At 46.8% G+C, this 102,728-nt stretch carries 64 protein-coding genes and 1 pseudogene; 33 read left to right on the top strand and 32 right to left on the bottom strand.

Annotated features, from left to right (window positions below; all coding sequences use genetic code 11):
- The first annotated feature begins 606 nt into the window (after positions 1–606).
- The 3 genes from SAPGRDRAFT_RS18015 to SAPGRDRAFT_RS18025 are packed head-to-tail and all read left to right on the top strand — an operon-like array spanning position 607 to position 3,569.
- Positions 607–1,623: a helix-turn-helix transcriptional regulator gene (locus tag SAPGRDRAFT_RS18015; RefSeq protein ID WP_002660845.1), complete on the top strand. Its 1,017-nt coding sequence runs from the start codon at positions 607–609 to the stop codon at positions 1,621–1,623.
- Between the two features lie 10 nt (positions 1,624–1,633).
- On the top strand, positions 1,634–2,476 hold the full coding sequence (locus SAPGRDRAFT_RS18020; RefSeq protein ID WP_002660847.1) for a tetratricopeptide repeat protein: 843 nt from the start codon (positions 1,634–1,636) through the stop codon (positions 2,474–2,476).
- A gap of 1 nt (position 2,477) precedes the next feature.
- Entirely contained in the window at positions 2,478–3,569 is a 1,092-nt protein-coding gene (locus tag SAPGRDRAFT_RS18025; RefSeq protein ID WP_002660848.1) for a GNAT family N-acetyltransferase, read from the top strand.
- A 366-nt stretch (positions 3,570–3,935) separates the two neighbouring features.
- Here SAPGRDRAFT_RS18025 and SAPGRDRAFT_RS18030 read toward each other — a convergent pair whose 3' ends face one another.
- The 4 genes from SAPGRDRAFT_RS18030 to hemF form a co-directional block, all read right to left on the bottom strand.
- A complete protein-coding gene (locus tag SAPGRDRAFT_RS18030) occupies positions 3,936–5,387 on the bottom strand; it encodes a potassium/proton antiporter (protein WP_002660850.1) in 1,452 nt (483 codons plus the stop codon).
- Positions 5,388–6,417: 1,030 nt separating this feature from the next.
- Positions 6,418–7,218, bottom strand: coding sequence for an HNH endonuclease (locus tag SAPGRDRAFT_RS18035; RefSeq protein ID WP_002660852.1), 801 nt, complete (start codon positions 7,216–7,218; stop codon positions 6,418–6,420).
- 2 nt (positions 7,219–7,220) lie between these two features.
- On the bottom strand, positions 7,221–9,341 hold the full coding sequence (locus SAPGRDRAFT_RS18040; RefSeq protein WP_002660854.1) for a retron system putative HNH endonuclease: 2,121 nt from the start codon (positions 9,339–9,341) through the stop codon (positions 7,221–7,223).
- 89 nt (positions 9,342–9,430) lie between these two features.
- Complete coding sequence (gene hemF, locus SAPGRDRAFT_RS18045) at positions 9,431–10,357, bottom strand: oxygen-dependent coproporphyrinogen oxidase (RefSeq protein ID WP_002660855.1); 927 nt, start codon at positions 10,355–10,357, stop codon at positions 9,431–9,433.
- Between the two features lie 506 nt (positions 10,358–10,863).
- Between hemF and SAPGRDRAFT_RS18055 the strand changes: the two genes are divergently transcribed.
- On the top strand, positions 10,864–16,386 hold the full coding sequence (locus tag SAPGRDRAFT_RS18055; protein ID WP_002660857.1) for a sacsin N-terminal ATP-binding-like domain-containing protein: 5,523 nt from the start codon (positions 10,864–10,866) through the stop codon (positions 16,384–16,386).
- A gap of 562 nt (positions 16,387–16,948) precedes the next feature.
- Positions 16,949–18,046, top strand: coding sequence for a DNA-processing protein DprA (gene dprA, locus SAPGRDRAFT_RS18065; protein WP_002660859.1), 1,098 nt, complete (start codon positions 16,949–16,951; stop codon positions 18,044–18,046).
- On the opposite strand, the gene coaD is transcribed toward dprA, so the two are convergent.
- The 5 genes from coaD to thrS all read right to left on the bottom strand — a co-directional run bounded on the left by coaD (position 18,031) and on the right by thrS (position 26,166).
- Positions 18,031–18,513 carry a pantetheine-phosphate adenylyltransferase gene (gene coaD / locus SAPGRDRAFT_RS18070; protein WP_002660861.1) on the bottom strand — a complete coding sequence of 161 codons (483 nt, stop codon included), beginning with the start codon at positions 18,511–18,513 and terminating at the stop codon, positions 18,031–18,033. The two genes, dprA and coaD, sit on opposite strands and share 16 nt — an antisense overlap.
- Positions 18,514–18,586: 73 nt before the next feature.
- The gene (gene tyrS / locus SAPGRDRAFT_RS18075; RefSeq protein ID WP_002660862.1) at positions 18,587–19,858 is read right to left on the bottom strand and encodes a tyrosine--tRNA ligase; all 1,272 of its coding nucleotides are present in this window, start codon (positions 19,856–19,858) and stop codon (positions 18,587–18,589) included.
- A gap of 290 nt (positions 19,859–20,148) precedes the next feature.
- Entirely contained in the window at positions 20,149–22,290 is a 2,142-nt protein-coding gene (locus SAPGRDRAFT_RS18085; protein ID WP_037350543.1) for a hypothetical protein, read from the bottom strand.
- Between the two features lie 182 nt (positions 22,291–22,472).
- A complete protein-coding gene (locus SAPGRDRAFT_RS18090; protein WP_002660865.1) occupies positions 22,473–23,948 on the bottom strand; it encodes a gamma-glutamyltransferase in 1,476 nt (491 codons plus the stop codon).
- 277 nt (positions 23,949–24,225) lie between these two features.
- On the bottom strand, positions 24,226–26,166 hold the full coding sequence (gene thrS, locus SAPGRDRAFT_RS18095) for a threonine--tRNA ligase (protein ID WP_037350952.1): 1,941 nt from the start codon (positions 26,164–26,166) through the stop codon (positions 24,226–24,228).
- 164 nt (positions 26,167–26,330) lie between these two features.
- Here thrS and SAPGRDRAFT_RS18100 point away from each other — a divergent pair, with 164 nt between their 5' ends.
- The 10 genes from SAPGRDRAFT_RS18100 to SAPGRDRAFT_RS18155 all read left to right on the top strand — a co-directional run bounded on the left by SAPGRDRAFT_RS18100 (position 26,331) and on the right by SAPGRDRAFT_RS18155 (position 38,225).
- Complete coding sequence (locus SAPGRDRAFT_RS18100) at positions 26,331–27,260, top strand: glycosyltransferase (protein WP_002660869.1); 930 nt, start codon at positions 26,331–26,333, stop codon at positions 27,258–27,260.
- On the top strand, positions 27,260–28,114 hold the full coding sequence (locus tag SAPGRDRAFT_RS18105) for an ABC transporter permease (RefSeq protein ID WP_002660870.1): 855 nt from the start codon (positions 27,260–27,262) through the stop codon (positions 28,112–28,114). Before SAPGRDRAFT_RS18100 ends, SAPGRDRAFT_RS18105 begins: the two co-directional genes overlap by 1 nt.
- 376 nt (positions 28,115–28,490) lie before the next feature.
- On the top strand, positions 28,491–29,777 hold the full coding sequence (locus SAPGRDRAFT_RS18120; protein ID WP_002660871.1) for an ABC transporter ATP-binding protein: 1,287 nt from the start codon (positions 28,491–28,493) through the stop codon (positions 29,775–29,777).
- 18 nt (positions 29,778–29,795) lie between these two features.
- Positions 29,796–30,578, top strand: coding sequence for a glycosyltransferase family 25 protein (locus tag SAPGRDRAFT_RS18125; protein WP_002660873.1), 783 nt, complete (start codon positions 29,796–29,798; stop codon positions 30,576–30,578).
- A gap of 1 nt (position 30,579) precedes the next feature.
- A complete protein-coding gene (locus SAPGRDRAFT_RS18130) occupies positions 30,580–31,545 on the top strand; it encodes a glycosyltransferase family A protein (protein WP_002660874.1) in 966 nt (321 codons plus the stop codon).
- Positions 31,546–31,711: 166 nt separating this feature from the next.
- A complete protein-coding gene (locus SAPGRDRAFT_RS18135; protein ID WP_002660875.1) occupies positions 31,712–32,677 on the top strand; it encodes a glycosyltransferase family 2 protein in 966 nt (321 codons plus the stop codon).
- Positions 32,678–32,682: 5 nt separating this feature from the next.
- Positions 32,683–34,551: an asparagine synthase (glutamine-hydrolyzing) gene (gene asnB / locus SAPGRDRAFT_RS18140; protein WP_002660877.1), complete on the top strand. Its 1,869-nt coding sequence runs from the start codon at positions 32,683–32,685 to the stop codon at positions 34,549–34,551.
- Between the two features lie 194 nt (positions 34,552–34,745).
- Entirely contained in the window at positions 34,746–35,891 is a 1,146-nt protein-coding gene (locus SAPGRDRAFT_RS18145) for a glycosyltransferase family 4 protein (protein ID WP_002660878.1), read from the top strand.
- Between the two features lie 191 nt (positions 35,892–36,082).
- Positions 36,083–37,186 (top strand): glycosyltransferase, encoded by a 1,104-nt coding sequence (locus SAPGRDRAFT_RS18150; protein ID WP_002660880.1) that lies wholly within the window; start codon positions 36,083–36,085, stop codon positions 37,184–37,186.
- 10 nt (positions 37,187–37,196) lie between these two features.
- Complete coding sequence (locus SAPGRDRAFT_RS18155; protein WP_002660881.1) at positions 37,197–38,225, top strand: Gfo/Idh/MocA family protein; 1,029 nt, start codon at positions 37,197–37,199, stop codon at positions 38,223–38,225.
- Positions 38,226–38,438: 213 nt separating this feature from the next.
- Here SAPGRDRAFT_RS18155 and SAPGRDRAFT_RS18160 read toward each other — a convergent pair whose 3' ends face one another.
- Together SAPGRDRAFT_RS18160 and mnmA are read right to left on the bottom strand one after the other, a co-directional pair.
- Positions 38,439–39,551, bottom strand: a complete 1,113-nt coding sequence (locus SAPGRDRAFT_RS18160; RefSeq protein WP_002660882.1) for a hypothetical protein — start codon at positions 39,549–39,551, stop codon at positions 38,439–38,441.
- A gap of 124 nt (positions 39,552–39,675) precedes the next feature.
- On the bottom strand, positions 39,676–40,851 hold the full coding sequence (gene mnmA / locus SAPGRDRAFT_RS18165) for a tRNA 2-thiouridine(34) synthase MnmA (protein WP_002660883.1): 1,176 nt from the start codon (positions 40,849–40,851) through the stop codon (positions 39,676–39,678).
- A gap of 1,099 nt (positions 40,852–41,950) precedes the next feature.
- Here mnmA and SAPGRDRAFT_RS18180 point away from each other — a divergent pair.
- On the top strand, positions 41,951–45,679 hold the full coding sequence (locus SAPGRDRAFT_RS18180) for a T9SS-dependent M36 family metallopeptidase (protein ID WP_002660887.1): 3,729 nt from the start codon (positions 41,951–41,953) through the stop codon (positions 45,677–45,679).
- Positions 45,680–45,970: 291 nt separating this feature from the next.
- Here SAPGRDRAFT_RS18180 and SAPGRDRAFT_RS18185 read toward each other — a convergent pair whose 3' ends face one another.
- The 4 genes from SAPGRDRAFT_RS18185 to smc all read right to left on the bottom strand — a co-directional run bounded on the left by SAPGRDRAFT_RS18185 (position 45,971) and on the right by smc (position 51,918).
- Positions 45,971–46,516, bottom strand: a complete 546-nt coding sequence (locus tag SAPGRDRAFT_RS18185) for a YkvA family protein (protein ID WP_002660891.1) — start codon at positions 46,514–46,516, stop codon at positions 45,971–45,973.
- A 5-nt stretch (positions 46,517–46,521) separates the two neighbouring features.
- Entirely contained in the window at positions 46,522–47,058 is a 537-nt protein-coding gene (locus SAPGRDRAFT_RS18190; protein WP_002660893.1) for a hypothetical protein, read from the bottom strand.
- Positions 47,059–47,379: 321 nt separating this feature from the next.
- The gene (locus SAPGRDRAFT_RS18200; protein ID WP_002660895.1) at positions 47,380–48,363 is read right to left on the bottom strand and encodes a hypothetical protein; all 984 of its coding nucleotides are present in this window, start codon (positions 48,361–48,363) and stop codon (positions 47,380–47,382) included.
- A gap of 33 nt (positions 48,364–48,396) precedes the next feature.
- A complete protein-coding gene (gene smc, locus SAPGRDRAFT_RS18205) occupies positions 48,397–51,918 on the bottom strand; it encodes a chromosome segregation protein SMC (RefSeq protein WP_002660896.1) in 3,522 nt (1,173 codons plus the stop codon).
- A gap of 579 nt (positions 51,919–52,497) precedes the next feature.
- Between smc and SAPGRDRAFT_RS18210 the strand changes: the two genes are divergently transcribed.
- The 12 genes and pseudogenes from SAPGRDRAFT_RS18210 to SAPGRDRAFT_RS18275 all read left to right on the top strand — a co-directional run bounded on the left by SAPGRDRAFT_RS18210 (position 52,498) and on the right by SAPGRDRAFT_RS18275 (position 68,510).
- Positions 52,498–55,749, top strand: coding sequence for a S41 family peptidase (locus SAPGRDRAFT_RS18210; protein ID WP_002660897.1), 3,252 nt, complete (start codon positions 52,498–52,500; stop codon positions 55,747–55,749).
- A gap of 247 nt (positions 55,750–55,996) precedes the next feature.
- Complete coding sequence (locus SAPGRDRAFT_RS18220) at positions 55,997–57,121, top strand: class I SAM-dependent methyltransferase (RefSeq protein WP_253271370.1); 1,125 nt, start codon at positions 55,997–55,999, stop codon at positions 57,119–57,121.
- A gap of 12 nt (positions 57,122–57,133) precedes the next feature.
- On the top strand, positions 57,134–58,108 hold the full coding sequence (locus tag SAPGRDRAFT_RS18225) for a T9SS type A sorting domain-containing protein (protein WP_002660901.1): 975 nt from the start codon (positions 57,134–57,136) through the stop codon (positions 58,106–58,108).
- A 207-nt stretch (positions 58,109–58,315) separates the two neighbouring features.
- On the top strand, positions 58,316–59,596 hold the full coding sequence (gene rocD, locus SAPGRDRAFT_RS18230; protein ID WP_002660902.1) for an ornithine--oxo-acid transaminase: 1,281 nt from the start codon (positions 58,316–58,318) through the stop codon (positions 59,594–59,596).
- 241 nt (positions 59,597–59,837) lie between these two features.
- A complete protein-coding gene (locus SAPGRDRAFT_RS18235) occupies positions 59,838–61,523 on the top strand; it encodes an acyl-CoA dehydrogenase family protein (protein WP_253271371.1) in 1,686 nt (561 codons plus the stop codon).
- Positions 61,524–61,573: 50 nt separating this feature from the next.
- Entirely contained in the window at positions 61,574–61,933 is a 360-nt protein-coding gene (locus SAPGRDRAFT_RS18240) for a hypothetical protein (RefSeq protein WP_051018641.1), read from the top strand.
- A 74-nt stretch (positions 61,934–62,007) separates the two neighbouring features.
- Positions 62,008–62,824 (top strand): annotated as a pseudogene (locus tag SAPGRDRAFT_RS18245) (IS5 family transposase).
- A gap of 112 nt (positions 62,825–62,936) precedes the next feature.
- Positions 62,937–63,392: a helix-turn-helix domain-containing protein gene (locus SAPGRDRAFT_RS18250; protein WP_172635367.1), complete on the top strand. Its 456-nt coding sequence runs from the start codon at positions 62,937–62,939 to the stop codon at positions 63,390–63,392.
- Between the two features lie 76 nt (positions 63,393–63,468).
- Entirely contained in the window at positions 63,469–64,257 is a 789-nt protein-coding gene (locus tag SAPGRDRAFT_RS18255; RefSeq protein ID WP_002660906.1) for an MBL fold metallo-hydrolase, read from the top strand.
- A gap of 621 nt (positions 64,258–64,878) precedes the next feature.
- Entirely contained in the window at positions 64,879–65,298 is a 420-nt protein-coding gene (locus SAPGRDRAFT_RS18265) for a DUF7793 family protein (protein ID WP_002660907.1), read from the top strand.
- Between the two features lie 57 nt (positions 65,299–65,355).
- Positions 65,356–65,847, top strand: a complete 492-nt coding sequence (locus tag SAPGRDRAFT_RS18270) for a hypothetical protein (protein ID WP_002660908.1) — start codon at positions 65,356–65,358, stop codon at positions 65,845–65,847.
- A gap of 50 nt (positions 65,848–65,897) precedes the next feature.
- Positions 65,898–68,510, top strand: a complete 2,613-nt coding sequence (locus SAPGRDRAFT_RS18275; protein ID WP_002660909.1) for a TonB-dependent receptor domain-containing protein — start codon at positions 65,898–65,900, stop codon at positions 68,508–68,510.
- A gap of 587 nt (positions 68,511–69,097) precedes the next feature.
- Here the strand turns inward: SAPGRDRAFT_RS18275 and SAPGRDRAFT_RS18285 are convergent.
- Together SAPGRDRAFT_RS18285 and SAPGRDRAFT_RS18295 are read right to left on the bottom strand one after the other, a co-directional pair.
- Positions 69,098–69,514: a hypothetical protein gene (locus SAPGRDRAFT_RS18285; protein ID WP_002660910.1), complete on the bottom strand. Its 417-nt coding sequence runs from the start codon at positions 69,512–69,514 to the stop codon at positions 69,098–69,100.
- Between the two features lie 659 nt (positions 69,515–70,173).
- Positions 70,174–70,989, bottom strand: coding sequence for a hypothetical protein (locus tag SAPGRDRAFT_RS18295; protein ID WP_002660911.1), 816 nt, complete (start codon positions 70,987–70,989; stop codon positions 70,174–70,176).
- Between the two features lie 1,074 nt (positions 70,990–72,063).
- Here SAPGRDRAFT_RS18295 and SAPGRDRAFT_RS18305 point away from each other — a divergent pair.
- Positions 72,064–72,741, top strand: coding sequence for a hypothetical protein (locus SAPGRDRAFT_RS18305; RefSeq protein WP_002660912.1), 678 nt, complete (start codon positions 72,064–72,066; stop codon positions 72,739–72,741).
- 56 nt (positions 72,742–72,797) lie between these two features.
- Here SAPGRDRAFT_RS18305 and SAPGRDRAFT_RS18310 read toward each other — a convergent pair whose 3' ends face one another.
- The 5 genes from SAPGRDRAFT_RS18310 to SAPGRDRAFT_RS18335 form a co-directional block, all read right to left on the bottom strand.
- Complete coding sequence (locus SAPGRDRAFT_RS18310; protein ID WP_002660913.1) at positions 72,798–75,275, bottom strand: TonB-dependent receptor; 2,478 nt, start codon at positions 75,273–75,275, stop codon at positions 72,798–72,800.
- A 198-nt stretch (positions 75,276–75,473) separates the two neighbouring features.
- Positions 75,474–76,523: a hypothetical protein gene (locus SAPGRDRAFT_RS18320; protein ID WP_037350564.1), complete on the bottom strand. Its 1,050-nt coding sequence runs from the start codon at positions 76,521–76,523 to the stop codon at positions 75,474–75,476.
- Entirely contained in the window at positions 76,508–77,917 is a 1,410-nt protein-coding gene (locus SAPGRDRAFT_RS18325; RefSeq protein ID WP_037350566.1) for a hypothetical protein, read from the bottom strand. Before SAPGRDRAFT_RS18325 ends, SAPGRDRAFT_RS18320 begins: the two co-directional genes overlap by 16 nt.
- A 1-nt stretch (position 77,918) precedes the next feature.
- On the bottom strand, positions 77,919–78,338 hold the full coding sequence (locus SAPGRDRAFT_RS18330; RefSeq protein ID WP_002660918.1) for an acyl-CoA thioesterase: 420 nt from the start codon (positions 78,336–78,338) through the stop codon (positions 77,919–77,921).
- Positions 78,339–78,377: 39 nt separating this feature from the next.
- Positions 78,378–79,124 carry a methyltransferase family protein gene (locus SAPGRDRAFT_RS18335; protein ID WP_002660920.1) on the bottom strand — a complete coding sequence of 249 codons (747 nt, stop codon included), beginning with the start codon at positions 79,122–79,124 and terminating at the stop codon, positions 78,378–78,380.
- A gap of 302 nt (positions 79,125–79,426) precedes the next feature.
- Between SAPGRDRAFT_RS18335 and SAPGRDRAFT_RS18345 the strand changes: the two genes are divergently transcribed.
- Positions 79,427–82,723: an AAA family ATPase gene (locus SAPGRDRAFT_RS18345; RefSeq protein ID WP_002660924.1), complete on the top strand. Its 3,297-nt coding sequence runs from the start codon at positions 79,427–79,429 to the stop codon at positions 82,721–82,723.
- Between the two features lie 2 nt (positions 82,724–82,725).
- Here the strand turns inward: SAPGRDRAFT_RS18345 and SAPGRDRAFT_RS18350 are convergent, their stop codons facing one another.
- Positions 82,726–83,007, bottom strand: a complete 282-nt coding sequence (locus SAPGRDRAFT_RS18350; protein ID WP_002660926.1) for a hypothetical protein — start codon at positions 83,005–83,007, stop codon at positions 82,726–82,728.
- 109 nt (positions 83,008–83,116) lie between these two features.
- Between SAPGRDRAFT_RS18350 and SAPGRDRAFT_RS18355 the strand changes: the two genes are divergently transcribed.
- Complete coding sequence (locus SAPGRDRAFT_RS18355) at positions 83,117–83,686, top strand: glutathione peroxidase (RefSeq protein ID WP_002660929.1); 570 nt, start codon at positions 83,117–83,119, stop codon at positions 83,684–83,686.
- 317 nt (positions 83,687–84,003) lie between these two features.
- Positions 84,004–85,053 (top strand): DUF6340 family protein, encoded by a 1,050-nt coding sequence (locus SAPGRDRAFT_RS18360; RefSeq protein WP_002660930.1) that lies wholly within the window; start codon positions 84,004–84,006, stop codon positions 85,051–85,053.
- On the opposite strand, the gene SAPGRDRAFT_RS18365 is transcribed toward SAPGRDRAFT_RS18360, so the two are convergent.
- From SAPGRDRAFT_RS18365 to SAPGRDRAFT_RS23670, 5 genes are all read right to left on the bottom strand, one after another.
- Positions 85,010–85,582, bottom strand: coding sequence for a 4'-phosphopantetheinyl transferase family protein (locus SAPGRDRAFT_RS18365; RefSeq protein WP_002660931.1), 573 nt, complete (start codon positions 85,580–85,582; stop codon positions 85,010–85,012). The two genes, SAPGRDRAFT_RS18360 and SAPGRDRAFT_RS18365, sit on opposite strands and share 44 nt — an antisense overlap.
- Positions 85,583–85,586: 4 nt before the next feature.
- The gene (locus SAPGRDRAFT_RS18370; RefSeq protein WP_002660933.1) at positions 85,587–85,832 is read right to left on the bottom strand and encodes an acyl carrier protein; all 246 of its coding nucleotides are present in this window, start codon (positions 85,830–85,832) and stop codon (positions 85,587–85,589) included.
- Positions 85,833–86,011: 179 nt separating this feature from the next.
- Positions 86,012–88,456 carry a TonB-dependent receptor gene (locus tag SAPGRDRAFT_RS18375; protein WP_002660934.1) on the bottom strand — a complete coding sequence of 815 codons (2,445 nt, stop codon included), beginning with the start codon at positions 88,454–88,456 and terminating at the stop codon, positions 86,012–86,014.
- A 75-nt stretch (positions 88,457–88,531) separates the two neighbouring features.
- Positions 88,532–90,373, bottom strand: coding sequence for a hypothetical protein (locus tag SAPGRDRAFT_RS18380; protein WP_002660935.1), 1,842 nt, complete (start codon positions 90,371–90,373; stop codon positions 88,532–88,534).
- An 89-nt stretch (positions 90,374–90,462) separates the two neighbouring features.
- A complete protein-coding gene (locus tag SAPGRDRAFT_RS23670; protein WP_037350569.1) occupies positions 90,463–90,660 on the bottom strand; it encodes a hypothetical protein in 198 nt (65 codons plus the stop codon).
- Positions 90,661–91,336: 676 nt separating this feature from the next.
- Here SAPGRDRAFT_RS23670 and SAPGRDRAFT_RS18395 point away from each other — a divergent pair.
- Positions 91,337–94,633: an AAA family ATPase gene (locus SAPGRDRAFT_RS18395; protein ID WP_002660936.1), complete on the top strand. Its 3,297-nt coding sequence runs from the start codon at positions 91,337–91,339 to the stop codon at positions 94,631–94,633.
- A gap of 66 nt (positions 94,634–94,699) precedes the next feature.
- Here the strand turns inward: SAPGRDRAFT_RS18395 and SAPGRDRAFT_RS18400 are convergent, their stop codons facing one another.
- From SAPGRDRAFT_RS18400 to leuS, 4 genes are all read right to left on the bottom strand, one after another.
- Entirely contained in the window at positions 94,700–96,742 is a 2,043-nt protein-coding gene (locus SAPGRDRAFT_RS18400; RefSeq protein ID WP_002660937.1) for a DUF3857 domain-containing protein, read from the bottom strand.
- A 198-nt stretch (positions 96,743–96,940) separates the two neighbouring features.
- On the bottom strand, positions 96,941–97,747 hold the full coding sequence (locus SAPGRDRAFT_RS18405; RefSeq protein ID WP_002660938.1) for an ABC transporter substrate-binding protein: 807 nt from the start codon (positions 97,745–97,747) through the stop codon (positions 96,941–96,943).
- A gap of 3 nt (positions 97,748–97,750) precedes the next feature.
- Positions 97,751–98,368: a class I SAM-dependent methyltransferase gene (locus SAPGRDRAFT_RS18410; protein ID WP_002660939.1), complete on the bottom strand. Its 618-nt coding sequence runs from the start codon at positions 98,366–98,368 to the stop codon at positions 97,751–97,753.
- A 250-nt stretch (positions 98,369–98,618) separates the two neighbouring features.
- Positions 98,619–101,438 (bottom strand): leucine--tRNA ligase, encoded by a 2,820-nt coding sequence (leuS, locus tag SAPGRDRAFT_RS18420; protein WP_002660940.1) that lies wholly within the window; start codon positions 101,436–101,438, stop codon positions 98,619–98,621.
- Positions 101,439–102,728 lie beyond the last annotated feature (1,290 nt).

A 102,728-nucleotide genomic window follows, 5' to 3' on the forward strand; every position in this document is an offset into this window, starting at 1 on the left:
GTTTGCTATAAATGATATGGGCCGATGGTTTCAACCATCGGCTCATATTTATTGTGTTTAGTATGGCCGCATTTGTTGCTGTAGGTTTCAACCTACAGGCCCATATTATACAGGACCCTAAGGCCTTGGCCCTAGGGTTCCTATGAAATTTATGGGGGAGAAAAACAACCCTTGTTCAAAGCGGTAGAGGATTTTAATCCTCTCCGCACTATAGATGTAGAATGGGGTTGTTGCATGGCTGCTGGTTTCAACCTGCAGCCACAGCTAGCAGGCGGCGAAGCCGCCGCAAAGGAGCGAAGCGACTGGCCTAGGGGCCTGAAAGGGGGCCGCGTAGCGGCAGACCAAGCCAGCTTGCTGGCGCAGGGCCGAGCAGACCTGCGAGCCCTGCAAGGGCCCGGCCGCCCTAGGCGGCAGGCCCCAAAAAAAAGAAAAATCGAACAATAAAAAAAGGGCCAAGATAACTTGAACCCTTGCTTAGGTTTGGGAAAGCCTTTTAGGGGAGGCTGCATGGCCCTGAAAAAGGCGCCGAGGGCAAAAGAAAGGCGGGGCTGTCCATCCTATCTGGAAACAATTTCTTATTTTGGACAGAAATCAAAAAAAAATGCCATGCCCACAAACAAAAATGCTTTATTGCGTTATCAAGTGTTGAATAATTGTTTTGGAAACCCCTACCGAAAGTATTTTATACAAGACCTTATTGCTGCGGTTAATGATGCCTTGGCCGATGAGGGCTGTAAGGTGGGGCGAAGTCAGATTTATAATGACATTAAGTACATGGAAAGCGAGTTGGGCTATCGGGCGCCAATCAAACGCCTGCGAGAGGGGCATAAGGTTTATATGCGCTATGATCCCATAGATTTCTCGATTCATAAAACGCCTTTGGGGCCCAAAGAAAATGCACAATTAGAAGATGCCCTGAATATTTTGGAGCGTTTGGAGAGCTTTCAGAGCTTCGATTGGTTGACAGAGCTCTTGCCCAAGATTAAGCAGAAACTAGGCTTTGCTCGCCCCGAACAAGCCTCCATCATCTTTTTTGATGAAAATAAAGACTATCAGGGGCTAGAGCATTTGCGTCCCTTGTTTACAGCAATAAAAGAAGAGCAGTGTTTGCGTATTGCCTACCAAAGTTTTCGGGAAGAATCGGGAAAAGAGGAGTTCAATTTTCATCCACAGGTACTCAAACAATACAATAAGCGCTGGTTTGTTTTTGGGCGAGATGAAGACCGAGATTTTGACTATCGCAATTTGGCTCTAGACCGCATCCATAAGTTAGAGGATAGCCTTTTGGCCTATAAAAAAGTGGAAATTGACTGGGAAAATGATTTCTTTAAGGACATCATTGGGGTGTCTAAGGATTGGGAGCAGCAAAAAGAAGTAATAGAAATTTGGGTGGCGGCCGAACAAGCGCCCTATACCGAAAGTAAACCCATTCATTCCTCTCAAAAACTGCTAGAGCGTAGAGAGGATGGCAGTATTGTGATTAGCCTAGAGCTGCGCCCCAATTATGAACTGCAACAACAACTGCTGATGGCGGCCGAAAAATATAAGGTCTTATCACCAGCCTCTTTACAAACTTTATTATACCATCGCCTCAAAAAGGCGGTAGAGCGTTACGAACCCTAAATCTAGTCCTATGCGATTCCTTAGCCTTTTATTTTTGCTTTTTGGCCTTGCCGCCTGCAATTTGGACCTCCCTTCTGCGGATGATCCTAGCTTTTCTAGCCTAGAGTATTTTTATCTGGCCCAAGAAAAACACAACCACGGAAAGTTTGATACGGCTTATGTACTATATACCGCAGCCATCGAAGCCATTCCGGAAGAACCCGAATTTTATTACGAAAGAGGACGCTTGCTCTATGATATGGACCGCTATAAAGAGGCCCTAGCCGATTATGCCCAAGCGATTAAGTTGGATGAAAGTCAGGCCAAATACTATCATGCACAAGCCGTTATTTATGCCGAAGAAGAGCAGTTTGATTTGGCCCTGCCCGCTTTGCGAACAGCCGTAGATATTAGTCCCGAAAATGCAAGCCTTCACTCGCTTTTAGGAGATATTCATTTGCAACAAGGCGATACCTTGGGCGCCCTAGATGATTATCAGGCCTTTTTGCGTTTGCAACCTCAACGGCCCGACTTTAGAGACAAGCTGGCCAGTATTTACTATAGCCTAGGCAATATGAAAAGAGCCCGAAAAGAGGCAGAGTTGGCCCTGCGCATGGATGATAAAAATGCAAATTATTATTATACTTATGCTCTTATTCTTAGCGAGCTTGGAGAAGACGCCCTAGCTTTGGACGGCTGCCGAAAAGCCCTAGAATTAGATCCCACCCAACGCGATTTCTATTATCTGGCCGCTGTCATGGCACTCAATATGGGCGAAAATGCCGAGGCTTGCGATTATCTGCAAAAAGCAGCCGAGGCCGGCGATGAGGATGCCGCCGAACTACAGGCAGAATACTGCGCTCAAAATTCTTAAGATGATTGTTTATCGTGCTATCCGACAGCGAGAAATGACCGACTTTTTGGCCCAGGACCCCAGTTTTGCTGGGGCTGGGCCTATTGCGATTAGCCAAATTCGTGGCGCTTCTCATGCCGCAAATCCCCAAGCTGAAGCCGAGGACGTTTTGCTCCTTTTGGCAGAGGAAGATGGACTGTTGGTCGGCTATTTGGGCGCCTTGCCCAACCGTTTGCAGGGAAAAGTAGGAGAGGAGCGCTTTGCTTGGTTGTCTTGCCTCTGGATTGACCCCAATATGCGGGGAAAAGGCTTGGCCAAATCGCTTTTGGAGCAGATGTATACCGCCTGGTCGGGCCGCCTGATGATTACGGAGTTTACTCCCGCCGCCAAGGGACTCTACGACAAAAGTGGCTATTTCCAAGATTTGGCCCAACCCAAGGGCCTCCGTCTTTATTTGTATAGCCCCTTAGCTAAGGTGCTGCCCAAAAAAGATCCCAAAAAATGGCGGCCCTATTTGCCCCTCTTCAATTTGTTGGAACAGCTGTCTTTTGCCCCCCAAAATATGCGCATGCTCTTTTTGGCCAAAGGAAAATACCGCTGCGAGTCCAACAGAAATTGGCGGCCCGAAGCCAATAACTTACTGCGCGAGCAAAAAGAGGGCTTTCTTCGGGGACCCAAAGATTTTGACTGGATATTAAATTATCCCTGGCTGCAAGAAGGTCCAGAAGATGAAGCGGCCAAACGCTATTATTTCTCCAGCAAAGCCAAAAGTCTGGACAATGGCTACCTCTATTTTTATGAGGGCCAAACCCTAAAAGCAGTCGTTTTGTATTTGTTGCGAGACGGCCATTTGCGCCTGCCTTATGTCTTTATGCCCCAGGCCGATGCCAGCGAGCTCGTTCGCGCACTACTGTTTTGGATGCGCCAAAAACGAGTCATTTATCTAACCACTTATCAAGAACAGCTGCTCAAGGCCCTGCAGGCCAAGAAATGGCCCTTTTTGGGCAGCCGCCCCCAAGCAAGACATTACATTATTGCGCATCCCTTGGCCAAAACCCTAGATGATCAGCCTTTTTCTATTCAGGATGGAGATGGCGATGCCGCTTTTACTTAATGATTGCATTTTTTAGTCCCTCAACTTTTTCTGGTCTAACTCAGGGTTTCCTCTCCTCCCTATAAAAGGATCTATCTTATTTTCTTTATCCATTGATTTTAAAGGGGATTTGGGGCCCGCGGCCGGCTAGCCGGCCGCCGCTATGCTTCGGGGCTCGCAGGTCTGCTCGGCCCTGCAGCCGCCTCTGGCGGCTTTGGTCTGGCCCTTCGGGCCACCCGCTCCGCAGCGCTGGGCCAAAGGGCTCTTGGCGCTAAAGGATAAATAAAACATTAGTCCCTCAACTTTTTCTGACCTATTTGGGCCAAAATAAATCTCAATAGAATTTTGCTAGGGTAGAGGGGCTGTTGAGAAAGCAGCAAAGCCGTTTTAGCCCAACTCCATTTGCAAACTGGCTAGATCTTCGGCTTTGCTGGCTAGCAATTGTAGGGTGTCGCCAGCTTCTATTTTAGTATGAGCGGTAGGGACCAAATATTGCTGTTTTCGGATAATTAGGACCACCATACAATCGGCAGGAAAGTGAATATCGGCCAACTTTTGATCAATTAAAGGACTTTCTGCAGAAATGTAGACCTCTGCAGTTTCTACCTTACTTTCTTCCTCTAGCGCCAAAGAACGAGCCTGCGTTAAAGCAGATACTTTGAGGTCTACCAAACCCAATAAACGGGCAAAAAAGGGAATGCTCGTGCCCTGCAATGTAATAGAAACTAAGGTGAGAAAAAAGACCAAATTGAAAATGAGATTAGAGGACTGAATGCCCATGACCATCGGAATGGTGGCAAAAACAATAGGAGCCGCCCCGCGAAGCCCCACCCAAGAAATAAACAATTTAGATTTAAAATCGAGTTTGGTCCAAGACAAACTGACAAAAATACTAATTGGCCGAGCAATGAACATTAGGAAAAAGGCCAAGGCTAAACCCATGGGCCAAACGGCCAAGAGTTGAGAAGGAAAAACTAAAAGGCCCAAACTCAAGAAGAGAATGATTTGCATCAACCAGGCAAAACCATCAAAAAATTGTCGAATACTCAGCTTCTGAGTCAATTGACTATTGGCCAAGAAAACAGCAGACACATAAACCGCCAAAAAACCATTACCAGACAAGAGCTCGCTACAAGCATAGGCCAAAAAACTAAGCGAAAGGGCCAAAACGGGATACAAGCCCTTAAAATCTAAGCGAATATTGTTAATTATCCATTTGCTCAACCTGCCCATAAGGTAACCAATTAAAACACCCACAACTAATTGCAAAAGTAGCTGTATTAGGGCCGGAGCCAAACTCATATCGCCTTTCAACACCGCTGCAGCAAGCAAACTAGTCAGAAAATAAGCAACAGGGTCATTACTCCCGCTCTCTAACTCCAAAATAGGCCGAATCCCATGCTTTAAATGAATATTGGTCGAACCCAAAATAGAAAAAACAGCCGCAGCATCAGTTGAGGATACAATAGCGCCCAATAAAAAAGCGTCCAACCAACTCCAATCAAAAAAATAATGAGCAAAAATTCCCACAGCCGCCGCCGTAATAAAAACGCCCAAGGTCGCTAAGGTCAATCCTTTGCCCAAAACCAAGCGAACAGCTCCCCAACGAGTATCTAAACCCCCCGAAAATAAAATGATGTTTAAGGCAATGATGCCTATAAATTGAGCCAACTGAGAATCATCAAAGTAAATGCCGCCAAATCCCTCAGAACCCGCTAACATACCCACCAATAAGAATAAAATTAAGGTGGGTAAACCTAAGCGAAAAGAGGTTTTCCCAGCCAAAACACTGAGCAACAATAAGAGCGCCCCAGAAAAAATAATGTGTACCGTATCCATCTTTAACTATTTAGGCCGCTATAATAGTTATTAAATAGAATAGTCATATCTATATAAGTTAATATTTGGATTACTTTAATAGTTTTTAGTCCCTCAACTTTTTCTGACTTAACTCAGGGTTTTCTCTCCTCCCTATAAAAGGATCTATCTTTTATTTTCTTTATCTATTGATTTTAAAGGGGATTTGGGGCCCGCGGCCGGCTAGCCGGCCGCCGCTATGCTTCGGGGCTCGCAGGTCTGCTCGGCCCTGCAGCCGCCTCTGGCGGCTTTGGTCTGGCCCTTCGGGCCACCCGCTCCGCAGCGCTGGGCCAAATGAGGCTTGGTGCTAAAGGATAAATAAAACATTAGTCCCTCAACTTTTTCTGGCTGCATGGGACCACTTTTAGGCCGTCAGATCGCTTAGGCAAATGAGGAGAAGTTTGCCTCCTTAGTTTAGGCTAAAAAATTAGGATTTGACCAATAATCGCCTAGGGACAAGCCCCTAGGCTAATCTAAATGCAGTCAGCCCTAAAGGGCCTCAAAAGTAGATCAACATTAAAATACTTATCGCAGAGAAGACGCCTAGCTAGGATGAACAAAATAAGTTTAAAACATTAGTCCCTCAACTTTTTCTGGTCTATTTGGACCAAAAAGGCAATACAAGCAGCCTTAGTCAAAATGGCTTTGTTTTACTGATTTATTGATCAGACAACCAAGGACTTAGCCGCTGAAATGTTTATAAATAATAAGTTTCCGCCTTTTTAGGCAAAACAATCCGCATTTGCATCTGCCTCCACCCAAAGCCCTAAACAATTTGTAAAGAAGGATTTAGGCTATTTTTTCTTTAAATTATTATTAGTCCCTCAACTTTTTCTGGCCTATTTAAAGAAAAATGATGTAAACGAAATTTTAAAATCAAAAATGAGCGTCGTATAAGGCGGGTAGCGTTATGCTAGATAGCTGGGAGAATATTGTTTGGTAGTGGGAGAGAGGGGGACAAAAAAAAAGCCCGAACTAAACTTTAGTTCGGGCTTTGGGGGCTGGTTTGCTTTTACATAGCTTCAATTAGATTTTCAATAACTTGACTAGCCATTAAGGAGAATTCACTTGAAGAGGCTAAATAAGTTTGTTGAATTTCAGACAGTTCAAAATCCTTGCTTAATTCTAGTTTGAGAGATAAAATTACTGCAGCTCTAGCATCAACAAGGCCTTCACGCCCTAGACCATAAATATCTATTGTTGCTTGAGCTTTCCTTAAATCTTCAGGGCTAAGTCCTAAAGAAGGTTTAACTGTTCCATCTTCTTTAAAAGATAGGAATTTTCCAAAGTCAATGTTTTTTGTAGGATTAAGTAGAAGAGGTTCTTCATCGACTTCAGCTCCTTGACCAGCGCTTCTAAGTCCTCTAGTACTTTCTTCCACTAGAGGAAACCAAGATCCTTTCCCTGTGCCTGACTTGTTACACCCTGGACAACTTGGTAATAAATTATCCCAATCACAGGCTAACCAATAGTAACCCGTATCTGGAATAACCGTGTTGCTGAGTTTATTTTGAGCTCTGTCTTTACTTGCATCCCATGTTTTTAGAGGACCTTTGGGTCTAAAATGTTCAATTTCAATGTCATTTGTCCTCATTACCGTTTCACAATAAGCGCATTTTGAGTAGTAAACATCATTCTCTCTATAACTTCTAAACCCTTTACGTAATGCATTTGCGTATCCTCTATAAACAAATTTATACTTTCTTGTGTCTAGAATAGTTTTAAGTACTTTTAGTTCATTAAACAGCTTTTTTTTATAGCGATCAGATGCGTAAAACTTAGGCTTATTCTTCCCTTTATCTATAAAAATCATGTCTATTTGTCTTTGATGATTTGTTTTAATAGTGCTTTTAATTTAGCCTTTTTTGCGGCACGTTCTTCTGGGTTTGCAGTTCTTTTTTGCTCCTCTAAGTAGTCATCTATAGCTTCTAGCATTAAACGCTCTCGCTGATTTCGTCCAAGGAAATTATATGCTTTAAGTTCTTTTTCAAGAGTTGCTAATTCATGAAAATCATCGCTTCCTTCATATAAGTTTCGACTTTTTAAATAGTAAAAACGCCTCATTTTTTCCTCCATTCCATCGGCTCTAGTAGATAGTAAACCGAAAAACGCTGAAGTTAAAATGTCTTGAACACTGAGTCCTTCATGATCCGGTAAGCTTTCTTTTCCTAAAATAATGGTTTCAGAATTTTGAGCATCAGAATTTTTGGGCTTAATATATTCTACTACATTAACTTCCCCATAGTAAGAGTTGAGAATGCAGAGAGGATCATGTGTAGACGAAATAAATTGCATTTTGGGAAAAACTTTTCTTAAAGTTTTCATTACCTCAATTTTCCATCTAGGATGTAAGTGATTTTCTATTTCATCAATCATTACAACTCCCTTCATTTTATCTGTACTAAGGTAGGCTCCTTTTTCAAATCCTTGTTTCTCCAAATCTAGCTCAAAAACTTCTAAGGTGGTTTTTAGGATATCACAGATCAAAACAATAATTACTCTATAGCCAGAACTGAGTGTTTCGTATCTGATTTCTTCTCCTGATTCTTTTACTAAGAAAATTTGGCCTTTTTCTCTCTTAAAGCTGTCTTCAAAAGACAAAGATAATGCGGGCTTTAATATCTTTTCTGAAACGATATTGAAATCAACATCCCCCAAATTCAATAAAAACTTCTTGGCGTTGGATAGCCCGAAATAAGGGTCGAAAAGGCCCTGAATATTGACACCTTCTTTAATATTAAAAGCAAATTTCGATTCATGTGCTCTTCTAGCTAAACGAACAGCTCCATAAGCTAAAAGAACAGAAGGAGCTTTCTGTCTATCTACGAACTCAAAACGAAATCCTTTTCCTCGCTCAAAATGAAGCGTTATACTTCCTCCCTGCTCAAAATAAACTTTGACGAATCCTTTTTTGGGAGCACCATCTTTTCGCAAAATATCATCAACCGTAATTCCTGTTTTGCTCAAAACTTTTTCCTCCCCGAGCAAGCAAACGGTTAAAGCTTGTAGAATTGAGCTTTTTCCCGCACCATTTTCTCCAAGAAGAAAAAGGATTGGCATTTCTACTCGCTCATTTTCTTCTTCATATAAAGGATTGAAGTTAATACTAGTCTCTCTTATGCTTTTAAAGTTCTGAATTTCTACTTTAGAAATAACCTCATTCCATATCGTTTCGCTCTTGATTTTTACTTTAGAAATAACCTCATTCCATATCGTTTCGCTCTTGATTTTTACTTTAGAAATAACCTCATTCCATATCGTTTCACTCTTGAGTTGTTTCCTCTCGTTAATCAAGCTGGGGCCGTCAAGTACAATATTACTATTTTTTATTCTCATTAAAAAAAGAGCTATTCCTGAAAAGGGAGATTCTTTTAACTTTTTTGTTATTTTTTTAAGGGAATTGTTATGGGTGTATAGGATTTTTACATAGCTGCCCATAGCAACTTCTCTTATATTTACTAAGTTTTTCCTATTGAGTTGCAAAACCTCTATTGTAATTCTTCCTTTCTCTGTAATTCCAAAAATAAGCCCATCTCTTGTGTAGGCAAAATGATCTTCGGGATTGTCTTTACAGGGGTCTACTAATAATGCTTCGCGGTTCTCATCTAGAGGAAATTCAGCAGACTTCATGCTTCCACAAATATTACAGGCTAATAAGAGATTGTCCCAACTCAAAGTCAATGAGGGGTAGAGGCTTCGAGGCTTAAAATGTTCTATATGAAAGTTATTATTTTCACCTACCGGGGATTCACAGTATGCACATTTTCTATTGAAGCGTTTTAAAAGTACATGTTTTAATTGCGGACGCAAATGATAATCGTTCCTCCATACTCTCCTAAAATCGTAACTTGATTCTCCTCTGAGAGAACTTTCCTTAGAAATAGTATCATATTTTACAAAAAAATCAGGTACTGGTCCGCGATCAACTTTTATCATAGCTTAAGGTTTTTAGATAAATTCAAACTAAAATAACAAAAAAAAGCCCAGCCGACAACTCAACTGGGCGTTTCCTCTTCTCCAAACTCCTACACCTCCAAAGCGGCCAACCAATCAATCCCCTTGACCAAATAGCCCAAGGTTTGCGCTTCTGCGCTGCCGGCCTCCGGCTGATGATCATAGGCCCAACCCGCAGTGGGCGGCATACTCATCAAGATAGATTCTGTGCGGCCATTGGTTTGCAAACCGAACTTGGTGCCACGGTCCAATACCAAATTAAACTCTACATAACGGCCACGGCGAAGCGCCTGCCAATCCAACTCTTTCTGACCATAAGACATCTCTTTGGTGGCAGCCACCTGCTCGGCATAAGCAGGCACAAAAGCTTTGCCCACCGCAATGATAAAATCCAATAATTCTTCCTTAGACAACTCTTCTTCCAGACCTAAACGATCGAAGAAAATGCCACCAATGCCTCGCATTTCTCCACGATGAGGCAAATAGAAATACTCATCGCACCAAGGCTTGAAACGCTCGTAAAAACTAGGGTGAAACTCATCGCAAACGGCTTTCATCCGCTGATGAAATTGCTGGGCCAATTCCGGAAATACATAATGTGGCGTCAAGTCAATTCCCCCGCCAAACCACCAAGTTCCATCGCTCAATTCAAAATAACGAACGTTCATATGCGTAATGGGCACATAAGGACTCTCCGGATGCAAAACAATAGATACTCCAGAAGCAAAAAAGCGCAAACTTTTCTCTCCTTTGGCCTCAATTTTCAAGGTTTTAAGCAAAGCATCTGGCGCCTCTCCCTCTACGGCAGAAAAATTTACGCCGCCCTTAACCAATACATTTCCATCGCCAATTAGGCGGGTGCGGCCACCGCCACCCGCAGGGCGCTCCCACAAATCCTCCTGAAATTTTCCTTTGCCATCCATGGCCTCTAGGCCCGCACAAATATGGTCCTGCAAATCTTGCAAAGCCGTCTGAATCTTTTGTTGATCGTTTTTCATTTCGCTATATTTTTATGCCCGAAGGCGAGTTTAGTTCTAATTTTTTGGGGCCTCCTGCCTATGGCAGGCGCTACGTTTCGGGGCTCGCAGGTCTGCTCGGCCCTGCGGCCTGACGGCCTTGGTCTGCGGCTTTGCCGCCCCCCTTCACATCGCTAGGCCTTAAAACGAGCGCAGCGAGCTGCGCTGAGCAGGCGGCAAAGCCGCCGCAGGCTTAGGGATGGACAGCAGTGGCCCAAAGGGCCAGACCGAGGCGCTTGCGCCGAAGGGCCGAGCGAATAGCGAGCTGCGAAACAGCCCGACCCGAAGCGCCTTTGGCGTGAAGGGGAAGCCCCAAATCCAATGCCCCAAAGATAAAACAAATTTTAGGGTTCCCTATAGGATACAGATATTTAGAATGAGGCTAATTAGGGCCAAAAAGGTCATAAAATGGTCAAAAAACAAGGGGCGCAGCACTTGAAGAAGAGTAGAAAATACCTTAAACTTGCCAACACACAAAAAAACAAAGCATGCGCAGAAAAAACGTCCAAGCCTTTCGCACAGATTGGCGCAAAGCCGAAGGCTATGATATGCAAGCCTGGGATGAAAATTTTATCGGTAGTGTCCATGAGGGCCAGCAATTCGGTTTTTACCGAATGGTCAACGGAATTGTGGATAATATTAAGGCCGATTTGAGTCCCAAACTCCAAAATGCACAGGATGAACAAGCCATTTATGAGTTTTTGCAAAATGCAGCCGATAGCCAAGCAAGCGATTGTGCCGTCATTTATGATGAGCAGTATTTTATGGTGCTCAACAATGGGCGGGCGTTTACCGATAAGGACCTCAAGGCCCTGCTCAACTCTTTTCAAGGGACCAAAGCCGATAAAAGTAAGGCCGAAAACTGTGGCAAAATTGGCCGCTATGGCATTGGCTTTAAGTTGGCCTATCGCCTAATGGGCAAATCTGATGGCGCCGAGGAACTATTGAATGATTTGGCCGGGCCACTCCTTTTTAGTTGGCAAAATGCTAGCGAATTTGAGGAGCTGATGGCCTATCAAAAAGGAGGCTATCAAAGCAACACAGAAACTGCAGCCGATTTGCCTTGGCTGCTCAAGATTATCTTGGCTTGTTTTCCCACGGGCCTAGAGGAAGAAGTAAAAGATTTAAATTATCAGCAAAAAACGCTCTTTAAGGAAGCGGAATTGCTGGAATTACAAGCCTTTTTGCAGCGCAATCAGGAGCAACTATCAGCTTTGGACCTCTCTCAGGGCTCGCTCTTCTTCCTAAAGTTTGGACCCAAAAAGCATGAAAAGCTAAAAACCTCTTTGCTCAATATCCAATCGGGCATTGGCTATGCCATGAATACCCTCAAAACCCTAAATAAGGTGGTTTTGCAGGACAAAGTGATTGAGCGCCAAGGTCTGCGCTTTGAACAATTTACCGTTTTGCCCAAAACCGCCGATTTTGAGCGAATTGATCCCGAATTTGCCTTTTGTCCCATCGAAATCGCCCTGGGTTTTCCAGATGATACCCTAGAGGCCAAGCGGATGAAGCAAAGTCCCTCCCTCTATCAGTTTTTTCCTATGCGCAATGAGCGGCATAATTTGGCCTATCTCATTCATGCTAGCTCTTTTGCTAAAATTACCGACCGTACCCGCCTAGATGACCAAGGCGAGGCCAATATTGAGACCTTTAAATATATTGCTAAGGCCTTGCAGAAAAGCCTAAATAGCAAAAGAAACAAAGATTTTGAGCACTTCTTGAGCATCTATAAATCACTGCTCCTTTCTGACCCTTCTGAGGAATATGATGCGGAATTGCTCAATCAGTATTTATATCGCCCAAACCTCAAGTACATTCAGCAATCTATTCCCAGCAATAAGCGCAACTTTTATCCCAAGGACCTAGTCGTTATTAAAAAGACGGCCCTCCCCATTGATCCCATGCAATTGGGCATTGGCAAAGAATGGTTTTATTGGACCGAAGACGAGCATCTGCAAAGAGAGGCCGCCAACTCGGCCAAATTGGACCTCAAAAGTTGGGGCCTCAAAGAATTGCTATTGCAAGGTACTCCCGCCCTTATCAATAGCTGGATCGAAAGCCTAGACGAGGAAGATTATGCGGCTTTTGTGGCCGAATTGCGCCAAATTGATTTTGATGAAGACTTTTTGGCCCAATTCCAATATATCAACTGCTTCCGCTTTAGCCAACAAGGCGGCGGCGAGGAATACCTTTCTATCTTAGATCTCAAGGAAGAAGAGCAAATCTTTTTGATGAATGCCCAAACCCTGCCTTATAAGGAAGAAATTAAGGCGCTGGGTTTCTCGGTCCTCTCTTTTGATATTCAGGATTATGCCGCCATTTTGGAGCAGCTGCAAAAGGAATTGGATTACCTCAGCCAACCCAAGGCGCTTTTCCAGAAAATTGCCGAGCGGGCCGCAGTCTCTACGCTTTCGGCAGCACAGAAAAACCGCCTATTTGCTTTTCTCAGTAGTTTGGGCCAAATCAACGCAACAGATTTGCGTTCCATTCCCCTTTTTGCCAATCACTATCAACAACAATTGCCTTTAGCGGCTATTTTGCCTTTGGGCCAAGCGCCCAATAGCTATTTAGAGGGCTTTGAGGTCTTGGAATTAGAAGACAATAGCCAATTGGCCGATTATTATTGCTCTTCAGAGGGTCCAGAGCTTTATCAAAATATCATTTGGGCCTATTGGGAGCAATTGACGGAGCACCCCAGCCTAATGCAGATCGATCAGGTGCAGGCACTTTATGAGCAAAGTATTGCCCTATACAAGCAAGCTAGCTCCCTGCCTGATTTGGCCGAGAAAAAACTCGTTTTTGTTTCTGCCGCAGAGGGTTTTCTTCCCGCCGAAAAAGTCTTTTATCACAATAGCCTTTTAGCAGTTTCCCCTAGGCAATATGCCGCTTTGCGCACAGCGGTGCGCAAACTCATGGGCCTAGAACTGCCCGATCCCGCTATTCTAGATTATCTCAATCAGGGGCCCTTTAAGATTCGAGCCAGCTCTAGCCATAAAGATTGGCGACAAGCCTCTAGGGCCATTTTGGAGCAGGCCGAAAGCCAGCCGCTTAGTCCCAAGGAAAAACAAGCCGTTTATCCTATCCTCAATGCGGCCCTACATAGCCTAGAGCTCAAAAAGCTTTGCTTGTTTGAGAATCAATTGGACCAAAGACGGCCCTTGCAAGAGCTATTGAGCAGCGAAGAGCAGTTTGAGCCCTTTTTGCTGCCCTACCAAATTAAGGAGGAGGAATATATGGAGGACTTGGCCCTGCTCCTCTGTGCAGAAAAGGACCTCTTTAATAAAATTATTCATAGAAACTGGAGCGAGCTCATTGAGCAAGAAGCCGTTTTGGATGCTCCAGAGGCTTTCTATGAGATGATTAGCAAGTATAGCGAGCTGGCCAATTCGGTTAAACCGCTCATTGGCGAAAAATATGTCTTCCTCTCTAAAGAAGAAGGCTTTATTGGCGAAGGCATTTTTTATCATCAGGCTATGGAGCAAGTAGAGGACTATCCCGCTTTGGTCCGTGCCCTAGAAAGCTTAACGCCTTACCGCTGCCCCAATAAATTAGTCTTGCCCTATCTCAACCAAAGGGCCCTAAAAACTCGAGATGCCGTTTTGGGCCGTTTGCTACATCTGGAGCCGCAGCAATTGGACAAAGATGCCGTTTTGGCCCTACAAGAGTTTTTGAGCTTGGCCAAAACGCCCCTCTTTAAGTTTATGTATGTAACCACTGGAGAAGGTCGCCTCTATGAGCTAGGCCGTAGAGCTAAAAATACCCCCTACTATCTCGATAAATCAGCCCAGAAAATGGCCGCTGTCATTAAGGAGAATTTTGGCGAAAGCTATAAGCTGTTTCCCTATAGCCTGTATAAGGAAGGCCTAAACTATGATGATTTACTCCTCGGTCCAAAATTATATAAAGAACTCTCTCGCCATAAAAATGCCAGTCCAGAGCTACTCTCTGCTATGATTGTAGAATCGGGAAATGCGGCCCTGCAAGAACAGGTCTTTTCTAAGATTGAACGGATTGTCCTAAAGGAAGATCGCATTTATGATAAGGAGAGCTTTGAGCATCAAGCTTTGCAGATTTTCAGAAACAAAGATGCCGAACATGCCAAAATCCGTGCTAAGGTCTTTGTAGAGGCCATTGAGGGCGGTCTGATGAAGCTAAGCAGCATCTCTTTTGCCCCGCAAACTACCGTCAGTATCGAGCGAGATGGTAAATATCAATTGGATGTGGCGGCCATTTCGCCTAAGCATAAAAAATGGCAGGCCCTAACCAATAAGCTGATGGAGCAGCTGGTGGATTATGAAGCACCCAATAGCCTGCGCCGCCGCTGCTTTGAACTAGAGGAGTTGAGCCTAGAGCAGCTTTATGATTTGCTCAAAGGCGATAGAGTGGAATTGCAAAATGCCCAACAATTGGCTGTGGTGCTCTTACAGATCAAACGCAAGGAACGCCCCATTTTGGCCCGCAATTTCTGGGTCCAATTGGCCAATGGAGAATGGCTGCCCCTAGAAAGCCTAGAGGCCTTCTATTTCAATGCCCCCGATTATATCCACCCTCAGGCCTGTCTGAATAAAGAACGCTATGCCAATTTGCCCGAAATCCTTCGGATGGATCCAGAGAGTAGTAGCCGCAAAGCTTTTGAGTTCGCTGGCCAATATATCGCTTTTCAGCCTTATCTGGAACGCAACCGCTTTTTTGCCGCCCCCCTACGCGCTTTGCAGGAGAACGAACCTAAGGCCGCACTCTTCCGCCGCTTGCTAGAGGCGGTTTATCCGCTTTGGGCCGAGCAAGGAGATCCGAAGCAGTCTATAGAGATTTATTTTGGCCAAAAGCAGCAGCTAGGCGAAAAAATGGACCTCTCCGCCTATCTCTTTAGTCCAGAATATGCCCTGCAGGAAGAACAATTACCCCCGCTTTTACAACAGTATTTGGGCGAGGATGCCGACTCTATTTCCTATGATAGCGATGCCGATTTGCCGCTTAATCGCCTGAGCTTTATGCTGGCCCTCGGCCTACAAGGTCCACAATCTGCCGTAGTGAATCTGCGCCGCTATTTGGCCCAAGGCCAAGGCGAAACCAGCTCTCAAAAACAAATCAATGAGGTCCAAAATAGCTATGCTCCGCTCTTGCCCCAAACGGTTCGCTTTTTGGCCCAGAAAGAGCTGCTTTTTTCTTCTCAGGATGAACGCATTTTCTGGTTGCGAAAGCTCTACAATAGCTTGTCTGAATCGCAAATGAAGGGCTTGGCCCTCCCTTATATCCAATCTGCAGAAATGGGCGAAGAGGGAGCCGTTTTGCAATATGCCTTGGGCCAAACAGAAGACTGGACCTATTGCTATACGCCCAGTAGCGAGCTTAGCGAGTTTGTAGAAAAATACGAGCTGCCTCTAGCTAAACTACTCGGCCTTTTGGCCCAAACCAACAAACGCTTGTTCGATAAAACCCTCAAGTATTATCCGCTCTTTCAAGCCGATAGCCGAGAGGAGCTGGACCGAGAGCGTTTGGAGGAAACTGCCCAAGAATGGGCCGCCCCCCACTACCTCAAATGGAAAGAAGAGTTTAAGCAAACTATCTTTTTATTGCAGGGCGCTATTCCTTATACCGTCTATTTCCAAAATGAGATGGTCAAGATTGTCCACCAAGGCGATGCCGTTTTCATTGATGGGGAAATTTATCTCAATAGCCAGGCGGACAACCTGGAAGAGGCGCTTTTTGCCATTGCTGGCCGCCAAACGGTTTCCGAAATGGCCCTTTTGCAGCTGTTGCGCTACAAAAACGAACTGAACAAAAAAGAAGAAGTGCAGGCGGTCCGCAGCCAAACGGTCCGAGAACTCAAAGCTCTGGAAGAGGCCGCTATCCAATCCCCAAAATTGGAGCAATTGCAGGCCATCAAGAGCAGCGAGAAGGAGGCCCAATTGTCCCTATCCTTCAACCTACAAGATCTACCCGAAGAGCTCCTCAGCCAATTGCTTAGTTTGGCCCAAAATAGCCAACTCAAAGTGAAGGAGGATTAAATAAAGGAGTTCTTTTATACTGCCCAATAGCGAAGCTGGTCAAGGACTGGTTTCGCTATTTTTTTGTTTTGGGGCTGCCCCGCCCATCGAGTTGAAACCCAGCACAAAGCGCTAGCGCTTTGCGAAGCGATACAAAATGAGGGTTACCCCCCTCATGAATTATTGGTCGGGTCGGGCTGTGTCGCAGCTCGCAGGTCTGCTCGGCCCTGCAGCGGCGAAGCCGCTTTGGTCTGCCGCCTTCGGCGGCCCTGCTATCCATCCCTCAGCCGCTCCTCTTGGGTTTTTCAGGCTCGGGGGCTCGGCTCTGGCCCTAAAACTACATTGTTTTGGACCATAAAGACCGCCAGGCGCCATTTGGCCCAGCGCTGCGGAGCGGGTGGCCCGAAGGGCCAGACCAAAGGCAGGCATCGCCTGCCTGCAGGGCCGAACGAACAGTGAGCCCCGCAGCATAGCGGCGGCCAGCTTTGCTGGCCGCGGGCCCCAAAACAAAAAAAACTAAATAAATTTTAGTTAAAATTTGAGAGTATATTTTAAAGTTACTACCTTTGTTTAAACTAAAAATATGCTCAACGAAAAAGAAAAACTCTGGGCCATAGCCCTGCAGCAATCTCCGCAATTGGGGGCGATTCGGGCCAGAAGGTTATTGCGGGACTTTGGTTCTATTCAGGCCATTTATGAGGCTGATGCGGTGGCTTTGGCCGAGGCTAGTTATATTGGAAAAACGGCCATGCGGCATATTTTGAGCCGAGAGGGTTTAGAGATGGCCAAAAGGGAGTTAGATTTTGTAGAAAAGAAGGGCATTGAGCTGCTGCTCTTTGGCCAAAGTAATTACCCGAGGCGCTTATTGCAAATTGAGGATGCGCCCTTTTTGCTCTATTATAAAGGTTCGGCGCCTTTGGACCAGCTGCGGATGCTTTCGGTGGTGGGGACTCGCAAGCCGACAGAAAATGGTCGGGCTGCTTGCGAGCGTATTTTAACTGAGATTAAGGATTTTTCGCCCTTAATTGTTAGTGGTTTGGCTTATGGTATAGATGCTTGTGCCCACCGAAAAGCCTTAGATTTGGGTTTGGAGACGGTGGCTGTTTTGGCTCATGGGCTCAATCGCATTTATCCGCCGCAGCATCGCTCTTTGGCCGAGCGGATGTTGGAACAAGGAGGGTTATTGACTGAATTTATTAGTCAAAATAAGCCTTTGGCCTGTAATTTCCCGATGCGCAACCGCATTATTGCGGGCTTATCTGATGCGCTTTGGGTGGTAGAAACGGGGCCAAAGGGTGGTTCGATGATTAGCGCCCAGAAGGCCATAGATTACCAACGGAGGGTATTTGCATTGCCTGGGCGCTGGAATGATAAGTTGTCTTTGGGCTGCAATGAATTGATTCGGCAGCAAAAGGCCTTGCTGTTAAGCAGGGGGCAGGAATTGGTCCAAAGCATGAAATGGAGCCAGCCAAATCGGGGGCAACAACAACAGCTTTTTCAGCAGTTATCACCCAAAGAGCAGCAAATTACCGATCTATTATTGGGTGGGCAGCAATTGCATTACAACCAGCTATTGGCCAAATTACCTTGGGGCCACAGCCAATTGATTGAACTTTTATTGCAGCTAGAAATGCGGGGGTTGATCAAAGCCCTAGCGGGTAAATACTACCGTTTGTCCTGAGCATCTCGGAGTAATTGCTGGCAATTATCGGGTACGAAAAGAGCGCCATCTCCATTTCCCTTGAGGATTTCTCGGACCACCGTAGAGCTATAATAAGAGTATTCGGGGGCCGTCAATAAGAAAATGGTTTCTAGGCCATCGCCCAAATCTCGGTTGAGCATAGCAATAGAGACCTCATAATTAAAATCGTTGGAGTTGCGGAGTCCTCTGAGGATAAAATCGGCCCCTTTCTCCTTACAATAATCTACGGTAAGCTGCGGAAAGCGATCAATTTCTACTTTGGGGTCATCGACAAAGCTAGCTTTGAGGAAAGACAGGCGCTCCTCTTCCGAAAAGTAGTAGGATTTTGTTGAGTTGGTCCCTAGGGCCACAATAATTTTATCAAATAAAGGCAGGGCTCGGCGAACAATATCTTCATGGCCCTTTGTAATGGGGTCGAAAGAACCCGGAAAAACAGCAATTTTCATAAAAAAGAGATTCAGAGTCAAAAAAAGGCGCCAAACGAAGGTTTGGCGCCTTTAAGTTAATCAACTTGCTGGCCTATTCGGCAATTACGATAAATTTATTCTTCTTTCCGTTTTGGCAGAAGAGGTAGCGTTCGGCGAGCAAATCAGTGGTATCAAACCTTTGGTTAAAATCGCTCACTTTTTTTGCATTTAGAGCAATTGCACCGCCTTTCACGGCTCGGCGAAGATCGCTATTAGAGCCAAGGCTTTTATGCTTACCCACCAAGAGGTCGGCTAGGCTGATGCCTGCTTCTAGTTCAGATTTTGCCAGTTTGACCACTTCTAGTTCTTGGGCCAAAACGGCAAAATCTTTAGCCGAAAGGCTTTCTAAGAATTCTGCTTTTAGCTTTTTACTAAAGGCTATATTTGTGGCTTTTTGGGCAGAAATTAGGGCCTCCTTTCCATGTAGGCGGATGGTCATCTCTTCGGCCAATACTTCTTTTAGGCCTCTGGGGTTTTCGGCATATTCTGCTTCCAAGGCCTCAATTTCTTCTCGGCTCTTGAGGGAGAAAATGCGGATGAGTTTGCTCAAATCGGCATCATCTACATTGAGCCAAAACTGGTAAAACTGATAGGGAGAAGTTTTTTCGGCATCTAGCCAGATATTTCCCTTTTCGGACTTACCAAATTTCTTTCCGTCTGATTTGGTCAAAAGCGGACAAACCAAGCCATAGCCTTTTCCGCCACCTTTACGGACAAATTCGGTTCCCGTCGTGATATTTCCCCATTGGTCACTACCGCCCATTTGCAAAAGGCAGTTATAGTTTTTATTGAGGTGGTGAAAATCATTTCCTTGGATCAGTTGGTAAGAAAATTCAGTAAAAGATAGGCCCGTTTCCAAGCGTTTTTTAACCGATTCCTTAGCCATCATATAGCTCACTGTAACATTTTTGCCAATATCGCGCAAAAAGTCAAAGATGCTCATATCCTTGTAAAAGTCGTAGTTGTTGATCAAAATGGCAGGATTCTCCCCTTCAAAGTCTAGCAATTGCTTAAACTGCTCTGTTTGCCGGTCAATATTGGCCTGCAAGCTATCATAATCCAAGAGCTGACGTTCTTCGTCCTTGAAAGAGGGGTCGCCAATTCGGCCAGTGGCCCCACCCAACAAAACAATAGGACGATAACCCGCTCTTTGCCAATGCTTGAGCAACATAATGGTCACCAAATTCCCAATAGTCAATGAGGGAGCGGTGGGGTCATAACCAATATAGGCCGTTTTGGGTCCTTCTTGGTTCAGGGCATCTTCTAGGCCCTCCGTCATTTCTTTCAACAAGCCACGCCATTGCAGCTCTTCGATAAAGTTCATGCCTTTATTTTTTCAATTCTATAAATAGTCATTCTCTTTGCACAGAGAAATTGTCCATGCTCGGAAATTTAACGCTTCAAGATAAAGTTCCCAACAACTTCTCTGTTTTTATTTTTTTGGGGCCTCCGCAGCTTTGCTGCGGCGCTACGTTTCGCAGCTCGCAGGTCTGCTCGGCCCTTCGCCAGCTTCGCTGGCTCGGTCTGGCCTGACGGCCACTGCTTCACATCGCTAGGCCGCTCATCCTGATTCTTTGCGCTGGTTTTTTTGCTTCGGCCCGCCAAGGCTGCAAATTATTTCACAATGCCCAAAATGCGGGGCAACCCCCAAAGGTTTTTAAAGGTCGCCTGCTGAAAGCGACCAGTTTGGACCTGCTCCTCTTCTCTTTCCCAAAAGTGCAGATTAGAGACCGAGTAGAGATAACCAAAGGCATAGGCGGTATGGCCTTCTTTAAGCTGGGCAATATACTCCAAAGGGTAGCGATAGAGCGTTTCTTGTTTTGCCACAATTTTTTGGGCTTCTTCTCGGCAGCTTTTTGCTTTGTCTAGCCATTTATTGGGGTCTTCAAACTTCTCTTTGCGCAGTTTTGCCCGTCTTTTGTCTAGCAAATAATTTAGGGTGTAGGCTCGGTGTTTGGCCCGCAAGGCTGTTATTTGCAGGCTATTGGCCAATTCTTTTCCCAATTGCTTTTCTTTGCCTTTCTGAGGGAAATGTCTTTTTTGGAGGGCCAAAAGTTCTTCTGTTCTTAGGGCAAAATCTAGCAAAGGGGCCACTACGGTTTGGCTCACGGTATCTAGTTGGTGGGGCGCTGCCTGATTTTGGATATAAGGGTAGCTATAAAGCGGCTGGGCTTGAAACTCTTTATCCTTTAGGGGGCTAGGTAATTTGCTTGTGGTACTAGAAGGGGCCATATAGCGAATCAGCTCTTTATCCTTAATGAATTCTTCTTGCAAACGGAGCATAGACCAAACGGGATCGGTCCAGAGATCATTTTGCATCAATTCGGCCAAATACTGCAAAGGGTCATTTACTTCTTTTTGTCCTTGAATTTGGTGCTCCCAAGACCAGCGAGCTATGCTCCAATCAATCAACCAATAGCTCCACTCCCAACCCGAACTAAAGGTAATATGGCCTTCAGCCTTCAGCGAATCCATAAGCTGGATATCTTCTAGGCGAGCAGAGAGATAGGGCAATAAAGTCATGGGCACCGAATGATCAAAAGTGATCCAGTGAGCAGATTCTGGAAAATACCAGCACTCTCTGCTCTTGGCCTCTTCTTGGTAGAGCGCCAAGACGGTTTTTAGGTCTTTATTCTTATAAACTGGGGGCTGTTCGTCCTCTAGATCATAAAACATGGGGCTATGGACCATCAGCCCACGGCTGCGTTCTAGTTTTTCTTCTTCTGTAGATAATTTTGGCAGTTCCTCTTTTTTGTCTAGCAGGGCCTCCTTTTGAATTAGATACGACCGGCTCATAAAATGGGCCTTATATCGATTTTTAATAAGATCGGCCAAGAAAATTTCTAGCTCTTGTTTCTTTTTTTGCTTGCCCTTGCCAGAGGCTGTAGTTGAAAACGCTACATTATAGACATCCCAACCAGCTTGGGCCAAATAATCCATGTTCTCCTCAATTTGCTTCTTTTTAGATTTGAGGCTATTGGGGAAGGTTTTATAGAGCTGAAAGGCCTTTTGTTGACTCATCTGCATAGAAATGTCGATCCCCATCAGCAAGCCTCTTTTTTGGCCATAATCTACTATCTTCTTCATGTAGGGCATCCAGCTCTTGCGGTCGATGCTATTGAGTAAATTGAACTCAAAGTAATTTTGTTGGTTTCGGGCCAACCAATCAATATATCCCTTCACTTCTTTTTCTGCATTGGGATAGTTGGGGTCCAGAAGGGCTTCTGTTAGTTCAATGGGGTGCATTGTATGTAAATGAACACCTTTTTTTGCAAAGCGGGGACGAGCCTGCCAGTCTAGCCCTTCTGCTACGGGCCAAGTCGTAATTTTTGGGATTAGGCTTTCTTTGGGATGAAAAAACTGAAAGCCCAATTGTTCTTGCAACAAACCATAAAGGCCCATACTCACCCCTTGGTAAGAATTAGCGAGCAGCTCCATTTTCATTTGCGGCCCCAACATTTTACTGCTCCAGTTGTAGGCATGTTCAGGAACATAGAAGCCCGTCCCTTCTTTGTTGGCCTGCCCCTGATGGATATAAGGTAGGACAATAAGGACCTCTGCATCGGCTTTATTATAGCTCAACTCACAGCGGCAAGCCTGTTCCAAAAGGCGGCTGGCATCCTCAATAGCATACTTACTGATAGAGACCTCAAAAAGCTCGGCATCTGCCATGATGCTAATGGACCGAATGGCAAAACTGTTAGGCATAAAGGCCCAAAAGAAAAAGAGAGAAAAAAAGAGTGGATGTAGCCGCATAATAAGTTAAGTATTGCTGTTTGAAGCTGTGGCCGGCAATACAAAAGGACTGCAGGGCGCCACAGTTTGGCCATTTAGGGGGCCTATAGTCAGAAATGCGGCAAAGATAAGAACTGAAGGCCGAAAAGAAAATCTCTTTTCGGCCTTTAGGATATCCTTCTGTTTTTAGTATAAAACAAACTTTAGCGCTCGATGGCGTATCCTTCTCGGCGATCATCGCCTGCGGCTTGGAGTCGGCCATTTTCTTGCCGTAAAATAGAATTGAGGCCACCAAAGAACATGGCTTTTTCGGGCCATTCGACTAATTGTTCTAGCTTGGGGTCTTCGGTATTGGCTAGGCCAGCATATTCTGGCTCTAGATTGAGTCGGCCATGTTCGTAGTGCAGGCGGCTAGCAGCAGTGGCCTCTTGCAGTTCCATTTTTTGGTCCAAAACATGGTGCAGGAGTTGGAGGACCATGCCAGGGATGCGGCTAGCCCCGCCTGTCCCTGTTGCCAGATGAAATTGATTCTCTTTGAGGACCAGAGTGGGCGCCATCATAGAAGAAAGTCGGCTGTTGGGCGTCCAATTATGAAAGCCATTGGGTAAGAGAGCTGCCTCGCCCAGCATATTATTCATCATGATATTGGTCCCGGGGATCATATAGCCACAGCCTTCTCCATTAGAGAGGGTAATGCTGATGGCATTGCCTAATTCATCGGCAATATTGAGGTGGGTGGTGCTGCCCCATTTGCTATTGAGCTTTTGGGGATTGCGATCTATGCTATAGATATCGCCAAGGACTTTTTGCAGGCGGGCCAGTTGTTGTTTAGTATAGAGCGGATCAATGGGAAGGGGCTCCAAAGCGGACAAGCCTTCTGCAATGAGGACGCCGCCCGTGCTGGGCAGTGGGTTGGTCAGTAGCTGATGTCCTTTATAGGCTAATGCTAAGGGCTTTCGCCAAATCACTTCATATTGGGCCAGATCATCTGCTCGGAGCAGGCCGCCTTGGGCTATACTATCTTTTAGGAGCAGCTTAGCCGCTTCGCCCAGATAAATATCTTTGGCCCAATCTTTTTCATGGCTGAGGTAATCAAAGTAATCGGCTAGGCCGGGCATGCGCTGTATTTGGCCCACTGGCAAGGGTTGGCCATCGGGATAAAAAATAGTGGCCGATTCTGCAGAGCGGGTCATAATGGGCTGTAGTACCCGGATATCAAAAAACTGGAAATCGGTCATGGCGAGGCCCTCTTTGGCCAAGATCTTAGCGGGTTCGATCAGGACCGAAATGGGCAGACTAGCATAGCGTTGATGCAGAGCCGAAATGCCTGCCATCATGCCGGGAGTAGCCATAGCGCCCATACCGATATGAAACGTTTCTTGGGCCGAGCCAAAATCTACCTGTATGGGGTAAAACTCTAGTTCGGAGGGAGCGATTTTCTTGAGTGGGGTTTGCACAAAAAAGTCGAGCAGCAAATTTTGTCCGGCAGCAGTATGCAAACAAGCAAAGCCTCCTGCGCCCAAAGAGGCCATACAGGGCTCGGCTACAGAGGCGGCAAAAAGAGCTGCAATAGCGGCATCAAAGGCATTGCCTCCTTCCTTAATAATCAGAGCGGCAGCTTCTGCTGTTTTTTGGTGGCCGGCGGCGATGCTGGCCCTTAGCGGAGTAGATAGCGACATAGGCAATAGTTGTGGAGTGGATAAATCTCTTGGCTAATTATTTGGATCTAGAAGCGGGGCGAAGCCCCGCTGGCCTAGCGATGTGGCGGGGTGGCCGAAGGCCAGACCGAGCTTTTTGAGCAAAGCGAAAAAAGCGAAGGGCCGAGCAGACCTGCGAGCCCCAAAACGTAGCGCCGACGAGCGCAGCGAGGCGGAGGCCCCAAAAGGCAAATAAAATAAAAAACCCTTTCCAAGAAAATGGAAAGGGCCAAAATTATTTTGTATTTCTTGCTAAGGACTAGCCTTCTTTGGCCAATAACTCTTGGAAGAAAGCGATGAAGTCGGCCACGGGCATACTGCCTTTGTCGCCATCTTCTAGGCCTTGGATACGGACCGAAATGCTACCTTCTTCGGCTTCTTTCTCGCCGAGGATGAGCATAATCGGAATGCGTTTTAGTTCGGTATCTCGGATTTTGCGGCCTAAAGTTTCGTTGCGATTATCGACATAGCCGCGGATATCGGCGGCGGCCAATTCTTGTTGAACTTTAGTGGCATAATCGGTAAAGCGGTCAGAAACGGGCAAAATAGCGTATTGTTCGGGCATAAGCCAAAGCGGGAACTTACCTGCGGTATGTTCGATAAGGACCGAAATAAAGCGTTCTAGCGAGCCAAAAGGGGCACGGTGAATCATCACGGGGCGGTGCTTTTGGTTATCGGCGCCCACATACTCTAGTTGGAAGCGTTCGGGGAGGTTATAATCTACTTGGATGGTCCCGAGCTGCCAAGAGCGGCCAAGGGCATCCTTGACCATAAAGTCGAGTTTGGGGCCATAGAAAGCGGCCTCGCCCAATTCGGTAACTGTGGGTAGGCCCACCTCTTGAGTGGCTTCGATAATGGCTTTTTCTGCGGCCTCCCAGTTTTCCTTGCTACCGATATACTTTTCGGGTTTTTCCGGATCGCGCAAAGAGATTTGGGCGGTAAAATCGGTAAAGCCCATTTTGCGGAAGACCATCATGGTCAGGTCGAGAACGCTGAGGAACTCGGTCTTGAGTTGGTCGGGGGTACAGAAAATGTGGCCATCATCCTGAGTAAAAGAGCGGACACGAGAAAGGCCGTGTAGTTCTCCACTTTGCTCATAGCGGTAAACGGTACCAAATTCGGCTAGGCGGATAGGCAATTCTTTATAAGAATGTGGTTTATGGGCAAAAATTTCGCAGTGGTGTGGGCAGTTCATGGGTTTAAGCATAAACTCTTCGCCTTCTTTGGGGGTATTGATCGGTTGGAAGCTATCCTCGCCATATTTTTCATAGTGGCCCGAAGTAACATAAAGGTTTTTGTGACCGATATGGGGAGTAGCAACTAATTGGTACCCACGGCGCGTTTGCTCCTGCTTGAGAAAATCTTGTAGGCGTTCGCGCAGGGCGGCCCCTTTAGGCAGCCAGATAGGGAGGCCCATTCCCACTTTTTCTGAAAACATAAAGAGTTCGAGTTCGGCCCCTAGTTTACGGTGATCTCTTTTCTTGGCTTCCTCCAGCATAGCCAGATACTGCTTGAGCTCTTTGGCTTTGGGAAAAGTGATTCCGTAAATACGAGTAAGGGTTTGGCGGCTTTCATCTCCGCGCCAGTAAGCGCCAGCTACATTGAGTAGTTTGACGGCTTTGATCAGCCCTGTATTGGGAATATGAGGCCCACGGCAGAGGTCGGTAAAACCGCCTTGCTCATAGAAAGTGATGGTTCCATCTTCTAGGTCCTCCAATAATTCGAGCTTATATTCATCTCCTTTTTCTTGGAAATAGGAAATAGCATCGGCCTTAGCAATCTCTTTACGGATATAGGGATTTTTTTGGCGGGCGAGCTCGATCATTTTCTTTTCTAGGGCGTCTAGTTCCTTAAGGCCAATTGTTTTGCCTTCGGGCAAATCGATATCATAGTAAAAGCCATTTTCGATAGGAGGGCCGATGGCGAACTTTACGCCGGGATAAAGGGCCTCGATGGCTTCGGCCAAAAGGTGGGCGCTAGAGTGCCAGAAGGCATATTTGCCTCCATCATCTTGAAAGCTGAGTAGCTGAACGCTGGCGTCTTTCGTTAGGGGGCGAGTAGCATCCCAAATTTCGCCATCTACTTTAGCGGCAATAATTTTACGAGCTAGGCCTTCGCTAATCGACTTGGCCACATCCAAGCTGTTCACTCCCGACTCATACTTACGAACGCTGCCATCGGGAAGAGTAATCTCAATCATTTGGTAAAAGATATAATGAACTTCTGCGGCCTTGAGCCTTTGGAAGTTCGATGTGTAAAAAATAGGTATAGGCGCCAAAGCTAAGTTTTTTTGTGCAGTTGTCTAGTTTTGGACCTAGATAATTCTATTTTTGCCCTATGATTTGAAAATTCATTTAAAGCAAAATGCCAAATACCTCCCTTGTAGATGTCTGCATGATTACCTATGCGCATGAGCCTTTTTTAAGGCAGGCCATAGAGAGTATCTTAATGCAGAAAACTGATTTCTCCTTTCGGTTAGTTATTGGAGAAGACTGTAGTCCCGACAACAGCCGAGCGATTTGTGAGGAATACGCCCAAGCTCATCCGGAGCAAGTTGTTTTACTCCCTTCTGATAAGAACTGGGGGGCGATTCCCAATTTTGAGCGAACCATTGCGGCCTGTACGGCCCCTTATATTGCCTTTTGTGAGGGGGATGACTATTGGACCGACCCACATAAGTTGCAAAAACAATGGGCTTTATTGGAGGCTAACAAAGCGGCCATTTTATGTTTTCATGAGGTACAGTTTTTAGAAAATGGGGCCTTTCGCCCTTTGGTCCAACCTTTTGAGGAGGGACAACTTTTGGGCTTTTTTGATCTTTTTGATCGTCATATTGTGCCCAACACCTCTACGGTCATGGTTCGCAAGCCCAAGGAAGCCCCCAAGCGCTTTGCAGAGGTATTCAACGGAGACACCCTTTACTTCTACTATGCGCTTAATTTTGGAAAGGCTTTATTTAGCCGAAGCATTTTGCCTTCTACCTATCGTTTGCATGCTGGCGGAATTTTCTCTAGCCTGGCCCAATTTGGTCGCCGAGAAAAGGCCCTAAAAACCTACCGTATTTTGGCCCAAAACATGCAGAGCGAGGCCAAAAAACAAGCGGTGGAAGCCCTCTTGCTGCAACTTTATCGAGAATACCTTATCTTGGCCCTCAAAGAAAAAGCTTTGGGCGAATACCTGAAGAAGAAATGGGCTTATTTTGGTTTTGCCTTTAGTCTAGGGCAATACAAGGCCCCTTGGCTTCATTTAAAAGACCTACTTTACCACCTTAGCCTTTATTTTAAAAGAAAGTAATGAAAGAAACAGAAGAAAACTGGAGCTTAGTGATTGGCCCCAAACGCTCGCTTTGGTCCCTAGATTTGGCCGAGCTTTGGCAATATCGCGATTTGCTACAGATGTTTGTTCGCAGAGATGTAGTGACCGTTTATAAACAGACGGTATTGGGGCCGATCTGGTTTTTTGTGCAGCCCATTATGACCATGTTGGTCTATGTGGTCATTTTTGGCAATATCGCAGGGCTACCCACAGATGATATTCCACAGCCGCTCTTTTATTTGTCGGGCATTATTATCTGGAATTATTTTTCAGATTGTTTTATGCAAACCTCCGATACCTTTTCGCTCAATCAGGATATGTTTGGCAAGGTCTATTTTCCCCGCCTCATTATGCCGCTTTCTAAGGTGGTGGCTGGTCTGATTAAGTTTGCCATTCAATTTGTGCTCTTTTTGGTTGTCTATGCCTACTTTTTTATCAAAGGAGTAGATTTGGCGCCCAATGCGGCCTTGGCTTTGGTGCCTGTTTATATTCTCCTTATGGGGGCCTTGGGTTTGGGCTTTGGGCTTATTTTTACTTCGCTAACCACCAAATACCGCGACCTTAAGTTTTTGGTCCAATTTGGTGTGCAGCTACTAATGTATGCCAGCCCGATCATTTACCCCATGAGTATGATTGATCAGCCTTTGCTCAAAAAAGCCATTTATTACAATCCTTTGGCCCAAGTTATTGAGGGCTTTAAATATGCTTTTTTGGGCCGTGGCGAACTGACTTGGGCGGGCTTTGCCTATGCCGCCATTTTCGCTTTGGTGGTCCTTTTTCTAGGCGTTTTTATCTTTAACAAGACAGAACGCAGTTTTATGGATACGGTTTAGGGGCTTGCGGGCTTTGCCCGCCGGGCCCCTTCAGGGCTCGCAGGTCTGCTCGGCCGTTATTCCCTTCGGTCATCGAACTGCGGCTTTCAGCCTTGTTGTCGCCGCTTTCAGCGGCTTGGTCTGGCCCTACGGCCCCCCCATTCCGGGCCCCTAAGCCGCTCATCGGACCCCATAGCTTTGGGCGGTAGGGCCAGGCACTCCTTGGCCTAGCGATGTGAAAGGGTGGCGCAAAGCGCCAGACCCAGCAAAAAACTTGTTTTTTTGCGCAGGGCCGAGCAGGCATGCGAGCCCTGAAACGTAGCGCCGCAAGGCCGCAGGCCGCAGCGGAGGCCCCAAAAAAAATAAAATTAACAACTATCTGCTTTAAAATACAGTCATGTCAAAAATAGCCTTAAGTGTAGAAAACCTCTCTAAGCAATATCGTTTGGGTGAAATTGGAACGGGCACGATTTCCCATGATTTGAACCGTTGGTGGGCCAAAATGCGGGGAAAAGAAGATCCATTTTCTTTGGTGGGCCAAGAAAATGACCGGAGCAAAAAGGCCGAATCTGATTTTGTTTGGGCCCTGAGAGATATCAATTTCAAGGTAGAACAGGGTGAAGTATTGGGCATTATTGGTAAAAATGGAGCGGGAAAATCAACCTTGCTCAAGCTCATTTCTAGAATTACCGCCCCCAGCCAAGGTTTTATTAAAGCCAAGGGCAGAATTGCCTCTTTGTTGGAGGTGGGAACGGGCATGCACCCCGAAATGACCGCCAGAGAAAATATTTTCCTCAATGGGGCCATTATGGGCATGACCAAAAAGGAAATTCGCCGCAAATTTGATGAAATTGTAGATTTTGCCGGCTGTGCCATGTATATAGATACCCCCGTTAAGCGCTATTCTTCGGGTATGCGGGTGCGCTTGGGCTTTGCCGTTGCCGCCTTTTTAGAGCCCGAAATCTTAATTGTAGATGAGGTTTTGGCCGTGGGCGACGCCGAATTTCAGAAAAAGGCGGTGGGTAAAATGAAAGATGTGAGTAGTGGCGAAGGGCGGACCGTTTTGTTTGTGAGCCATAATATGGGCAGTGTTCGGGCGCTTTGCAACAAAGGTTTGGTGCTCAAAAATGGTAAAATGCAATTTCAGGGAACGGCAGATGCGGCGGTACAAAACTATTTGGACAACTACGTGGAAGAAAATCGAGAAATTGAATGGTCCAGAGAAGAAGCACCAGGCACGCATGAAGTCAAGCTGCTTTCGGCCAAGGTGAAAAAAGCAGGCGCCAGCAGCAGCCGAGAAATGATTGAGCAAGGCGATGCGGTAGAGCTCGACTTTGTCATTGAGAAATTGACCGAGGGCGAAGAGCAGGTAGATTTTACCTTTCATTTTTATGATGAGATGAACAATTTTGTTTTTATGGCCAGCTCTGCTTTGCAAAATGATATTCCTAAGTCGGGCAAGGGCCTATTGCATTATAAAGCCAGCATTCCAGCCAACCTTCTACATGAGGGAAATTATAGTTTGGACAAGATTTTCATTGTCAAAAATAAAGCAAGCCTGCTTTATCGTCATGGCAGCAGCCTCAACTTTGAGGTCGTTCGGAAGATCTCTGGTTTTGGTTGGCAGGGCGCTAAAGAGGGGGTAGTCAAACCAGATATTCACTGGAGTTTAGAGCAACTATAATTTAGATTTCCATTTCCTATGAAGATATTTGTAACCAATTTAGATGACCAAGGCGATAGAAAGAAACACATGGTCCAGCAAATGAAAAAGCTGGGACTCAACTTTGAGTTTATTCCTTGCATTGATGGAAGAAGTTGGACTGCAGATGAAGTTAGCCCTCTAGTCAGTCCAGAATTTTTCAGAATGTATAAAAAGTACCAATGGCTCTCTAATGGTGCAATAGCTGTCTCTCTAACTCATTTGCAGAACATTTACCAAAAAATGATAGATGAGGATATTGATTATGCTTTGGTACTAGAAGACGATATTCTTCTAAATCCCGATATTAAAAACCTTCTCCCCAAAATCGAAAAACAACTCAAGGAAGAGCCCATTAACGACATTTTACTCCTCTGTAAACAACTAAATCAAGAGTTAACGCTGTCTAAAAAGAAAAGCATTTCCCTCGATGACAAATATGCTACTTATATCTTAGACCCGGACAACCTAAAACATATTAGCTCAGGAGCAGCCTATATTATCAATAAACAACTTGCGCAGAAATTTATTGAGGATCAACAACCCCTGAATGCCGTTATGGATTGGTGGGAGTCTCATATCGAAAATAAGACGGTTAAACAATTGAGAGTAGTCTATCCCTTCTTAGTGACTACAGGCGAGTTTAGTAGTACCCTTGGCTATATTGACGATAAAAGCTTTAAAGGCAACCTAAAAAAAATGGCTAATTTCTTTCTAGGTGAAAACATTATTTCCTTTTTCAGAAAAAGAAGATCTAATAAGTCTGTAAAGATCACTAACTAAAATGGATAAATCCTTAATATCAGTTGTCCTCTCTGTTTATAATGCAGCCCCTTATCTGGAAGAATGTCTAAGCGCCTTAGCCAAGCAAACTTATTCCCCCATAGAGTTTTGGCTAGCCGATGATGGCTCTAGCGATAACAGCCGAGCCATTCTAGACCGTTGGGCCGCCAAAGATAGTCGCTTTAAAACAGATCATAATGAAGAAAACCTAGGCAAGATAAAAACCATTAACCGCCTGCTTAAAGAAAAGGCAAATGGAGAATTTCTTTCCGTACATGATGCAGACGATTACTCAGCCCCCAATCGCTTTGAGCTGCAAATAAATTTCTTATTGGCCCATCCAACCTTTGGCTTTTGTGGAACCGCCTATGAGACAATTACGGCAAAAGGCCAGCGAATTGCAGTACATCAAAAAGAAAGCGACCCCAAGATAATCAAAGCCCAAATCGCTCAGCACAATCAGTTTTGTGGGGCCACTATGATCTACCGAGCAAGCCTTTTCCAAAAAGTAGGGGGCTACCGCCAATTCTTTAACCGAATCGGCAATGAAGACTATGACCTTTCTTACAGAATGCTAGAGCTAGAACTAGGCGGTAACCTCCCCAATAACCTATATGCTTATCGCCAACTCAATAACTCTTTTTCCAAAACCTTGAAGGCCGAAAATGCTATGGGCCACAAGCTGGTCCAATGGCTAGCCCAAGAGCGTAAAGAAAAAGGACAAGATGCACTGCAATTAGAACAAGAAGAACGTGCAAGCGCTCAACTTCAGGAGCTCTGCCAACCGTATTACCAAGAAACAGATCTGCTTTATAGAGAGTATGCTGCCGCCTATATGTATCAACAACTTTATCGTTCAGCATTCTATGCCGCCCTGCAATCCATAAAAATCAACCCTAAAAAATTGATTAACTATCGAACTGCTTTTTATATCTTACGCAAAGCTAATATTAAGCTTGTTTTTTAATTTTAACCACTTAGGTGTGCAGTGCAGCGAAGTTTAACTATAGATTCCCCTTCATTAAGAGATAACAGGCTTGTTTAGTACTACCCTTGGCTATATTAACGATAAAAGCTTTAAAGTCAAGCTGAAAAATGGCTGATTTCTTTCTATGTAAAGATAACTAACTAAAATGGATAAACCCTTAATATCAGTTGTACTCTCTGTTTATAATGCAGCCCCTTATCTTGAAGAATGCCTCGAATCTCTAGCTGCCCAAACCTATAGCCCCATAGAATTTTGGTTAGCAGACGATGGTTCTAGCGATGACAGTCGCACTATTCTAGACCAATGGGCCGCCAAAGATCAACGCTTTAAAACAGATCACAACGATAAGAATATAGGTAAAATCAAAACGATTAACCGTTTGCTACTAGAGCGGGCAGAAGGAAAATACCTTTCTGTTCACGATGCAGATGACTATTCCGCGCCCAATCGCTTTGAATTACAACTGCAGTTTTTAGAAGCTAAGCCCGACCACGGTTTATGTGGAACATTCTATACTAAAATATCAGATGATAATAAAGTCTTGAGAAAGGAAAAGAAACATGTTTCGGCTGATGCTATTCGAGCAGAACTCAAAAATTTTAATCAGTTTTGTGGCCCAACTATGGTTTATCGAGCCGACTTGTTTAAACGCTTAGGAGGATATCGGCCATTTCTCAACCGAATTGGTAATGAAGACTACGATCTGTCTTATCGGGCCGCAGAACAAATGAAATGCAGCAATATTCCCCATTTCCTATATTACTATAGACAATCTGAAAATTCGCTATCTAAAACCCTAAAGGCAGAAAATGCAGTTAGCCATAAATTGGTCCAATGGCTAGCTTTAGAAAGAGCAGCAGAAGGAAAGGACGCCCTGCAAAAAAATGAAGTAGAACGATGTGTCGCCCAATTAGAAAAGCTTTGCCAACCCTATAAAGAAGAACCAGATTTGCTCTGCCGCGAATATGCCGCAGGATATATGTATGAAAAGCTTTATCGCTCTGCCTTTTTTGCCGCCCTGCAATCCATAAAAATCAACCCTAAAAAATTGATTAACTACCGAACTGCTTTTTATATCTTACGCAAAGCTAACTTTAACCTCTTGAACTAATTTTTATGTGTGGTATCGCCGGACAATTTAATCGCTCAGGCCAAGCTTTTTCTCCCGCCCAAAAGGAGCTTATCTTTAACGCCCTAGAAAGACGTGGCCCAGAGGCCAAAGGCGAAAAAGCGTTTGCTCTCCCCGCCGGACAATTAGAACTCTTCCACCGCCGCCTCTCTATTATCGAGCTCTCCGAAGAAGGCCAACAACCTATGCAATCCGCTAGTGGCCGCTGCTGGATTAGCTTCAATGGAGAAATCTATAATTATCAAGCTATCCGAACAGCACTAAGCCAAGAGTATGTCAAACTCAATACGCTGAGCGATACAGAGGTGATTATGGCCGCCTATGAACAATGGGGCCTGCAAAAAATGCTGGATAAGATTGATGGGATGTTCGCTTTTGCCCTTTTTGACCAAAAGGAAAACAAATTGTTTTTGGTCCGCGACCGCCTAGGCAAAAAACCACTTTACTATAGCTGGACCGGCCAAGCGCTTTTTTTCTCTTCCGATATCCGCATCGTTAAGGCTCAACTCCCCAATGCACAACTAGACCTCGCTAGCCTCGATTACTACCTCACGGAGCTATCAAGCCCTCAACCACATACGATCTGGCAAGAGATTAAACAAATTCCCCCCGCTCAAGTTCTTCAACTTCAGCTGGAAGGCGGATGCCCAAAATTGTCTACTTACTGGCGCCTGAAAAAGAAAGAACCCTTAGCTCTCAATTTAAAGGAGGCCCTAGACCAAAGCGAAAATATGCTCCGAAAAGCGATCCGCAAACGCTTAGTGAGTGATGTCCCTATCGCTTGCTTTCTAAGCGGTGGCGTAGATTCTGGCCTGATTACGGCCCTGATGGCCGAAGAGTCAAGCCAAAGAGTCCCTAGCTTTACCATCGGCTTTGCCGAAGCAATCGATATGAACGAATTTGCAGAGGCCAAGGCCTTGGCCCAACGCTATGATTGCGATCATCACGAAATTGTAGTGGAAGATCAACTCTTCGATCAATTGGAGGGCCTGATGGATTATTTCGGTGAACCCTTTGCCGATGCCAGTATTTTGCCTTCTTCGCTGGTCTGCCAGGCGATATCTAAAGAATATAAGGTGGCCCTCTCCGGCGATGGAGGCGATGAGCTTTTTGGTGGCTATCCCGATTATGGCCTGGCGTTCAGAAGTAGCCAGTTTGCCAAAAAATATCCCAAAAATCAATATTTAGTTAGCCAATTAGATAAAATAATGAGCCGACTAAAAGGCAAAAAGGAAAATATGGGCGCCTATTATGCCTACTTACAACTGCCCGCCGAAAAACGCCTCTTTCGACAAATGGGGTTCTGGTCCAAAGAGGCCCTATATACCCAAAAACAAGCCCCCAACGCCCAAAAACATTTACAAACAGTCTGGAACAATTTTGCAGGCTCAGGAACTGCGGTGGACCAACTGATGCGCAGCTCCCTACAAACCCGCCTGCTCAACGATTATCTGCCGAAGGTGGACCGCGCCTCTATGTACCACTCCCTAGAGGTTCGCTCGCCTTTTCTCGATATCGATTTGCTCAATTTCGCTTTTAGCCTACCCGATGAACTTAAGTTTTACCAAAACCAAAATAAGTTTTTACTCAAGCAATTGGCCAAAACCAAAATTGATCCCCAAATCTTAAATCGTCCCAAAAAAGGCTTTAGTATTCCTATCGGCGACTGGTTGCGCGGGGCCGCCAAAAGCTGGGGAGAAGAATTGCTCAACCAACTCAAAAAACGCCCTTATTTTCAAGCCCATTATCTCGATACAGTCTGGGAAAACCACCAAAAAGCAAGCAATAATGAGGATGCACTCCGCATTTGGACTCTCCTCTGCTTCGAGCTTTGGGCCGAAAAACATCTGGATTAGGTTGTTTTGGGGCCTCCCTGCGCCCTCAAGGGCGCAGGGCGCTAGGTTGCGGGGCTCGCTATTCGCTCGGCCCTTCGCCAGCAAGCTGGCTCGGTCTGGCCCTCTGGGCCACCCCTCCACAGCGCTAGGCCATTTGGCCTGCGGCCAAGGCGGCTTTGCCGCCTCCATTCTATACCTTTTGGACCATTTCAACTATGAATATTCTTTATCTAGCCGATCCCGGCCTCATTCACGATCTTAAATGGATGCGCTTTTTCACTAAAGACCATCCTTGTTTTGTCGTCTCTAGGGCGCATCATCAAGCTCATCTCCAATCTCCCCAATGGAAGCAATTCCTGGCCGAGGAAAATGTAGAATATCTGGGCCAAATAGAAGATTTTTCTATCCGTCACTTTATTCGTAGCTATCGAGAAATGAATAAATTGGCAACTTGGGTGAAAGAACATAAAATTGATTTATTGCATCTGTTTTATGCCGAACCCAATGCCCTTTGGGCCTATTTCCGCAAAAGCCTAGGCGTGAAAATGGTCCTAACCAGCCGAGGAACCGATGTGCTGCAAACGATTCCCCAGTTTTTTCAAGATGAAGGCTGGAAGAATAAACTTATTCGCCACTTTTATGGCCGGGCTTTCGGCCAATTGGACCAAATTGTTTCTACCTCTTTGCGACAAGCCGAAAGTATTGAGCAGCATTTCCCACAGGTCCAAAAAGAAATTGCCATCATCCGCACTGGCGTAGATGTAGAACAGTTTGAAGAAGAACAGCCCCAGGCTTTGCCAAAAGCGCTAAACGAAAAGCAATTTGTCTTTTTCCCCAGAGCCATGCGCCCACTTTATCAGCATGAGTTGGCTATTGCGGCCATTGAGCTTTTGCCTAAGGCTGTTTTGGAGCAATACCAGTTCGTCTTTGTCAATAAAGACGGAAAAGAGCAGGCTTATCTAAAGCAAATTGCCCAGCTAATGCAAAATGGCCAAGCTAATTATATCTGGCTGCCGAATTTGGACCAAAAAGCCCTTTGGCAAACTTATAAGTCTGCTAGCTTGGTGGTCATGACGCCTAAATCAGATGGAACCCCCGTAACGGCCATAGAAGCCATGCTCAGTAAAACGCCCCTTGTTTTGCCTCCTTTAGCCTATGATGAGGACCTTTTTTCGGGAACTTGCCTGCAGTTTAAGGCCTGGACCGCCGACTCCTTGGCCCAAGAAATTCAAAAAGCTTTGGAGCAGCCCCAAACAGAAATGATAGAAGAAGCTTATCTTCGAGCTAAGGGCCTGGCCAATAGAACTACAGAAATGGCGCGCCTTGGTCAGATTTACGGCAATTTGGTCCCTAAAGGGTAATGCTAGCAGAGTACAGGGCGCAAAGCGCCCGCAGGCCTAGCGCTGTGGAGGGGTGGCCGTAGGCCAGACCGAGTTTTTTGAGCAAAGCGAAAAAAACGAAGGGCCGAGCGAGTAGCGAGCCCCGCAACCTAGCGCCCTGAGCCCCTAAGGGCGAAGGGAGGCCCCAAAAAAATAACCAGAAAAAAGCAATTATGAATATTCTTCGAGGGAAGAGCATCTTTATTTTATCGCCCGAAGCTTGGGGCAAAAGTTTTGTGTCTAAGCATCATTATGCCAGCTTATTGGCCCAAAAAGGCAATTCTGTTTATTTTGTGAATCCGCCTTCGGGAAAATGGGCCAAGCAAAAAGTGGCGCCCAATTTATGGGTTTTGGATTATAGCACTGGCTGGCGAAAAGGGGTGCAGCGTTGGCCCAACTTTTTGCGAAAATGGGCCAATGCGGGCTTGATTCGGCGGCTGTATCAGTTGGCCGAAGCCAAGGCAGATATTGTTTGGAGTTTTGACCCTTTTCGCTTTCAAGACTTAAAGCAATTTGGGGCAGCATACCGCATTTATCATCCTGTAGATCCGCATATTTGTCCTTTGGAGCAGGCCGTAATCAATTCGGCCCAAGTCCTTTTTGCTAGTTCGCACAAAATTATCCAACGTTTCCAAGCCAATGGACCCACGCCCATGCATTTTATCAATCATGGTTTGGCCCAGCATTTTTTGGCCCCAGCGCCCAAGATAGATTTTTCGCCTCGATCGGGGAGAATTAAGCTGGGCTATGTGGGCAATTTAAACTATCCTTTTTTAGATGAGCAAGCCTTATTGAGCATTGTAAAGCAGCAAGGGGAGGTTGATTTTTATTTTATTGGTCCTTATGAAAAGGGGAATTTGTCGGGTACCGAGCGCAAATCATTGATTGCGCAATTGACGCAGCTAGAGAACTGCTTTTTATTGGGCCCCAAACCCTCGGCAGAGCTGCCCGCTTATTTGGACCATTTCGATTTGTTTTTGATGACTTATGAGGGCGATAAGAATCCGGCGGCCATGGCCAACCCACATAAAATATTAGAGTATTTGAGTCGGGGAAAAGCCGTGATTAGCCATTTTATAGATGAGTATAAGGAGCGAAAAGACTGGGTCTATATGGTGGAGAATAATGCGGAATTGCCCGCTAAGTTTGCTTGGGCCTTGGCCAATTTAGACAAGATCAATAGTGAGCAGTTGCAAGCAGAGCGCAAAGCTTATGCGCAGGCCAATAGCTATTTGGCGCAGCTGCAGCGAATAGATGCTTATTTGCAAGAAATTTAAGAAAATAGAGATGTCAGAAAAGATAAAATTTGCCGTTGTGGGCCTTGGTTTTGTGGGCAAACGGCATTTGGCCATGATTCGGCAGCAACAAGAGGCCGAAGCCTGCGCAATTTGCGATATTCGGCCCAAATCGGAGCTCAATTTGCCAGATTGGGCCGAAGAACTGCCCTTTTATAATAGTTTATCGGAGCTCCTGGTCCAAGAAAAATCGGTCCGACTGCTTTGCATTTGTACGCCCAATGGTTGCCATGCCGAGCAAGGGCTGTTGGGCCTAGAAGCGGGCAAAGAAGTGGTTATTGAAAAGCCCATGGCACTCAATAAAGTAGATTGTGAGGCCCTGATTTATAAATCCCTGCAGATGTCCAAACAAATATTTGTAGTGATGCAAAATCGTTATTCGCCCCCCGCCAAATGGCTCAAACAACTGCTATTAGAGCAGCGCTTGGGGGCCATCCAATTGGTCCAAATCAACTGCTACTGGAACCGAGACGAGCGCTATTATCGCCCCGGCGGGCAGCCACACCCCTGGAAAGGCCAAGCCGCAGCCGATGGGGGAACCCTTTTTACCCAGTTTTCTCATTTTGTAGATATGATGTACTGGCTTTTTGGGGATATTAAGAACATCTCGGCCCGCTTTGCCGATTTTCAGCATCAAGAAATGACCGATTTTGAGGATTCGGGCTTGGTCCAATTCGATTTTGTCAATGGTGGCATGGGCTGCATCAATTACTCCACGGCTGTCTATCAACAAAATATGGAAAGCAGCCTGACGGTTATTGGGGCCAAGGGGAGCCTGAAAATTGGCGGCCAATACATGAACGAAGTCGAATATTGCAAAATTGAAGACTATGAAATGCCCGAACTGCCCCCCGCCAACCCCCCCAATGATTATGGGCATTATAAAGGCTCTGCGGCCAATCATTCTTATGTGATAGAAAATGTGGTGGATGTGCTCAAGGGGCGGAAAAACATCAGCACCAACGCCCTAGAAGGACTGAAGGTGGTGGAGATTATAGAAAAGATTTATGCCCTGAAATAAAAAGAAATTCAAGAACAATAAAGAAGATTTGGGGCCCGCGGCCAGCAAAGCTGGCCGCCGCTATGCTGCGGGGCTCACAGGTCTGTTCGGCCCTTCGCAAAACTTTGCTAGCGCTCGTTTTGCTCGGTCTGGCCTTCGGCCACCCGCTCCGCAGCGCTGGGCCAAATGGCGCCTGGCGGTCTTTATGACCCCAAGGGGAGGAGGGCAGAAAACCTATTGGGCCGGCACTCTGATTTTTCGACGTTTAGTTTTTAATTTTTGTTTCTCTAGCTTCTTGATAATGGGCCGCTGTTTTTCTACTTGGTAGTTTTCATCTTTCCAACGTTTATGCACAAAAAGAGCCCCGATCTTTAGATGCACATCTATGCCCTCTCTAAAGTTATCGTTCTCTAACTGCAAATTAACTAATCCCTGCTTTGGACTTTGGACCTTAGCCATAGCCTCTGGACCATTTCCCTTCTGAAAAACTCCTAAGGAGGAAGAAAAACTGTACTTGACATTATCTCCCAAATTAGGGTCGCTAGATAAATCTACTCCCGCTGTGACCACCTGGGCCAAAAGTCCATAACCCGAAATAGCCCCAACCACAGTAAGCGCCCCTTTAATTTTTCGATCCCTAGCTTCAAATTGCTCTAAGGATTTTTGTCCCACGCCAATCCAATAGGACCAAGCAATCAACTCTTTGCTGCTATAAGGCCGCAGCTTGTTTGGCGCATACTGATTATTGGGAAGATAAAACTGGACCAAACTCAGATTGCTTTTGCCTATGGCCGTTTCAGAATGTACCCGCTCTTTTCTATCTATGATGTAGCTAAAGGAAGTATCTACCGCAACAAGAACTCTTCTACTCTTATTAACCAAATAACTTTCATAGCCAATAATGGTATCTTTGCTGTAGCTGCTGTAACTACTGTCAATCAATTCTTGCCAAACCCAAGCAGTATTAAAGTCTTTAGTGGCCTCGCTAGCTGCCTCTCGACTAATCTTGAGCGCAGAGAGCCGGCTCCCAAAACCGCCATGTCCAATGCGTAGAGCATAAACACCCCGGCTCATAATTTCTATCTCTTTTTCTATTTTTTCTACTTTATAGGCCTGAAAAAGGAGCTGCCCTTCATCCGTCTCAAACTTCAGGCTCTTGATTTTCTTCCCCTTGAGCTCTTCACAGCTCAGCCGAACTTTATCTCCTTTTTCAAAGCTGTAGTAAAATACTTTTGAACCTAAGGGCGGAACCTTAAATTGCAGATCAACCACAGGCCGAACTAAATCTTGGCCCAAAAGAAGAGTACCGCCAAACAGAGAAATAAATAAGACTAAAATCGCTTTCATTTAATTTTGGTTTTAGTTAAAAACCAAATGAAGACAAAAAACAACCCCACTGATAACAACTTGATTATCAGTGGGGCTTTAAAATAAAGGCCGTCAATATTTGCCTGCTCGTATCATTTTTTGCTTACTGAATTACTCCAGAAAAGACCAATTCATCACCCAAATAAGCAGCGGCAAACTGCCCCGGAGTAACGCCTCTTTGCGCTTCCTCAAACAAAAAGTAAAGCCCTTCTTCCTGTGCAATCAATGCTGCTTTCTGCAGCGCTTGGCGGTAGCGAATACGGGCCATAATGCTCATTTTTTCGCCCGCTTTTAGACGCAAATCTGGCCGCAGCCAATGCGCATCTTCCTTGGGAATAAATAAGGCGGGGCGATACAAACCCGGATGCTGCTTGCCCTGGCCCACATAAACAATGTTTTTCTCAGTATCGGTATGCAAAACGAAAAGAGGCTCTTTAAATCCACCCAACTGCAAACCTTTGCGCTGACCCACCGTGAAAAAATGTGCGCCAGTATGTTCGCCCACCACTTTACCCAAATCAGGCGAAAAAGGGTAGGGGCGCGCCAAATCGGCTAAGTCATCTGTAGCAGCAGGCTTAAAAATGGGCGAATCGGCGGCGAGTTCTATGGCTTGTCCCGTTTTTGGGGCCAATTGCTGCTGCAAAAATACAGGCAATTTGATTTTACCCACAAAACAAAGTCCCTGAGAATCTTTTTTCTCTGCGGTAATCAATCCCTGTTCCTTGGCAATTTCCCGAACCTCAGATTTCTGCAAATGCCCAATGGGGAAGAGGGCCTTGGCCAATTGCTGCTGAGATAACTGACAAAGAAAATAACTCTGGTCCTTGTTCGGATCGGCCCCAGCTTTCAATTGATGATACAACTGCCCACCTTTTTCAATGCTCGTTTTTTGACAATAATGCCCCGTCGCCACATAATCGGCACCCAACTCCAAAGCCTTTTCTAAAAAGACATCAAATTTGATTTCTCGATTGCAAAGTACATCGGGATTAGGCGTGCGGCCCGCCTCGTATTCCGCAAACATATAATTGACAATCCGCTCTTTATAGTCCTCACTTAGATCCACTACCTGAAAAGGAATGCCCAGTTCCTGAGCCACCAAAAGCGCATCATTGCTGTCCTCAATCCAAGGACACTCACTTTCTTCAATGACCGAATCATCATTCCAATTTCGCATAAAAAGACCAATCACCTCATAACCTTGCTCCAAAAGAAGATAGGCCGTTACACTCGAATCTACACCGCCCGAAAGGCCGACAACTACTCGTTTTCCATTCATTTTTCCTACTGATTTCTGAGCTAAAAATATGCTCTTCGCTAAGCAGCCGCAAATATACGGCGCTAAATAGTGGATTCAACGATTAAAGGGCCTAAATGTTTGTTTAAAGCTATATTTTGGACTTAACTAGCTGTAAAACAGCGCTTTATAATGTCTTTTGGCTAAAGACGTTTCTTTGAACAGATTAAACAAGTAGAACATAGCCAAAATTAGGGGGATGAGCCAAATTTGTCTCGCTGAAACAATAAAGCCCCAAAAACAAGCACAGCAGCAAACAAAAAGAAGAGGAAAATATATTAGGCCCAAGAAAATGCAGAAAAATGGCCCAGCAATAAACCCAAGGACCAAAAGAAGCAAAGCCATCAAAATCAACCCAAAATAAGCCAGCCAAAGCCCAGAAAACAAGCAATAAATCTCCAGATAAACGCCCGAATTTCCCCAAAGGCCGATCTACAGGGCCTCTCTCCCTTTTAACAACCCTATATTTGCCTATAATTTATATTATGTTAAATAGAGTGGCGCAAAATGCCCCCTATCGACAATGATTTGGCTGTTTTTAATCTATTACTGCTCTATTGCTGTTTATTTTTGGGGCTGCCCCTTCGCTTCGCTCGGGTCGGGCTATGTCGCAGCTCGCTACTCGCTCGGCCCATCGCTTTTTATCGCTGCGCTCAAAAAAGCTCGGTCTGGCCTTCGGCCACTGCTATCTATCCCTCAGCCTGCGGCCCTTCGGGCCTGCAAAGCCGTTTATTGGACCAAGAGCGCCGCAGCCGCTTCTTTCAGCCTCCCCTCTCCCGCTGAGCGGCTTAGTGATGCGCAGCAGGGCCGCCGAAGGCGGCAGACCAAAGGCTTTTGAAGCAAAGCGAAAAAGCCTGCAGGGCCGAGCAGACCTGCGAGCTGTGTAGCGTAACGCCAGCGAGCCCTTGGCGAGCTGGAAGCCCCAAATTAAAACACTATACATAAAATAAAACCTAATGTTAAAACAAGTAAAACCAAATTTATTTTTAAAAAACAGCCTTTTACAAGCTTTAATTTTGAATTTAAGGCCAAAAAGCTGAATCTTTGTTTAAATTTTACTAACCTTTTTGATTCATTTCTTATGCAAAACAACCTTTTACTCCCTACTTTGGGCTGCTGGCTGTTGTTGCTGTTCTGCGGGCCCCAAGTTTGGGCCCAAACTAGCCAAGAACAGATTCAACAGTTGTTGCTAGAAGAGCAAAAACAACTGGGACTCAGTCCCTCGGACCTATCAGAATGGAGGATTTATGACCGCCACCAAAGCAAACAAACTGGCGTAGAACACATTTATATTCGCCAAATGTACCAAGGCATTGAGGTCCAAAATGCCGTGATCAACCTCAACCTTAAAAATGGGCAGCTTGTTAGTCTGGGCAACCGCTTCGAAGCTAATTTGGCCCAAAGAGTTTTGGCCGGAAGCGCCCAAATTACGCCCGCAACAGCCATCCAAAAAGCCGCCGATGCCCTTTATTTGCCCCCTTTGCAAAACCTAAGGGAACTAGAAAGCAGTGGCCCAACTAGCTATTTGTTTAGTCCTGCGGGCATTTCTCTAGAGAATATTCCCCTAAAACTTTGCTATCAGCCGGGGCCAGAAGGCGAAATCCGCCTTGCTTGGGACCTAAGCATCTACCAAACGAACAAACAGCATTGGTGGTCGCTCCGCATTGATGCCCAAAATGGGGAAATTTTGGGCCAAGAAGATTGGATCAAGCATTGTAGCTTTGCCGATCATGCTTTTGGCAATTGTAGCCGCCCCGATGTCCCCCATCTGCCCACAGTAAGCGGAACACTAGCCAATAATGCCCTGCCCGCACAATATCGAGTTTTTGCAGAGCCCCTAGAGAGCCCCAACCACGGTAGCCGAACCCTAGAAGTTGATCCCGCCGATACAACGGCCTCTCCCCTCGGTTGGCATGATACAGATGGACAAACTGGCGCAGAATACAGCATCACCCGCGGAAATAATGTGCATGCCTATGAGGACCGAGCCGCAGCAGATCAGCCGGGCTATTCTCCCGATGGCGGTAGCGCACTCAATTTTGATTTCCCCCTCAACATGAATCAACAACCCGCAGCCTATGAGGATGCCGCCATCACTAACCTCTTTTACTGGAATAACCTGACGCATGACGTTTGGTACCACTATGGTTTTGATGAGGCCAGCGGAAACTTTCAAGAGAATAACTATGGCCGTGGCGGCCAAGGCGGCGATTATGTCTTTGCAGAGGCCCAAGATGGCGGCGGAACCAACAACGCCAACTTCGGAACACCCCCAGAAGGCAGCAGTCCCACTATGCAAATGTTTCTTTGGACCAATGGCGGGGGCGCTACTAGCCTGCTAGATGTTAATAGTCCAAGCAGCATCGCCGGAACATATACCGCCACAGAGGGCAGTTTTGGCCCCAATGCACCCACCACGCCCATTACAGAGGATCTGGTCCTTGCCAATGATGCTACCGCCCCCGATCCCAATGATGCCTGCGACCCGCTAGCTAATGCAGCTAGCCTCAGCGGAAAAATTGCTGTAGTATATCGAGGAAACTGTACTTTTATCGCTAAGGTGCAAGCCGCAGAAGCCGCTGGAGCCTTGGCCGTTATTGTCATCAATAACACTGCTGGTGCACCCATTACTATGGGTGGAACAGGAACCAGCAATATCCCTAGCATTATGATTAGCGATACCGATGGAGCCGCTATTGTTGCCGAAATGGCCAATGGAACTGTCAATGCGAGTATCGGTAACTTTTCCACTAACTTTGATAAAGATGGCGATTTTGATAATGGCATTATTGCCCATGAATATGGCCACGGTATCTCTACTCGCCTGACCGGGGGCGCCTCTAACTCGGGCTGCCTCGGTAATGCAGAGCAAATGGGCGAAGGTTGGTCCGATTACTTTGGGTTGATGATGACTATTGAGCCAGGCGACCAAGCTACTGACGTCCGTGGCATCGGTACTTTTGCCACTGGCCAAGCCACTACCGGAACGGGAATTCGCCCAGCTCCTTATACCACAGATATGGCCGTTAATAGCTACACTTATGGCGATGTAAATAATACGAACCTTTCGGAGCCCCATGGAGTCGGCTTTGTTTGGGCAACAGCACTTTGGGATCTCAACTGGGCTCTTATTGATCAATATGGCTATGATGCCGACCTTTACAATGGTACTGCTGGAAACAATATGGCGATGAATTTGGTCATCAATGGAATCAAATTACAGCCCTGTAGCCCCGGCTTTGTCGATGGCCGTGACGCTATCCTCCAAGCCGACCAACTACTCTATGGAGGAGCCAACCAATGTTTAATCTGGGAGGTTTTTGCCCGCCGTGGTTTGGGCGCTAGCGCAGACCAAGGAAGTAGCAATAACCGCTCGGACCAAACAGAGGCTTTTGACCTGCCCACTTCTTGCCAAACGCCAGTAACAGCCCCTACGGCCAACTTTAACAGCCTTTTGGTTTCGGCCTGCGGTAGTAGCGTTAATTTTGAAGACCAGTCGACAGATGTGCCCCAACAATGGCGCTGGGACTTTGGCGACGGAAATACGGACACCCTCCCCAATCCTAGCCATAGCTATAGCGCCAATGGCAGCTATAATGTGGTCCTTGTCGTCAGCAATAGCCTAGGTAGCGATACAGTGAGCAGCATAGTGACGATTAGTATACCTACAGCCCCCACCGCAGCAAATCAAACGATTTGCCCAGGCAGCACGAGCATTAGCGCCAATACAAGCAGCAATAGCGTAATTTGGTACGACGCCCAAGGAACCCCTCTAGATACTAGCATCACTTTCGTTACGCCCAACCTCAATAACAATACAACTTATCAAATGGAGGGCGTAACTTTCTACCCCAGAAGCTTTGTCGGTATTGATTCGGCTGGAGCCTCAGGAAATGGCGGTTACCATAATACTGGATTTACCGGCAGCCAAAATTTTGAGGCCTTCAAGCCTTTGGTCATTGTTTCTGGATGGATTGATGCTGGAAATGCTGGACCAAGAACGATTTATCTTTGGGATGCCAATGATGGCAGCGGAAATATTGTGGACCAAGTGACCATTAACGCAGTGGGCGGTCCACAAAGAGTAGAACTCGGCCTAGAGGTGCCCGGTCCAGGAAATTATAGCCTTGGTGGAACCTCTATCAATCTTTTCCGAAATAATGCCGGCGCTAGTTATCCTTATGTGGTCCCTGGCCTATTGTCAATCAATAGCTCTTCGGCCACTACAGGTCCTTTGGACTTCTGGTATTATGTCTATGATTGGGAGGTAGAGGAAGCGCCTTGCCGCTCTCCCTTTGGCAATGTTAGCCTCAATGTAAATAATGGGGCGGTATTTAGCTATACGGCTAGCGATTTGGACCTCAGCTTTACTGACCAATCTGCCAATGCCTCTAGCTGGGCCTGGGATTTTGGCGATGGCAACAGCTCTAGCCTACAAAACCCCACACATAGCTACAACCTGCCAGGCACTTACACTATTACGCTCACCGTAAATGGCAATAGCAGCTGTGTATATAGCGAAACGATTACGATCACAGAAAGTAGCATCCAGAACTTGGCCAATGGCAATAGCATGCAGCTACAACCCAATCCCGCCAAGGAGATCAGTACGCTTAGCTTTAGCCAGCCGCTAGAAAGCGAACAAAGACTAGAACTCATCAGTCTAGATGGCCGCCTTCTCAATAGCTGGCCGTTGGCCATTGGCCAAAGCCGCCTAGAAATTGATCTTCAGCAGTTGGTTCCGGCCTTTTATATCCTTCGATTGACGGATAAAAATGGTAGCCATAGCCTCCGCTTGCTGGTCCAATAATCATTATGGACGCTTATTTTTTTCTCAGCCCCTTAACTTTTTTGTTGAGGGGCTTTTTTTGGGGCTTCCCCTCGCCCTCAAGGGCTCGGGGCGTTCCCTTTCAGGGCTCGCAGGTCTGCTCGGCCCTGCAGCGGCTGCGCCGCTTGGGTCTGCCGCTTCGCGGCCCCCTTACAGCTCACTAAGCCATCAGCCTACGGCTGTGGCGGCTGCGCCGCCTTTGGACCCAAAGCGAGGGCTGCATGTTCAAAACATGCAGCCCCCGCCGCTTTGCGCTTGGCCAAAACAGTTTGCTTATGGCTCTTGGCTTTGGTCCTTTTCCTCCTGTATGGGAGTAGGCCCAATTTTGATCTGTATTTTCTGGGCATCCTCCCAAGACTGAAAGTCCTCCAATTCCTTTTGGTAATTCTTAACCAGCCAAAGGATCAGGGCAATATCATCGACCAAACCAATGACCAGAAAATCGGGAATAAAGTCTAGGGGGGCCACAAAATAGAGCAAGGCCGCAATAGAAAGCACCACTCCCTGCAAAGAAACCCCTTTATACTCGCCCTTGGCATAGGCTCGGACCATTCTAAAGAGCAGGTAAAATTGTTCGAGCACATCGGCGCCTAGCTCTCGAGCGCTATCGTAGCGTTGTAGGCGCTCAGCAGATTGCTTGAGCAATTGCAGCAAGGCTAAGGGCTTATTGAGAAAACGGTAAGCTGATTTGACAAAAATCTTATACAACCAAGTTTCTGAAATTAGTAGGCCTTTGTCTTCTAAGGGTTCATCGCCATCGGCAAACTCTTTCATGGCGGGGGTCAATTCCTTTTCTTCTTCTTTATGTTCTTCTTGCATATAATTTAATTGCTGTAAGATGCTTCAATAAGTTGGTTTTCTGCTAGGCTGCTGGATAAATCAGCCCTTGTTTTTTGCCAAAGCAAGTTTCGGCTTTTTTGTTCCCAAAGCTGGAGATTTGGTCCAAAATCTTTCCCTTTCCAGTTGTTGGCAAAGGGGGCATAGGCTTGCTGAAAGAGGCCAAAGAGCCGTTCTTTTTCGCTCTGGGGCAGTTGGCGATTGGCTAGGCGGTCTCTCAAGAGGTTGAGTTGTTCTTGTCGTTGGCTAATGAGCCATTGAAAGAGCTCTTGTTTTTCTTTTTGGTCGGGTAAGCTAGCGGACCAAAGGCCGAGCTGCTTGAGGTCCAGCATAATAATTTCTATGGCTGGTTTTTGGGCCAATTGCTCATAGCAATGGCTCCAATCCATAAGGTCCATTTGCAAATAACTGTTGAGCAGTTGTTTTTCGGCCAATTGGGCTTGCAGCTTTTCTTTTTCGGCCCTAAGTTGGCGCAACTCTTCTTGTTGTTCTAGGCAAAGGTTACGCAATTCTTTCTTGCGCATTTTGTCTATCGCTTTACTTTGGCCCCAAAGGTTTAAAAAAGATAGGGAAAAAAAGAGGATAAATAGAGCTAGACGCATACGATTAAACAACTTTAAGAGATTTGGAGAAAGTGGATGCCCTCAAGAGCGGAGCCCAAAAGGCGGCTTTGCCGCCTGCGAGCGAAGCGAGCAATTGGCCCAGCGCTGCGGAGGGGTGGCCGAAGGCCAGACCGAGCAAAACGAGCGCTAGCGAAGTTTTGTGAAGGGCCGAACAGCCCTGTGAGCCCCGCAGCATAGCGGCGGCCGCCCCAAATAGAAGGGCGGCCGCGGGCCCCAAAACAGCTACTCTCGGATGAGGACCATTTTGAGATTATTCATTTCTAGGAGCATTTCCTTATTGGTCCAGTACAAAATGGACCAACTTTCATTGCCGGCAGAGGTAGCAAACTGAAAGCGGTCGCCGGTATTGCTAAGGCCCCAGGCCCCTTTTTCGGTAGATTGGTCGCCGAGAAAAAAGCGCAATTCGCCATTTTCCAAAAACTCAAAAGCGGGATAATTGAGCTGTTCGGGACCTTGGCCAGAGATCTCCACGATCCGCCAGCGGCCCAGCAACTGCTTCATCTCGGAAGGCAAGATGGGGCGGCTATAGCGGCTAAAGCGGAGGCGGGCGCCATTGGGGTCCTTAAATTCCATACTCTCCTTATCGATTTGGAGCAAAGACCAGCTTTCGGATTGCTCCATATTATTGGGTCCCAGCATGGTCAGGATCGTTTCTCTTTTTGGCCCCATCTGCCAGAAAATGCTATCTTTTTCGGTCCCCGCATCAATAAACAAGCGGCCATAGGCAGAAAGCTGTAGGCTGACCGAGCGGCTATTTTGGGCGGCCACATCATTCACGGCAGAAAGCAGCCATTCTCCGATGAGGTCCGAGGCATAGGCCTGAACAAACTGGCTATTTGGCGGAGTGGACATGGCCGAGAGCGTCAGTAACTTTTGGCTGCTTTCCTCTCTGAGAACCAGCAGCTTTTTGGGAACAAAAGCCATGAGGGTCCAGATTTCAGTGCTATCGGTTTCCACAATAAACTGCCGCTGGGGATGATTCCAGGCCCAGCGCCCTCCTTTTTGGTCCTCCCCATTAACCAGCAAGAGTTGATTGTCATCAAATTGGATATAAATATTGGCGTTTTCGGGCAGAGGTTGATTATCGAGCTGTTTGAGTTGCCAATAGCCCTCAAAATTAGTCTCTATCCCAATTTGGTAGGGCTGGGCAGCAAGCTGAAGGCCCAAAAAGAGGGCAAAAATAAAGGGCAAAGGGAAAAAACGCATACTAATTTTAGTTCTGAGATAAAGAAATTGGGCCTATTGGGGCTGTAACATACGGAAATCGACAGGGATGACCCGAGAAATGCCCTGCTGCATGCTCACGCCATACATAACATCTACTGCGGCCATGGTTTTCTTATTATGCGTAACGATAATAAACTGAGAATTGGCCGAAAAATCCTTGATGATATTATTGAACTTGGCAATGTTGGTATCATCCAAAGGCGCATCCACCTCATCAAAGATACAGAAAGGGGCGGGTTTGAGCAGATAGAGCGAAAAGAGTAGAGCTGTAGCGGTCAGAGTTTTCTCTCCCCCCGAAAGCTGGTTGATAGAAAGCGGGCGTTTGCCCTTGGGCTTGGCAATAATCTCGATGCGAGACTCTAATGGATTTTGCGGATCAGAAAGCAGCAGGTCGCAGGTATCATCTTCTAGGAAGAGAGAGCGGAACACCCGAATAAAATGCTCACGGGCCTGTTCAAAGGCCTGCATAAACTTTTTGCTGGCTGTATCATCAATTTCCTCAATGGTTTGCATCAGGCTGTCCTTGGCCTCGATAAGGTCTTGCCGCTGCTCGCCAATAAAATCGAAGCGTTCCTTGGCCTCTTCAAAAGCCTCGATCGCCATTTCATTGACGGCCCCATAATTATTGATTCGCAGGCGGAGCTGCTCCACCTTTTGGTCCAATTCCTTTTCGGGCAGTTCGCTCTGGACCTCATGTGCTAAGAGCTGAGAGAGCTGCAGCTCAAACTCAATGCGGAGGCGCTCGGCGATATTAGACAACTGCATTTTGAGTTCGGCAAAACGTTCTTTTTGCAATTGAAAGAGCTCTTGTCGTTTTTGCAATTGTTTCTGGCCCTCTTCCCAATGTTCTTCTAGGGTTTGGATTTCGCCACGGCCACTAAAGAATTGTTGCTCCACATCAGAGAGGCGAGCTTTGTAGAGCTGTCGGTCTTCATAGAATTCCTGCAGCTGCTTTTGGCTATCTTCTTGGGCCAGTAACAGGCTTTGCTCTTTCTTTTCGCCCTCCTCTAGGGCTTTTTGGTCTTGCTTGAGCTGTTGCTGCAGCTCTTGGGCCTGCCGTTGGGCAAACTGCCACTCTTTGTCTAGGCCCTCTAGGCGGTTTTGTTGCCTGAGCTGCTCAATATGTTTTTGGTTGTATTGAGAAGAGGCCTGAGAAAGCTCTTGGGCTTGTTCCTTAAAGGCCATATTCTTTTTACCCAGACGTCTTTGCAGTTGCTCCAATTGGTCTTCCTGAAACTCCAGCTCTCCCTCTATTTCCCTTTTGTCGTTCCGTATCTTTTTGAGCTCTGTGCGGAGCTGTTCCTTTTGACTTTTGGTTTCTGCCTTAAATTGCTCGAAGCCCTCCAGTTTTCCCTCCAAGCTAATATGCTTTTGCAAGAGCTGCTGATGGCCTCTTTCTGCGGTTTGGATCTCTCGGCTGCGGTCGGCTTGGCGCAATTGCTTTTGGCGCAGCCGCAATTCGTCTACGGCTTGCTGTAGGCCACTCACTGCTGTCTGCAATCGCTCAATTTCCTCGGCCAAAAGGGCCAAATTTTTCTTTCGCCCAATCTTTTTACCCTCAAAAGCGCCAACAGAGCCCCCTTTTAGGCTGTAGGGACCAAAACTGCGCTTTCCGTCTTTAGAGAGAAAATGTCCTGCGCTTTGAGCAGGCCGCTCTTGGCCCTCTTCCAATATATAGACCTGAGCGAATAGCTGTTGCGCCAGGGCTTCATAATCCGCTTCATAATCTACTAGCTCCAAAACGGCCCGAGCGCCCGGGACCGACAATTGTTTTTCGTCTTTGGGCGCTATCCAATCTAGGATAAAGAAGTTGGCTTTTCCCTTTTCTGCGGCCTCTAGTAGCTGTACCGCCTTATAGGCTTCTTCTGCCGTTTGGACCAGATAGTAGTTGAGGTAGGGAGAGAGGTAGTTTTCTACCGCTAAGCGATATTCTTCCGGACAATAGAAGAGGTCTGACAAGAGGATGGGCTTATCGGTCCAGCTATCGTTCTGATGCAAGAATTTTACAGATTGGGCATAGCCTTCCATGCTCTTGACCAAATCCTCCAACAACTTTTTTTCGTTGCTTTTGGCATCCAATAAACGGTTTTTCTGCTGCAAAAGCTGACTTTCGCTTTCTAGTTGTTGCTCTACGCTTTCTAGTTCGCTTTTTCGGATTTCTTCGGCCTGTTGCAGCCCTTCCAATATGCCTTTTTGGGTCTGTAGCTCCGTAGCACTTTCTCTATAGGCTAGCTTGACCTCCTTGAGCTCTTCGGCACGTAGGGCCAAACGCTCATCTATTTGTCGGTACTGCTTTTTGAGGTTATTTTGTTCCGTTTGATAGACCGCCATTTCTTTTTCGGCCCGCACCAAACGCTCTTGCATGCTTTTTTGCTCTTCCAGAAATTGTTCTACTTCTAGTTTAAGCGAGCCATGTTCCGAACGAATTTTAGCCACTTGTTCTTGGGCCTCATAGAGGGCGTCGGAAAGGATCTCTAGGACCTCTTCCTCGGTTTTCTTTTGCTGGGCATAGCGGTCGGCATTTTGTTGGGCCGCCGCTAGGCGTTCTTTGCCCGAGCGCAGACGGTCCAATAGTTTTTCTTTATTTTGCTGCAAAAAGAGGGCTTCTTGGGCCTTCATCTTTTGCTCGTTCTCTAGGCCCTTGATGCGCCCAATCAACTGATTGAGCTTTTGCTGGGCGGCCGATAAACGCTGTTCTTTTTCTAGTTGGTCTCGCTTGGCCGAGCGCAAGCGCTCTTGCTCTACTTCTTGCTCGCCTTGCCGTTTTTGGATCTGCTGCTGCTCTTGCGCCATCTTTTTTTCGAGCTCCGAATAATCTTTGCGCAAGCCCCTAATCCGAATGGCCTGTAGGTCAATGCTCAACTGTTTGTATTCGCTCTTGAGCTCTAGGTAGCGCTTGGCCCGCTTGGCCTGCCGCTCTAGGGTTTTGAGCTGTTGCTCCACCTCATGCAATAAATCTTCCACCCGCTCGAGGTCCTCCGCCGTTTGTTTGAGCTTGCGTAGGGTTTCTTTTTTGCGAATTTTATATTTAGAAATGCCCGCCGCCTGTTCAAATAGCTTGAGGCGGCTGTTGTCTTTATCCTGCAAAAGGTCATCGACCATACCCAGGGCAATAATGGCATAGGAGTCCGAGCCCATGCCCGTATCAGAAAGGAGGTTGTTGATGTCTTTTAATCTACATTTGACTCCATTGAGGTAGTATTCGCCACTGCCATCTTTATGCAGCGCTCTTTTGATGGTCACTTCCTGAAATTCGGTGGGCAATACGCCTCGATCGTTTTCAAAGCGCAGACTCACCTCGGCCAAAGCGGCCGCTTTGCGCTTACTGGTCCCATTAAAAATTACGCTGGTCATGCTGTCTGAACGGAGCTGTTTGGTTTTTTGCTCTCCCAACACCCAGCGAATCGAATCTACAATATTAGACTTTCCACAGCCATTAGAGCCCACAATCCCAATTACATCTTCCGAAAAATTGATGACCGTTTTCTCCGCAAAGCTCTTAAAGCCCTTTATTTCTAAACTTTTTAGTCGCATACTTCCCCTTGATTTGAGCCCACAAAAATGCATTCTTCCAAGCAGAAAAGCAAATTTCTTTTCAAGGGGAATTTGGGGCTTCCCCGCCCGCAGGGCGGGGCGCTATGTTGCGGGGCTCGCAAGCCTGCTCGGCCCTGCAGGCAGGCGATGCCTGCCTTTGGTCTGGCCCTTTGGGCCACCCCTCCACAGCGCTAAGCCGCTCATCCCTCTTCTTTGCGCTAATTATAAGGCTCCGGCCACTAAGGAGGGCTGCTGTTTCCTAGACCTAAGTAAAGCGCTGAGGTTTTAGGGCCGAAGCCGAGCCCCAAGCCTGAAAAACCAAAGAAGAGCGGCTGAGCTGCCGAAGCAGGGCCGCCATAGGCGGCAGACCAAAGCGCTGAAAGCGCTGCAGGGCCGAGCAGACCTGCGAGCTGCGTAGTGGAGCGACCCGACCATAGGAAGGGGCAGCCCCAAATCATCCTGCAGCAGTTTATAAATAAAAGAGAAGCCGCTTTCGTCTAGTTAAAAAAACATTGGTCGATATTATTCCTCATCTTGCCCAAGACTGCTTATTATCTAAGTTCATCAAAACAAGAACTTATGCAAAAGATATTTGCTTCCTTTTGGTTGCTCTTTTTACTTCCCTTATGGACCCAAGCGCAGTTGCAAGATGCGCTCTGGATGCGCTATCCCGCTATTTCTCCCGATGGGCAAAGCATTGTATTTAGCTATAAAGGCGATTTGTATAGTATGCCCGCTGCAGGTGGAGAGGCCAAGCCGCTCACGCAGCATAGCGCGCATGACTTCATGCCCGTTTGGTCCAAAGATAGCCGAAGCATCGCCTTCGCTTCTGACCGCTACGGCAATTTTGATATTTTCACGATGCCCGCAGAAGGTGGTGCCCCCAAGCGCCTTACTTTCCATTCTACAGATGATTATCCCTCAGACTTTAGCGGAGATGGTCGCCGTATCTTCTTTAGCTCTCTGCGGATGGATGATGTCAAAAGCCAACAGTTTCCCTATGGCCGCTTGCCCGAGCTTTATGCCGTGCCCAGTAAAGGCGGAAGAGTAGAGCAAATCACCTCTGCCGCTGCCGAATACGCCAAAGTGAGCCGCAAAGGCGATATTTACGTCTTTCAAGATAAAAAGGGCTATGAAGACCCTTGGCGCAAACATCATCAGTCTTCCGTTACTAGAGATATCTGGTTGTATGAGCCACTTAGAAACAAAAGCTTTAGCCGCCTGACGGATTTTGGCGGGGAAGACAGAGAGCCTGTCCTCTCTAAAGATGCCAAAACCCTCTACTACCTTTCAGAAGAATCGGGTAGCCTAAATGTCTACAGCCTAGAAATTCGAGGAAAAAAGAACAAAAAGCAATTGACCAACTTCGATAATCATCCCGTTCGCTTTTTGTCTATTTCTGATGAAGGCCTGCTTTGTTTCCAATACAATGGAGAGCTATATACTCTAAAGCCTGGCGCCAACGCCCAAAAACTGCAGGTACAAATTGCTAGCGATTGGCAGAGCAACCCGACGGAAATCGTCATGGCCAATCGGGCTGGGGAGTTTGCCCTTTCGCCCAATGGCAAAGAGGTCGCTTATGTCTATAGAGGGGAAATTTTTGTCTCTTCTATGGAAGCGGGCACAACCAAGCGCATTACCAATACCCCAGAGCAGGAGCGCAGCATTAGCTTTAGCCCTGATGGTCGCAGTATTCTCTATGCCTCGGAGCGAGAAGAAAGCTGGAACCTCTACCAAACTAGCTTGGTCCGCAAGGAAGAAAAGTATTTCTTTAACTCTACCTTGCTCCAAGAAGAAACTATTTTGGCCTCAGATAAAGAGACCTTCCAACCCGCTTATTCTCCCGATGGCAAGGAGGTGGCCTTTCTGGAAGAGCGCACAAGGCTCAAGGTCATTAACCTAGAGAGCAAGAAAGAGCGGACCATCTTGGAGAAAAACCGCAACTACTCTTATTCCGATGGCGATCAATACTACCAATGGTCTCCTGATGGCAAGTGGTTTTTGCTAGAGTTCTTGCAAGAAAACCAATGGATCTCTGAAATTGGTCTAGTGGCCGCCGATGGGAAAACCGCCCCTGTAAACCTTAGCCGTAGTGGCTATAATGATGGCCGCCCCAAATGGAGCATGAATGGAGAATCGCTCATTTGGTTCTCGGACCGCAAAGGCATGCGCAATCATGCCAGCTGGGGAAGCCAAAATGACGTTTTTGCCCTTTTCTTGACCCAAGACGCCTATGACCGCTACCGCCTGAGCAAAGAAGACTACCAATTGCTCAAAGAGGAGGAAGAGGAAAAGAAGAAAGCCAGCAAAAAGGAAGAGAAAAAGGATAAAACAGCGGAAAACAAGGAGCTCAAACCCCTAAACATCGAATTGGAGGGCCTCGAGGACCGCATTGCCCGCCTAACCATTCATTCGGCTAGTTTGGCCGATGCCGTTTTAGACAAAGAAGGAGAAACCCTCTATTATCTGGCCGCCTTTGAAAAAGGCTATGATCTTTGGGCCACTAACTTACGGAGCAAAAAGACGGAGATTGTCCAAAAACTGGGCGGCTCTGGCTCTTCACTCAGCCTAGATAAAAAAGGAGAGAAACTCTACTTTGGCCATAAAGGACAAATTAAAGAGATGGAACTCAAGAGCAAGAAGGTAAAAACAATTCGCCTCAAAGGAGAAATGGAGCTACAGTCTGCCGAAGAACGAACCTATTTGTTTAACCATATCTGGAGACAGGTAAAACGCAAGTTCTACCTAGAGGACCTTCATGGAGTAGATTGGGAGCTCTATAAAAAAGAGTATGCTCGCTTTCTGCCTCATATTAACAATGGCTATGACTTTGCCGAGATGGCCAGCGAGCTGCTCGGAGAGCTAAATGCCTCGCATACAGGCTGCCGATATGCTCCCAACAGAAAAGGCGGAGACCAAACTGCTGCTTTGGGCATTTATATGGATTATGCCCATAATAAAGCGGGGATCAAAATTGCTAAAATCCTCAAAGGGAGTCCTTTGGACAAGGCTGATATAAAGGTTGCTGCTGGCGACATCATTGAGGCGATTGATGGACAGAAAATTGGCAAAGAGGATAATTTCTGGCCCTTACTCAACCGCAAGGCAGGGGACTATATCCTGCTCACCATCTATAATAGTAAAGAAAAGAGCCGCCAAGACATCCGCATCAAGCCTATTTCTTTTGGCCAAGAGTTCAATCTCCGCTATGAGGATTGGGTAGAAAGTCGCCACAAAATGGTCGAAGAACTTTCTGATGGCCAATTGGGCTATGTGCATGTCAAGGGCATGAATAACTCGGCTTTCCAGCAGGTCTATTCCGATGCCTTGGGCCGTCATTACAACAAAAAGGCCCTAATCGTAGATACTCGCTTCAATGGCGGGGGCTGGTTGCATGACGACTTGGCCAGCTTCCTCAGCGGAGAGGTCTATCTCAAAATCCGCCCAAGAGGACAAAAGATCGGTACAGAGCCTATGTTCAAATGGTCGCGCCCCTCGGTGGTCCTCATGAGCGAAGGCAACTACTCCGACGCCCATATGTTCCCCTATGTATACAAGGCCTTGGGCATCGGCAAACTGATCGGTATGCCTGTGCCAGGTACGGCCACCGCCGTATGGTGGGAGCGCCTACAAAATGGTATGGTCTTCGGCATTCCGCAGGTGGGCATGGAAACCCTAGAGGGCCAATTGCTAGAAAATACGCAACTAGAGCCCGACATCATGGTCCGAAACGATTATGAGAAGATGCTCAATGGTAGAGATGAGCAAATTGAGGCGGCGGTAAAAGAATTGCAGCGGCAACTCAAAGCTCAAAATATAGATAAGCAATAGACTAAGCATCCTATAATGGAAGAGGCAGTAACTTTAGGGTGGCTGTCTCTTTTTTTTGGGGCTGCCCCTCCCTATGGTCGGGTCGCTCCACTACGCAGCTCGCTGTTCGCTCGGCCCTGCAGCCCTTCGGGCTTTGGTCTGCCGCCTGCGGCGGCCCTGCTTCGGCAGCTCAGCCTGCGGGCGCTTTGCGCCCTGCTAGACCCAAGGGCCCTTTTGTAGATTATTTTTTTGGCCAAAAAAATGTATTTTGCAGCTTATCAAGGACCATATAAATCAACCTATGTTTCAATTTGAGTTTAGAGGGCGGCCCTTCAAGCTGCAACGTTATCCGCAGAGCAACAATCGCTCTTTAGTGCCAGTCTCTGCCGCTCAGGCTTATCTGCTTCGCCTATTAGAAGAGGGGGAGCTCCCAATTACAGAACAGCCATTGATTTACAATGATCGTTTTGGGGCTTGGGCCTTGGCCTTATCGGGCTGGCAGCCGCAGTTGGTGCCCAATTATGCCTCTCAGAAGAAGGCTTGGACCAAAAACTGCTTGCTCAATGGCTTAGATTTGGACCAATTGAATTATTGCCTCCCTTTAGCACAGGCCAAGGCTTGCTCGCAGGCCTTTATGCTGGTCCCCAAATCTATGGACCTCTTCGAGCTGCAACTACAGCAGGCGCATCTGGCCCTAAAAGAAGATGGGAGCATACATGCCGCCTTTATGACTCGGCATTTTACGCCTAGCATGCTGCAGTTGGCCCAAAAATACTTTGAGCAAGTGGAGCAATCTAGAGCTTGGAAAAAAGCACGCATCTTGAGCATGCGGGGCAAAAAGCCCTTGGCTGGCCAAGCCTTAACTCGGAGCATTTATTATGAAAGTGATAGCTATCAACAATATTATGGAGTTTTTTCGGCCAAGCAGGTGGACAAGGGCAGCCGCTTCTTTATCGAAAACTGGTTAGTGCAGGAAGAAGAGGGGCAGTTATTGGACCTCGCCTGCGGCAATGGCATTTTGGCCCATCAATATCTTAAGCGAGCGCCGAAAATGCAGGCCCAACTAACCGATGATGCTTATCTGGCCATTGCCTCTAGCCAACTAAATTTGCCCGATACCCCTGCGGTCTGGACCGATGAGCTCTCGCATATTCCTGCAGGCAGTCTGGACCTAGTCCTTAGCAATCCGCCTTTTCATTTTGGGCATGAAAACAATATAGAAGTGAGTCTGGGCCTTTTTCAGGCGGTCAAGCCACTGCTAAAGCCCAATGGAAGCATGCAAATTGTGGCCAATCGACATTTAAATTATAGCAGTCATCTAGAGCGCATTTATGCTAGAGTAGATTGCCTGGCCCAAAACCTCGCTTTTGAGGTCTTGAGAGTAGAATTGTAAAATAATAGGCAGATGAACTATTCTTGGAGCTTTGTCCTCGCTCTTTTTTTATCCTTTAATCTAAATGCGCAGTATGCGCCTGCCGCTGGGCAGGCAGGAAGCACAGCCTTGCATAAGGATTCTATCCTTTGGGCCGATTGGGGAGTAACTCCTTATATCTGGAGCAGAGGACCGCAGGATATTAGTCAGGCCCAGCTAGGTTTGGCTAGCAATGGGCAGCCCGCTGCGGCGGCGGGCCCCGCTGGAGATGGAACCGTTTTCAGCCTTGGCGATGGCGGCCAAGCCACTTACTACATCCATCCGCCAATTATTGATGGAACAGGGCCAGATTTTGCCATCTTTGAAAATGGCTTTAGTGATAGCTTTTTGGAGTTGGCCTTTGTAGAGGTCAGTTCCAATGGAGTGGACTTTGTGCGCTTTCCTGCGGTCTCCCTAACCGATACGGCCCAGCAAGTGGGGGGATTTGGGGCCTTGGAGGCCAGTAAAATTCATAATTTAGCGGGAAAATACCGAGCAAACTATGGGACCCCCTTCGATTTATTGGAACTGGCAGATTCTAATCGGGTAGACATTAACAATATAACCTATGTTCGTATAGTGGATGTAGTGGGCCATATTGGCGAATATGGAAGCTATGATAGTCGGGGGCAGCTGATTAACGATCCTTGGCCCACGCCCTTTCCCTCTTCGGGCTTTGATTTGGATGCCTTGGGGGTGATTCATCAGCGGCCATTGGGCCTAACTCCTTTGGCCGAAGCGGAACCCTTAAAGATTTGGCCCAATCCCTTGCCCAAGGCGAGAGCACTACAATTGAGTGTAGCCTATGAGGCTGGAGCAAAACTATATATATATAACATGCAGGGCCAATTGGTCAAGAGCGTGCAGCCCAATGGGCCAAAAATTAGCCTTTCTTTGGCAGAATTGCCCGCAGCTAACTATATTATAGGCTATAAGGGGCAATTGGCCCGGCTAATTTTGCTGCCTTAGGGTCAAAACGGCTTTTGCGGTTTTGCAGGGCGCGAAGCGCCCGCAGGCCTAGCGATGTGAAAGGGTGGCCCAAAGGGCCAGACCCAGGCGCTGCAAGCGCCGCAGGGCCGAGCAGAGCTGCGAGCCCTGAAACGTAGCGCCTGCCGAAGGCAGGAGGCCCCAAAAGAAAAGAAATTTACTGACAATTGAATATATAAACAGCTAGCTATGCAAGATCAACTATCATCAGCGGATTTGATGGCCTTAGAAAATGAGTACGGGGCCCATAATTACCATCCTTTGCCCGTGGTTTTGGCCAAGGGAGAGGGCGTCTATGTTTGGGACGTAGAGGGGAAGCGTTATTACGACTTCCTTTCGGCTTATTCTGCCGTGAATCAGGGCCATTCTCATCCGAAAATTGTGGCGGCCATGATGGAGCAGGCCAATACCTTGGCCCTCACCTCTAGAGCCTTTTACAACGATCGTTTGGGGGTTTATGAAAAGACCTTGAGCGAATACTTTGGTATGGACAAGGTGCTGCCGATGAACTCGGGGGCCGAGGCCGTAGAAACCGCCATTAAGCTTTGCCGCAAATGGGGCTATGAGAAAAAGCAGATCCCCGCCAATCAGGCGATTATCATCGTTTGTGGGCAGAACTTCCATGGGCGGACCACCACCATTATTTCCTTTTCTTCTGACCCTGATGCCAAAGGCCAATTTGGTCCTTATACGCCTGGTTTTGTTTCTGTGCCCTACAACGATTTAGGGGCCTTGGAAGCGGCGCTAGAAGAATATGGCGATCGGGTCGCTGGCTTTTTGGTCGAGCCCATTCAGGGAGAGGCAGGTGTTTTTGTGCCCGATGAAGATTTTATTCCCAAGGCGGCTGCCGCTTGTAAGCAGCGCAACGTGCTCTTCATTGCCGATGAAATTCAGACCGGGATTGCCAGAACGGGTAGTCTTTTGCGCATCTGCGGCGATTGTAGCTGTGGCGGGCATTGCGAGAAGCAGGAAACTTATACGCAGCCTGATATTTTGATCTTGGGTAAGGCCATTTCTGGCGGCTTGTATCCCGTTTCTGCCGTTTTGGCGAATAAAGAAATCATGGATGTAATTCAGCCAGGGCAGCATGGGAGCACCTTTGGCGGAAACCCTTTGGCTTGCGCCGTGGCTATGGCGGCCCTAGATGTCGTTAAGGAGGAAAAACTGGCCCAAAACGCAAGAGCATTGGGGCAGCGTTTCAGAGATCGCCTTCAGGCCGAGTTGGTGGAGCAAACTGAGCTCGTCAAATTGGTCCGTGGAAAAGGTCTATTGAATGCTGTGGTCATCAATGATAGTCCAGACAGCAAAACGGCTTGGAACATTTGCGTCAAGTTGGCCGAAAATGGCTTATTGGCCAAGCCCACACATGGCAACATCATTCGTTTTGCACCTCCGTTGGTCATGACCGTTGAGCAATTGGATGAGTGCTGCAACATCATTATAGCGACCATCAAGTCCTTTGAGGCTTAGGTTGATATCAGCGTCTAGCTAATTGATTAGTTAGGCGTTTTTTTTCATTATATTTTGGGGCTGTCCCGCCTAAAGGCGGGTCGCTATGCTTTGGGGCTCGCAGGTCTGCTCGGCCCTGCAGGCAGGCGATGCCTGCCTTTGGTCTGGCCCTTTGGGCCACCCACTCCGCAGCGCTCATCCTGCGGGCGCTTTGCGCCCTGTTGGACCGCAAAAAAATTCCCTGCTATTTATTTTAGTGATTATGCAAAAAGAGAATCGCGTTTTGCCTCGAGGGCATAAATTTAGTCAAAACTACTTTCATTCAGATAAGCTATTAGAGGATTACCTACATGCGCATTTGCCTGCGCAGGTCCTTTCTGAGCAATCGGATGCTTTGGAGCAACTGGGGCGTTTGGCGGCTGGACCAATGAACGGACTCTCCTTAGCTGCGGATAAAAATGGGCCGAAGTTGCGCAAGCGCAACTATTTGGGCGAAACCATCAATCAGATTGATTTTCATCCTGCTTATGAAGAGCTCAAAGCCATAGCTGTGCATTCGGGAATGTTTCGCTTAAAATGGGCCCCTGAATTTAGGGAGCGTTATGCGGGGCAGCGGCATCGTTTGGGCTTTGCCTTGGGCTATTTGTATGCTATGAGTGAAAGCGGTTTATATTGTCCCTTATGTATGACGGATGGTGTTGCTTTATTGATCGATAAATATGCCTCGGAGGAGGACAAAGCAAGGCTGTTGCCCAGAATCTATACTGCTGAGCCCAAGGATTTTTATACTGGTGCCATGTTTTTGACTGAAAAGGCGGGCGGTTCTGATGTAGGGGCCAATTTGGTCAAGGCGAGTCCTTTGGACAATGGTTATTGGTCCTTGGAGGGCGAAAAGTGGTTTTGCAGCAATGCCAGCGCAGAGATCATTTTTGCTTTAGCGCGGACGGGCCCCTTAGAAAAGGGAAGTAGAGGTTTGGGCATCTTTCTTTTGGAGCCAAAACGGCCAGATGGCAGTGCTAATAATATGGACCTCATCCGGCTCAAAGACAAATTGGGCACTCGTTCTATGGCCAGCGGCGAATATCTCTTGCAGGGTAGTTGGGCCAAATTAATAGGAGAAGAAGGGCAAGGGTTTAAGATCATGAGTGATATGATCAACCTCTCTCGTTTGTATAATTCGGTAGCGGCTATTTCGGGCTTGCGCAGAGCCTTAATCGAAGCCTATCAATTTGCGACTTATCGAAATACCTTTGGAAAAGCATTGCTAGAGCATGCTTTGGTCCGCATGAAGTTCTGGGAATTGGGCAGCATCCATCAGGGCCAGTTTTATAGTTGTTGGAAAGCCATTAGTTTATTGGACCAAGCAGAAGCGGGAGATGCTGCTGCCAAAGAGTGGTTGCGCTTCTTGACGCCTATGATTAAGAAGGCCACAGCAGAGCAGGGCGTTTATGTAGCTCGGGAAAGTATGGAACTGATGGGTGGATTGGGCTATATTGAGGATGGGGTGATGCCCAAAGTCATGCGAGACATTATGGTTTTGCCCATTTGGGAAGGTGCTGGAAATATCATGATCTTAGATATGTTGCGGGCCAGTCAGAAGAGCAAGGGCTTACTTATACTGCTCGACTTTGTCTATGAGCAGCTAAAGCAGCGAAGAGGAACCGACAAACTAAGGGCTGACTTTGCGCTATTGAAACAAAAATTGTTTGCTCTTAGGGAGACCAAAGATATGGACCACATTCAGTTGGGGGCCAAACAGCTCTTTGAGCGTTTGACTGATTACTTTCAGTGGGCTTGTATTGCGGAGCAGGCTAGCCTCATGCAGACTAATTATCAGGAGTTGGCCCTGCGTTATTATGAAGAAGAGCGTTTATTGGTCCAAGCTTATCGGGAGCAGTATTTGCCTAGCCGGGAAGAGATTGCAGCGCTTTTAGCTTGGGATTTTTAAGCGCATAATATCTATTGGGCCATTTGATGTAGAGAACAAAAGAAGGAGCCATGCAACTAATGAAATTTAATAAGACTGCTTGTGGAGTAGATTTTATGCTCAACGTACTTGATGAGGAGCAATTAGCGGCTTTGCATCCCTATTTCTTTGCCCAGCCCCATCGAGGCGATTGTTTTGAAATTCTTTTCTTTGAGCGAGCTCAAGGAACCTTATATCTAGGGGAGCAAAAAATTGTGTTGCAAGACAATTGCCTCGTTTTCATTTCCGCCTTTCAACTTAAACGTTGGGACGTTCAGACTGAGGGATTAAAATTTAAAGTACTCTTTTTCAAAGAAGAGTTTTTGCATGAGTTCTTTGCGGATCAGTTATTTACTTATAGAGCTTGTTTAAATTTTTTAGTCAGCAGCTAGACTAAGGCAAAAAAAAATGCTGCAAAGCGCTTATTATTGTTGATTACGACAAAAACAAAAAAAGGCTTTGCAACATGGTTGTGAATTTATCAAAAGAATTTATTACGGAAAAAATATTAGCATTTTTTCCCGAAAAAAAATTGGCTCGAAAAACCAAAGCGCCTCTGTGGCAAATTGTTAAAGCGATAATTTATAGGCTTAAAACAGGTTGTCAGTGGAGAGAATTACCGATACAATCTTTTTTTGTACGAAGTTCTAATTTGCTGGCAAACAGTATATTACTACTTCAATAGCTGGTCCGAGTCTGGTATTTGGCAAAAAGTGTGGATCCAATTTCTAGCCCATGAAAAATCTTGTTTAGATTTATCTAGTATACAGCTTGACGGAAGTCATACCCCAGCGAAAAGAGGGGGCGAAGCTGTGGGTTATCAGGGCCGAAAAAAGTCCAAAACCACAAATGCTCTCTTTCTCACAGATAAAAATGGGCTGCCAATCGCTATGTCTCCGCCTTTTGCGGGAAACCATAATGATTTGTTTGAAATCGAGAGTCATTTCCAAAAAATGCTTGCCGATCTGCAGCTTTCAGACATCTCTCCTGATGGTTTATTTATGAATGCTGATGCAGGGTTTGATAGCAAAAAACTTAGAGAAAACTGCCAAAAAATGGGCATTATCCCTAATATTGACCACAACAAAAGAAATAGAAAAAAAGCTTATTATCAAGATATTATAGATGAGGAACTTTACAAAGAACGCTTTTCTGTTGAGCGAACTAACGCATGGATTGACGCATTCAAAATTTTACTCATTCGTTTTGAAAGAAAAGCCGACAACTGGGCGAGTCTACACTATTTAGCCTTTATACTTATTTTCCTAAAACGAAATTTTTAAACAAACTCATAAGCTACTTTATTTTTACCAGCGGGAGCAGCCTTTATATTTGCCTTTAGCGGCTGGAGCGCTGGAGCCCTTATTCTTCTTTTTAGAAGAGATAAAAAAGGAATTGCTTTATCCATTGACGAATAGTGCTCATATTATTCGCTCTTTGATTTATTATTTATTGGAGCGGCTAAATCGGGATTATGCAATACATTATCAACTAGCCTTTAGTAATCAGGGAGGGCAGGCAGCCTATGAATTTAAGCGTTTATTAGAGCTACACATTCGGGAAAAGCAGCGGGTAGAAGATTATGCACAACTTTTAGGCTTGAGTCGAATTAGTTTAAACAAACTAGCCAAAACAACTTTTGGCCAAACGGCCAGTGCGTTAATCAAGCAGCGATTGCTGGCAGAAATTAAATTAGAGTTGATCTATCATCCTGAAAAAAGCCTTAGTGAGATTGCTTATGCTTTAGGGTACTCAGAGCCTAATCATTTGATGCGTTTTTTCAAGGCGCAGACAGGTCAAAAAAGCTCAGACTTTTTGGCTGCTTATCAAAGTGGTAGTCTTTTGAGCTAGGAAGGTAGTTCTTTGGAGGCTGAAGGGAATAATTTTGTCTTATCGAAATTATTTCATTGAAAAAAACTCTAGAAGAATGTCAAATCAGTTTTTGTTTGTGCGGAATGCCAGCATTTATTTGAATTATGGAGGGCAAAGTTTTTTAATAGACCCTATGTTTGCGGAGAAAGGCGCTCTTGGCTGTTTTCCAGGCACAGTCAACTCAGAAATTCCTAATCCCACTGTAGATTTAGCTCTTTCTGTTGGGAAGCTTGTGGCTGCCGATACTGTTTTGTTGACTCATTTACATCCTGACCATTGGGATGAGGCGGCAGCGGTGCTCATAGATAAAAATAAAGCTGTTTATCTTCAGAATGAAGAAGATGCAGCAAAACTTCAGGCCCAAGGATTTCAGAAAACGGAAATTATTGAGCATAAATTATCTATAGGAAATGTCCAGATTGAACGGACTAAGGGGCAGCATGGCAGTGATTTGGCCTATTCCATTCCGGAGCTGGCCAAATTTTTAGGGGAAAGCTCTGGCTATTATCTTCAGGCGGAGGGACAAGCCTCTATTTATTTTCTGGGGGACACTATTCTGACCGGGAAAGTAGAAGCAGATTTAGAGCGTTTGGCTCCTGATTATGTTGTAATCAATGCGGGGGCTGCTCGTTTGGCGGATGCCAAGTTGGGAGCAATCATTATGGGGAAAGAAGAAATTGCAAAAATTCATCAACTGTTGCCCAAGAGTAAATTGGTAGCCATACATTTGGAAGCTTTGGCCCATTGCGTATTGAGTCGAAAAGAATTACGTCAATTTGCCAAAGAGCAAGGATTCTCTTCCCAATTAACTATTCCTGAGGATGGAGCTTCCTTTTTATTTTAGAAAACTCATTTGAATAAAAATTCAAAGCGAATGCCGTAACGGCATTCGCTTTTTTAGTTGGCCCTCTCTCCCACTTTGGACCAAATAATATTCTTGTTTTGAGCCAGCATAACGCTACCCGCCTTATACGACGCTCATTTTTGATTTTAAAATTTTCGTTTATATCGTTGACCTTCAATCTAGTCAGGAAAAGTTGAGGGACTAATAATAATTCAATAAAAAAATGGTCTAAATTCCTGTTTATCTTGTTTAGCGTTTAGCGTTTAGCGTTTAGCACAATTGGTTTTGGTCGAATAAAGGGTTCAAATACGGTTTATTTTGGCTAAGAGGTTAGTTGCATTGTTTTTGGTCCAAATAGACCAGAAAAAGTTGAGGGACCAGTTTTTATCCTTTACGGCCAAGAGTAATTTGGCCCAGCGCTGCGGAGGGGTGGCGCAAAGCGCCAGACCGAGCCGCTGAAAGCGGCGAAGGGCCGAACAGACTTGTGAGCCCCGCAGCATAGCGGCGGCCGGCTCGGCCGGCCGCGGGCCCCAAAACAGCCCTTAGAATACTTCTAAATAGGAAGAACAGGCTAATATTTATTTGTACTTCTGTATTTTAGTGTGAATTAACTTAAAGAGAATGAAAAAACCGAACTATACTCAAGTGCGGGTAACGCTTCAGTCTGGAGCTTTAATTTGGCCTGAGGGCGACTTTATTGTGGAGCAGGAAATAAATTCATCCTATTACATGGAAGACAGCGATGCCCAGGAATCTTTTGAGAGCATGTTGGCCATGGCCGAGGCTCGTTCTTCAAAACTGTACCTTTTGATTGACATGAAAAACATCAAGGGGGCATCGGCTGGGGCTAGAAGAACCTTGTCGGGGATTTCTCCAGAAATTGTGAAAGGGGTGGCTACTTTGATTGCCAACCCTGTATCTCGTTTATTGAGTAACTTTATTTTGGGCTTAAACAAACCAAAATATCCCGCCAAAGCATTTTCGGATCGGGAGCAGGCTCGGGCTTGGTTGACTGAATTGCGGGCCAAGGAGCAGGCCTAGTGTTTTAAAAAGGGTTAAAAATTTGGATAAATCTAAAAAAAGTGCTTCATTTGTAATATGAGTACGGTCCAACTACATAAAGCTGGGCGTTTTTTGGCGCCTATACTTGCCCTGCTACTACTTTGTGGTTCAGTGGGTTGGAGTAGTTATTCTCATTTTTGTGCTTGTCAAGACAGTTGGCACTACAGCATTTGGGCCGAGGCCTCTTGTTGTCGGCAGGGAGTAGAAAATTCGGCTGAAAGTTGTTGTTCTATTTCGGAAGAGCAGCAGCATTGCAGTTTAGAGCAACCTTGTTGTCAGGACAATGAGGTAGAGTTTTTTTCTATTTGGGATGATTCTGGGGAGCTGCTGCCGCCAAATCTGGCCCAGTCCTTATATTCTCTTCAATTATTTTGGGCTCCTCGTCTAGTTCTCCATTGGCCCAGCCGCTCGCTTTCTGCACAGGAAGAGTTGGAGCTGGCTGCGCCCTTCATTTTTTGGCAAAAGCGGGCGCCGCTGCTTTTTGAGGGGGCCGACTATTTACAATTTATTCAGATCATGCGTTGCTAAAATTGATTTTCTGTACGAGTATTAGTTAATAATCAGAAAATCAAAAATTTATGCAATTTTACAAATATATTCTCCTGCTAGTTGGGCTAGCATGGAGCCAATTGGCCTATAGCCAATCTTATTTTTCAGGCCAGCTTGTTAATGGCCAAGGGGAAGCCATTATTTCGGCCACTATTCATTGGCAAGATAGCGCTAGTATTGGGGCGGTTACGGATTTTGAGGGGAAATTTCGCATTCTTCGCCTAGATACGGTCCAGCCACACACCCTAGAAATTCGCCATCTTTCTTATGAGCCAGTATCTGTAGAAATACTGCCCTCGGAGCAAGATTTAATCCTTACTGTGGGCGATGACCTACTCCTAGAGCAGGCCACCGTTGAAGTAACGGCTAAGCAAGGCGATGCCTTTGCTTCAACCATCAACCCCATCAATGTCGAGACCTTAGGACAGTGCGAGCTACGGCGAGCGGCTTGTTGCTCTTTGGCCGAAAGCTTTGAGAACAATGGGACCGTCAATGTAAGTTTTACCGATGCCGTTACTGGAGCCAGAGACATTGAAATGTTGGGCTTGCGGGGCATTTACAGTCAGTTGATGATAGAAAACCGGCCCAACTTTAATCGTTTGGGCTTAGCTTATGGCTTAGAATACATTCCTGGTACATTTGTCGAAAGCATTCAGATTTCTAAGGGAGCGAGCACGGTGCGCAATGGCGTAGAGGGCTTAACGGGGCAAATTAACACCGAATTGATTAAGCCACATAATGCGCCCAAGCTCTACCTCAATGGCTTTCTCAATCATTTGGGCCGCAGCGAGCTCAACCTAAACTTGGCTCATAAATTTAATGAGCGGACGGCTACTGGGCTTTTGCTACATGGCAACTACTTCAATCAGGCGATAGATCATAATGGGGACAACTTTATGGACATCCCCCTCAAGCGGCAGCTCAACGCCCTTTGGCGATTGAACCACAGGACCAAAAACCTGCATGCCGAAATCAATGCGCAAGCTATATTGGACCAAAGAGAGGGCGGACAAGTCGCTAGCTTCTTTTCTGCTGCTGATTTGCCCCAGCGCTTATACCAAATCGACTCCGATATTGAGCGCTATGAGGTCTTTGGTAAACTTGGATTTATTGGTTTTGACAACCCCTTGCAATCTTTGGCCCTTATTTATAGCCTTAGCCAGCACAATCAATCTTCTTCTTTTGGCGATCGACTTTATGAAGGAAAGCAAAACACGGCTTATCTCAACTTGCTCTTTCAAACGCCTTTGGGCAAAGGGCAAGAGTTGATGGCGGGTTTTAACTATCGCCTAGATGACTTTCAGGAGCAAGTAAACGAGCTCAATATGGACCGCAGAGAGCAGCAATCTGCTCTTTTTGCCGAGTACAACTGGCAGCAGGAACTCGATCCAGAAACAGGCCGAGGTTTTGGCCTTATTGCTGGCCTCCGTCTGGACCAGGTCCAAACCCTTAATGGTACGGAGTATTTGCCCACTGGCCGCCTCAACTTCAAGTACAACTTCAATCAAGACTTTATCATTAGAGCTTCTGGGGGCCGGGGAATTCGCCTGCCCAACCTATTGATTGAAAACTTCCGTTATTTGCCCAGCAGCCGTGCCTTTATCCTAAATGAAACTCCTGCCGTAGAAAAAGCTTGGAACTATGGCCTCAATATCACGCGCAACTATATTTTGGGCGAGCGTGCGGGAAGCTTGAGTCTAGATGTTTACCGCACTGATTTTGAGCAGCGTTTGGTGGCAGACATTGACCACAGCAGCAGCCAAGTTCAGTTTTACAATTTAGACGGCCGCTCTTTTGCCAATAGCATTTTGTTATCTTGGACCCAAGACCTGATTGAAAACTTAGAGTTGCGTTTGGCCTACAAATACAATGATGTGTATACCACACAACATGGGCAATTGACCTGGATGGCTTTTTCTCCTCGTCACCGTGGCTTGATGGCCTTACAATACCAGCTGCCTAAATCGGGCTGGCAGTTTAATCTCAACAGCCAATTGGTGGGGCCACAACGTCTCCCTACACTTTATGGCGACCTAAGCAATCTTCCCGCTTATCGACAAGAGGCCCGCTCTCCTACTTTTGCCTTGGTCAATGCACAAGTTAGTAAAAAATTGGGCAAAGGCTGGGAAGTTTATTTGGGTGGCGAAAACCTGACGAACTACCGCCAAGAGCAACCTATTTTGGGCGCTCAAGACCCTTTTGGGCAAAACCTACAACCCCAGCTTTTTGATGCTTCGGCCGTTTATGCCCCTGTTTTCGGGACTATGGTTTATGCGGGCTTCCGCTACACTTTAGGCGAAAAAACCAAGGCAGATCCCCATGCTGGACAGCATCATGCTACAAAAGAGCATCATGCTACAAAAGAGCATCATCATGAAAATGGCGCCGAACTTTTGATTAAATCTGACCCTCAATGTGGTATGTGCCAAACGACAATTAGTCAGGGCCTAGAACAAATAGAAGGCGTTTATCATGCTAGCGTTAATTTGAACAGCAAGACCGTAGAGGTTCACTACGATGAGGAAAAAACCAATCCCGCTGCCCTACGCAAGGCCCTCAGCCAATTGGGCTATCCTGCAGATGAGCTCCCTGCCGATCCGAAAGCCCATGATCAGCTTCCCGCTTGCTGCCAACAGCATTAGGCCATTTTCTGAAAATAGCTTTGGGCAAAGAACTGCGGTTCTTCGCCCATTTTTTAGCGCTTTAGGGTGGTCAGAAAAAGTTGAGGGACTATTTTTATTTTTTTGGGGCCTGCCGCCTTTGGCGGCCGGGCCCTTTCAGGGCTCGCAGGTCTGCTCGGCCCTTCGCTTTTTTCGCTTTGCTCAAAAAGCTCGGTCTGCCGCTGCGCGGCACCCTTACAGGCCCCTAGGCCGATTTGGCCTTCGGCCACCCCTAGGGCCAAGGCCCTAGGCTATTGAAAAAATCGTCATCCCCTCATTCGAGGGGATTTTCTGTTCCACTAGGCTTCATCAGCAAACAAGGGCTTCAGCCCGCCAGTTTGCTCAGTCTACAACCATGGGCTTCAGCCCATGGGCCCAAAACTGCCCAGCCGCCGAAGAAGAACAGCCAAAAGAAAAAAAGACAGTTGAGCGGCCACAACAAGCCCTTTAGGGCGTCTTCGACGACCAATGGGCGTAACCGCCCGGGAGGCCTAGTAAACACTAATAATGAGCGACTTATTCCATCCATAAGACCATTTAACATAGAAAATTACTACAGACTAACGTAATCAATCATATACTTTTTTTAGCTTCAATAGAAAAAAATCTTCCTCTTTTAACTCCCCTTTGATAGAAAAAAATTTTGGATAAAACTTAACTCCTATCAAACTCCTTCTGATACAAGCTTCTTCTATTCGTTGATCTAAACAACTTAGATCTGAAGAATCTCTCACATAATAATCATAAACATAAAAGTAATTTTCGCAATCTGATTTTGCGAGGAGGATAACAGCCTCTGAATGAACTATTTCACATTTAGAAACAATAATCGAATCTACATTTATATTTGAAAACAACTGACACTGCTCTATCCCTAACACATTATCAAGGTTAATTGTATCTGTTTTAACATACACCCTTTCCTGTCCTAAAAGGTTATTACACAGCATCATAAACATCAACAGCATCCCTTTTCGACTAATCATTAAACAAATTATTATATACATTAGGTAATAACTTTCTTTGAGTTCCTTTATACGATTCTGGCTTATCAACCAACAGATTTTATTTTGCATAGACCCGCAACCCTCGGCTTCAGCCCATGGCCGCAAAACAAGTCCACACAAAAAATTCAGGGGTAAAACAATTGCTATGTTTACCCGCCCTGGGTTGCTGACTTGAGCGAACTGACGGAGAAAGTCCTTGTTCGCTTTTTCTACTTCTAAGGCCCCAAAACTGCCAAGCCACTAAAAGAAGCTTCTTTTTCCGTCTCTACCCAAGAAAAAGTTGAGGGACTAATAAAGGAGAGTATTCAAAATTTTGTGTGTACCCTTTCCTGCGCCTAGGGGCTTGTCCCTAGGCGATGAATGGCAGGCGGCAAAGCCGCCTTGGCCGAAGGCCAAACGGCCACAACAAGCCCTTTAGGGCGCAGTTCGACGACCAAAGGGAGTAACCGATGTGCAGGGGTGGCCAAAGGCCAGACCCAGCGGGCGCAGCCCGCGCAGGGCCGAGCGAGCAGCGAGCCCCGAAACGACAACAAGCCCTTTAGGGCGTCTTCGACGACCAAAGGGAGTAACCGCCCGCCGAAGGCGGGAGGCCCCAACTATAAATCAATAATAAAAAATAGATTTCTAAGCATGAGCAGCTATCTGCCCTCTCCTAAAATCATAAAACCAGGCTCTCCCCAAAATTTAAAAAAAATCGTATCCTCTTTGAACCTAAATATTCTCTGTGAGGTCGAATCTATAGCATCAAAATTACCTAAAAAATATGGATCTACTCGACCTAAGTCTTTATTAAAAAACTTATCAAATCTTAAAGTATCAGTTATTCTTCTTTCTTTTAAATCCATAACATAAAGTGGATAAATAGTGTTGGTTCTAGTAAATATTGCCTTTGTTGTATCCTTATTTACCTCAACTAGCTTTCCACAAGGAAACACATCAAATGAATCCTGACTGACAAAAACCATTTTACTATCCCAATTTGGAGGGAATCCGCAACCTCTTTCTAAAAGAACAAAGTCTTCAGTATATATACTTGGATAATAGAAGCTGCAGCGACTTACTGGATTGCTCACGGATAGATGATAGTCCCCTACCACATAAACGATTCTGCCTTTTTTCCTTATTTCGTGGAGTACTACTGAATCATAGCGTACAAAACCATAGAATAATCCAGCAGGAGTCGTACTATCTTTATAAGGACCTTTAAAAGTAGTATCCGCATCAAATTGCTTCGCTAGTTGATAATGTATTGAATTATTCTTATCCAAATCCAATACTGTATTAGAAAAAGTATATTCATTACTTGAATATTTACGGCTGCTCCTGTCAACTTTCAAAGCTGTATCATTTACCTCCGATACATTTCCATCACTAACTAAATCTGTATTGTTCACTTTGGAGCCACAAGATTTCAGCAAGACTAAAAAACACAAGAACATCAAGCTCTTTTTCATATTTGATTTACTTTTTTGCATACACTACTAATGTTGGACGAACTAGACAGGCTTTTAAGCTGTAGCAAAACGGCCAGAAACACAGCCAAGAAAAAGTTGAGGGACTAATAAAGTGTAACTATGAAGTTCCACAAACCCCAAATAGGGGTCCTCTAAGGTATCTCCCTAGGTCTAACAACCCCAAAATAGACCTTCTCTACCGTATTTTATAGCTTAAAAAGCAAAAGAGACCGCTTGTTTACCTCAAGCTATAGGTCTAGTAACCAAAACTAGGGCTCTCCTACTGCTTTATAGACGTCTGGCACTGCATCATATAGGTCCAAAACTGCTTGCTTGGGATAGAGCAACCCAAATTAGGGCTAAATCTAGTCCTTAGCTGCGGTTCTTTTATCTATAATAGACCTTATGATACTGCTTAGGAGCGATTACTTTTACTATGCTTGAGGTTCTATAACTCCTCTAGTCCAGTCCACCAACTGCAAGTCTAGGCTTTGATCACCTTAGTTTGCAGTTTGCTAAGGACTAGCTTGCAGTAAAAAAGCACAAACATAGAGTTTCACAACCTATACCATAGAGTTCAGGACGATAGCTATGCAGTAAAAGAACCTAGAACGAGCAGTTAATTAGTGCATTCAATGACTTTGACAATATATATCATAGATTTCAGAACGACTAGTTAGGAGTTTTGCTCGTCTTTTCCAGAAACAAAGCAGATGCTTTTAAGCCCCTGCGGCAAGAAAGACCAAGGCCCAACAAGATTGGCTGCGGCCTTTAGGCTGCAGATAGCGGCAAAGCCGCCTTGGCCGAAGGCCAAACGGCCTAGCGATGCGGAAGGGGGCGGCGAAGCCGCAGACCAAGGCCGTCAGGCCGCAGGGCCGAGCAGACCTGCGAGCCCTGAAGCGTAGCGCCGCAAGGCGAAGCCGCAGCGGAGGCCCAAAAAAAATAAAAAAAACAGCCCCCAGCCCCATATCTTTTAAGGAGAAGAAGCATTAACTAAAAAAGCCCACACCAAGGCTAGATTTTTGTGCATCTAGCTCCACAGACCATTTAGTAAACTCATTTAATCCTCTGCTTATGAAAATCCTTAGTTTTTCGGCCCTAGCCCTCCTTTTTGCCTTTGGCTTGTATTCCTTTAGCCAATTGGGACAAGATAAAGAAGAAGGCCAAGCCAATTATGCCAAATTTCTGGCCCAATTTGAAGAACAAGCCCTGCCGCTAAAGCTCAATCAAGAGAAAATAGAAAGCGAAATAGAGCAACGACAATATCAGAGAGACCTCTGGCAAAATATCTCGGGCAAACGCCTCGGTAGAGAGTTTTCGTCCTTTATTCCAGGCCTAGATGATGGCATGATGAGCCGTATGGGCCCCGATCGCTATCAGTCGCAAGCCCTAGTGGCCCAAACCGAAAACTACGATCTGCTGCTCTATGCTGTTTTGCCCCCCTTCCGCGCTAATGAACGCTGGGTCTTGGCCGCTTATAGCAAAAAAGGCGAACTGATCGACGAGATGATGGTGGCCGCTAACCGCTACCAAAAACAAGTTGGCGCCCTGATTACTGAAGATGGCGCTATCGTTTTGACCGAATGGAAACGCGAACTAGAAGACAAACGCTACAGCTATACCCAAGCCGATAGCAAACGTTTTGTAGTAGCCGATAATGGCGAGTTTATCCAAGAACTTGGCAATGAGCTAGACCGACAGCCCAGAAAACAAGAACTACAACAAGTTCAACAAAGCTTTGGTATGCGCTAATCACTGCCCCTAAGCATATAAAAGCCCCTAGATGCTTGCATCTAGGGGCTTTCTGTTTATAAATTGGCCCTTAAGGTGAGGATGATATTTTGCCCAGGGGCCGAAATCCCCGAAGCATAAGGCCGATAATGCCAATCTAAAAGGTTTTCAATGCCCAATTGCAACTTCCATTTACTGTTCAACTCATAGGCCGTATAACAGTTGATGACAAACCAGGCGGGAGTGCCTGTGGGTAAGGCTTGATCCAAATTTTCCGAACTCTCATCCGCATAATCTTCTAGGCGCTTGGGGCCATTAAAGCGAATATTGCTCTGTAGACTAAAGGCCTTTTTGTGATAATGAAAACTCCATTGGCCATATAAGGGCGGAATATGCGGCAAAGGCTGGGGATCCGCCTCCGAGTAGTCGAGCCCCTGCGTATAGACCAAACTCCATTTGAAAAAAGCAAAGTCGTTGAGCTCATAGGCCAAACTGGCGTGTAGCCCCCAAACCGCCCCTCGACCAATATTGACCAGGGCCTGAATGTTCCGAAAACGCCCATCATAATACATGCTGTCCTGCCCATTGATGCTGTATTCCTGCTGCACAATGGCATCAAAAAGGTAATTGTAGTAGACCGTACTGCTAATCTTGAGCTTTTTGGCAAACTGCTTCGATAGGCCCAACTCCATATTAAGCGATTTTTCTGGACCAATCTCGGCATTGGGCACCGTAACATTGTCTCCCTTGGCCCTCAACTTGGCCATATCATCAATATTGGGCGTCCGAAAGGCCGTAGAGGCCACCGCCCGCAACTGAAACTGCCGCCCCAAATCCCAACTTAGGCCCGCACTAGCCGTTAGGGCATGGGTCTGCAAACTCAAATCCTGATAAGGTAAATTATAAAGTAAGGTATCCAGATAACTAGCCGATAAGGAGGTATAAGTATAGCGGCTACCCAAAATCAATTTGGCCTTTTCTTGGGCAAACTTCAAGCGATAACTCGTATACAGACCAAAGTTCCCCATCTGGCTGCCCCCATCGGGGTAGCGGCTCCCCAAGCCCCTGTTCGATTGCTCTCCCGTTTCAATATTCTCCGTAAAAGCAGTCGATGAGACCCAGTTATGGGTCCATTCGGCCCCATATAATAGCTCCTGTTTATTACAAATCTTCCGCAAAAAGTCCGCATTTAAGGTCAAGACATAAACCTGCTCGGCTTGGGTTCTGCGCAAGGGGTCATTAAACTTTCGGCTAATCCGCTCTTCATCAATTTTCTGAAAGGCGGCCACCAATTGGCCCTGCCCCAACCAACGGCTGCTATCCCCCTTTATATTGGCCCGCAAGGCAGAGAGCAGGCGCTTTTGTGGACCATAATTCCATTCGGCATACTCCAAGTTTTGCGAGATAATCTGCCCATTGCTAAAGCTCACATCGCCCTCCGTCAATTGGTCGTAACGAGGCACCTCCGTAGAGCTGGAATACTGAAAATTAAACTCAACATCTAGGCGCTCATTATAGCGGTACCGCAGTTTTTGCATCAGGTCCATTTGCCCATAAGCGCTACCCAATTGTACATTGGGGTTTTCGTTAATCCGAATCAGGTCTTGGCCCAATTCCTCATCTCTTTCTACATAAAAATAACGGTTCCAGTAGCGAGCCATACTACTATCAGCCTTGTATCGCCCCGCCCGAAGATCGCCGTATTTAGAAAAACTCAGACTGCTTAGGCTGGCCCAACGCTCGCCCGACCAATGAATGTCGCTATGCAAACGCCGCTCTAAATTGGCCGTCGAAAAGCGACTGTAGGCATGTATATGCCAGGCCTTGCCCTGCTCCTCCAAAAATCTAGGCGATTTGGTTTTGATGTACATCACGCCCCCCAAAGCATCGGAACCATAAATGGTCGAAGCAGGCCCATGATGCAGCTCCACCCCTTCTATAATAGCCGGATCAATGGTGATGATGTTCTGCAAATGCCCCGCCCGATAAATGGCGTTATTCATCCGTATGCCATCCAAAACTATCAGGACCTTATTGGCCTCAAAGCCTCTAATGATCGGACTCCCCCCCCCCATCTGAGAGCGCTGCACAAAGACCTCCCCAGAGTTTTCCATTACCCCAGCCGTGGTCTGTGGCTGCAAAATCTCAATCTCTTTTTTATCAATCAGCGTTAGCTGTGAAGGCACTTCCCGCAAGGGTTCTTCTCGCTTAGAAGAGCCCTGAACCAAGACCTCAATCAAATCAATGGGCCGCCTTTGCAGCAGCAAACGCCCTTTTTTGGCCTTCAACTCAAAGTAATCGCCATAATAACGATGATAATTCAGATGCGTAATGAGCACAAATTGCCCTTCGACAAACGAATCTAAAACAAAAAGGCCCTTTTCGGAGGAAAACAAAGGTGTATTTAGTAGCCCTCGGCCCGCCTCATCCAAAATCTGCAATTGGGCATTGGCCACTGCCTCTCGACTATCCGCATCCAATATATATAAGCTATCTTGGGCAAGCAGTAGGTTGGCATAGGCCAAGGCAAAAAGTAGAAGTAGCTGTTTTTTCATGCTGTTTTTTTTGGGGCTGCCCCTCGCCTTTGGCTCGGGTCGGGCTGTGTCGTGGCTCGCAAGTCTGCTCGGCCCTTCGGCGCTTGCAGCGCCTTGGTCTGCGGCTGCGCCGCACCACTTTCCATCCCTCAGCCAGCTCGAGAGCGCTCCCTTTGGTCGCCCAAAAGGGCCTTTGGCCCAAGCTAGTTCCGCCCAAGGCTAGTAAATGGACCGCAGGCGCTCCGCCGATAATTGTTCTAAATAAACCGATTGTAGTTCGTAAAATAGCAATTGGCTGTCTTGCATTTTGGGCCAAATTGGGCGCAAGGCCTGCAAACTTTGCTCAAGTTCATCTAAAGAACAAGCCTCAAAGCGAATTTGATCGCCCGCATACAAGAAATGTCCCCCAAAAAAACCCTCGGCCAAAACCTTATAGCGCCTAGGGCCCAGTTTTTCATGGGCTAGACCAGTGGCCAGAAAATCGGCCTCCGTCTTTTTATTGAGCAGATAGAGCAACTCCCCATTTCGGAAACAAGCCCCCCAATGAAAAATCGGCAGGGCCAAATCCATAGGCAAGGGATAAGTAGAAAAGTTTTCTAAATAGGATTGGGCCAGTTCTAGGTCCAAAATGGAGTTATCGGTTTCCCAATCTCGCAAAGCCCCCATATTATAAAACATCAGTACGGCTCTATCGGCTGGGGGAATGCCCGTCTTTTGTTGGTATTTTACTTGGTGCAGCCGCAAGGTTACTGACAGCCGCAAGTTGGGGCCCAATTCCTTTTTGAGCAACTTTAAAAACATAAAATAAGACGCCTTGGTTTTCAGGCTCCAATCACAATCTATCTGCAGCTCCTTAAAGGCCAAACGGGGCGGGAGTTTTTCTTCATAGGCCCTTAGATAATTGGCCAGTTCTCTGGCCAATACCTCCAATTGGCCCGGCTTGTTTTGTTGCAAAAAGCTGCGGTTGGTAATAAAGACCACAGGCCGTACTTCTTCCCAAACCGCTGGGGGCGAAAAATCTTTGGGCAACTGCAAGTTGGCAATAGGGAAAATGCCCTTTTGGCCAGGCACCCAATCTAAATCGGCCAAATGCAAATAAATGGTTTTGCTGCCCAATGCTTGCATGCCTTGGGTTTCGGCTTCGCCCCAACTCCAGTTCATCTTCCAGTGGTAGAAGTGTCGCTCTTCCCATTTTGGACCAGTAGGTTGGCAGGCCAAAAAGAAAAAAATGGGTAAAAATACCATCCACTGCTTTAGTCTTCTTCGCATGCCTCTTCTTCTATTTTGATGGGCTCGGGATACTCCTCTTCTAGGCGTTTACAAAAGGCCTGAATCTTTTTTCGGCTCTTCAAGACGGCCAGAATACAGCCTTGCGGACCCACTAAAAGCAGGCTGCCAGGGCTGCCCAACTCCTTTAATTTTGCAAGCTGATAAGCGGCGGCAAAACGAGGCCGCTCAGGCAGCTGCTCTGGGTAAAGGCCAACAAACTGGCTGCGCAGGCGGGCAAAAAGGGCCAATTCTTTAGGCGCTAATAGATCTACGGGATTGGCCGCTAGGCCCAAAAGAAGAAAGCCCTTTTGCTTGATGGCCCAAAGTCTCGTTTTTCGCTCAAAGGCATCTTCTAGGGGCAAATTGGGCAGCAAAGGATTTTTTCGGGCCTCTAGACGATGAGCCCAAAAGCCCACTCCTCGCCAATACTCCTTCAGTCGAGACCAAAAAGAGGCCTGCTTTTTCAATAGCTCTTTTTGCAGGCCAAAAACTTTTTGCCAATCGCGGCCCTGCTCTTTTTCCCAGGCGGCCAAAAGCGGCTCTTCAGCCAAATAGCCCGCTTGTATATAGGCCAAGCGCCAGAGCAGGTTGCCCATTTCTTCCCAAAACAGACTGCTTGTGAGGCCAAAATAAGCGGGCAGATGATGGGCCAAGGGACCCAAAACAAAGAGGCGGCCCTTTCGCCAATTCTTTAGGCGATAAGCCCTCGATATTTTTTTTTCGCTTTTTAGGGCGGGGCCAGGAAGCAAGCTTTCCGACTCCTTAGGGCTCCAATCCTTGCCATAAAAGCGATAATGGAGTACTTGGCCATCCTCCTCTATGGTGTAGGCCTTTTGGTCCAAAAGGAAAAGTTCTCTTTGGCGTTTTTTACCTTTAGATTTCGCTTGATAATGTTGGAGCGGCTTTTCTAATTGGGGCAAAGCTTGCTGCAAGAGCTCAAACTGCTCGATATATTTTTCGGGGCAGCCCTTAGAGAGAATCAGGTAACGACAGCGAACTGCCTGCAGCTCCATACCGGCTTGGCTATGCCAGCAAATAAAACTTTCATCCTCTTCTTCTATTGCTTCTAATTGGGCCAAGGGAAATTGTCGAAATTGAGCCGAGCTAGGCAGGCGCAACTTTTTTTTGCCCAAGGCCTTCATCTGCTGATGGGCAAAGGCTTTGCCGCGGCGGCTTTGGACCTTATAGCTCCAATCCTCCATTTTTTTTTCCTCCTTAAACTGCCAGAGAAAAAACTGGGCGGCGGGGCGAAGCAAAGCCGCTTCGCTTCGGCTAGATGGCCGCTTAAAGCAAAAAACAGAGAGGCCCAAGGCAGCAGCATAAGCACTGAGCCATTGGGCCATTTCGTCCTCCATCAAGAGGCCTATATCATAAACAGTAGATTCTTCTTTCAAGCTATTCTTTGGCTTTAGCCTCTAGCGCCTCAATAAACTGACGGAGTTCATCAGAGATGCGAGCAGGGCGTTGTTTCACAAAGTCGAACATCACGATACTACAATGGGCGACTACAGCCAGATAGCCTTTGTCGCTATACATTTCGGCCCGCATTTTCAGGCTGCTATTGCCCATTTCGGTTACCCCTAGTTTTACTTCTAAGGTATCGGGATAAGTAACCGGGGCTTTATAGTCGGCAGTGAGGCTAGCCACAACGGGTTGGATAGGTCCTTTGCCTTTTTCGCCAGTCATGAGGTCTTCAAAGTACTTGACCCTAGCGGTTTCAAAGTAGCGTAAGTACTGTACATTATTCACATGGCCAAAGGCGTCCATATCGCCCCAAGCGACGGGCTGTTTCCAGATTAAGGGAAGCTTGCTCATAATATAATTGATTTTAGTGAGCTCAATGATACATTAGGCTTAGCGTCCTTCAAAGATGTTGGTTGTTTTTTGGAGAACTTTAATAATCACATACCAAACGATGGCTCCAATAAGTAGGCTATACCAAAGTGGCGACATATTGAGTAGTTCTTGGCTGCTAATATAACTACCGATAGCTTCAAAGATAAAGAAGACCAAAAAGAGGTTGAGGATACCGGCTTTTTCTTGGCGAATAATCTTGGCCCAAGAAAAGGGATAATCGGGTTTGCGCCATTGGCTAAATTTGGGCCAGAAGGCGGGAGTTTTGGCTGACCAATCGGTATAGGCTTTTCCGTATTTATCAATCAGGAAGGCTTCTTCGGCGTACATAATGCGTTCGTAGTAGACCCAATACATAAAGATAAAGGCTGTAAGGAACCAAAAATCTTGGGTGAGGCCAGCGAGGCCCAGCCACATAAAGAAATTCCCGACATAGAGGGGATGTCGGCAGATAGCGTACCAGCCAGAGCTATTGATATGGTCGGCAATTTGGCCCTCAGAGGTATTGCGGCCCGAGGTATTGGGGGCGGCATGGCCAATAGCGTGCATACGTATAAACAGGCCGATCAGGGAGACGGCTAGGCAGCCCCATTTGTAGTATTCGGCATAATTGGGGTCAATTAGTTGCTTATTATATACATTATATATATAGGCAGCGAGGCCTAATACAATAATTACCAAAGGAAGATAACTGCGGTGTTTAAACAAAAAATCTCCTTCTGTTCTTAGCTCTGTTTTTAAACTCATAGGTTGCTTTATTTTCGCCAATTTTGGCCTAGTGGCGCAAAGCTAAGAAAATCTAATAAAAAAAGGGGGCTTGGGCTATACTTTTGCGGCGGACAGGCGGCGAAGCCGCCGCAGGCTGAGCTGCCGTAGCAGGGCCGCCCGGCAGGGCGGCAGACCAAAGCCCGCAGGGCTGAAGGGCCGAGCAGACTTGCGAGCTGCGAAGTGGAGCGACCCGACCGCAGGGAGGGGCAGCCCCAAAACCTCTTCGAATAGAAATCTATTTAAAAACTTATTTGTATTTTCGGCCAAACGAATCATTGAATATGCAGAAAGTACAACTTCCGTTTCCGATTATATCGCTTTATTTGGCGGGGCAAGCCAGCCCTATTCGCATTCCTTTGGCCGAGCAAGATTATTTATCTTTGGAGCGGGAGGAGGATTTGCGCCAACATTTTCAGCAGCGTTTTCAGGAGGCGGTTATGAAAGAGGGGGAATATCTTTTTTTGGCGGACTATGAGTTGCCGGAAGATTTTGAATTGGCGGAGGTCTCATTATACTTTGACCATCCGAGTTTTGAGGAGCGTTTGGACCTGCAGGCCTTTCATTTGCAGTTGCCTTATTTGCGTCGGCAGCAAGAGCAGGGCTATTGGTTGATGTTGCCTCAGTTGGGTTTGGAGGGTTTTGCGGCTCGGGAGGAGGATATTCCGCAGCAGCTCAAGCAATTGGTAGAAATTGATGTGCTTCGGGCGGGTCGTTTGGAGTATGTGCAGGGTTTATTGCCTTTATTTTGGGCCGAAAAAATGAGTTTGCAAAAGGGCAGCGTTGACCTAGTGGCCTACAGTCTCAAGGAATTGGCCAAGCTCAAGGAAAAGCAAGAAAACAACCTTTTGCCTCAGGCGGCCAGTCTTTTGCCCAAGGCCAAAAAACAGCAACTTTGGGGACATAGCTCGGCCTTAGAGGAGCTTTTGCAGCTTTTGCAACAAGAGGGGCAATCTATTTTATTGGTTGGGCCTTCGGGAGTGGGGAAATCCACCCTTTTGTTGGAAGCGATGCGGAAGCGGAGGGCCAAAAAGCCTCAGATTTGGCGGACTACAGCCGCTCGGCTCATTAAGGAACTGAGTGGAGAGGGGGGGTGGCAGGAAAAGCTGCATTTATTGGTGCAAGAGCTGCGGCAGGCCCAAGAAATGCTGTATGTAGAGCATCTGCTTTCTCTATTTGAGGTGGGGCAATACTCGGGCAGTGATTTGAGCATGGCCGAGCAGGTTCGTCAGTATTTGGACCGGGGCGAAATTCGCCTAATTGCCGAATGCACAGCGGAGGAGCTTGCGCTGATTGAGAGTCGGAGTCCTTCCTTTTTGCAGCATTTTCAGCGTTTGGAGCTTTTTGCGCCCAAGGGGGCCGAGCTCAGCGCAATAGTGAGTGGAAAAATACAGCAGAAGGCCAAAGACATGGGCCTTAAAATCTCTTCTAAAGCCATTGCAGAAGGCTTGCGTTTGCAGTTGCGTTATCAACCCTACTCGGGTTTTCCGGCCAGAAGCATTCGTTTTTTGGAGAGTGTATTACAGCAGCAAAAAGAGCAGGGCGGAAAAATCAGCCGCAGCCAAGTGGTGCAGGCCTTTTGTCAGGAGAGCAATATGCCGGCCTTTATGGTAGACCCTGAAATCAAGCTAGATCCATTTGCCTTAGAGCAATTTTTTAGAAAGCGGCTTTTTGGGCAGGATGCGGCCATAGAAAGCCTAAGAGATGTTTTGGCCTTGGTTAAAACGGGCCTCAATCGGCCAGAAAAGCCTATTGCCTCTCTCCTATTTGCGGGCCCCACGGGAGTTGGAAAAACGGAATTGGCCAAACTACTAGCCGACTATATGTTTGGCAGTCGGGAGCGGATGATTCGCTTTGACATGAGTGAATTTTCTTCGCCCTATGATGTCATGCGATTAATTGGGACCGACTTCAACTCGGATGGATTGTTGAGTTCGGCTGTTCGTAGAGAGCCTTTTTCGGTCCTTCTTTTTGATGAGTTGGAGAAAGCGCATCCTTCCTTCAACGACCTTTTGCTTCAGATTTTGGGCGAAGGGCGATTGAGTGATAGTCGGGGGCAGTTGGTCAACTTTTGCAGTTGCATCATCATCATGACCTCTAATGTGGGGGCGGCAAAAATGCAAAACAAGCGCATTGGTTGGGCCGAGCAGCTCTCTAATATGGAGCTGCAGCAGCATTTTGAGCAAGAGCTACAAAAGTTTTTCCGTCCAGAGATTTACAATCGTCTCGATCGGATTTTGCCTTTTCAGCCTTTGGGGCAAGAACTGATGCTCCAATTGGTAGAAAGAGAGCTGGCTTTATTTAAGGAGCGGGAGGGGCTGAAGCGTCGGCCCATTGCCCTAAGCTGCTCTATGGCGCTTAAAATCCGCCTAGCCCAAGAGGGCTACCAGCCCAAATATGGCGCTCGGGCCTTGCAGCGGGCCATGCGCAGTCTGCTTTATTTACCTTTGGCCGAAGAGCTCAACAAATATGGGCCCGACGACCGTCTGGATGTTTTGGCCGACTATGCCCCCAAGGAGCAGCGAGTGGTCTTTCAGCTCAAGGCCCAGAGTCAGGAATTTAGCGCCCTGATTGAACAACTGAGTCAGGGGCAGTATATGGATTTTGCCAGCGAGTTGCGCTACGACTTTCATTTGCTCAAAGAAGGACAGTTTTTCATCCAGCTAGAGCGGCAGCTAGAGCAAATTCGCAGAGAGCAGGCCGAGCAAGAGCAAGCCAATGCCGCTCGCTTCCTCAATAAGGGCAGCCAGCTCTTGGCCGAAATTCAAGAAAAAGGAAAAGAAATTGATGCCTTAGAAACCGAAATGGCCCTTTGTAGCTTGGGGTATCGGCAGTTCAATCGGCAGCGACATCAGGCCCTAAAAGATTGGGAGAAAGCCTTTTTTGAAAGCAAATTATCGCTCTATCGTTTGATGGACCAACAGGCCGATCAACTGACTTTATCTATATATAGCACGCCTGAGGCTTTTGCCGATTTAAGGCTTCCGCAATTTATTGCTCAGGCCTGCTATGAAGAAGGCTTTCAGCTAGAGATGACTGCTATTTTGGCGCCCAAACAAATAGAGAAGCTAGAGGAAGAGGTTTGGCTAGATACTGCCGCTTATCAGGCCCTAGAACAAGCCGAACTTTTGGAGGAGAAAAAAGAAAATGGCCAAAATTATTATAAAATCCGCCTTAGCCAATATCAATATCTAGAGCGTAGGGTACAGCAGCTAGAAGAATTGGCCCAGCTCGATAGCCTAGGACGACTATTTGCCTTGCGCCTGAATATTCAGGGGCCTGGCGCTCGCCTCTTCTTTGCCCATGAGTATGGCCTACATGCCCTAGAGTACGATTTGGATAAATTTCATTACTACTACCTCTTGCAAGGAAACGACCAAAGCGAACTGCCCCAAGCCCCACACCGCATGAAGGTCCGCTCGCTTAGCCGTAGCCCCAAACGCAAATATCGCCTTCAGCGCATAGAGGATAGCGAGTTTCAACTCTCCAAACAAGAAGTCCCCAAAGACCAATACTTTCAACAGCTATACAGCATCTGGAAGCAACTCTTCAAGGACCATATCGAGGCCTTAATGCAATAGGCTTAGCGGCGCTTTTTACGCATATAGCCCGGAAAAAGATTGGATTTGCCCTTTTTAGTGCGCTTGGCACTGAGCTCTTTCTTCTTTTTCTTTTCTACCTCTTTTTTGTTGTCATATTTCCCCTTGCTTTTTAGGGCCGTTTCTCTGGCCTTATCATCGGGGTTAGGGGTGCTAAAACCAGGGTCAATACCGCCATAAGCAGGGCAAGAAGGACCTCGGTTGCAACTTTGCAAACCGCTAGAAAGAATAAACAGAAAGGAAATGGCGATCAATAAATATTTCATAAGTTGGTCAATTTAAAGTAAATTTAAGAATGGCTGTGGCAAACATTTACATCGCCCTGCCGTTTGTAAAAAGTACGTATATTTAATCAAATAGAAAAACGGATTCTTCATGAAGTACCTATTTGTTTCGGGCCTAGTATTTTTTGGCCTCGCTTTTAGTTTTTTAGCATTTAAACCCTGCAACGATATGGCTAAGATTTATGATTTTAAAGTACAAACCATTGACGGAGAAGAGATTCAACTCAATCAATATAAGGGCAAAACCCTACTCATTGTCAATGTAGCCAGCAAATGCGGCCTCACCCCTCAGTATGAAGAGCTACAGGCACTCTATGAGGAATACAAAGATCAAGGGCTCCTCATTTTGGGCTTCCCCGCCAATAACTTTATGGGCCAAGAACCCGGAAGTAATGAGGACATCAAAAGTTTTTGTCGCCTAAATTATGGAGTCGGCTTTCCTATGTTTGCCAAAATATCGGTCAAAGGCAAAAATATTCACCCTTTGTATAGCTACCTCACGCAGAAGTCAGAAAACGGGGTCCTCGATGCTAAAGTCCGCTGGAACTTCCAAAAGTTCCTCATTTCGCCAGAAGGCAAGCTGCTGCAGTCTTTTGCCCCCAGAGAAAAAGTAACCGAAAAAGAGATTCGCCAAGCAATTGTTGCCGCCCTTCCCCAATAAGCAGTTCTCCAACTGTTTTTTTTACCGCTTAGCTTTTTTTGGACTAAGCGGTTTTTATTTGGGGCTGCCCCGCCCTGCGGGCGGGTCGGGCTGTGCCGCCGCTCGCAGGTCTGCTCGGCCCTGCGGGCTTTTCGCTTCGCTTCAAAAGCCCTGGGTCTGGCCCTTCGGGCCACGGCTATCCATCCCTCAGCCGACGGCCCTGCGGGCCTTTTAGGGGGCAGTTAGACAAAAGCCTTGAGAGCGCTTCCTCTTGCAAAATGCAAAGAAGCAGTATATTGATAAACAACTATTCTATTCCTCATTGAAACCTCAAAAAAATGAAAGAAAACCTACCCAACCTCTTACTTCTTATTTTTAGTGCCCTTCTGCTAAGCAGTTGCAGCATCAGAAAATCAGTTTCTTATTACCAAATGCGTTCTCCCGACCTTTACCTGCCCGATAGTTTGGACCAAATTTTAGTTTGGAACCACGCCTTTAGCAATAAAAAAGGTAACCAACTCTTAATCAACACCCTAGAGGGCTTAGCCTCTGGAGAAAGCGTGGGCGATGACCGACAAGCCGCCCAAGGCCTCCTTAAAGGCCTAGAAGAAACCCTAGTAGAAGAACGAAAAAGAGAACAACAAAAAATAGATACCAGCTATGGGCGGCTACAGCTCAGTGGCGAAATTCCGCCCCCTTTGCCCGACAGCTTTCTGCGGGCTTTGGCCAAAAAAGGGCAGCTACTAGCTAGCTTAGAAATGGTAGATAGTGACCAAGAAGACCCCCATACAGAATATGCCCGCAACGGAGGCCAGGGCCGAGCGCCTAGGCCCACAGCCACTAGCAAAATTCATTTAAGAGTTTGTTGGCGACTATATGACCTTGAGCGCCAAGAAGTGATAGACATTTGGCGGTCGGGGAAGCAATTTAGTGGAAACTCCAATAGTAGCGACTATGATGTTGTGGGCCAAATTATCTCGCCTTTTAAAAGCAAGAAAATGAAATTTCAGGGCTATCAGTTGGGCCGGCAATACGCCATGCGCATTTGCAGTACGATGGTCCAAAAAAGACGCTACATCTACCACAAAGGCCAGAAAGAAATGAAAACCGCCTATAAATTGGTCAAAAAAGGCGATTGGGAGGAAGCCGCTAAAATTTGGCGGCAATTGCTAGACACCAATGAGCAAAAACTTAGGGGTAAACTCTTATTTAACCTAGCCGTTTATGAAGAGCAAAAAGGGAAACTGGCCAATGCCGAAACCCTTGCTCGAGAGGCCTTCTTCCTCAATGCCTTTCAGCCAGCGAGGGAATACTATAAATGGTTGGCCAAGGAGCGAAAACGAATTAAGAACTATAAGCGGCAGCAGGAACTACCCTGGCCCAACTAGCCCAGGGGCCATCATAACTAAGGCTTAACGGTATAAGCGAGGAGCCTGTCTTTTCTTTCCAAAAGGGCAGGCCCTTTTTGTCTTTAATGAGCTGGCCAGGCCCCAAATGCTGGACCAATTCTTCTCGCAAAGCAGCCGAGCGCAAGCGAGGCGATAAGGCAAGCTCCGGCCAATGATAGACCTCATAGTGAATTTGGGAGAAGTGAGCAAGCTGCTCGGCTGCTTGGGCCCAAAAGTAACCTTCTGCTTGCTTTAGCGATACATAGACGCCCCAAAGGGGACAATAAAAGTAGCCATTGGTCCTAGCTTGCAGGCTAATTTTTTTGGGGTAATAGCCCAAAGGCGCCCCCAAACGAAGACCCAATTTATAGGCGGCTTCTTTCATGGCCCAGAGCTGGGCAAAAGCCAAAAATGGCTGGGGCGCTTGCCCCAGCCATTTTTGTTCCTCTAGGCTACAGACCTTATCCAATCGTCTGGTCCAGCGGTTGCTATGCAGCTGCTCCAGAGCAACAATATCTGTTCCGAGCATAGGTTTAAATTAAAGCTTGAATGATATCGACAGCGGCGCCTACGGTCATCATCTTTTCGGCAGCCTCATCATCAATTTCAATATCAAAAGCATCTTCTACATCTAGGATAATGTCCACCAAATGCTGAGAATTGATTTTGAGGTCATTCATTAAATGAGTATCCTCTTGGGCGGCTTCAAAAGCAGCTTGATCTTGAACATAAGGCGCCATAATTTCTTTTAGGGCGGCAGTTAATTCTTCTCTTGTCATGATTAAAAGTTGAGGAAATGGAAAAATAAGCTGGTTTTGGGGGGCTAGATGCCCCCCAAAGCCAGATGGCCTAGCGATGTGCAGCAGTGGCCGAAGGCCAGACCAAAGCGGCGCAGCCGCTGTAGGGCCGAGCGAATAGCGAGCTGCGAAACGTAGCGCCTGCCGAAGGCAGGAGGCCCCTAAAAATCAATCTGAAAGCTCAAGATCGGTAAAAAGCCCGTATTGGGATCTAGCACAATAGTTTGTAGATTTCTGTCATACTCCACCGATCGCCAGTTATCTCTTTTGTTGGTAGTATTTTGGATATCGAGGCCAATCGTATAGGAAAAGTTTTTGAAATCTTTACGGTAAGCCAAGCGAGTATCGAGGCGAAAATAAGGGGGGAAACTAGCATCGAAAGCGGCTTCTTGGTCCTCCACAAAGGCGCCCAACTCTTGAGAAGCCTCAATATCGGCTTGGGGGTGGTGCAAGCCACCGCGGAAGAAAGTTTTGATCCCCAATTGTAGGACGCCCCCATTTTTAAAGACAAACTCTTTTGTGGCCATCAGGCTGCTAGAGAAGCGGTTATCTAGTCGGGCAGCGCGATAATCTTGCTCCCAAGCCTTGAAGGTAGAGCGGAAAGCCGAGGCGGTGAAGAGCATAAAAAACCCTTTGCCAAAGAACTGTTCTAGGGTAAGGTCAACCCCATAATTTTGGCCTTTTCCTTCAGAGAGCATGGGGATCGTGCCATAATTATCGCGGAGATTATAGAACCAGAAATTGCTATTTTGGTCTGTAGAGATGGGCACATTATAGAGTTGTTGAAAATAGCCCTCTACTTGTAGGCGAAGCTTGGGGGTCAGCATTTGTTCTAAACCGGCAATAAGATGGTGTGCCCTAGTAAACTTAAGATTTTTATTGGGTTGATAAAGGGCGCCGTCGGCCCCTTCAAAGCTCAGCATATAGGTCCCAAAAGGCTGCATTTTTGAGTGCAGGCCATAGGCAAAAGTAAACTTAGTATTTTGGCTCAATTCGTAGCGCATAGAGAGGCGAGGATCGAGGGCCCAATCCTGATTGAGGGCCAAAAACAAGAAATGGGCACCTGCGTTAATCGTAAACTTCTCATTGAGGTGGTAACTAGCTTGGGCATAAGCCTGTTGGCTAAAGGCCGTTCCCAATTCGCCTTCTCCATCAAAAGTAGGGATATCGCCCACTTGATCGGGATCAAAATAGGCGGCGGTTAGAGGGCGGCTAGGACCGGGGGTAAATTGGCCCAAATAATTTTGGTAGCCTAGGCTATCGCCCTGAAACAAGCCATATTCTAGGTCCCAGAGATGGTAGGTACTAATCAAGCCTGCTTTAATCCGCAATTTTCGGTTAATTTTTCGGCTATATACTCCATGCCAGCTAAACTTGGTGGTCAGGAAATTATTCCGTTCTAGCCAGTAAATAGAATCGGCGGCAATCGTGGGTTCTACCTGATAATCATTGAGGTAATTACTTCCTACCCCAGCAGACATTTTAAAGAAGGACTTATCATCAATCAGCCTCGTATAGGTGGTTCCCAAAACGCCCATATTGGTGGTATTGGCATCCCAGACATAATCTAGGCTATTTTGCCAGCGGTCTTTGGGCAGCATCCACCAGTACTCTTGGCTCAAACCGCCCATACCAAAGATAGTAAAGCGGTTCTTATTTTTTGGGCCAGAGAAGTAGAGGTTGAAGGAGAGATCTTGAAAGGTATTCGAGGCATTTTCTCTAACCACATAGAGTCCTCCTTTGGCCAGAAGGCCCATAGTAGAATAGCGGTAGTTGATCAGATAAGAACTTCTTCCTTTTTTGATTGGGCCTTCAGCGGCAAAGTCAATTCCGATTAGTCCCGCTCTAAAGGTATACTCTCGTTTTTCCAAGTTTCCTTTTCGGAAACGCACATCAAAAGCACCCGAAAAAGCATTGCCATATTCTGCCGCAAAAGCGCCTGTGCTAAAATCAGAATTACTCAAAAGAGAAGCACTAAAGACGGTAATTCCACCTCCAGTAGTTGCTGGGCGGGCAAAGTGGCTAGGGTTGGCAATATCAAGGCCTTCTACCCGCCAAAGCACGCCCACCGCCGAGTTTCCTCGGATGATAATATCGTTTTCGGTATCTTGGTTGGCTTGTACGCCGGGGAAGGCCATCACCATCCGCCCGGGGTCATTGATAGAAGCGGCATAGCGCTCTGTTTCTTCTACAGAAAAAGAGCGGGTACTGACCACCGAAAGCTCGTTAATAGCCTCGTTTCCGCTACTAGCAGCGGCTGCGGTTACGGTCACCTGCCCTGTTTCCTGAACGGTTTCTAGCAGTTCAATATCTAGGGTCAATTCTTTGGCGCTAGAGATAATTAGGGGTTTACTGAGAAAGGGTTCATAGCCTAAATATCGGGCTTCTATTTGTTGGCGGCCAAGAGGGACTTCTATTCTGTAGAAGCCGTCAAAGTCGGTAACTGTGGCCAAAATAGGGTCACTTTCAAAGAGGAGGACCGTAACGCCAACCAGCGGTTGTTTGCTCGTTTTGTCAAGGACACGGCCTCGAATTTCTTGAGTATTTTGGGCCCATAAAGTGGGGAGCATAAGGCCCATAAAGATGCAGAGGTTAATCCAGCGCATAAGTTATAAAGCTTGGGTGAGATAAAAACTTAGAGTCAAAAGTACGTTTTTTAAGTCTGCCTAGATGCCTAAATTTTAGTTTTTAAGGGAAACAAATTCAATTTCTAGTCGTCGTTCTCTGGCTGCTGCGGGCGAAAAGATGGAGAGTTGGGGTTGATCGAAGCGATCGTTTACTGTTTTTGGGGCTTGGCTTTCGCCCAGAGGCAAGGATTTGAGTTGGAGTTGGCCGCTGGCATAATAAGGCGCTAGTGGGCCTTCTTCCCAATTATTGATAAGGGCATCTAAGCGCCTTTGGGCCAAATTAAAATTGTAATCGGTCCAAGAACGAGGCGAACAATAGGCCCTTAGGGCTACTTCTACCCTAGCCCCAGTTTGCAAAAGGGCCAGCAATTGTTCTTCAAACTGCTGCAGTTGCTGGTAGTTGGCGCTGGCCTGCGCTTCAAATTGTTCCCAAGCGGCCAAATTGGAGCTATTTTGTTGGCGATAGCTAGGGAAAAGCTGCGCATAGCTCCCCCAAGATTGCCGATAAGTTTGGCTAGCCGATAGAGCGAGGCTATTGCTATCGGGCTCGTCATTATGGAAATAGAGCGCCAGGGGCAAAGCTTGCTGCAAGGCCGTGAGAAGTTCCTCTTCTTGGCTGGGCACTACTGGCGGTGGTGGCGGGCTATCTAATTGGACCAAAAGCGGGGGCTCGAGTGGCAAAGGAGGCAAAAATCGACTACTTTCAAATTGATAAATATCGGTGCAGCAAACGGCCTCCTTCAATTGCTGCGAGCCCTTTCGATTAGAAGCAAAATAGCCACTGCTATCGCCCTGATTAAGATAAAAATAGAGCTCATGGGCGGCAGAGTTCAGGCCCGGCCCCAAATTAAAAATGCTATCGCTGCTGGCGCAAAAAATGTCTAAGCCACCATAGCCCGCCCAAAAATCTGAGGCAAAAAACAGACTATCGCCCCGTCTAAAAGGAGAAAGCTCTCGGCCAGGGCTATTTATTTCGCCCCCCAAGGGAGCAAAGGCAAGCACAAGCGTATCCTCAGCTATTTTGGCCCAATAAATATCTTCCTTTTGTTGGGCCGTTTGATGGACAAAGTACAAATAGGCCGAGTCCTCGCCAAAGGCATAGTAATGCGGTTGGCTAGAGCGATCGGGCAAACCTTTTAAGGCTTTGGGGAGCGAAAAACGGCCATTTTCCTGCAAATAGCTATAGGCCAAATAAGAGCTGCTATCTTCAATAATCGTAAGGTATCGAGAAGCAAAGTTTTTGCCCCAACAACTGGCGCCTAGCTGCTTTTGCTGACCAATTCGCTCATCTTGCTGGGCCTTTTTTCCTTTTTCTCGCTCTCTGTACAATTGGCTGCGAAAGGCCGCCTCAGCATTTTTTTGTCGCAGGGCCGAAAACTGCAGGCGGTCCAGACTATCCTTATAAGCCGCATAATCTGCCGAGGGGCCGTTAATTTTTGGCCCCATATTTTGGCAGTTCCAATCCTCATCAACAACTTGCTCTTCAATCATCCCCAGGCCCTTTAAACACTGCTGCAAATGCGCTTTTTCATAGGGAGACAGCTGCTCTGCGACTTGCTTTTCCCAAGCCTGTTGGGCCCGCTCATACTGCCCAGACTGCTGCAGACTCAGGCCATAGCAATAATAAAAATTTGGATAATCTTCGGCTTTTTTCTCGGCCTTTTGGTAAGCCCTCGCGGCCTGCTCATGGGCCAAAGCGCCAGCCAAAGCCCGAGCATAGGCCCAATAAATATCAGCCTGGGGTTTGCTTTGCAAGACCGCCTCATAATAATAAATAGCATTGTAGTAATCGGCCCGATCTAGGGCGGCCTGAGCGGCCTTTTCATAGGCTTTTAAGGATTGTGCCCAAAGCGGTAATCCAAAAAATAGGAGGAGAACAAATATAGGGTACCTCATCTTTTTTTAGGAAAGATAATGAAGTTGCTCTAGAACTAGATAGTCTGTTTCTTTTTTTGGGGCCTGCCGCCAAAGGCGGCCGGGCCCTTTCAGGGCTCGCAGGTTTGCTCGGCCCTGCGGGCTTCGCCCTTGGTCTGCCGCTGCGCGGCCCCCTTGCAGGCCCCTAGGCCTGCGGCGGCTTCGCCGCCTGCTAGCTGTGGCTGCAGGTTGAAACCAGCAGCCATACAACAACCCCATTCTACATCTATAGTGCGGAGAGGATTAAAATCCTCTACCGCTTTGAACAAGGGGTTGTTTTTTCCTTCCCCATAAATTTCATAGGAACCCTAGGGCCAAGGCCCTAGGGTATCGAAAAAATTGTCATCCCCTCATTCGAGGGGATTTTTCTGTTCCACTAGGCTCCATCAGCAAAGAAGGGCTTTAGCCCGCCAGTTTGCATAGACCCGCAACCATGGGCTTCAGCCCATGGCCGCAGAACAAGTCCACACAAAAAAATCAGGAGTAAAACAATTGCTATGTTTAGCGCCCTGGGCTGAAGCCCAGGGTTGTTACCTGAGCGAACTGACGGACTAAAGTCCTTGTTCGCTTTTTCTACTTCTAGCTTTCCATTAAGCTTCAGCCCAAAGCTACCTAGCCACTAAAAGACGCTTTCTTTATCTCTCCTTTTTTAAAACGCCCAAGAAAAAGTTGAGGGACTAATGAAAAGCCACAGGACCAAAAAAACCTAATACCTCCTTCAAGCGGCCTAGCGATGTGCAGCAGTGCGGCGCAGCCGCAGACCAAGGCCGTCAGGCCGCAGGGCCGAGCAGACCTGCGAGCTGCGAAACGTAGCGCCGCAGCTTTGCTGCGGAGGCCCCAAAAAAATAAAAAAAGTAAACTGCGCCTTAAATATATGCGGTGGACTTTGCCCAAACAGTTTAGATTCCTTAGCTTGCTAAGCTTAAACTAAAACCAATAGAATTTATGTCCTCTGTACAGCTGCAACTGCCTGTTTTGGTCCAAAATATTAAGGTAGATGAGCGCTGGCAATATTATATTCGCCCGCTATTTTTTCAATCGCCCATTGCCACCGACCGTCGTTATGAAGCTGCGCTTCAGCAATTTAGAAAAGAGTTGCGGGCCTATTTTAGAGATTTCAAGTTGCGCAGAGACAATATGGAGCAGCTCTCTTGGTTTCGTTTTTCGCCCAAGATGCAATCCTTCAAGCCGCAGCTCAAGTTTCTTTTAGAGAAGGAGCAATTATTTCAGGGGCGTTTTCACATTCTTTATTTTCAGTTGCAGGAGCAAGGCATTGTTTGTTTGCCCAGTTTTCAGTCCTATTGTTTTTTGGTAGATGTAGAGCGGCAAAAGCCCTCGGATATTTTGGACCAAACAAAGGCCGTAATTGAAGAATTGCTGTTGATGGAGCTAGAAGAGGGCAGCAGTTTAGACGAATTGCAGCAGTTTTGTTTGCAGCGTTCTGAGTTTGTGCAAGAGCTACAAATGCGCATTAGCTTAGAGCAGGGAGATTTTTCTTTTGAAGCGACTGCAGGCAATGATATGATGGCCTTTTTTCAGGCGCCTACTTCCTTTGATGGGGCCGATGAACTAGAGCGTTTGGGGCGCAACCTCAACAACTTTTACCCCAGTGAATTGCAACGCGCCTTTGAGCGGGAAGAGCTGATTAAAGAGCTTTCCCCCTTGGTGTATGGGCCCAATAACCAGCCTTTGGTCCTCATTGGCGAGGCGGGTGTGGGGCGGCACAGCCTAATTGAAGAGATGGTCTACCGCTATATGAAAAAGGGCGAAGAAGAATTGCCCGAGGAGGAAGAGATCATCTGGCGGCTCGACCCCATCCGAGTGATTTCGGGAATGAGCATTGTGGGCATGTGGCAAAAGCGAATGGAGGCGATTGTGGAGGAACTGCGTTCCCCAAAAGGCTATCGCAATAAGCAACTAAGCCATAAACTCGTTATTGACAACCCTTTGGCTTTGGTCCGAATTGGGAAAACGGCCCAAAACAGCATGACCTTAGCCGATTTGCTCAAGCCCTATCTAGAGCAGCAGGCCTTTCAGCTCATCTTGATTGCTAGCTCGGAGGAATGGAAACTTTTGCAAGAAAAAGACCGTCGATTTACCGAACTGTTTCAGCTCAAACGGATTCCCGCCGCCAAGGAGGAGGAAGCCGCCCGCATGCTTTTGGGCCTGCGCAAAGAGCTCGAATTGCAAGAGGCTTGTAGCATTAGTGTGCCTGCTTTGCAGCAGATGCTCAATATTCATCATAACTACTTTAAGAAAAGAGCCCTGCCGGGTAGTGTGGCCAAAATGATGCGGCAACTGGCCCGAAAACTACAAGGCCAAAGTATTGATGTAGAAGAGGTACAGGAAGAATTTAAGGAGTATACGGGCTTGGCCTCGCCTATTCTAGACGATAATTATCAGCTAGAGGCTGAGGAGTTGCGCAAAAATATTTCGGCCCGCTTGATTGGGCAAGAACAGGCCGTAGAGCGGCTCAGCCAATTGATTCATCTGCTGAAGGCCAAATTGCAAAACCCCAACCGCCCGCTGGCCTCCTTCCTCTTTATTGGCCCCACCGGCGTAGGCAAAACCGAGGCCGCCAAGGTCATTTGCGATTATTTGACCGGAGACCCCAAACAACTCATTCGCTTTGATATGAATGAGTATAATGACTATAATGCCAGCAGCCGACTGTTGGGCAGCTACAACCAACCCGAGGGACAATTGGGCGCAAAACTTCGCTATAATCCCTTTGGCATTCTGCTTTTTGATGAGATCGAAAAAGCCCACCCCCTGGTGCACGACCTGCTGCTACAAGTTTTGGACGATGGCCGCCTGAGCGATGCCCTTGGTCGCCCAATAGACTTTAGCAATACCATTATCATCATGACCTCGAATATTGGGGCCGAAGATTTGGACCGCCGCTTGGGCTTTGGCAATAGCCCCGATGAGCAAGCCGCTATTTATCGAAGAGCCGTAGAGAATTTCTTCCGTCCAGAGCTTATCAATCGCATTGAGGAGATTGTGATCTTTAATAGCCTAGAACTGCCGCATATTCTACAAATTGCTCAGCTGCAAATTAAGCAGCTGCTCAGTAGAGATGGCTTTGTTCGAAGAACTAGCATCCTCAATATTTCGGCGGCCGCCCTAGAGTGGGTAGCCAATAGGGGCTATAGCAAACGGATGGGAGGACGCGCCCTCAAAAGACAAATTGAACGAGACCTAACGGCCTTTACCGCCGAGGAACTACTGAAAACGACCGGAGAACAACCCGTTATTTTCGATATTCAGCTCAAAGAGGATAAACTACAGGCCCGCATCGAAGAACTTCGCTTTATTCAGCGTTTAGAGCAAAGCGGCCTGCCCAATATGCAGCAGCAAAAAGGACCCTATGCCTATAAAGATTTGCTCCGCAAGGTAGAACAGATGCAAGGCCTGCTCCGAGAGAGCCAAGAAGAGGAAAGCCACTTTTATAGCAGCCAACCCGCTCAGGAACAATGGCATTTCTTTCAGCTCAAAGAGCAGCTAGAACAAAGCAAGGAACGCCTACAGCACCTGCTCCTCGAATTTAAGAGCCTCAGCCAGGAGGTAACGCCTCTGCGCTTAAAGAATAGTGGTACCCGCAGCCTGCTCTACCAAAAAGCAGCCGCTAGTCAGGAACAGCTCAAGCAAGAGGCCGTCTTTGAAGATGCCGCCTTGGCCGAACTTCGCTATGTCTACCAAAATGCTCCCGATCAATTTGACCGCAGTCAATCGCTTTATTTGCAGCAGCTGCTTAAGGTTACTTATTTGAGTATGGCTTGCCGCCTAGCGCTGCAGGAGGAAACCGATGCGATCTGCCTGCATTTTGAGTCGGCCATTGAGGGCCAAGGACAAAAAGAAATTGATTATTTGCAGACCAATTATGCTCGCCTTTTAGAATATTTGGACCTCAATTATCGGATGGAGCCTCAAAAAATCTGGGTGGAAGGCTATGCGCTCTATGATTTGTTCAAAAAAGAAGAAGGCTACCACCTCTTTTATCGGCCCCAACAAACGGCCCTCCCCATTCGCCTGCGCCTTCAGTTTCAGGAAGAGCCCCTAAGCAATAGCCCCCTCGAAATTATTCGCTTGTACGATATTTGGATGGGCGAAGAACAGGCCCGCTCTACCCTAACCGATCTGCGAACGGCCTATACCAATCAGGCCCAAATTAGTCCAGAAGAACTAGCCGTCTTGCTGTATATTGCACTAGATCCCTCTGACAAACAACTTTATATTTAAGGCCAAAAAAAAGGGCGGCTCCTCAGATGAGGAGCCGCCCTTAGTATTTTGCTCAATTCGCTGAGCTTACTTGAGATAAATCCGTTTGTCGGTCAATTCATCCCAAAGTGTATTGATCTCTTGCTGCTTTTTGGCCTCTTTGGCTTTGAGGTCCAATTGCTTGACGCTATAGCTAGAGTTAATGCGCACCACATTGGGCTGCATTTGGCTCACTTTCAGGCTATAAGCCGCTTGATCATTCTCTTTTTTGGCCGTTAGACTTTTAATTTCTTCCACCTTTCTGGGCGATTCAAAAACCAAGAAGATTTCTTCTTCATCTTGGCCCAAAAAGCGGTTGTGATAATCTAAAGTACGCTTGTCGGCATTGCTGACCCAGCGAACACTATGGCCCAACCAGTCTTTGAGCTTGAGCGAGATTTTGCCCTCTTTTTCTTCAAAAAGACCTTTTACTTCGGCTTCATAGACCAAAGAGAAAGCATAGGGTTGTACAATGTTCAATTGCTTGATTTCTACCGATTTTACGGTTACTTCACGCTCATCAAAACGGCTGCTTAGGCTACGCTCTAGGGCCAATTTCAAACTATCTTGCCCTTCTTTATTGGCGGCTACCCAATTGTTGCGTTGGCCAGAAAACAAACCCGAAAGCTTGAGGTCCCCCTTGATGACGGCATCCCCATTTTTAGCTACGGTCAGTTGCAAACGGCGCTTGCGACTGTTGTTTTTGCTGTCCTTTAAAACAGCATCATTAAAGTTAATTGATTGCAAACTAGCCTTTTTATCATTGAGGTCGAGCATGAAACAACTGGTATTCTGCAGTTCTGCAGGCAATTCATTCAAGCCTCCCGTAGGCGTAATGGTAAAGAGCGAGCCATTTTCATCCTTAAAGACAAAGAGGTAAGAGCTAATCTGCGTGGCCGAGGGATAGTCCTTGTCAAAAGGTCCATTGAATCGGCTTTTGCCAATACCAAAATAGAACTCGATATTATGACGCTCAAAAAAGTCGCGGTAAATGCAAAGTAAACTGCTAAAGTCCGCTTTCTTATTGGTCAAGAAATAATCAATGCCCTCACTTTCTTCAAAGTCCTTAAGACGCCCCACCAATTGTAGCTCCTTGACCACAAAGTTGTTCATCAAATAGGCCTTTTCTACTACGCTTAGTTCTTCTGCCGACTTCTTAAAGGTTTTGGCTCCTTCGGCAAAAAGGGTTTCATAAAATTTGCGCACTTTCTTCTTCGAACGAATACGCACATCCATAAAGTCCGTGCTATACTGACGCAAAAGGTCGCTAAAGTTGTTCACCTTCATGCTGCGGTCCGAACGCAAGGCCGAAAAGTCTAACTCATAGACAAAATGCTCCAGCTCAGTCGTAAAAATGGTCCCCGAACTATTGGCCTCAGGTACCGCTTTTAGGTTGTTCATTTTCCAAGTATAAAAGCGCTGCTCGCCCCTTTCCTTGATGTCTACAGCAGGCATGCCATTATAAATCTGCCCTTTCAAACCCACCGAGTTCGGAACCGAAATCTTAAATTCACTTTCCAATACCGGATAGTCCTTATATAAGGTAACAATTCGCCCTTGATCCGGAAATTTCGACTCAATGACCGTAATCTGCTCCATTTCATCGCCCGGCTCTAGCTTGGGCAATTTATAGATATAAGCATTTTTTTGGGTTTCATACAACTCGTCATCTTCCTCAAATTTGGGCTGTTCCAAATCCCGAATGACCAGGTCTTCTAGGCTGCCATCCTTTCTGCGAATGCGCACATCCACATATTTCATCTGCACAAAATCGCCAATTCGGCCCTTAAATTTGGGAATAATCAGATGCTCATAATCCTCTGTAGCCTCAGCTTTCAAGAACTTAATATGCTGGTATTCTTTGTAGTTCGCCAGCTGCTCAATATAAGGGAAGGTCCCCGAAAACTCATTGCTGCTATAGGTCGAGCTTTTCACAATAACCGCATCTTCTTGCTGCATTTCTGCGGGAATTTCCCCCGCTTTGGGCATCTCGCCCCCCCAATCATACTCACTAAAGGTTTGCCCCATCAGGCTGTTGGCGCCCAATAGCGCAAAAGACAAGAGCAAAAGGGGATACTTTCTGTTTTTCATAGCGTTAAATCCAATTAGCTGTTGATAAACTTATTATTTTTTTTCTTTTGGGGCTGCCCCTCGCCTATCGGCTCGGGTCGGGCTGTTTCGCAGCTCGCAAGTCTGCTCGGCCCTGCGCCGCCAAAGGCGGCTGGGTCTGGCCCTTTGGGCCACTGCTGTCCATCCCTCAGCCGTTTTGGCCCTGCGGGCCAAGGGCGGCTAGCCGCCCCAGTTCCCTGCCGCCAAGATTCTTTTCCATAGCGCCCGGCAATAATCTGGAGCCTTAAAAAGACGAGAACCGTACCAAGAAAAAATCTCGCCATTTACCAAAAGAATCTGGCTATTGGGCCAAATTTCTTTTAGCTCGGCTATATGTTTTTCCTTAAAGGGATAGGGCTCCGAAGATAAGAAAATCAAATCAATTTTTTCTTTCTCCAATTCCTTTAGCGATAGACTGGGATAACGAGCCAAATGCCCCAGGGCATTTTTAAATCCGGCCCAATTGAGCATTTCGTCAATAAAGGTTTGGCCTGCGGCCAGCATCCAGGGCTGCCGCCAAATAAAATAAGCCACCGACAAATTAGCTGCAGGCGGCTGATAAGCCGCCAAAGCCTGCTCAAAGGGGCCCAAAAGGCTTTCGGCCCGCTCGGCTTGGCCCGTAATTTGGCCCAAAGCCCGCATCATTTCTAGGGCCTGCGGCAAATTGGCTATATCCGAAATCCAAACTGGAAATTCTTGGGCCAAAAGTTCTATTTCCGCCTTTGTGTTTTCCTCTTTGTTGGCAATAATTAAATCGGGCTGAAGACCCCTGATTTTCTCTAGGTCCAAGCTTTTGGTCCCGCCAATCCGCTCTTTTTCTCGCCAGCAAGCCTTGGGGTGAATACAAAATTTGGTCAAGGCAATAACTTCTTGCTCCAACCCCAAATCGGCCAGCCATTCTGTCTGAGAAGGGACCAGCGATATTATACGTTGAGGCCGCTCTGCAATAGTTACAGAGCGGCCCATTTGGTCGATATAAATCGGCATACTTTAGTTTACTTTTTTCTGGGCCATAATGCGCAAGACTTCGGCCTCTCCATTATGATATAGCCCTTCTTGCAGTTCTATCACCTCCTCTTTGAGGATAGAAAACTCAAAATCAGAGAAAATTTCGAGCATTTCTTCTTTATCAAAGAGCATTTCTACATTTTTTGGACCGCCTACAGCCGGATTCTTTTCCTGATAGACGGTATGTCCCTTGGCAAATCCTTCTAAGAGCAAAAGCCCCCCAGGCTTAATGAGGTTGGCCGCTTTGCGCAAATAATCGACCTTGAGATGAGGCGGAAAATGCGCATAGACCAAGCCCAAGGCATCAAAGCTTTCTTTGGGATAATCCAGTGCTCCAAAATCGCCTAAATCATAGCGCAAATCTAAGCCCTCTTTTTTGGCCCAAGCCAAGGCTTTTTCTTGGCCCTCCTCACTGAGATCGCAGGCGCAAACATCCCAGCCATTTTGGGCCGCAAAAATAGCGTTTCGGCCTTCTCCCTCGGCAATGAGGAGAATTTTGCCGGGCTCTACATCATGTAAATGAGCAGCAAAATAACGATTGGGCCGACGGCCATAAGCAAAATCTTCAGCGCCATAGCGCTGGTTCCAAAATTCTTTCATCTTTCTTTTTTTTTGGGAGGGGCTTTTTTGAGTTCTAATTTTTTTTTGCGAGCTGCAGGCCCCTTAGGGGCCGCAGGCCTAGCGATGCGAAAGGGTGGCCGAAGGCCAGACCGAAGCCGCCAAAGGCGGCTGAAGGGCCGAGCAGACCTGCGAGCCCTGCAGCGTAGCGCAGCAAGGCGAAGCCGCAGCTGAGGCCCCTAAAAAACAGAAAGGCCTCCAAATTCGCAAACTTGGAGACCTTAAACAAAACTTAAACCACAATATTGACCATGCGCTTGGGCACAACAATCACCTTGCGGATCGTCTTTCCTTCAATCCATTTTTGAATATCTTCTAGGGCCAAGGCTTGCTCCTTGATGGCCTCTTGGGCCAAACCATTGGCCAGCTCGATAGCCGCCCGCTTTTTCCCATTGACACAAACGGGATAAACGATGCTGTCTTCTACCAAATAGGCGGGATTAAAGCTAGGGAAAGCCCCCGTTTTGAAGACCGACTCCTGATGGCCCAAAGCCTGCCAAAGTTCTTCGGCGAGATGCGGGGCAAAGGGAGCGAGCAACAAAACAAAGCCCTCTAGAATTTCGGCCTTATGGCAATTGAGATCGCGCAACTCATTGCTGAGCTTCATAAAATCGGAAACGCAGGTATTGAGCGAGAAGCTCTCGAGTCCCTGCTGTACTTGCTTGATGCAATGGTGCAAAGCCTTGCGTTCTTTGGCCGTAGGCGTTTCCTTTTGGACCAACCACTCCCCTTCTGGGCTGTAGAACAACAACCAAAGGCGGCGGAGGAATTTGGCCACCCCAGAGATTCCGCTCGTGTTCCAAGGCTTAGAGTCTTCTAGAGGTCCGAGGAACATTTCGTAGAGGCGGAAACAGTCGCTACCATAAAGGGCCACCATATCATCGGGATTGACCACATTATAATAGCGCTTAGACATCTTGCCAATTTCGCTATCCGTGACTAGCTGTTCTGCTTCATTATAGATAAATTCGGCATTGGCATAGCTAGGGCGCCAGGCTAAGAATTTAGCCACCCCTTCTTGGTCCAAATGAGAATCTTCTTGGCCATAATTGCTCACAAAATCGATATGCACAGGCAAAAGGGCAAAAGCCTCTTCGCCGCCATATTCGGCAATGCGGTCGGCAGAAACGAAAACCGTTTGGCCCGCTTCATTCTTTTCTTTGAGCATATAAATCTGCTCGATGATCCCTTGGATCATGCCTTGATTGACCAGTTTTTTGTAGGGCTCTTGGCTGGGCACTTTGCCCAAATCGTAAAGGAACTTATGCCAAAAGCGAGAATACATCAAATGGCCCACGGCATGTTCTGCTCCACCGAGGTAAAGATCGACATCCTGCCAATAATTAACGGCTTCTTCCGAGAAGGGAGCGTTTTCATTTTGGGGGTCCATATAGCGGAGGAAATACCAGCTAGAGCCAGCAAAACCGGGCATAGTATCGGTTTCTCTTTTGCGTCCTTCGGGAGTATTTACCCAAGACTCCACTCTGGCCAGGGGAGAATGTCCATCGGCAGTAGGTTGGAAGTTATCTAGCTCGGGCAATTCTACGGGCAAGGCGGTTTCTACTTGCGTCAGGCCCTCTGCATCATAAGAGATGGGGAAAGGCTCGCCCCAATAGCGTTGGCGGCTAAAGTTGGCATCATGCAAGCGGAAATTCACTTTGCGCTGACCAATATTTAGGGCCTCTAGCTTTTCGATGGCCTTGGGGATGGCGGCTTTAACCTCTAGGCCATTGAGGAAATCGCTATTGATCAATTTGCCAATTTTCTGGCCCACTTCTGCATGGGGGTAGTCCGATTGATCGACTACGGGCAGAATATCTAGGCCAAAATGCTGGGCAAAACGCTGATCTCGTTCATCATCTGAAGGAACGGCCATAATAGCGCCGGTGCCATAACCGGCCAAAACGTATTCACTGATCCAGATCGGCACTTTTTTGCCCGTAAATGGATGAATGGCATAACTGCCCGTAAAGGCGCCGCTAATGGTTTTTACATCCATCATACGATCGCGTTCCGAGCGGCCTTCTACATAGTGTAGGTAGGCCTCAATTTCTTCTTTTTGTTCGGCAGTGGTTAGTTTTTGGACCAACTCATGCTCGGGAGCGAGCACCATAAAGCTCACGCCAAAAAGGGTATCGGGGCGGGTGGTAAAGACCTCGATTTTATCCGCTTTATTTTCGGTGAGGAAGAAAAGCTCGGCTCCTTCAGAGCGACCGATCCAGTTGCGCTGCTGTGTTTTTAGGGCCTCCGAAAAGTCTACTGTCTCTAGGCCATCGAGTAGGCGTTGGGCATAGGCGGTAATGCGCAAAGCCCATTGCATCATGGGTTTTTGGACCACAGGAAAGCCTCCGCGTTCCGAGCGGCCATCCTTAATTTCGTCATTGGCCAAAACGGTTCCTAGCTCCTCGCACCAGTTCACATAGCCCACTTTGCGGTAAGCTAGGCGATAATTCATGAGGACCTCTTCCTTTTCTTGGGCCGAAAAGCCCTGCCAATCGGCGGCAGAGAAATGCTCTTCATGGCTATGGGCGGCTGCTACGGCGGCAGAGCCTTTTTCCTCAAACTGACGGATGAGTTCTGTTATGGGCAAAGCCTTATCGGCAGCTGTATCATAATAATGATCAAACAACCAGATAAAAATCTGCTGCGTCCATTTATAGTATTCAGGAGAAGAAGTATTGACCGAGCGATCCCAATCATAGCTAAAGCCCAATTTATCGAGCTGTTGGCGATAGCGGCCCACATTTTCGGCTGTAGATGCTGCAGGATGTACCCCCGTTTGGATCGCATATTGCTCGGCGGGCAGGCCAAAGGCGTCATAGCCCATAGGGTGCAGCACATTAAAGCCCGAAAGGCGCTTATAACGAGCAAAAATATCGCTAGCGATATACCCTAAGGGGTGGCCCACATGCAAACCTGCTCCAGAAGGATAGGGAAACATATCGAGCACATAATATTTGGGCTTATCTGAAGTAGTAGGAGTTTGGTAGGTCTTATTTTCTTTCCAATAGGATCTCCATTTTTCTTCGATCTCCTGTGGCCTATATTCCATTTTTTTTCTTGTCTTGAATGATACTAAAAATGAATTTGATCTAAGGCTGCAAATTAGCCAAGTTTTGGCGTTTTTCAAAGAACTGTTTCAACTGAAGGGATTTTAAGCTGCTTTATCTGTTTTTTTTGGGGCCTGCCGCCTGCGGCGGCCGGGCCCTTGCAGGGCTCGCAGGTCTGCTCGGCCCTGCGCCGCTTTCAGCGGCTGGGTCTGGCCTGACGGCCACCCTTTCAGGCCCCTAGGCCTGCGGCGGCTTCGCCGCCTGCTAGCCGTGGCTGCAGGTTAAAACCAGCAGCCATACAACAACCCCATTCTACATCTATAGTGCGGAGAGGATTAAAATCCTCTACCGCTTTGAACTTAAACAAGGGTGTTTTTTTCTTCGGTAGTTTGATTTTGTTTTTTCTCCCCCATAAATTTCATAGGAACCCTAGGGCCAAGGCCCTAGGCTATCGAAAAAATCGCCATCCCCTCATTCGAGGGGATTTTCTGTTCCACTAGGCTCCATCAGCAAACAAGGGCTTTAGCCCGCCAGTTTGCATAGCCCTACAACCATGGGCTTCAGCCCATGGCCGCAGAACTGCCCAACCGCTAAAAGACGTTTTCTTTATCTCTCCTTTTTTCAAAAGCCCCAAGAAAAAGTTGAGGGACTAATGAAAAGCCGCAGGACCGAAAAACCTAATACCTCCTTTTCATATAAAAACTTCTTATCTCCTCTCCCCCCCTCGCATAACTACCAAGAAAAAGTTGAGGGACTAATATTGAAGTTTTGTGTCTGCCCTTTTTGCTGCCTAGGGACAAGCCCCTAGGCTAGCTTTTTCAGACAGCCCTCTGCGAGGGCCTTTGGATATGGCCCTTCTCTGCAAAAACAGATGAGCAAGGCCAGATATATGAGCAGTTGAGGCCCTTTAGGGCTGACTCCATGGGGTTAGCCTAGGGGCTTGTCCCTAGGCGATGAATGGCAGGCGGCAAAGCCGCCATGGCCGAAGGCCAAACGGCCACAACAAGCCCTTTAGGGCGTCTTCGACGACCAACGGGAGTAACCGCCCGCCGAAGGCGGGAGGCCCCTAGCAATAAGATTAGCAGTTATTCTTTAAGAAGGGGACATACTAGTATAAACGAGTACTTCTCTACCAAAAATATTTTTTACGCTCCTCGTAAGGAAACCTTTTAATACTTTGCTGAGCTGCTTCTAAAATTATTCCCCATTCTTTTGTTTCTAAGGGCCTTGTTGCATAAATCCAACAAGTTGAAAACCAGCTAATTAAAAAAAACCTTGTGAATTAGGCATAA

This window comes from Saprospira grandis DSM 2844 (assembly GCF_000275825.1).
Classification (GTDB): Bacteria; Bacteroidota; Bacteroidia; order Chitinophagales; family Saprospiraceae; genus Saprospira; species Saprospira grandis_A.

Excerpts from the sequence above, each read along its gene's own strand:
- SAPGRDRAFT_RS18020 (WP_002660847.1), top strand. The coding sequence starts at position 1,634 with ATGCGATTCCTTAGCCTTTTATTTTTGCTTTTTGGCCTTGCCGCCTGC.
- coaD (WP_002660861.1), bottom strand. The coding sequence starts at position 18,513 with ATGAAAATTGCTGTTTTTCCGGGTTCTTTCGACCCCATTACAAAGGGC.
- SAPGRDRAFT_RS18400 (WP_002660937.1), bottom strand. The coding sequence starts at position 96,742 with ATGAAAAACAGAAAGTATCCCCTTTTGCTCTTGTCTTTTGCGCTATTG.
- SAPGRDRAFT_RS18350 (WP_002660926.1), bottom strand. The coding sequence starts at position 83,007 with ATGAAATATTTATTGATCGCCATTTCCTTTCTGTTTATTCTTTCTAGC.
- SAPGRDRAFT_RS18345 (WP_002660924.1), top strand. The coding sequence starts at position 79,427 with ATGCAGAAAGTACAACTTCCGTTTCCGATTATATCGCTTTATTTGGCG.
- tyrS (WP_002660862.1), bottom strand. The coding sequence starts at position 19,858 with ATGAACTTTATCGAAGAGCTGCAATGGCGTGGCTTGTTGAAAGAAATG.
- SAPGRDRAFT_RS18190 (WP_002660893.1), bottom strand. The coding sequence starts at position 47,058 with ATGCGCAAGAAAGAATTGCGTAACCTTTGCCTAGAACAACAAGAAGAG.
- hemF (WP_002660855.1), bottom strand. The coding sequence starts at position 10,357 with ATGAAAAACGATCAACAAAAGATTCAGACGGCTTTGCAAGATTTGCAG.
- SAPGRDRAFT_RS18360 (WP_002660930.1), top strand. The coding sequence starts at position 84,004 with ATGAAAGAAAACCTACCCAACCTCTTACTTCTTATTTTTAGTGCCCTT.
- SAPGRDRAFT_RS18285 (WP_002660910.1), bottom strand. The coding sequence starts at position 69,514 with ATGATTAGTCGAAAAGGGATGCTGTTGATGTTTATGATGCTGTGTAAT.
- leuS (WP_002660940.1), bottom strand. The coding sequence starts at position 101,438 with ATGGAATATAGGCCACAGGAGATCGAAGAAAAATGGAGATCCTATTGG.
- SAPGRDRAFT_RS18295 (WP_002660911.1), bottom strand. The coding sequence starts at position 70,989 with ATGAAAAAGAGCTTGATGTTCTTGTGTTTTTTAGTCTTGCTGAAATCT.
- SAPGRDRAFT_RS18270 (WP_002660908.1), top strand. The coding sequence starts at position 65,356 with ATGAGTACGGTCCAACTACATAAAGCTGGGCGTTTTTTGGCGCCTATA.
- SAPGRDRAFT_RS18405 (WP_002660938.1), bottom strand. The coding sequence starts at position 97,747 with ATGCCGATTTATATCGACCAAATGGGCCGCTCTGTAACTATTGCAGAG.
- SAPGRDRAFT_RS18085 (WP_037350543.1), bottom strand. The coding sequence starts at position 22,290 with ATGCGGCTACATCCACTCTTTTTTTCTCTCTTTTTCTTTTGGGCCTTT.
- SAPGRDRAFT_RS18025 (WP_002660848.1), top strand. The coding sequence starts at position 2,478 with ATGATTGTTTATCGTGCTATCCGACAGCGAGAAATGACCGACTTTTTG.
- SAPGRDRAFT_RS18185 (WP_002660891.1), bottom strand. The coding sequence starts at position 46,516 with ATGCAAGAAGAACATAAAGAAGAAGAAAAGGAATTGACCCCCGCCATG.
- SAPGRDRAFT_RS18200 (WP_002660895.1), bottom strand. The coding sequence starts at position 48,363 with ATGCGTTTTTTCCCTTTGCCCTTTATTTTTGCCCTCTTTTTGGGCCTT.
- SAPGRDRAFT_RS18255 (WP_002660906.1), top strand. The coding sequence starts at position 63,469 with ATGTCAAATCAGTTTTTGTTTGTGCGGAATGCCAGCATTTATTTGAAT.
- mnmA (WP_002660883.1), bottom strand. The coding sequence starts at position 40,851 with ATGAATGGAAAACGAGTAGTTGTCGGCCTTTCGGGCGGTGTAGATTCG.
- SAPGRDRAFT_RS18240 (WP_051018641.1), top strand. The coding sequence starts at position 61,574 with ATGCAACTAATGAAATTTAATAAGACTGCTTGTGGAGTAGATTTTATG.
- SAPGRDRAFT_RS18275 (WP_002660909.1), top strand. The coding sequence starts at position 65,898 with ATGCAATTTTACAAATATATTCTCCTGCTAGTTGGGCTAGCATGGAGC.
- SAPGRDRAFT_RS18105 (WP_002660870.1), top strand. The coding sequence starts at position 27,260 with ATGAAAGAAACAGAAGAAAACTGGAGCTTAGTGATTGGCCCCAAACGC.
- SAPGRDRAFT_RS18335 (WP_002660920.1), bottom strand. The coding sequence starts at position 79,124 with ATGAGTTTAAAAACAGAGCTAAGAACAGAAGGAGATTTTTTGTTTAAA.
- SAPGRDRAFT_RS18150 (WP_002660880.1), top strand. The coding sequence starts at position 36,083 with ATGAATATTCTTCGAGGGAAGAGCATCTTTATTTTATCGCCCGAAGCT.
- SAPGRDRAFT_RS18030 (WP_002660850.1), bottom strand. The coding sequence starts at position 5,387 with ATGGATACGGTACACATTATTTTTTCTGGGGCGCTCTTATTGTTGCTC.
- SAPGRDRAFT_RS18035 (WP_002660852.1), bottom strand. The coding sequence starts at position 7,218 with ATGATTTTTATAGATAAAGGGAAGAATAAGCCTAAGTTTTACGCATCT.
- SAPGRDRAFT_RS18090 (WP_002660865.1), bottom strand. The coding sequence starts at position 23,948 with ATGTCGCTATCTACTCCGCTAAGGGCCAGCATCGCCGCCGGCCACCAA.
- SAPGRDRAFT_RS18145 (WP_002660878.1), top strand. The coding sequence starts at position 34,746 with ATGAATATTCTTTATCTAGCCGATCCCGGCCTCATTCACGATCTTAAA.
- SAPGRDRAFT_RS18395 (WP_002660936.1), top strand. The coding sequence starts at position 91,337 with ATGTCCTCTGTACAGCTGCAACTGCCTGTTTTGGTCCAAAATATTAAG.
- rocD (WP_002660902.1), top strand. The coding sequence starts at position 58,316 with ATGCAAGATCAACTATCATCAGCGGATTTGATGGCCTTAGAAAATGAG.
- SAPGRDRAFT_RS18180 (WP_002660887.1), top strand. The coding sequence starts at position 41,951 with ATGCAAAACAACCTTTTACTCCCTACTTTGGGCTGCTGGCTGTTGTTG.
- SAPGRDRAFT_RS18225 (WP_002660901.1), top strand. The coding sequence starts at position 57,134 with ATGAACTATTCTTGGAGCTTTGTCCTCGCTCTTTTTTTATCCTTTAAT.
- SAPGRDRAFT_RS18130 (WP_002660874.1), top strand. The coding sequence starts at position 30,580 with ATGGATAAATCCTTAATATCAGTTGTCCTCTCTGTTTATAATGCAGCC.
- SAPGRDRAFT_RS18355 (WP_002660929.1), top strand. The coding sequence starts at position 83,117 with ATGAAGTACCTATTTGTTTCGGGCCTAGTATTTTTTGGCCTCGCTTTT.
- SAPGRDRAFT_RS18155 (WP_002660881.1), top strand. The coding sequence starts at position 37,197 with ATGTCAGAAAAGATAAAATTTGCCGTTGTGGGCCTTGGTTTTGTGGGC.
- SAPGRDRAFT_RS18305 (WP_002660912.1), top strand. The coding sequence starts at position 72,064 with ATGAAAATCCTTAGTTTTTCGGCCCTAGCCCTCCTTTTTGCCTTTGGC.
- SAPGRDRAFT_RS18410 (WP_002660939.1), bottom strand. The coding sequence starts at position 98,368 with ATGAAAGAATTTTGGAACCAGCGCTATGGCGCTGAAGATTTTGCTTAT.
- SAPGRDRAFT_RS18100 (WP_002660869.1), top strand. The coding sequence starts at position 26,331 with ATGCCAAATACCTCCCTTGTAGATGTCTGCATGATTACCTATGCGCAT.
- SAPGRDRAFT_RS18135 (WP_002660875.1), top strand. The coding sequence starts at position 31,712 with ATGGATAAACCCTTAATATCAGTTGTACTCTCTGTTTATAATGCAGCC.
- SAPGRDRAFT_RS18160 (WP_002660882.1), bottom strand. The coding sequence starts at position 39,551 with ATGAAAGCGATTTTAGTCTTATTTATTTCTCTGTTTGGCGGTACTCTT.
- SAPGRDRAFT_RS18375 (WP_002660934.1), bottom strand. The coding sequence starts at position 88,456 with ATGCGCTGGATTAACCTCTGCATCTTTATGGGCCTTATGCTCCCCACT.
- SAPGRDRAFT_RS18210 (WP_002660897.1), top strand. The coding sequence starts at position 52,498 with ATGCAAAAGATATTTGCTTCCTTTTGGTTGCTCTTTTTACTTCCCTTA.
- SAPGRDRAFT_RS18320 (WP_037350564.1), bottom strand. The coding sequence starts at position 76,523 with ATGCGAAGAAGACTAAAGCAGTGGATGGTATTTTTACCCATTTTTTTC.
- SAPGRDRAFT_RS18265 (WP_002660907.1), top strand. The coding sequence starts at position 64,879 with ATGAAAAAACCGAACTATACTCAAGTGCGGGTAACGCTTCAGTCTGGA.
- SAPGRDRAFT_RS18120 (WP_002660871.1), top strand. The coding sequence starts at position 28,491 with ATGTCAAAAATAGCCTTAAGTGTAGAAAACCTCTCTAAGCAATATCGT.
- SAPGRDRAFT_RS18330 (WP_002660918.1), bottom strand. The coding sequence starts at position 78,338 with ATGAGCAAGCTTCCCTTAATCTGGAAACAGCCCGTCGCTTGGGGCGAT.
- thrS (WP_037350952.1), bottom strand. The coding sequence starts at position 26,166 with ATGATTGAGATTACTCTTCCCGATGGCAGCGTTCGTAAGTATGAGTCG.
- SAPGRDRAFT_RS18310 (WP_002660913.1), bottom strand. The coding sequence starts at position 75,275 with ATGAAAAAACAGCTACTTCTACTTTTTGCCTTGGCCTATGCCAACCTA.
- SAPGRDRAFT_RS18370 (WP_002660933.1), bottom strand. The coding sequence starts at position 85,832 with ATGACAAGAGAAGAATTAACTGCCGCCCTAAAAGAAATTATGGCGCCT.
- smc (WP_002660896.1), bottom strand. The coding sequence starts at position 51,918 with ATGCGACTAAAAAGTTTAGAAATAAAGGGCTTTAAGAGCTTTGCGGAG.
- dprA (WP_002660859.1), top strand. The coding sequence starts at position 16,949 with ATGCTCAACGAAAAAGAAAAACTCTGGGCCATAGCCCTGCAGCAATCT.
- SAPGRDRAFT_RS18040 (WP_002660854.1), bottom strand. The coding sequence starts at position 9,341 with ATGATAAAAGTTGATCGCGGACCAGTACCTGATTTTTTTGTAAAATAT.
- SAPGRDRAFT_RS18235 (WP_253271371.1), top strand. The coding sequence starts at position 59,838 with ATGCAAAAAGAGAATCGCGTTTTGCCTCGAGGGCATAAATTTAGTCAA.
- SAPGRDRAFT_RS18015 (WP_002660845.1), top strand. The coding sequence starts at position 607 with ATGCCCACAAACAAAAATGCTTTATTGCGTTATCAAGTGTTGAATAAT.
- SAPGRDRAFT_RS18055 (WP_002660857.1), top strand. The coding sequence starts at position 10,864 with ATGCGCAGAAAAAACGTCCAAGCCTTTCGCACAGATTGGCGCAAAGCC.
- SAPGRDRAFT_RS18380 (WP_002660935.1), bottom strand. The coding sequence starts at position 90,373 with ATGAGGTACCCTATATTTGTTCTCCTCCTATTTTTTGGATTACCGCTT.
- SAPGRDRAFT_RS18365 (WP_002660931.1), bottom strand. The coding sequence starts at position 85,582 with ATGCTCGGAACAGATATTGTTGCTCTGGAGCAGCTGCATAGCAACCGC.
- SAPGRDRAFT_RS18125 (WP_002660873.1), top strand. The coding sequence starts at position 29,796 with ATGAAGATATTTGTAACCAATTTAGATGACCAAGGCGATAGAAAGAAA.
- asnB (WP_002660877.1), top strand. The coding sequence starts at position 32,683 with ATGTGTGGTATCGCCGGACAATTTAATCGCTCAGGCCAAGCTTTTTCT.